At 68.0% G+C, this 114,894-nt stretch carries 109 protein-coding genes (2 of these 109 only partly in view); 27 read left to right on the forward strand and 82 right to left on the reverse strand.

The window, feature by feature from the left end:
- Nucleotides 1–490, reverse strand: partial view of a SatD family protein gene (locus C6I20_RS10000; protein ID WP_118395830.1) — the 5' portion only. The gene continues 179 nt to the left of window position 1, outside the view; the window shows 490 of its 669 coding nt (coding positions 1–490); the start codon lies at nt 488–490; its stop codon lies beyond the left edge, outside the window.
- A gap of 73 nt (nt 491–563) precedes the next feature.
- Here C6I20_RS10000 and C6I20_RS10005 point away from each other — a divergent pair, with 73 nt between their 5' ends.
- The 3 genes from C6I20_RS10005 to C6I20_RS10015 all read left to right on the forward strand — a co-directional run bounded on the left by C6I20_RS10005 (nt 564) and on the right by C6I20_RS10015 (nt 2,815).
- Nucleotides 564–1,412, forward strand: coding sequence for a RimK family alpha-L-glutamate ligase (locus C6I20_RS10005; protein WP_118395831.1), 849 nt, complete (start codon nt 564–566; stop codon nt 1,410–1,412).
- A 144-nt stretch (nt 1,413–1,556) separates the two neighbouring features.
- The gene (locus C6I20_RS10010; RefSeq protein WP_118395832.1) at nt 1,557–2,132 is read left to right on the forward strand and encodes a DUF222 domain-containing protein; all 576 of its coding nucleotides are present in this window, start codon (nt 1,557–1,559) and stop codon (nt 2,130–2,132) included.
- A complete protein-coding gene (locus C6I20_RS10015) occupies nt 2,129–2,815 on the forward strand; it encodes an HNH endonuclease signature motif containing protein (protein WP_216822849.1) in 687 nt (228 codons plus the stop codon). The genes C6I20_RS10010 and C6I20_RS10015 overlap by 4 nt, the downstream gene beginning before the upstream one ends.
- Before the next feature lie 78 nt (nt 2,816–2,893).
- On the opposite strand, the gene C6I20_RS10020 is transcribed toward C6I20_RS10015, so the two are convergent.
- Nucleotides 2,894–3,307: a hypothetical protein gene (locus C6I20_RS10020; RefSeq protein ID WP_118395833.1), complete on the reverse strand. Its 414-nt coding sequence runs from the start codon at nt 3,305–3,307 to the stop codon at nt 2,894–2,896.
- A 178-nt stretch (nt 3,308–3,485) separates the two neighbouring features.
- Here C6I20_RS10020 and C6I20_RS10025 point away from each other — a divergent pair, with 178 nt between their 5' ends.
- Entirely contained in the window at nt 3,486–4,406 is a 921-nt protein-coding gene (locus C6I20_RS10025) for an alpha/beta fold hydrolase (RefSeq protein ID WP_162891252.1), read from the forward strand.
- Here the strand turns inward: C6I20_RS10025 and C6I20_RS10030 are convergent.
- From C6I20_RS10030 to gatC, 4 genes are all read right to left on the reverse strand, one after another.
- Nucleotides 4,401–5,327, reverse strand: a complete 927-nt coding sequence (locus C6I20_RS10030) for a GGDEF domain-containing protein (protein WP_118395835.1) — start codon at nt 5,325–5,327, stop codon at nt 4,401–4,403. The genes C6I20_RS10025 and C6I20_RS10030 overlap by 6 nt on opposite strands.
- Before the next feature lie 154 nt (nt 5,328–5,481).
- Nucleotides 5,482–6,981, reverse strand: a complete 1,500-nt coding sequence (gene gatB, locus C6I20_RS10035; RefSeq protein WP_118395836.1) for an Asp-tRNA(Asn)/Glu-tRNA(Gln) amidotransferase subunit GatB — start codon at nt 6,979–6,981, stop codon at nt 5,482–5,484.
- A complete protein-coding gene (gene gatA / locus C6I20_RS10040; RefSeq protein WP_118395837.1) occupies nt 6,978–8,492 on the reverse strand; it encodes an Asp-tRNA(Asn)/Glu-tRNA(Gln) amidotransferase subunit GatA in 1,515 nt (504 codons plus the stop codon). The genes gatB and gatA overlap by 4 nt, the downstream gene beginning before the upstream one ends.
- Complete coding sequence (gatC, locus tag C6I20_RS10045; RefSeq protein ID WP_118395838.1) at nt 8,489–8,800, reverse strand: Asp-tRNA(Asn)/Glu-tRNA(Gln) amidotransferase subunit GatC; 312 nt, start codon at nt 8,798–8,800, stop codon at nt 8,489–8,491. Before gatC ends, gatA begins: the two co-directional genes overlap by 4 nt.
- Nucleotides 8,801–8,913: 113 nt before the next feature.
- On the opposite strand from gatC, the gene C6I20_RS10050 reads away from it, so the two are divergent.
- Nucleotides 8,914–9,753 carry an alpha/beta fold hydrolase gene (locus C6I20_RS10050; RefSeq protein ID WP_118395839.1) on the forward strand — a complete coding sequence of 280 codons (840 nt, stop codon included), beginning with the start codon at nt 8,914–8,916 and terminating at the stop codon, nt 9,751–9,753.
- Between the two features lie 23 nt (nt 9,754–9,776).
- On the forward strand, nt 9,777–10,124 hold the full coding sequence (locus C6I20_RS10055; RefSeq protein WP_118395840.1) for a YrdB family protein: 348 nt from the start codon (nt 9,777–9,779) through the stop codon (nt 10,122–10,124).
- Nucleotides 10,125–10,130: 6 nt separating this feature from the next.
- Here the strand turns inward: C6I20_RS10055 and C6I20_RS10060 are convergent, their stop codons facing one another.
- The 7 genes from C6I20_RS10060 to C6I20_RS10090 form a co-directional block, all read right to left on the reverse strand.
- Nucleotides 10,131–10,946, reverse strand: a complete 816-nt coding sequence (locus C6I20_RS10060) for a pseudouridine synthase (RefSeq protein ID WP_162891410.1) — start codon at nt 10,944–10,946, stop codon at nt 10,131–10,133.
- 130 nt (nt 10,947–11,076) lie between these two features.
- Nucleotides 11,077–11,733: a hypothetical protein gene (locus C6I20_RS10065; RefSeq protein ID WP_118395842.1), complete on the reverse strand. Its 657-nt coding sequence runs from the start codon at nt 11,731–11,733 to the stop codon at nt 11,077–11,079.
- Complete coding sequence (locus C6I20_RS17835) at nt 11,730–11,864, reverse strand: DUF1272 domain-containing protein (RefSeq protein WP_118395843.1); 135 nt, start codon at nt 11,862–11,864, stop codon at nt 11,730–11,732. The genes C6I20_RS10065 and C6I20_RS17835 overlap by 4 nt, the downstream gene beginning before the upstream one ends.
- A gap of 80 nt (nt 11,865–11,944) precedes the next feature.
- Nucleotides 11,945–14,065, reverse strand: coding sequence for an NAD-dependent DNA ligase LigA (gene ligA / locus C6I20_RS10075; protein ID WP_118395844.1), 2,121 nt, complete (start codon nt 14,063–14,065; stop codon nt 11,945–11,947).
- A 9-nt stretch (nt 14,066–14,074) separates the two neighbouring features.
- Entirely contained in the window at nt 14,075–15,043 is a 969-nt protein-coding gene (locus C6I20_RS10080; protein WP_118395845.1) for a methionine synthase, read from the reverse strand.
- A 56-nt stretch (nt 15,044–15,099) separates the two neighbouring features.
- Nucleotides 15,100–16,188: a tRNA 2-thiouridine(34) synthase MnmA gene (gene mnmA / locus C6I20_RS10085; RefSeq protein WP_216822850.1), complete on the reverse strand. Its 1,089-nt coding sequence runs from the start codon at nt 16,186–16,188 to the stop codon at nt 15,100–15,102.
- The gene (locus C6I20_RS10090) at nt 16,185–17,390 is read right to left on the reverse strand and encodes a cysteine desulfurase family protein (RefSeq protein ID WP_118395846.1); all 1,206 of its coding nucleotides are present in this window, start codon (nt 17,388–17,390) and stop codon (nt 16,185–16,187) included. Before C6I20_RS10090 ends, mnmA begins: the two co-directional genes overlap by 4 nt.
- A gap of 91 nt (nt 17,391–17,481) precedes the next feature.
- Here C6I20_RS10090 and C6I20_RS10095 point away from each other — a divergent pair, with 91 nt between their 5' ends.
- The gene (locus C6I20_RS10095) at nt 17,482–18,804 is read left to right on the forward strand and encodes an aspartate aminotransferase family protein (protein WP_118395847.1); all 1,323 of its coding nucleotides are present in this window, start codon (nt 17,482–17,484) and stop codon (nt 18,802–18,804) included.
- 9 nt (nt 18,805–18,813) lie between these two features.
- Here the strand turns inward: C6I20_RS10095 and C6I20_RS10100 are convergent, their stop codons facing one another.
- The 16 genes from C6I20_RS10100 to C6I20_RS10175 form a co-directional block, all read right to left on the reverse strand.
- Nucleotides 18,814–19,950, reverse strand: coding sequence for a cysteine desulfurase family protein (locus C6I20_RS10100; protein WP_118395848.1), 1,137 nt, complete (start codon nt 19,948–19,950; stop codon nt 18,814–18,816).
- Nucleotides 19,947–20,789 (reverse strand): carboxylating nicotinate-nucleotide diphosphorylase, encoded by an 843-nt coding sequence (gene nadC, locus C6I20_RS10105; RefSeq protein ID WP_118395849.1) that lies wholly within the window; start codon nt 20,787–20,789, stop codon nt 19,947–19,949. Before nadC ends, C6I20_RS10100 begins: the two co-directional genes overlap by 4 nt.
- Complete coding sequence (gene nadB, locus C6I20_RS10110) at nt 20,782–22,338, reverse strand: L-aspartate oxidase (protein ID WP_118395850.1); 1,557 nt, start codon at nt 22,336–22,338, stop codon at nt 20,782–20,784. The genes nadC and nadB overlap by 8 nt, the downstream gene beginning before the upstream one ends.
- A gap of 8 nt (nt 22,339–22,346) precedes the next feature.
- On the reverse strand, nt 22,347–23,600 hold the full coding sequence (gene nadA, locus C6I20_RS10115) for a quinolinate synthase NadA (protein ID WP_118395851.1): 1,254 nt from the start codon (nt 23,598–23,600) through the stop codon (nt 22,347–22,349).
- A complete protein-coding gene (locus tag C6I20_RS10120) occupies nt 23,597–24,283 on the reverse strand; it encodes an NUDIX domain-containing protein (protein ID WP_118395852.1) in 687 nt (228 codons plus the stop codon). The genes nadA and C6I20_RS10120 overlap by 4 nt, the downstream gene beginning before the upstream one ends.
- Before the next feature lie 124 nt (nt 24,284–24,407).
- Nucleotides 24,408–27,803: an error-prone DNA polymerase gene (locus C6I20_RS10125; protein ID WP_118395853.1), complete on the reverse strand. Its 3,396-nt coding sequence runs from the start codon at nt 27,801–27,803 to the stop codon at nt 24,408–24,410.
- Between the two features lie 12 nt (nt 27,804–27,815).
- Nucleotides 27,816–29,357 (reverse strand): DNA polymerase Y family protein, encoded by a 1,542-nt coding sequence (locus C6I20_RS10130; protein WP_118395854.1) that lies wholly within the window; start codon nt 29,355–29,357, stop codon nt 27,816–27,818.
- Entirely contained in the window at nt 29,358–30,005 is a 648-nt protein-coding gene (locus C6I20_RS10135; RefSeq protein WP_216822851.1) for a hypothetical protein, read from the reverse strand.
- A gap of 75 nt (nt 30,006–30,080) precedes the next feature.
- Nucleotides 30,081–31,796 carry an ABC transporter ATP-binding protein gene (locus tag C6I20_RS10140; protein ID WP_118395855.1) on the reverse strand — a complete coding sequence of 572 codons (1,716 nt, stop codon included), beginning with the start codon at nt 31,794–31,796 and terminating at the stop codon, nt 30,081–30,083.
- Nucleotides 31,793–32,767 carry an ABC transporter permease gene (locus C6I20_RS10145; RefSeq protein WP_118395856.1) on the reverse strand — a complete coding sequence of 325 codons (975 nt, stop codon included), beginning with the start codon at nt 32,765–32,767 and terminating at the stop codon, nt 31,793–31,795. The genes C6I20_RS10140 and C6I20_RS10145 overlap by 4 nt, the downstream gene beginning before the upstream one ends.
- Nucleotides 32,760–33,689, reverse strand: coding sequence for an ABC transporter permease (locus C6I20_RS10150; RefSeq protein ID WP_118395857.1), 930 nt, complete (start codon nt 33,687–33,689; stop codon nt 32,760–32,762). Before C6I20_RS10150 ends, C6I20_RS10145 begins: the two co-directional genes overlap by 8 nt.
- Nucleotides 33,690–33,802: 113 nt before the next feature.
- The gene (locus C6I20_RS10155; protein WP_254052104.1) at nt 33,803–35,404 is read right to left on the reverse strand and encodes an ABC transporter substrate-binding protein; all 1,602 of its coding nucleotides are present in this window, start codon (nt 35,402–35,404) and stop codon (nt 33,803–33,805) included.
- Between the two features lie 301 nt (nt 35,405–35,705).
- Entirely contained in the window at nt 35,706–36,653 is a 948-nt protein-coding gene (locus tag C6I20_RS10160) for an electron transfer flavoprotein subunit alpha/FixB family protein (protein WP_118395859.1), read from the reverse strand.
- Between the two features lie 15 nt (nt 36,654–36,668).
- On the reverse strand, nt 36,669–37,448 hold the full coding sequence (locus C6I20_RS10165; protein WP_254052105.1) for an electron transfer flavoprotein subunit beta/FixA family protein: 780 nt from the start codon (nt 37,446–37,448) through the stop codon (nt 36,669–36,671).
- Nucleotides 37,449–37,636: 188 nt separating this feature from the next.
- Nucleotides 37,637–39,121, reverse strand: a complete 1,485-nt coding sequence (locus tag C6I20_RS10170; RefSeq protein WP_162891253.1) for a hypothetical protein — start codon at nt 39,119–39,121, stop codon at nt 37,637–37,639.
- Nucleotides 39,063–41,924, reverse strand: coding sequence for a hypothetical protein (locus tag C6I20_RS10175; RefSeq protein WP_118395862.1), 2,862 nt, complete (start codon nt 41,922–41,924; stop codon nt 39,063–39,065). Before C6I20_RS10175 ends, C6I20_RS10170 begins: the two co-directional genes overlap by 59 nt.
- Before the next feature lie 281 nt (nt 41,925–42,205).
- Here C6I20_RS10175 and C6I20_RS10180 point away from each other — a divergent pair, with 281 nt between their 5' ends.
- Genes C6I20_RS10180 through C6I20_RS10195 form a run of 4 tightly spaced genes read left to right on the forward strand, consistent with a single transcriptional unit; the run spans nt 42,206 to nt 45,873 of the window.
- Entirely contained in the window at nt 42,206–43,459 is a 1,254-nt protein-coding gene (locus C6I20_RS10180) for a glycosyltransferase family 4 protein (RefSeq protein ID WP_118395863.1), read from the forward strand.
- The gene (locus tag C6I20_RS10185) at nt 43,446–44,159 is read left to right on the forward strand and encodes a bifunctional 2-polyprenyl-6-hydroxyphenol methylase/3-demethylubiquinol 3-O-methyltransferase UbiG (protein WP_118395864.1); all 714 of its coding nucleotides are present in this window, start codon (nt 43,446–43,448) and stop codon (nt 44,157–44,159) included. Before C6I20_RS10180 ends, C6I20_RS10185 begins: the two co-directional genes overlap by 14 nt.
- Before the next feature lie 2 nt (nt 44,160–44,161).
- Nucleotides 44,162–45,226, forward strand: coding sequence for a prenyltransferase/squalene oxidase repeat-containing protein (locus tag C6I20_RS10190; RefSeq protein WP_118395865.1), 1,065 nt, complete (start codon nt 44,162–44,164; stop codon nt 45,224–45,226).
- The gene (locus C6I20_RS10195; protein WP_118395866.1) at nt 45,202–45,873 is read left to right on the forward strand and encodes a class I SAM-dependent methyltransferase; all 672 of its coding nucleotides are present in this window, start codon (nt 45,202–45,204) and stop codon (nt 45,871–45,873) included. Before C6I20_RS10190 ends, C6I20_RS10195 begins: the two co-directional genes overlap by 25 nt.
- A 27-nt stretch (nt 45,874–45,900) precedes the next feature.
- On the opposite strand, the gene glgB is transcribed toward C6I20_RS10195, so the two are convergent.
- Genes glgB through C6I20_RS10225 form a run of 6 tightly spaced genes read right to left on the reverse strand, consistent with a single transcriptional unit; the run spans nt 45,901 to nt 55,963 of the window.
- Entirely contained in the window at nt 45,901–47,805 is a 1,905-nt protein-coding gene (gene glgB / locus C6I20_RS10200; RefSeq protein ID WP_118395867.1) for a 1,4-alpha-glucan branching protein GlgB, read from the reverse strand.
- Entirely contained in the window at nt 47,802–49,217 is a 1,416-nt protein-coding gene (locus C6I20_RS10205; protein WP_118395868.1) for an aminoglycoside phosphotransferase, read from the reverse strand. Before C6I20_RS10205 ends, glgB begins: the two co-directional genes overlap by 4 nt.
- Complete coding sequence (treS, locus tag C6I20_RS10210) at nt 49,214–51,034, reverse strand: maltose alpha-D-glucosyltransferase (protein WP_118395869.1); 1,821 nt, start codon at nt 51,032–51,034, stop codon at nt 49,214–49,216. Before treS ends, C6I20_RS10205 begins: the two co-directional genes overlap by 4 nt.
- A 51-nt stretch (nt 51,035–51,085) precedes the next feature.
- Entirely contained in the window at nt 51,086–53,059 is a 1,974-nt protein-coding gene (locus C6I20_RS10215) for a maltotransferase domain-containing protein (protein WP_118395870.1), read from the reverse strand.
- Nucleotides 53,060–53,113: 54 nt separating this feature from the next.
- Complete coding sequence (gene glgX / locus C6I20_RS10220; RefSeq protein ID WP_118395871.1) at nt 53,114–55,270, reverse strand: glycogen debranching protein GlgX; 2,157 nt, start codon at nt 55,268–55,270, stop codon at nt 53,114–53,116.
- A gap of 12 nt (nt 55,271–55,282) precedes the next feature.
- Nucleotides 55,283–55,963, reverse strand: a complete 681-nt coding sequence (locus tag C6I20_RS10225; RefSeq protein WP_118395872.1) for a TetR/AcrR family transcriptional regulator — start codon at nt 55,961–55,963, stop codon at nt 55,283–55,285.
- A gap of 81 nt (nt 55,964–56,044) precedes the next feature.
- Between C6I20_RS10225 and C6I20_RS10230 the strand changes: the two genes are divergently transcribed.
- A complete protein-coding gene (locus C6I20_RS10230) occupies nt 56,045–56,686 on the forward strand; it encodes a hypothetical protein (RefSeq protein WP_118395873.1) in 642 nt (213 codons plus the stop codon).
- Nucleotides 56,687–56,759: 73 nt separating this feature from the next.
- A complete protein-coding gene (locus tag C6I20_RS10235; protein ID WP_118395874.1) occupies nt 56,760–58,232 on the forward strand; it encodes an amidohydrolase in 1,473 nt (490 codons plus the stop codon).
- Nucleotides 58,233–58,239: 7 nt separating this feature from the next.
- Here the strand turns inward: C6I20_RS10235 and treZ are convergent, their stop codons facing one another.
- The 6 genes from treZ to C6I20_RS10265 form a co-directional block, all read right to left on the reverse strand.
- Nucleotides 58,240–59,946: a malto-oligosyltrehalose trehalohydrolase gene (treZ, locus tag C6I20_RS10240; protein ID WP_118395875.1), complete on the reverse strand. Its 1,707-nt coding sequence runs from the start codon at nt 59,944–59,946 to the stop codon at nt 58,240–58,242.
- 1 nt (nt 59,947) lies between these two features.
- The gene (locus tag C6I20_RS10245; RefSeq protein WP_118395876.1) at nt 59,948–60,952 is read right to left on the reverse strand and encodes an aldo/keto reductase family protein; all 1,005 of its coding nucleotides are present in this window, start codon (nt 60,950–60,952) and stop codon (nt 59,948–59,950) included.
- Between the two features lie 72 nt (nt 60,953–61,024).
- Nucleotides 61,025–63,298 (reverse strand): malto-oligosyltrehalose synthase, encoded by a 2,274-nt coding sequence (treY, locus tag C6I20_RS10250; RefSeq protein ID WP_118395877.1) that lies wholly within the window; start codon nt 63,296–63,298, stop codon nt 61,025–61,027.
- Nucleotides 63,295–65,406 carry a glycogen debranching protein GlgX gene (gene glgX / locus C6I20_RS10255; RefSeq protein ID WP_118395878.1) on the reverse strand — a complete coding sequence of 704 codons (2,112 nt, stop codon included), beginning with the start codon at nt 65,404–65,406 and terminating at the stop codon, nt 63,295–63,297. The genes treY and glgX (C6I20_RS10255) overlap by 4 nt, the downstream gene beginning before the upstream one ends.
- 35 nt (nt 65,407–65,441) lie before the next feature.
- The gene (gene malQ, locus C6I20_RS10260; protein WP_216822852.1) at nt 65,442–67,400 is read right to left on the reverse strand and encodes a 4-alpha-glucanotransferase; all 1,959 of its coding nucleotides are present in this window, start codon (nt 67,398–67,400) and stop codon (nt 65,442–65,444) included.
- Nucleotides 67,401–67,447: 47 nt separating this feature from the next.
- Complete coding sequence (locus tag C6I20_RS10265) at nt 67,448–68,227, reverse strand: enoyl-CoA hydratase/isomerase family protein (RefSeq protein ID WP_118395880.1); 780 nt, start codon at nt 68,225–68,227, stop codon at nt 67,448–67,450.
- Between the two features lie 333 nt (nt 68,228–68,560).
- Here C6I20_RS10265 and C6I20_RS10270 point away from each other — a divergent pair, with 333 nt between their 5' ends.
- Nucleotides 68,561–68,818 carry an HPr family phosphocarrier protein gene (locus C6I20_RS10270; protein ID WP_118395881.1) on the forward strand — a complete coding sequence of 86 codons (258 nt, stop codon included), beginning with the start codon at nt 68,561–68,563 and terminating at the stop codon, nt 68,816–68,818.
- Between the two features lie 73 nt (nt 68,819–68,891).
- The gene (locus C6I20_RS10275; protein ID WP_118395882.1) at nt 68,892–69,089 is read left to right on the forward strand and encodes a DUF6458 family protein; all 198 of its coding nucleotides are present in this window, start codon (nt 68,892–68,894) and stop codon (nt 69,087–69,089) included.
- On the opposite strand, the gene C6I20_RS10280 is transcribed toward C6I20_RS10275, so the two are convergent.
- From C6I20_RS10280 to C6I20_RS10290, 3 genes are read right to left on the reverse strand one after another with little or no spacing between them, the layout of a single operon-like run.
- Nucleotides 69,040–70,320 (reverse strand): MFS transporter, encoded by a 1,281-nt coding sequence (locus C6I20_RS10280; protein WP_118395883.1) that lies wholly within the window; start codon nt 70,318–70,320, stop codon nt 69,040–69,042. The genes C6I20_RS10275 and C6I20_RS10280 overlap by 50 nt on opposite strands.
- Entirely contained in the window at nt 70,320–70,841 is a 522-nt protein-coding gene (locus tag C6I20_RS10285) for a helix-turn-helix domain-containing protein (RefSeq protein WP_118395884.1), read from the reverse strand. Before C6I20_RS10285 ends, C6I20_RS10280 begins: the two co-directional genes overlap by 1 nt.
- 50 nt (nt 70,842–70,891) lie before the next feature.
- A complete protein-coding gene (locus tag C6I20_RS10290; RefSeq protein ID WP_162891255.1) occupies nt 70,892–71,302 on the reverse strand; it encodes a hypothetical protein in 411 nt (136 codons plus the stop codon).
- Nucleotides 71,303–71,404: 102 nt separating this feature from the next.
- Between C6I20_RS10290 and C6I20_RS10295 the strand changes: the two genes are divergently transcribed.
- The 3 genes from C6I20_RS10295 (at nt 71,405) to C6I20_RS10305 (ending at nt 75,119) form a co-directional block, all read left to right on the forward strand.
- Nucleotides 71,405–72,922: an alpha/beta hydrolase gene (locus tag C6I20_RS10295; protein WP_216822853.1), complete on the forward strand. Its 1,518-nt coding sequence runs from the start codon at nt 71,405–71,407 to the stop codon at nt 72,920–72,922.
- Nucleotides 72,923–73,049: 127 nt separating this feature from the next.
- The gene (locus C6I20_RS10300) at nt 73,050–74,225 is read left to right on the forward strand and encodes a S1C family serine protease (RefSeq protein ID WP_162891256.1); all 1,176 of its coding nucleotides are present in this window, start codon (nt 73,050–73,052) and stop codon (nt 74,223–74,225) included.
- Between the two features lie 33 nt (nt 74,226–74,258).
- Complete coding sequence (locus C6I20_RS10305; RefSeq protein ID WP_216822854.1) at nt 74,259–75,119, forward strand: NUDIX hydrolase; 861 nt, start codon at nt 74,259–74,261, stop codon at nt 75,117–75,119.
- 95 nt (nt 75,120–75,214) lie between these two features.
- Here the strand turns inward: C6I20_RS10305 and C6I20_RS10310 are convergent, their stop codons facing one another.
- The 8 genes from C6I20_RS10310 to C6I20_RS10345 form a co-directional block, all read right to left on the reverse strand.
- Entirely contained in the window at nt 75,215–75,418 is a 204-nt protein-coding gene (locus tag C6I20_RS10310; protein ID WP_056605450.1) for a cold-shock protein, read from the reverse strand.
- Nucleotides 75,419–75,589: 171 nt separating this feature from the next.
- On the reverse strand, nt 75,590–76,543 hold the full coding sequence (locus C6I20_RS10315; RefSeq protein ID WP_118395887.1) for a hypothetical protein: 954 nt from the start codon (nt 76,541–76,543) through the stop codon (nt 75,590–75,592).
- Nucleotides 76,540–77,748: a hypothetical protein gene (locus C6I20_RS10320; RefSeq protein ID WP_118395888.1), complete on the reverse strand. Its 1,209-nt coding sequence runs from the start codon at nt 77,746–77,748 to the stop codon at nt 76,540–76,542. The genes C6I20_RS10315 and C6I20_RS10320 overlap by 4 nt, the downstream gene beginning before the upstream one ends.
- Before the next feature lie 117 nt (nt 77,749–77,865).
- Nucleotides 77,866–78,771: a tetratricopeptide repeat protein gene (locus C6I20_RS10325; protein ID WP_118395889.1), complete on the reverse strand. Its 906-nt coding sequence runs from the start codon at nt 78,769–78,771 to the stop codon at nt 77,866–77,868.
- Nucleotides 78,772–78,816: 45 nt separating this feature from the next.
- Nucleotides 78,817–79,413 (reverse strand): PH domain-containing protein, encoded by a 597-nt coding sequence (locus C6I20_RS10330; protein ID WP_254052106.1) that lies wholly within the window; start codon nt 79,411–79,413, stop codon nt 78,817–78,819.
- Between the two features lie 7 nt (nt 79,414–79,420).
- Complete coding sequence (locus C6I20_RS10335; protein ID WP_162891257.1) at nt 79,421–79,579, reverse strand: hypothetical protein; 159 nt, start codon at nt 79,577–79,579, stop codon at nt 79,421–79,423.
- Nucleotides 79,580–79,642: 63 nt separating this feature from the next.
- Complete coding sequence (gene meaB, locus C6I20_RS10340; protein WP_216822855.1) at nt 79,643–80,605, reverse strand: methylmalonyl Co-A mutase-associated GTPase MeaB; 963 nt, start codon at nt 80,603–80,605, stop codon at nt 79,643–79,645.
- A gap of 10 nt (nt 80,606–80,615) precedes the next feature.
- Entirely contained in the window at nt 80,616–81,806 is a 1,191-nt protein-coding gene (locus C6I20_RS10345) for an acetyl-CoA C-acetyltransferase (RefSeq protein WP_118395892.1), read from the reverse strand.
- A gap of 116 nt (nt 81,807–81,922) precedes the next feature.
- On the opposite strand from C6I20_RS10345, the gene mce reads away from it, so the two are divergent.
- From mce to C6I20_RS10360, 3 genes are all read left to right on the forward strand, one after another.
- On the forward strand, nt 81,923–82,369 hold the full coding sequence (mce, locus tag C6I20_RS10350; protein WP_118395893.1) for a methylmalonyl-CoA epimerase: 447 nt from the start codon (nt 81,923–81,925) through the stop codon (nt 82,367–82,369).
- 80 nt (nt 82,370–82,449) lie between these two features.
- A complete protein-coding gene (gene ccrA, locus C6I20_RS10355) occupies nt 82,450–83,787 on the forward strand; it encodes a crotonyl-CoA carboxylase/reductase (protein WP_118395894.1) in 1,338 nt (445 codons plus the stop codon).
- A 126-nt stretch (nt 83,788–83,913) separates the two neighbouring features.
- Complete coding sequence (locus tag C6I20_RS10360) at nt 83,914–85,098, forward strand: hypothetical protein (RefSeq protein ID WP_118395895.1); 1,185 nt, start codon at nt 83,914–83,916, stop codon at nt 85,096–85,098.
- Here the strand turns inward: C6I20_RS10360 and C6I20_RS10365 are convergent.
- The 4 genes from C6I20_RS10365 to C6I20_RS10380 form a co-directional block, all read right to left on the reverse strand.
- Nucleotides 85,095–85,877 (reverse strand): alpha/beta hydrolase, encoded by a 783-nt coding sequence (locus tag C6I20_RS10365; RefSeq protein ID WP_118395896.1) that lies wholly within the window; start codon nt 85,875–85,877, stop codon nt 85,095–85,097. The genes C6I20_RS10360 and C6I20_RS10365 overlap by 4 nt on opposite strands.
- A 13-nt stretch (nt 85,878–85,890) precedes the next feature.
- Nucleotides 85,891–86,157 carry a hypothetical protein gene (locus C6I20_RS10370; protein ID WP_216823124.1) on the reverse strand — a complete coding sequence of 89 codons (267 nt, stop codon included), beginning with the start codon at nt 86,155–86,157 and terminating at the stop codon, nt 85,891–85,893.
- 36 nt (nt 86,158–86,193) lie between these two features.
- Entirely contained in the window at nt 86,194–86,538 is a 345-nt protein-coding gene (locus C6I20_RS10375; protein WP_118395897.1) for a hypothetical protein, read from the reverse strand.
- 111 nt (nt 86,539–86,649) lie between these two features.
- Nucleotides 86,650–87,843, reverse strand: a complete 1,194-nt coding sequence (locus tag C6I20_RS10380; RefSeq protein ID WP_118395898.1) for a 3-hydroxyacyl-CoA dehydrogenase family protein — start codon at nt 87,841–87,843, stop codon at nt 86,650–86,652.
- Between the two features lie 83 nt (nt 87,844–87,926).
- Between C6I20_RS10380 and C6I20_RS10385 the strand changes: the two genes are divergently transcribed.
- Together C6I20_RS10385 and nucS are read left to right on the forward strand one after the other, a co-directional pair.
- Nucleotides 87,927–88,310: a hypothetical protein gene (locus C6I20_RS10385; RefSeq protein WP_118395899.1), complete on the forward strand. Its 384-nt coding sequence runs from the start codon at nt 87,927–87,929 to the stop codon at nt 88,308–88,310.
- Between the two features lie 3 nt (nt 88,311–88,313).
- On the forward strand, nt 88,314–88,991 hold the full coding sequence (gene nucS / locus C6I20_RS10390) for an endonuclease NucS (protein ID WP_118395900.1): 678 nt from the start codon (nt 88,314–88,316) through the stop codon (nt 88,989–88,991).
- An 87-nt stretch (nt 88,992–89,078) separates the two neighbouring features.
- On the opposite strand, the gene C6I20_RS10395 is transcribed toward nucS, so the two are convergent.
- Nucleotides 89,079–89,519 (reverse strand): SSI family serine proteinase inhibitor, encoded by a 441-nt coding sequence (locus C6I20_RS10395; protein WP_216822856.1) that lies wholly within the window; start codon nt 89,517–89,519, stop codon nt 89,079–89,081.
- The gene (locus C6I20_RS10400; protein WP_118395901.1) at nt 89,512–90,036 is read right to left on the reverse strand and encodes a ferritin; all 525 of its coding nucleotides are present in this window, start codon (nt 90,034–90,036) and stop codon (nt 89,512–89,514) included. The genes C6I20_RS10395 and C6I20_RS10400 overlap by 8 nt, the downstream gene beginning before the upstream one ends.
- A 63-nt stretch (nt 90,037–90,099) precedes the next feature.
- Here C6I20_RS10400 and C6I20_RS17115 point away from each other — a divergent pair, with 63 nt between their 5' ends.
- Together C6I20_RS17115 and C6I20_RS10405 are read left to right on the forward strand one after the other, a co-directional pair.
- Nucleotides 90,100–90,276 (forward strand): hypothetical protein, encoded by a 177-nt coding sequence (locus tag C6I20_RS17115; protein ID WP_162891258.1) that lies wholly within the window; start codon nt 90,100–90,102, stop codon nt 90,274–90,276.
- 66 nt (nt 90,277–90,342) lie between these two features.
- On the forward strand, nt 90,343–91,119 hold the full coding sequence (locus C6I20_RS10405) for an isocitrate lyase/phosphoenolpyruvate mutase family protein (protein WP_118395902.1): 777 nt from the start codon (nt 90,343–90,345) through the stop codon (nt 91,117–91,119).
- 64 nt (nt 91,120–91,183) lie between these two features.
- On the opposite strand, the gene C6I20_RS10410 is transcribed toward C6I20_RS10405, so the two are convergent.
- Nucleotides 91,184–93,157, reverse strand: coding sequence for a protein meaA (locus C6I20_RS10410; protein ID WP_118395903.1), 1,974 nt, complete (start codon nt 93,155–93,157; stop codon nt 91,184–91,186).
- An 80-nt stretch (nt 93,158–93,237) separates the two neighbouring features.
- Here C6I20_RS10410 and C6I20_RS10415 point away from each other — a divergent pair, with 80 nt between their 5' ends.
- Nucleotides 93,238–93,810 carry a cob(I)yrinic acid a,c-diamide adenosyltransferase gene (locus tag C6I20_RS10415; RefSeq protein ID WP_118395904.1) on the forward strand — a complete coding sequence of 191 codons (573 nt, stop codon included), beginning with the start codon at nt 93,238–93,240 and terminating at the stop codon, nt 93,808–93,810.
- 86 nt (nt 93,811–93,896) lie between these two features.
- On the opposite strand, the gene C6I20_RS10420 is transcribed toward C6I20_RS10415, so the two are convergent.
- The 22 genes from C6I20_RS10420 to C6I20_RS10525 form a co-directional block, all read right to left on the reverse strand.
- A complete protein-coding gene (locus C6I20_RS10420; protein ID WP_118395905.1) occupies nt 93,897–94,082 on the reverse strand; it encodes a hypothetical protein in 186 nt (61 codons plus the stop codon).
- 110 nt (nt 94,083–94,192) lie between these two features.
- Complete coding sequence (locus C6I20_RS10425; protein WP_118395906.1) at nt 94,193–94,639, reverse strand: DUF2550 domain-containing protein; 447 nt, start codon at nt 94,637–94,639, stop codon at nt 94,193–94,195.
- A gap of 21 nt (nt 94,640–94,660) precedes the next feature.
- The gene (locus C6I20_RS10430; RefSeq protein ID WP_118395907.1) at nt 94,661–95,038 is read right to left on the reverse strand and encodes a F0F1 ATP synthase subunit epsilon; all 378 of its coding nucleotides are present in this window, start codon (nt 95,036–95,038) and stop codon (nt 94,661–94,663) included.
- On the reverse strand, nt 95,038–96,510 hold the full coding sequence (atpD, locus tag C6I20_RS10435) for a F0F1 ATP synthase subunit beta (RefSeq protein ID WP_118395908.1): 1,473 nt from the start codon (nt 96,508–96,510) through the stop codon (nt 95,038–95,040). The genes C6I20_RS10430 and atpD overlap by 1 nt, the downstream gene beginning before the upstream one ends.
- Before the next feature lie 5 nt (nt 96,511–96,515).
- Nucleotides 96,516–97,460 (reverse strand): F0F1 ATP synthase subunit gamma, encoded by a 945-nt coding sequence (locus tag C6I20_RS10440; RefSeq protein WP_118395909.1) that lies wholly within the window; start codon nt 97,458–97,460, stop codon nt 96,516–96,518.
- 2 nt (nt 97,461–97,462) lie between these two features.
- Nucleotides 97,463–99,103, reverse strand: coding sequence for a F0F1 ATP synthase subunit alpha (gene atpA / locus C6I20_RS10445; RefSeq protein WP_118395910.1), 1,641 nt, complete (start codon nt 99,101–99,103; stop codon nt 97,463–97,465).
- 34 nt (nt 99,104–99,137) lie between these two features.
- Entirely contained in the window at nt 99,138–99,938 is an 801-nt protein-coding gene (locus tag C6I20_RS10450; RefSeq protein ID WP_118395911.1) for a F0F1 ATP synthase subunit delta, read from the reverse strand.
- Complete coding sequence (locus C6I20_RS10455; RefSeq protein ID WP_118395912.1) at nt 99,938–100,486, reverse strand: F0F1 ATP synthase subunit B; 549 nt, start codon at nt 100,484–100,486, stop codon at nt 99,938–99,940. Before C6I20_RS10455 ends, C6I20_RS10450 begins: the two co-directional genes overlap by 1 nt.
- A gap of 28 nt (nt 100,487–100,514) precedes the next feature.
- Nucleotides 100,515–100,733 (reverse strand): ATP synthase F0 subunit C, encoded by a 219-nt coding sequence (locus C6I20_RS10460; protein WP_216822857.1) that lies wholly within the window; start codon nt 100,731–100,733, stop codon nt 100,515–100,517.
- A 76-nt stretch (nt 100,734–100,809) separates the two neighbouring features.
- Nucleotides 100,810–101,601 (reverse strand): F0F1 ATP synthase subunit A, encoded by a 792-nt coding sequence (atpB, locus tag C6I20_RS10465; RefSeq protein ID WP_254052107.1) that lies wholly within the window; start codon nt 101,599–101,601, stop codon nt 100,810–100,812.
- 140 nt (nt 101,602–101,741) lie between these two features.
- Nucleotides 101,742–102,143: a hypothetical protein gene (locus C6I20_RS10470; RefSeq protein ID WP_118395915.1), complete on the reverse strand. Its 402-nt coding sequence runs from the start codon at nt 102,141–102,143 to the stop codon at nt 101,742–101,744.
- The gene (locus tag C6I20_RS10475; RefSeq protein WP_118395916.1) at nt 102,140–103,261 is read right to left on the reverse strand and encodes a glycosyltransferase family 4 protein; all 1,122 of its coding nucleotides are present in this window, start codon (nt 103,259–103,261) and stop codon (nt 102,140–102,142) included. Before C6I20_RS10475 ends, C6I20_RS10470 begins: the two co-directional genes overlap by 4 nt.
- Entirely contained in the window at nt 103,258–103,908 is a 651-nt protein-coding gene (locus C6I20_RS10480) for an L-threonylcarbamoyladenylate synthase (RefSeq protein WP_254052108.1), read from the reverse strand. The genes C6I20_RS10475 and C6I20_RS10480 overlap by 4 nt, the downstream gene beginning before the upstream one ends.
- 45 nt (nt 103,909–103,953) lie before the next feature.
- Nucleotides 103,954–104,448, reverse strand: coding sequence for a VTT domain-containing protein (locus C6I20_RS10485; RefSeq protein WP_118395918.1), 495 nt, complete (start codon nt 104,446–104,448; stop codon nt 103,954–103,956).
- 58 nt (nt 104,449–104,506) lie between these two features.
- Nucleotides 104,507–105,352 (reverse strand): peptide chain release factor N(5)-glutamine methyltransferase, encoded by an 846-nt coding sequence (gene prmC, locus C6I20_RS10490; RefSeq protein WP_371682634.1) that lies wholly within the window; start codon nt 105,350–105,352, stop codon nt 104,507–104,509.
- A 4-nt stretch (nt 105,353–105,356) separates the two neighbouring features.
- Nucleotides 105,357–106,436, reverse strand: coding sequence for a peptide chain release factor 1 (prfA, locus tag C6I20_RS10495; RefSeq protein WP_118395920.1), 1,080 nt, complete (start codon nt 106,434–106,436; stop codon nt 105,357–105,359).
- 78 nt (nt 106,437–106,514) lie between these two features.
- Nucleotides 106,515–106,736, reverse strand: coding sequence for a 50S ribosomal protein L31 (gene rpmE / locus C6I20_RS10500; protein WP_118395921.1), 222 nt, complete (start codon nt 106,734–106,736; stop codon nt 106,515–106,517).
- A gap of 154 nt (nt 106,737–106,890) precedes the next feature.
- Complete coding sequence (locus tag C6I20_RS10505; protein WP_118395922.1) at nt 106,891–107,373, reverse strand: glutathione peroxidase; 483 nt, start codon at nt 107,371–107,373, stop codon at nt 106,891–106,893.
- A 102-nt stretch (nt 107,374–107,475) separates the two neighbouring features.
- Nucleotides 107,476–109,476, reverse strand: a complete 2,001-nt coding sequence (gene rho / locus C6I20_RS10510; protein ID WP_254052109.1) for a transcription termination factor Rho — start codon at nt 109,474–109,476, stop codon at nt 107,476–107,478.
- A gap of 203 nt (nt 109,477–109,679) precedes the next feature.
- Nucleotides 109,680–110,555, reverse strand: coding sequence for a homoserine kinase (thrB, locus tag C6I20_RS10515; RefSeq protein ID WP_118395924.1), 876 nt, complete (start codon nt 110,553–110,555; stop codon nt 109,680–109,682).
- Nucleotides 110,552–111,610 (reverse strand): threonine synthase, encoded by a 1,059-nt coding sequence (thrC, locus tag C6I20_RS10520; protein WP_118395925.1) that lies wholly within the window; start codon nt 111,608–111,610, stop codon nt 110,552–110,554. The genes thrB and thrC overlap by 4 nt, the downstream gene beginning before the upstream one ends.
- Nucleotides 111,610–112,929 carry a homoserine dehydrogenase gene (locus C6I20_RS10525; RefSeq protein WP_118395926.1) on the reverse strand — a complete coding sequence of 440 codons (1,320 nt, stop codon included), beginning with the start codon at nt 112,927–112,929 and terminating at the stop codon, nt 111,610–111,612. Before C6I20_RS10525 ends, thrC begins: the two co-directional genes overlap by 1 nt.
- Nucleotides 112,930–113,100: 171 nt before the next feature.
- Here C6I20_RS10525 and C6I20_RS10530 point away from each other — a divergent pair, with 171 nt between their 5' ends.
- Nucleotides 113,101–113,646 carry a hypothetical protein gene (locus C6I20_RS10530; protein WP_118395927.1) on the forward strand — a complete coding sequence of 182 codons (546 nt, stop codon included), beginning with the start codon at nt 113,101–113,103 and terminating at the stop codon, nt 113,644–113,646.
- 55 nt (nt 113,647–113,701) lie between these two features.
- Here C6I20_RS10530 and lysA read toward each other — a convergent pair whose 3' ends face one another.
- A protein-coding gene (lysA, locus tag C6I20_RS10535) for a diaminopimelate decarboxylase (protein ID WP_371682635.1) crosses the window boundary here: on the reverse strand, nt 113,702–114,894 show its 3' portion. It continues 205 nt past the right edge of the window; 1,193 of the gene's 1,398 nt are visible here — the last part of the coding sequence; its start codon lies beyond the right edge, outside the window; the stop codon is at nt 113,702–113,704.

Raw genomic sequence — 114,894 nt, forward strand, 5'->3', positions numbered from 1 at the left:
TGACGATCTCGTCGCGCGCCAGCAGGTAGGCATTGGTCATGGCGGGCGCGGGGAACTCCCGCGATCCGTGCGGTACACCGTCGGCGACGACGTACCAGGTGCGGAGCGACCGATGCTTGCGGCTCTCACGCGCCTTGGTCTCCACAATCGCGTCGCGAGCCGCCCACCACGCCGGACCGTCCTGCATCGGACCGTAGTCGCTGTGGCCGACACTCTCGTACGTGCCCGCGCCGACGCCGAACCGGCAGTCCAGCGGGTCCGGCAACGTCAGCCGCAGCAGCAACGTGGCACGTAGGGCCGTGGGCACGTCGACGTAGGCGCCCTGGCACTCATCACCGATGGTCGGCGCAAGCGGCTGCACCGAGTCGACGACACGATTGACCTGCGCGAGCGCCGCGACGAGGCTGTCCTGCGCGGCGGCTCGGTCGGGCTGGGTCCGGGATCCGACGAGATCGGCGATGACCGCGACTCGAGCCTGCTGTGTGGACATAATATAAGGTTAACACTTCTGTACTGCAAAGATAAGGTGTCAACTGAAGCCGCTGACTGGCACGATGAACCCCATGACCGTCACCTTCGTCAGCTCATCGGCCACCCGCGACCTGGACCCGGACCTCCCGCTGCTGCTCGCGGCGGCCCGCACGAACGGGGTCGACGCCGAGATCACCGTGTGGGACGACCCGGCGGTCGACTGGAATGCGTACGACGCCGTCGTTGTGCGCTCGTGCTGGGACTACGTCGCGCGGCGCGACGAGTTCCTCGCGTGGGCCGCCTCAGTGCCCCGCCTGCACAACTCCGCCGGCGTACTGCATTGGAACACCGACAAGGTCTACCTCCGCGAGCTTGCCGCTGCCGGGGTCCCCATCATCGAGACCCGATGGGACGTCGGAATCGGGGACGACCTCGGCGACCACGCCGAATGGGTCGTCAAACCGACCATCTCGGCCGGCTCGAGGGACACCGCCCGCTGGAACACCCGCGAGGAGGCGTGGGCCCACAGCGCGGAGCTGGTCGCGTCCGGACGCACGTCCATGACCCAGCCCTACATCGCCTCGGTGGACGACGAGGGCGAGACGGCGATGCTCTACTTCGGAGGCACCTTCTCCCACGCGATCCGCAAGGGCGCGCTGCTGGAGCCGGGCGAAGGGGTCGTCCAGGACCGCGACAGCCGTGAGTCCATCACGCCCCGCACCCCGACGGCGGCCCAGCGGGAGGTCGCCGACGCCGTGCTGGATGTCGCCCAGCGCATCACGGGGTCTGGGCTTCTCTATGCACGAATCGACCTGGTGACCGCTGCGGACGGCTCACCCCTGCTGATCGAGCTGGAGCTTGCCGAGCCCAGCGTCTTCCTGCCTCAGTCCGACGGAGGCGCCGACCGCTTCATCGCCGCCATGCTCGCGATCGCTCCCTGAGCCCGTCGATCCTTGAGCCTGTCGAAAGAACACATCTCGACACCATCCTCCCACTCACCTCAGACACCGCAAATCAGCCGAAACTCCTTGATATTCCAGTGGTTTCCACTTGTCATCGAACGTATGTTCGAGTAAGGTGGAGGCATGAATCCGGAGCCCACGATCGACGCGATGCGGACCGCCGCTCAGGCGCTGCGCACGGGTGATGCGAGGGACCGGGCTCGAGCGATCCAGGTGGCGCAGGACGCCCTTGATGCTGCCAAGGCGGTCGCTCTGGCCGAGATCGACGCGTCGAAGGACTACGAGATCGACGGTGCCTCGACGTTGAATGCCTGGGTCCGCAACCAGTTGCGGCTCAACCCGGGTCAGGCCACGGTGTTGGTCAAGAATGTGGTTGCTTTGCGGGACCTGCCGCTGATGGCCGGCGCAGCTATGTCGGGGCAGATCAGCGCCGCCCATGTGCGGGTGTTCGTCTATGGACTACGCCATGTGGGGTTGGAGCCGATGCGCCAGTTCGAGGACGTGCTCGTCGACGTCGCCTCCCACCATGAGCCGGCTGAGCTGTTCGAGACGGTCAAGCATTTGAAGGACACGATCCATCCCGAGGATCTGGACGATGCGTGGGAGCGGGGCATGGACAAAGAAGACATCGCCGTCGACGCTTTGCCCGACGGCTGGCACGTGACTGGTTTCCTCAACACGGTCACCGGGCGAAGTTGAAGAAGGTCCTGGACTCTGTCTCGGCACCGCACGATGCCGAGGACACCCGCACCGGTGCGCAGCGTCGGGTCCAAGGTCTGGATGACCTGTTGACCGACATCCTGGGCGACGGGCTCCCCTCCGACAAGGGCGTCAAACCGCACCTGTCGGTGTTCGTGGACGCCGACACCTTGGAAGCGGCTGCTTCGCATGTGAAGGCCACGACCGAGAACCCACACCTGATCCCCGACCACATGCCGCCAACACGGCCGGCGAAGCTCGCCGGCCATGGCGCGATCGGACCAAACCTGTTGATGTACTTGCTGTGTGTCAGTGACTTCACCGCATTCCTGATGAAGGACGGCGGCAGCGACCGCCAGGCTCAGATCCTCAACGCCGGGACCGCGAAGTACCAACCCAACCTTCTCCAACGCCGGTCCGTGATCGCCCGCCAACACGGTGTGTGCGCGACCCCGGGCTGCCACCACACCCACCTGGAAATCCACCACAGCATCTGGTGGTCGTTGGGCGGACCCACCGACCTCGACCTCCTGGTCGGACTCTGCACCAGATGCCATCATCTGCTGCACCGTGGTCGTCTCAACATCACCGGCAACGCCGTCGACGGATTCACCTTCACCACCAAAGCCGGCCGCACCCTGCGCCGACGCCGACGACGAAGCAACTACCGCCAAGCCGCCTGACCACACGCCCGGCGGCCCACAGGCACACCCGAACGGACACCAGGTGAACACAGGCGGGCTTGCCGCTTCGAACGAGGCTCAGCGCGGATGCGCGGGCAATCGCCCCTCTAGTAGAAACTCGTCGTCACCTGCTGCGAGGACGACTGAAACGTGGTCGGAACGTCGCGTGATGGTTCCGGCGCCTCCGAGATAGTTCTCCGCGATTGCACAGAAGCCGGACAGAATCTCTAGCACGCCTTCGTCGTCGTGATCGTAAATTTCGTCGATGCCCAGGGTGCCGTCCAGACGCAGGACGAACCGGCCAGTACCAATGATCTCGATCCACGCGTCAGCCCTAGGCAGTACGTCTTCGACACCAGAAATAACGCGAGGCTGGATTCGGACCCTTCGTCCGCCTCGCCCCAGTTCTTCTACGACGACCTCAAACTCGTCGGGTGCCGTGAGCATCGCGTTGATGCCCTCGGCCAGCGCGGCTGGGTCTTGGAAGTTCACACCGCATTGTCGCATCGCGCACTAGGTGTATTGGGAGTTTGCGGGCTTGGCGTCCACCCCGGCTCCGCAGCGGTGCGTATCGGGAGTTGGGGGGCTTGGCCGCCCTGACGCTACGAGGCGGCGCATCAACGTCCACCCCGGCATTGCACTGCGATCACGGCCCGTGGACAATCAGCGCGTGACTTCACCCTCGATCCCCCTCGTCCGCTACTACGACGTGATCAGCGCGGACGGGACAAGCATCCGAGCGTGGAGCAACGACGCCGACGGTCCAACCGTGCTGCTGTCGAACGGTCTGGGGACCAACCCCCATGCCTGGCCGTCATTGCTTCGAACGGACAGCGGCGTACGCGTCGTGGGCTGGAACCACCGGGGCACGGGCGGGTCGGCCCGCCCAGCCGATGGACGCGTCGACCTCGAGTCGTTCATCGAGGACGCGATCGCGGTGATGGACGATGCCGGCATCGACTCCTGCGTGATCGCGGGCTGGTCGACCGGCGTGACGATCGCCTTCGAGCTCGCAACGCGCCACCCCGAGCGGGTCACCGGCATCCTCGCCGTGGCTGGCGTGCCCGGCAACACCTTCTCGACGATGCTTGCGCCGCTACGCGTCCCGCCGATCATTGCGCGCGGCATCATGGTCGGTCTGGCCCGGTCGGTCACGGTCAGCGGCCACGCGCTGGCGCCCGTCACCCGCAAGCTGCCGTGGACCAACACGACGACCAACATCGTGCGCCGGACACGACTCATCCATCCGGCTGCCGACACCGCCGAGCTGCGCACTCTCCTGCAGGAGTTCTTCACGACGCATCCTGCCTGGTACGCCAAGCTCGCCCTCAGCGTCGCCCAGCATGCGCGGGTGTCGCTGAGTGACATCGACATCCCCGTCACCTTCGTCGCGGGCAAGTGGGACGTCCTGACCGGTGCACGCGACATGCTCACGGCCTCGCAGCGGGTCAAGGGATCCCGCTACCGCGAGCTCAGCGCCACCCACTTCATCCCGGTGGAGTTCCCCGAAATCGTGCTGGACGAGCTCAAGCACCTGCTCGTCCGGGTCGACCGGCGGTCCTCCGAGCGCCCGGAGCAGAGCGGGTCATGACGCGGCGGCGATCTCCGTGTCAGGGTTGTCAGTGACTACCGTGTCGCGTCCGCGTCGCTTGCCCCGGTAGAGAAGGTCGTCCGCGGCTCGCACGGCGTCCGAACCACCCCGCGCCACGCCCGCGCTGAACGTGAGTCCGAACGGATTGTCCGACCACGAGTCGCGAATCCTCTCGATCATGGCTCCCGCGTCCTCGACGCTGGCGCTCACGAGGATCGCCAGGAACTCGTCGCCGCCGAAGCGGAACACCGCGTCTCCCGGTCGGACGCCGCTGCTGAGCGCGGAGGCCAGATGGATCAGCGCCTGGTCACCCGCCAGGTGTCCGCTCAGGTCGTTGAACGGCTTGAAATGATCGATGTCGATCACGACGACCGCGCCGGCACTGCCGACCCGCGCAAGGTGGGCGTCGAGGCGCGTGCGGTTGAGCAGCCCGGTGAGGCTGTCGGTCGTCGCGAGCCGTTCCAGCTCCACGGTCTTGACACGTAGCTCGCGGATCAGGCTCGCGAGCCCCTCGCAACAGATGATCCACACCACGGCCGCGATGGGAAGACGGACCACCGCCATCTTCGGCGTCAGGTCAGCCACCTGGTAGAGCAGCAGCATCGCGAACGGGACGAACCACAACCCGTGCCGCGGAAGCTGGCTCAGGCCGATGTAGAGGAACGACAGCACGACCAGGCCCAGGACCAGACCGGCCGCGACGTGCGCCACCCAGTCGATGGCGCTGATGCCGGCACAGCTACCGACCGGCCACAGCAGCAACGACCATCGGCGACCGACCTGACGTGTCGCGACGAGGAGTCCGTACGCCAGTCCGATCGCGGCCGCCACGCCGAGGAGAACCAGCACCGCGGCCACCGAGAACGTACCGGTCACGACGGTTGCGAGCACGAGCGTCGCGAATACGCCCGCGAACCGCACACACGTCTGCCGGTGCCACGCTGCGACGATTTTCCGGATCGTCGAGGTCGTCTGTCAGTGTCACGGGTTTCCCTCCCTGGACCTGAACAGATCCTAGTGGGACGAAGCGGTGATCACCTGTTCAATCAACGTATGTGACCTCGGGGCAGCCCGATCAGGAGGACAGCTTCTCGAGGATCAGCTCCCGCACCCGGCCGGCATCGGCCTGGCCGCGCATCTCCTTCATGACCGCTCCGATCAGCGCGCCTGCGACGCCGAGATTGCCGTCACGGATCTTCTGCGCCGCGTCGGGATCACCCGCGATCGCCCGGTCGACGGCCTCGCCGAGTGCTCCGTCGTCGGAGACCACCTCGAGCTGACGCCCCACCACGACCTCCTCCGGGGAGCCCTCCCCCGCGATGACACCGTCGAAGACCGACCGAGCGAGCTTGTCGTTGATCCGTCCGGCGTCGATCAGGGCCTGGATCTCGGCGACCTGGCTCGGCGTGATGCCGAGGGCATCGAGGTCGTGCCCGGTCTCGTTGGCGCGCCGGGCCATCTCGCCGAGCCACCACTTCTTGGCCGTCTGCGGTGTCGTGCCTGCCTCGACCGTCGCGACGATCAGGTCGAGCGCGCCCGCACCGATCGTGTCGCGCATGTCCAGGTCGGAGAACTTCCAGTCGGCCTGCAAACGGGACCGGCGTACGGCCGGCGGCTCCGGCAGCGTGGCCCGGAGCTCCTCGACCCACTCGCGCGATGGCGAGACCGGCGCGAGATCGGGCTCGGGGAAGTAGCGGTAGTCATCGGCATCGGACTTCTCGCGGCCCGACAGCGTCGTGCCGGAGTCCTCCTGGAAGTGCCGGGTCTCCTGCACGACCTTGCCACCCGCATCCAGGATGCCGGCGTGGCGGGAGATCTCGTAGCGGACGGCCCGCTCGACGGACCGGAACGAGTTGACGTTCTTGGTCTCCGAGCGGGTGCCGAGCACCTCGGAACCCTTGGGCTTGAGCGACAGGTTGACGTCGGCGCGCAACGAGCCCTGATCCATCCGGACGTCCGAAACGCCCAGGCCGCCGATCAGGTCGCGGACGTGCGAGACGTACGCGCGGGCGACCGCAGGGGCCTTCTCCGGCGTCACCTCGATCGTGCGGGTCACGATCTCGATCAGGGGGATTCCGGCCCGGTTGTAGTCGACCAGCGAGAAGTCAGCACCGTGGATGCGTCCGGTCGAGCCGCCCACGTGGAGCGCCTTGCCGGTGTCCTCCTCCATGTGTGCGCGTTCGATCTCGATCCGGTACGTCTCGCCCTCGACCTCGACCTCGACGAAGCCGTCGAATGCGATGGGCTCGTCGTACTGCGAGGTCTGGAAGTTCTTGGGCATGTCGGGATAGAAGTAGTTCTTGCGCGCGAAGCGGCACCACGTCGCGATCTCGCAGTTGAGCGCGAGGCCCATGCGGATCGCCGACTCGATCGCCTTGGCGTTGACGACCGGCAGCGCGCCGGGCAGCGCCAGGCAGATCGGGCAGACCTGGGTGTTGGGCTCGGCCCCGAACCCGGTCGGGCAGCCGCAGAACATCTTGGTCGCGGTGTTGAGCTCGATGTGGATCTCCAGGCCCATGACCGGGTCGTAGCGGGTCAGCGCCTCGTCGAACGGGACCAGCGTCTCGCTACTCATCGAACAACCTCCAGCTCGGGTGCCTGGGCGATCAGGGAGCCGCCCCATTTTTCCTCGAGCAGCCGCTCGAGCGCCGCCGCTGCGTTGTAGAGCCGGTCGTCGGCCTTCTGCGGAGCCAGGAACTGCAGGCCGACCGGCAGGTCGTCCTCGGTCGCCAGGCCCACCGGCAACGACAGGCCAGGTATCCCGATCAGGTTGGCCGGGATCGTCGCGACGTCGCCGAGATACATCGCGAGCGGGTCGTCGAGCTTGTCGCCCAGCGGATAGGCCGTCGTGGGAGACGTCGGTGACACCAGGACGTCGACGCCCGCGAAGGCGGCCGCGAAGTCGCGGGCCAGGATCGTGCGCACCTTCTGCGCCGAGCCGTAGTACGCGTCGTAGTAGCCACTGGACAGGGCATAGGTGCCCAGGATGATCCGACGCTTGACCTCGTCACCGAAGCCGGCCTCACGGCTCGAAGCCATGACCTGCTCGGCGCTCGGATCATCGACGCCCGCAGGCGGGACGCGGACGCCGTAGCGCATCGCGTCGAACTTGGCGAGGTTGCTGCTCGCCTCGCTCGGCATCACGAGATAGTAGGCGCCAAGCGCGTACTGCAGGCTGGGGATCGACACCTCGACGACCTCGGCACCAGCCGAGGTGAGCAGCTCGACGGCCTCGTCGAACCGCGCCCGGACGCCGGGCTGGAATCCTTCGCCACCCAGCTCCTTGACGACGCCGATGCGCAGCCCCTTGACGTCGGCGCGGCGAGCTGCGGCGACGACTCCCGGGACGGGCTCGGGGATGCTGGTCGAGTCCATGGGGTCGTGACCGCCGATGAGCTCGTGCAGCAATGCCGCGTCGAGGACCGTGCGGGTGACCGGGCCGGCCTGGTCGAGGCTGCTGGCCATCGCGACGAGGCCGTAGCGACTGACTCCGCCGTAGGTCGGCTTGACGCCGACCGTGCCGGTCAGGGCACCGGGCTGGCGGATCGATCCGCCGGTGTCGGTGCCGATCGCGAGGGGTGCCTCGAAGGCGGCGACGGCGGCGGCCGAGCCGCCTCCCGATCCACCGGGGACCCGGGTGCGGTCCCACGGGTTGCGGGTCGGTCCGTAGGCCGAGTGCTCGGTCGACGAACCCATCGCGAACTCGTCCATGTTGGTCTTGCCGAGGATCGGCAGACCGGCAGCCTTCAGCCGCGCCGTGACGGTTGCGTCGTACGGCGGGATCCAGCCTTCGAGGATCTTGGATCCGCAGGTCGTCGGCAGGCCCTTGGTCGCGAGCACGTCCTTGACCGCGATCGGCACGCCGGCGAGGTAGGACAGCTGCTCTCCCTTGGACCGGCGCGCGTCGATCTCGGCCGCGACGGCCAGCGCGCCATCGGCGTCGACGTGCAGAAACGCATGGAGGTCACCGTCGACCGCGGCGATGCGGTCGAGGCTGGCCTGGGTGATCTCGACGGAGCTCACGTCCTTGGCCGCGAGCGAACGAGCCAGCTCGTCGGCAGTGGATCGGGTCAGGTCGGGGTTCATGCTTGTTCTCCCAAGATCTTGGGCACCAGAAAACGCTGCTGGTCGGACGCCGGGGCGGCGGCGAGCGCCTGCTCGGGGGTCAGGCACGGCACCACGACGTCCTCGCGGAACACGTTGTCGACCGGCACCGGGTGGCTCATCGCCTCGACGTCGTCGCCGGCGGCCTGCTGGACGCTCGCGACGTGGTCGAGGATCGCGGGCAGCTCGGACGCGAGATGGTCGAGCTCGGCGTCGCTGAGATCGATGCGAGCGAGGCCGGCCAGATGGACGACGTCGGCTCGCGAAATACCCTTGGCGGGCTCAGACATACAGATCCTTGCAGTGGGTTCGGGGATACCGATCCATCCTAGTCACCGTCGCCGCCGCGGCCGAGCGGGCGTCGGGCGTCACAGATAACGAGATTCTCTGCAAGGATTCGAGCATGACCCAGCAGCGAATCTCCCAGTTCAGCACCGGCGGCATGACGTTCGACGTGATCGACAGCGGCCCGATCGACGGGACGCCCGTCGTGCTCCTGCACGGCTTCCCCCAACGGGCGACGTCGTGGAGCGCGGTGGCCGAGCAGCTGCACGCGCGGGGCCTGCGGACGTACGCCCTGGACCAGCGTGGCTACTCCCCCGGCGCTCGGCCGCGCTCACGGTTCGCCTACCGGATCTCCGGGCTGACCTCGGACGTCATGGCTCTCATCGACCGGATCGGCTCACCGGTCCACCTGGTCGGGCACGACTGGGGCGCTGCGGTCGCGTGGAGCGTCGCGGCGAACCACCCCGAGTCGATCCGCTCGTTGACCGCAGTGTCGGTCGCGCACCCCGGCGCCTTCGTCAAGTCGATGCTCAGCAGCTCGCAGCTGCTCAAGTCGTACTACATGCTGATGTTCCAGCTGCCGTTCGTGCCCGAGTGGTTGCTGAGCCGACCCGACGGGCTCGGCGAGAAGATCCTGCGGGCAGCGGGCATGACCTCGTCGATGATCGTGACGTTTCGCGCCGAGATCGTCGCCGACGGGGCGCTGCGCGGCGGCTTGGGCTACTACCGGTCGCTGTTCCTGGCACCCCCGGGCGAGTTCCGCCGCAAGGTCTCGGTCCCCACGACGTACGTCTGGAGCGATGGCGACGCCGCGCTGGTACGCCGGGGTGCCGAGCTCACGCCGCAATTCGTGACCGGCCCGTACGAGCTCGAGGTGTTCGAGGGTGCCAGTCACTGGCTGCCCGACGAGCGACCCACCGAGCTGGCCGCCAGCATCGCCCGACGCATCAGCGCATGACACAACCCCTCTAGGCTGGACGCATGCCACCGCAGAAGCCCGACGACATGGGCATCCTCGAAGCGATCGCCTTTTTCGTGGAGCTCGCGATGGTCGTGCTGCTGCTCTTCGCGGGACACGGGCTGGCGGGTGGTTGGCGTGGCTGGGCAATCGGTGCGTTCCTCGCCTTCGTCGCGATCGGCATCTGGGCGCAGTGGATGGCTCCGAGCTCGATGCGCAGGCTCGACCAGCCGACGCGGGTCGTCGTGCAGGTCATGCTGTTCCTGACCGTGGCTCTGTACGCCGCGGCCGCCGGGCTGGTGTGGTGGGGCATCGCGTTCGCTGTCGTCGCGATCGCGGTCTTCGTCGCGCTGGCGCGACAGGACGCCTGAGCCCGATCAGGTCAGCGGCAGCTGCCGCACGCTGTGGAATCGGCGGGGCGAGCCGTCGAACGGGTCGGTGAACTCCAGCTCGTCGGCCAGAAGCTGCAACGGCCGGCTGAAGTCGTCGGTCGCGATGTCCTGGACCTCGGGGTACAGCGGGTCGTCGACGATCGGGATGCCCAGGCCGTGCAGGTGGAGGCGCAGTTGGTGTGTGCGCCCCGTGCGTGGAGTCAGGCGGTAGATCCCCAGGTCACCGGACGTCGACTCCAGCTCGACCCGGGTCTCGGCGTTGACCGGCGCATCGGGGACGACCTCGGCCTGCCACGTCCCCCGCTGCTTCGTGAGGTGGTTGCGGACAACGACCGGCAGCTCCAGCGAGGGCCGCTTCGGCGCAAGCGCCCGGTAGGTCTTGCGCACGGCACCGTCCTGGAACAGGGTCTGGTACGCGCCGCGCCACCGGCGCTCGGTCGCGAGCAGCAGGAGCCCGGACGTGACGCGGTCGAGCCGGTGCAACGGTGACAGCTCGGGCAGGCCCAGCTCGGCGCGCAGCCGCACGACGACGCTCTGCTGCACGTGGCGCCCCCGCGGGATTGTGGACAAGAACGCAGGCTTGTCGACCACGATGAGGCGTTCGTCCTGGTGGACGATCACGATCCGACCGGGCACCTCTACCTCGTCGATCAGGTCGCGATGGAACCACACGAACGTGTGCGGGGCATAGGGGTGGTCCTCGGCGACGGCCAGGCCGCTGGCATAGACGAACCGCTCGTCGGCCAGCATCTGGGTCACCTCGACCCGCTCCGGCAGGCGGTGACGGAGCCAGGCTCCCATCGTCGGCCACGTGTCCGGGTGGGGCCGATCGCGGTCGGGGGTGCGCAGCCACGCTGCCCCGAGCCCGTGTCGTGGCGGCAGCGGCGAACGGGGAGGCACGCCTCGATGCTACGCGCCGGTCAGCCGGGCCTCAGCGTTCGGACGTGCGCGCGGATCCGGAGCCATCCGCGCTCGGATCGCGCAGCAACATGCTCCGCACGGGGGGCAGCTCGGCCCGGATCGACTGGTGCAACGCTCCGCGGAAGAACACCAGGTGATTCTCGTCGTCCCAGCGCGAATCGATCATCGTGTTGAGAGCGAACATCGCGTCATCCCCCTGGCTCACGACGAAGTCCTGCCACTGCTGCGCCGATACGTGGACGAAGAACGATTCACCATCTCGGTCGACCGCGGAGACGACGTCAGGGGCCGTGCGACTCACGTCGGTGCACCCACGCTTGAGCGTCACCTCGACGTCCTCGGCAGCGTGGCCGGACAGGGGCCCCGCCGAGCCTCGACCGCTGACCGCCGACGACCACATCGCAGCCACGTAGGCCGCGTAGGCATTGACCTGGTCCAGCCCGCTGGCCGTGCGCCACGCCGAGTCGAACAGCAGCCGCGCAGTGATGGCCTTGCGATTCGCTCGCACCGTGACCTCGAGATCGTCGAAACCGTCCTCGGACTCAACGATCCGGACCGACTCGATCCGGTGGTCCCGCCCATAGCCGTCGCCCCGGTCGATGCCGTCGGACGGATCATTGGCGTCGAAGACCGCTTGGAGCGCCCGGACGAACTCGGAGTCCTTCATGCGTGCACCGCCAGGCAGTTGGAATTGAAGATCCGTCGCCGGGTGCGCTCGTCCGTGCAGATCATGTCCGCGTCGGACATCGGATCCAGGTCGCGGTCACAGCACTCGCAGCGGGGTCGGATATCGAGCATGGGTCCAGTATGGCGCCCAAGCCGCCGGATGTGCGCCGACCGCTACCGCCAGTGTCGACGACGGTGGGTCGAGCCACGGCTCACTGCAGCCCGTCGGCACCGTCCTCGTCGCGGGCGTCAGTGTCCGCCGGACCGTCGGCAAGAAGGCGCTCGAAGCCCTCCTCGTCCAGGATCGCCACCCCCAGCTGCTCGGCCTTCTCGGCCTTGGATCCGGCGTTGTCCCCCACGACGACGTAGTCGGTCTTCTTGGACACCGAGCCCGACGCCTTGCCGCCGTGGGCGATGATCGTCTCCTTGACCGAGTCACGGGTGAATCGTTCGAGCGAGCCCGTCACAACGACAGTGAGCCCTTCGAGGGTGCGGACTATCGACTCGTCACGCTCGTCCTCCATCACGACGCCGGCATCCCGCCACTGCTGGACGATGCCCTCGTGCCAGTCGACCTTGAACCACTCGATCACCGCCTCGGCAATCGTCGGGCCGACCCCGTCGACCGCTGACAACGTCTCGAGCGAGGCCGCCTGGATCGCATCCATCGTGGCGAAGTGGGTCGCGAGCGCGCGAGCAGCCGTCGGGCCGACGTGGCGGATCGACAGCGCCACGAGGACCCGCCACAATGGCTGGGTCTTGGCCTCCTGAAGATTGGCGAGCAGTGCGATGCCGTTGGCGCTGAGGAGCCGGTCCGCCGCTCCGTCTTCGAGCTCCTTCTTCTTGGCCGCGCGGGTGTAGAGCGGCACCGTGAGGAGCTCCTGCTCGGTCAACGCGAACAAGCCACCTTCGTCGACCAGTACGCCGGCGTCCAGCAGCGCCGTGGCGCCCTCCCAGCCGAAGACCTCGATGTCGAACGCCCCCCGCCCACCGACGTGGCTGAGGCGTTCACGCAGCTGAGAAGGACACGAGCGGGTGTTGGGGCAGCGAATGTCCTTGTCACCCTCGCGGGCAGGGGCCAGCGGCGTGCCGCACGAAGGGCACTCGGTCGGCATCACGAACTCCCGCTCGGTGCCGTCGCGCAGCGCGACGACCGGGCCGACGATCTCGGGGATGACGTCACCGGCCTTGCGCAGCACGACCATGTCGCCGATCAGCACGCCCTTGCGCTTGACCTCGTGCTGGTTGTGCAGGGTCGCCATCTCGACGGTCGAGCCAGCCACCCGGATGGGCTCCATGACGCCATAGGGGGTGACGCGACCTGTGCGGCCCACATTGACCCGGATGTCGAGCAATCGGGTGTTGACCTCCTCGGGCGGGTACTTCCACGCGATGGCCCAGCGTGGCGCGCGCGAGGTCGACCCGAGCCGGCGCTGCAGCTCGACCTGGTCGACCTTGACCACGACACCGTCGATCTCGTGCACGACGTCGTGACGGTGCTCGCCGTAGTAGTCGATGAACTGCTCGACCTCAGTGAGCGTCTTGACGACCTTGGCCCGCTCGCTCGTCGGCAGGCCCCACGCCTCGAGTGCGTCGTAGGCCTCGCTCTGGCGGACCGGCGTGAAGCCTTCGCGGTAGCCGAGCCCATGACACACCATGGACAACGGGCGTCCGGCAGTGACCGAGGCGTCCTTCATGCGCAGGGTGCCCGCCGCCGCGTTGCGCGGATTGGAGAACGGGGTCTTGCCGGACTCGGCCCAGGCGGTGTTGAACTCCTCGAACTCCTTGGTCGGGAAGAACACCTCGCCACGGACCTCGACATAGGCCGGGACGGGATAGGCGTCCGATGCCGTCAGCTCGTGCGGGATGACCTTGATCGTGCGGACGTTGTTGGTGACGTCCTCCCCCACCCGCCCGTCACCGCGGGTCACGCCACGCGTGAGCCGGCCGTGCTCGTAGGTCAGCGAGATCGCCAGCCCGTCGACCTTGAGCTCGCAGAGGAACTCGGCGTCGTCGACGCCCTCACGCACGATCCTGGCGTGCCACGACTCGAGCTCCTCGACCGAGAAGGCGTTGTCGAGGCTCATGAGGCGCTCGCGGTGTTGGTAGGCCTCGAAGGACGACGAGGCGTAGCCACCGACGGTCTGCGTCGGCGAGTCGGGGGTGCGCAGCTCGGGCAGCTGCGCCTCGAGCGCCTCGAGCTCGCGCATCTGCTCGTCGTAGTCGGCGTCGGACACGGTCGGTGAGTCGTCGACGTAGTAGCGCTGCCGATGCTCCTCGAGCATCTCGGCCAGCTCCTTGTGCCGCTGCCTGAGCTCGTCGTCGGTCGCCATGATCTGACTTTATCGTCGTGCGGCGACACTCTGCGCGGTGGCGAGCGCCTTCGCGGCCCAGCCCGGCGACGCACCCGCGAGTCCGCACGTCGGAGTGACGACGAGCCGGTCGGCATAGGACTCCTCGTCGAAGCCGAAGTGCCCGAAGAACGTCTCGATCCGTCTGGCCGGCTCGAGGTCGGTGACCCCCATGGAGTCGGCCGAGGGGATGACTCCGAACCACAGGTCCACCCCCTGCTCGAATGATTCCGCCCACACGTCGTCGGGTCGGACGAGTGACAGGTCGAAGGAGATCGCGCTGAAGCCGGCCCCGACCAGGAGAGCGACCGGCACGTCCGGGGCGCACGAGTGCACCGCGGCCCGGGCGCCTGCCCCGGTCACCGCGTCGACGACGATCCGCAGGAGCTCATCCGTCTCGGGGGGGTGCACGCTGCGGTGGCGGGAGAACCCGCTCGCGGTCGGGATGCCGCCCGTCATGACCGCGACGATCGACGGCTCGTCGACCTGCACGACCAGATCGGCGCCGGCGAAACGGCGGCGCACGTCGGCGATGTGCGCCCTTAGGCCCTCCGCGAGCGACTCGGCGATCTCCCGGCGGGCACCGTGATCGGCCAGCATCTTGTCGCCACGGGGACGCTCGACCGTCGCGGCGAGCGTCAACGGTCCGGTGACCTGGAGCTTGAGCAGGCCCTGGTGCGTTCCGGCCAGCTCCTCGGCGGAGTCCAGGTCCTGCGCAAGGAGGGAGCGCGCCCGCCGGAGGTCCGAACCCGCGCCGACGCCGACGCGCCAGCCGTCCGGCTGCAGATCGGCGTCGAGCCCGTCGAGCACCGCGAGGGTGCGGCCGATCATGCCGGCGTGCACACCTCGACCGGGCAGCTCGGGTAAGAAGGGAAAGTCGCCGACCTCGCCGAGCACGAGCCGCAGCGACTCCGCGAAGTCCGTGCCGGGCATCGAGCCGATTCCGGTGGCCAGTGCCATGTGATTCCTGTCTGAAGGAGTGGTGTCGTCCAGCATCCGGCCGGATCGGGTGGCCGCTAGCCGGCCAGCACGCGGGAGGTGCTGCTGATTGTGGCCGAGCCGACGACTCGGGTGCCGGCGTAGATCACGCAGGCCTGGCCCGGGGCGATACCTTCTGCCGGATCGACCAGGTCGACGCGCACGTCGGTGCCGTCGACCACGACCCGGGCGCGGTGCTCGTCCCCGTGGGCACGCAGCTGCACGGTGCAGTCGAGCACCTCGGTCGGAGCGGTGCCGCACCACAACGGCTTGATGCACTCCAGAGCGTCGACGACCAGGGCCGCTCGCGAGCCCACCGTGACGGTGCCGCTGACCGGCTCGATGTCGAGCACGAAACGCGGCTTGCCGTCGTCGGCGGGGATCCCGAGCCGCAGCCCCCGGCGCTGGCCGATCGTGAAGGCGTACGCGCCATCGTGCTCCCGCAGGACCGCACCGTCCTCGTCGACGATCGTCCCCGGCTTCGGACCGAGCTTGTCGGCGAGCCAGCCGGCGTTGTCCCCGTCGGGGATGAAGCAGATGTCGTGGCTGTCGGGCTTCTGCGCGACCTGGATGCCGCGGCGGGCCGCTTCGACCCGTACGACGTCCTTGGTCGTGTCGCCCAGCGGGAACAGCGAGTGCGCCAGCTGGTCCTGCGTCAGGACGCCCAGGACGTAGGACTGGTCCTTGCTCATGTCGATCGCCCGGTGCATCTCGATCGTGCCGTCCGGCGCGGTCTCGAGCTGGGCGTAGTGACCTGTCGCGACGGCGTCGAAGCCCAGCGCCAGAGCGCGATCGAGCACTGCGGCGAACTTGATCTTCTCGTTGCAGCGCAGGCACGGGTTGGGCGTGCGACCCGCGGCGTACTCGGCGATGAAGTCGTCCACGACGTCATCGGCGAACTCCTCGCTCATGTCCCACACGTAGAACGGGATGCCGAGCTCGTCGGCGGCTCGGCGAGCGTCGCCGGCGTCCTCGATCGAGCAGCAGCCGCGGGCACCCGAGCGGTACGAGCGAGGGTTGCGGCTCAGGGCGAGGTGCACGCCAGTCACGTCATGCCCCGCGTCGACCGCGCGGGCCGCGGCGACGGCAGAGTCGACCCCGCCGGACATCGCGGCGATGATCCTCACAACGTGCTCCGCACGAGGCTGGCCCGCTGGGCGCGCTGGTGCACGGCCGGCAACGCCGCCAGGAGTCGGTCGACGTCGGCCTCGGTCGACGTGTGGCCGAGGCTGAACCGCAACGACCCGCGTGCCGCGACATCGTCGTAGCCCATCGCCAGGAGGACATGGCTCGGCTGGGGTACACCGGCAGCGCACGCCGAACCGGTCGAGCACTCGATGCCCTGGGCGTCGAGCAGCATCAGCATCGCGTCGCCCTCGCATCCCGGAAATGTCACATGGGCGATGTTGGGCAGCCGGTGCTCGGGGCCGGTCCCGTGGTCACCGTTGACGATGGCATCCGGGATGACCCGCATGATGCCCTCGACGAGCCGCCGCCGCAGACCCTCGATGCGTTCCACGGTCTCGGCCTGACGCCCGACCGTGACGTCGACCGCGGCCGCGAACGCGGCGATCAGCGGGACGCTGACCGTGCCGGACCTCAGGTCGCGCTCCTGCCCGCCGCCGTGCAGGAGCGGGGTCGCGTCGATCTCCCGGCGGATCAGCAGGGCGCCGACGCCGACGGGTCCGCCGAGCTTGTGCGCCGTGATCGTCATGGCGTCGAGTCGGCTGGCCGCGAAGTCGAGCGGCAGGTAGCCGGCCGCCTGCACGGCGTCGCTGTGCACCGGGATGTCGTGCGCCCTGGCGATCTCCACAACATCGGCGATCGGCTGGATCGTGCCCATCTCGTTGTTGGCCCACATCGTGGTGATGGCCGAGACCGTCGACGGATCCCGCTCGACGCTGGCTCGCAGCTCGTCGACCTGGATGCGCCCCGCGACGTCGACCGGCGTCATGTCGATCTCGGCGCCCTCGTGCTTGGCCAGCCAGGTGACCGGGTCGAGCAGCGCGTGGTGCTCGATCGAGCTGAAGATGATCCGGTTGCGTGCGGCATCCTGGGCCAGTCGGGACCAGTACAGGCCCTTGATGGCCAGGTTGTTGGCCTCGGTGCCGCCGGAGCAGAACACGACCTCGCTGGGCCGGGCACCGAAGCGCTCGGCGATCAGCTCGCGAGCCTCCTCGACGGTGCGGCGGGCGGCGCGGCCCGAGGCATGCAGCGACGAGGCGTTGCCCGTCAGCGCGAGCTGTTCGGTCATCGCAGCGATCGCCTCCGGGACCATGGGCGTGGTCGCCGCATGGTCGAGGTAGACCGTGCCGTCAGAGTCGTTCATCGCTCAACAATCGTAGCCCGCCCCCGGTGACGTCACCGGGGCCGTCTCGCCGCGGCACGTGCCCGGGGCGCTGCGTCCTACCATCGGAGTCATGAGCAGCCGGACGTACGACCTCGACCGTGCCCACGTGTTCCACTCCTGGTCAGCCCAGGCCGAGATCACGCCGATGGTGATCACAGGGGCCCAGGACAGCGAGATCTGGGACGAGGACGGCAACCGCTATCTGGACTTCTCCAGCCAGCTGGTCTTCACCAACATCGGGCACGGGCACCCCAAGGTCGTCGCAGCGATCCAGGAGCAGGCGGCCCGGCTCTGCACGATCTCGCCGGTGCACGCCAACGAGCACCGCTCCGAGGCAGCCCGAATGATCGCCGAGCGCACCCCGGCGGGACTGGACAAAGTCTTCTTCACCAACGGAGGCGCCGAGGCCGTGGAGCACGCGGTACGGATGGCCCGGCTGCACACCGGCCGGCACAAGATCATGTCGACGTATCGCTCGTACCACGGAGGCACCCACACCGCCGTCAACGTGACAGGAGATCCACGGCGCTGGGCCAGCGACACCGCGACGGCCGGCACCGTGCACTTCTTCGGACCGTTCCTGTATCGCTCGGAGTTCCACGCCAAGACTCAACAGGAGGAGTGCGAGCGCGCCCTTCAGCACCTCCGGCACACGATCGAGCACGAGGGACCCGCCACGATCGCGGCCATCATCCTGGAGACCGTGCCGGGCGGGTCGGGCATCATGGTGCCCCCTCCGGGCTATCTCGCCGGGGTGCGGAGCCTGTGCGACGAGCACGGCATCCTGTTGATCGCCGACGAGGTCATGTGCGGGTTCGGTCGCACCGGTGCGTGGTTCGCCCTCGACCACTACGACGTCGTCCCCGACCTGATCACGTTCGCCAAGGGGGTCAACTCCGGCTATGTCCCGCTGGGTGGTGTCGTCATCAGCGAACCGATTGCCCGGACCTTCGCCCATCGCGCCTATCCGGGTGGCCTGACCTACTCCGGGCACCCGCTCGCCGCCGCAGCAGCTGTTGCGACCATGACCGCGATGGAGGACGAAGGCATCGTCCGAAACGCCGCCCGGCTCGGCACCGACCTGATCGGACCGAGGCTCGCGGAGATCGCCGACCGGCACGCGTGCGTCGGCGAGGTGCGCGGGCTGGGCGTGTTCTGGGCGCTCGAGCTGGTCGCCGATCCCGTGACCCGCGCGCCACTTGCGCCGTACGGCGGGAGCAGCCCGGCGATGAGCGAGATCCTCGCGTCGTGCAGGCAGGCCGGCCTGTTGCCGTTCGCCAACTTCAACCGCATCCACGTGGTGCCACCGTGCAACATCAGTGACGACGACGCCCGGCGCGGACTGGCGATCCTCGACGACGCGCTGACGCTGGGCGACCGCCACGTGAAGTGACCGGTGCGGTCAGGACGGACGGGCGCCCCGACCGCTGACGACGCCCACCGCACGGATCAGCTCGGTCGCGGCGGTGTCGAGATCGTCCGCCGTTGTCGTCCGCCCGAAGGTGAAGCGCACCGCGGTCTGCGCCACCTCGGCGGGCAGACCCATCGCGGTCAGCACGTGCGAAGGCTCGTCACTGCCGGCAGCGCAGGCCGAGCCGCTCGAGCACACGACACCGTGCGCCTCGAGCTCGAGCAGGATCGTCTCGCCGTTGGTGCCGGGGAACACGAATGACGCGCTGCCCGGCAGCCGATGGTGTCGGTCCCCCGTCAGGATCGAGCCGGGCACCTCGGCGAGCACCCGGTCGATGAACGCGTCACGCCGGGCGACGACCTCGTCGTTGGCACCACCGGCCAGCCGCAGCGCCGCAGCCATGCCGACCGCAGCGGCGACGTTCTCGGTGCCGGACCGGCGGCCCGACTCCTGGCCGCCGCCATGGATCAACGGCTCGAGCCGGGTGCCGCGGGCGACGTAGAGGATGCCGATGCCCTTGGGCGCCCCGAGCTTGTGTCCCGAGATGCTCATGGCCTGGATGCCGAGCCGCGTGACGTCGAGGTCGAGCCAGCCGGCCGCCTGCACCGCGTCGGTGTGGAACGGCACGCCTCGCTCCGCGGCGATCCGGCTCAGCGTCTCGATCTGCTGGATCGTGCCGACCTCGTTGTTGGCGTACTGGATGCTGACCAGCGTGGTGTCATCACGAAGCGCAGCAGTCAGGGACTCGGGTTGCACCATGCCGCGGTGATCCACGTCGAGCACCGTGACCTCGTGGCCGAGGCGACCCAGGAACTCGGCCGACTCCAGCACCGCGGGGTGCTCGATCGCCGACACGATGACACGCCTGCCCCGTGGTGCCGCGAGGGCGATGCCCTTGGTCGCAGCGTTGTCTGACTCGGTGCCACCGGACGTGAACGTGATCTCCGAGGCGCGGGCGCCGAGCGCCTGCGCGATGTCGGCCCGTGCCTGCTCGATCGCGCGCCGCGCGGACTCGCCGACCTCGTGGTGGCTCGAAGGATTACCGAAGTCGGGCCCGAGGTAGGGCCACATCGCCTCCAGCACCTCTCGCTTGACCGGGGTCGTCGCCGCCTCGTCGAGGTAGATCACGAGACTGTGATGTCGAGCCCGAGGTCGAGCGCCCGGACGCTGTGGGTCAACGCGCCGACCGAGATGACATCGACTCCGGTGCGGGCGATCTCCCCGATCGTGTCGAGCGTGACACCTCCGCTGGCCTCGACCAGTGCGCGTCCGTCGATCTTCGCGATGCCGGCACGCAGATCGTCGAGGCTGAAGTTGTCCAGCATGATCGTGCCGGCGGCGCCCGACTCCAGCACCGCGTCGAGCTGGTCGAGACGGTCGACCTCGACCTCGATGTGCGTCGTGTGCGGGAGATCGAGGCGGGCCTGACGCAGCGCCGCGGTGACGTCGGGGATCACCGCGAGGTGGTTGTCCTTGGCCATGACGGCATCCGACAGCGAGTAGCGGTGGTTGTGCCCGCCGCCGCACCGTACGGCGTGCCGTTCCAGCGCACGCAGCCCCGGCGTGGTCTTGCGGGTGTCGACGACGCGAGCACCGGTGCCGGCAACCGCCATCACATATGTCGCGGTCAGTGTCGCAATGCCGGTCATGCGTTGCACCAGGTTGAGCGCGACCCGCTCGGCCTGCAGGACCCAACGCGCGGGCCCGACGACGCGGGCCAGCACGGCGCCGCGCTCGAAGTGGTCACCGTCTGCCACCTGCAGCGTCACCGTGACGGACGGGTCGAGCGTCGTCATCGCTACCTCGAACACGTCGGCGCCCGCGAAGACGCCCGGCTCCCGGGCGACCAGGTCGGCATGCGCCACGGCGGACTCCGGCACGAGCGTCTGCGAGGTCAGGTCACCGAAGGGTGCGTCCTCCTCCAGCGCCATGTCGACGACCCGCTGGACGTGTCGGCGTTCAAGCATGTGCGCTCCAGTGCGTCGAAGGACGTGCCGCGATGCCCGAGTGCGTCGCCTGAGCGCGATCGGTCTCGGGGAAGTCGGTCCGGTAGTGACCGCCGCGGGACTCCCGGCGGGCCAGGGCGCTGGCCACGACGGCCCGAGCGACCACGAGCAGGTTGGCGTCCTCGGCGGACTTGGCATCCGTGACGTCGGGCGACTTCCATCGCTTGAGCTCGGCCACGGCCTGCTCGAGATCGGTCCCGCTGCGCGCCAGACCGGCGGCGTCCCACATGAGCTGCTGCAGGTCGGAGCGGCTCACGTCGAGCGCATCGGGATCGTCCGACAGGTCGAGATCGAGCGACTCCTGCCACTGGTCGTCGAACGTCACGAGCGGACGTGGTTCGGTGAGTGCCTCGATGACCCGGGTGCCGTAGACAGCGCCTTCGAGCAGCGAGTTGGAGGCCAACCGGTTGGCTCCGTGCAGGCCGTTGCAGGCGACCTCGCCGATCGCGTACAGGCCGGGGATCGACGTGCGTCCCCACTCGTCGGTGCGGATCCCGCCCATGTAGTAGTGCGCGGCCGGCGTCACCGGGATCGGCACCTCGCCCCAGTCGAAGCCCTGGGCGCGGCACGCCGCGTCGATGTTGGGGAAGCGGCGGGCCAGGAACTCCGCGCCCAGCGCGGTGGCGTCCAGACGTACCGAGACCCCCGGCTGCCGGGCCATCTGCTGCGCAATGCCGCGGGCCACCACGTCACGGGGGGCCAGCTCGGCGTCGGGGTGCACCTCGAGCATGAAGCGCTTGCCGTCGGCATCGATCAGGACGGCACCCTCACCGCGTACGGCCTCCGAGACCAGGAAGTTGCCCGGGGCATCGAGCGATGTGGGGTGGAACTGGTAGAACTCCAGGTCGGCCGCCGTAGCGCCTGCGCGCAGGGCCATGCCGAGCCCGTCGGCGGTCGCCACCTCCGGGTTGGTCGTGTACGGGAACAGCTGCCCGGCTCCCCCCGTTGCGAGGATCACGACATCGGCCCTGAGCTCCTCGCCGTCGAGGAGCGTGACCCCGACACACTCGCCGGACTCGATCACCAGGTCCGTCACGGTGGTCTGCTCGCGGACCGCGACGGCGCTCTCGCGGATGCGGTCGATCAGCGCGTACGCGATGCCCGCGCCGGTCGCGTCACCGCCGGCGTGCAGGATACGGGCGTACGCGTGCGCTGCCTCGAGTCCGTGCGACAGCTCACCATCGTGGCGGTCGAAAGCCACACCACGGGCGATCAGCTCGTCGATCGCCTCGGGACCCTCGTCACACAGGATGCGAACGCTGTCCTCGTCGCTGATGCCGGCGCCCGCCACCATCGTGTCGGTGACGTGCGACTCCACGGTGTCGCCGAGCTTGGGCGCGCCCGGATCGGACATCTCGTCGATGACCACTGCGACGCCCCCCTGGGCGTAGCGGGTGTTGCTCTGCGCGAGGTCCGCCTTGGTCAGCAGCGTGACGTCGTACGTGCCGACCGCCTCGAGCGCTGCCGTCATGCCGGCCACACCGCTGCCGACGACGATGATGCTGGTCATCTGGTTCCTTACTTCGGGGGCGCGGCGAGCATCCGCTCGAGCGCGACCTTGGCGTCGGTGGCAATGTCCTGGGGGACGATGATCTCGTTGCGGATCTCGCCGGCGACCAGGCCGTCGAGGGTCCACGCGAGGTAGCCGGGGTGGATGCGGTACATCGTCGAGCACGGGCACACGACGGGGTCGAGGCAGAAGATCGTCCGGTCGGGGAACTCCGCCGCGAGCCGGTTGACCATGTTGACCTCGGTGCCGATCGCGATCGTGTCACCGGGCTCGGAGGCGATGACGTACTTGCGGATCGCGTCGGTCGAGCCGGCGGCGTCGGCGGCGTCGACGACCGGCATGGGGCTCTCGGGGTGCACGATGACCTTGACGCCGGGGTGCTCGGCTCGCGCCTGGTCGATCTGCGCGACCGTGAAGCGCTTGTGCACCGAGCAGAACCCGTGCCACAGGATGACCTTGGCGTCATCGAGCTCGGCCTCGGTGCTGCCGCCCAGGGGTTTGCGGGGATTCCACATCGGCATCTGCTCGAGCGGGATGCCCATGGCCTTGGCGGTGTTGCGGCCCAGGTGCTGGTCGGGGAAGAAGAGCACCCGCTGGCCACGCTCGAAGGCCCACTCCAGGACCGTCGCGGCATTCGACGAGGTGCACACGATGCCACCGTGCTTGCCGCAGAAGGCCTTGAGCGCTGCCGAAGAGTTCATGTACGTCACCGGGATCACCGGCTGCTTGCCGTCGACGTCTTCCGTGCCATAGACCGATGTGAGCTCCTCCCAGCACGCCTCGACCGAGTCCTCGTCGGCCATGTCGGCCATCGAGCAGCCAGCCGCGAGGTTGGGCAGGATGACGTGCTGCTCGGGCCGGGCCAAGATGTCGGCTGTCTCAGCCATGAAGTGCACGCCGCAGAACACGATCGTGTCGGCGTCGGGCTTGGTCAGCGCCGCATTGGCGAGCTGGAAGGAGTCGCCCACGAAGTCGGCGTACTGGATGACCTCGTCGCGCTGGTAGAAGTGCCCGAGGATCACCAGCCGCTCGCCGAGGGTCTCCTTGGCAGCGCGGATCCGCTCGTGCAGCTCGTCGTCGCTCATCCGCTGGTACTCGGCGGGCAGCTGGCCGGGGCGCACGACCGGCTCGGGCATCACATCGTCCTCGGAGCATCCCGGCCCGTAGCCGGGGACCGTGTCGAACTCCCACGGGCCCTTGGTCAGCTCGACATCGCAGCTCGCGGCGGGTGCCGCAACGATCAGGTCGTTGATGGAGGTCATCTGCGCTCCTCTGGGGCGGTTGACGGAGGTCCTGCTTCGAATCGGAACAGGGCCGGCGGCCGGTGGCTCGTGCCCTGAAGGCACGTCCCGGTCGGGACGAGGGTCTTGCTGGCCAACGCCTGGCGGCGGAAGTTGGCCGGGTCGAGCGGCGTGCGCAGGACCGCCTCGTGCACCGATCGCAGCTCGGCGAGGGTGAACTCGGCGGGCAGGAACGCGTGCGCGATGGGCGTGTAGGTGATCTTTGCCCGCAGCCGGGCGAGTGCGTAGCGGACGATCTCGCTGTGGTCGAACGCCAGAACGGGGAGCTCGTCGGCGACGAACCACTCCACGTTGGGGCCGACGACGGCTCGGGCGATCTCGTCGGGTCGTACCAGCGCCCAGTAGACGATCGAGACGACACGGTCGTCGGGCGAGCGGTCCAGGCTGCCGAAGGCGTACAACTGCTCGAGATAGCCCGGCTCCAGACCCGTCGTGCGCTGCAGTGTGTGCGAGGCAGAGCTCGCGAGGTCGTCGTCGCTCTCCAGCGGGCCGCCGGGCAGGGCCCACCGCCCTTGATACGGCTCGCGGATGCGGCGGACGAGCGGCAGCCACAACGTCATGAGGCCGGTCTCGGGGTGCGGGCGGAGCGCGAAGATCACGGTCGAGACCGCGAGCGAGACCCGCTGGTCGATCGCCGTGTGCATCGTCACGATCCAGGGCCTCCACGCTTGTTCGACTTAAGGTTGATCTGACTCTAAGGTCACTCTAACGGCCACTTAAAGTCACGTCAACCCTAACCCGGGTTCACATTTCGTCGGAAGTCGTTCGTCAGCGGAAGTCGCGGCCCTGGTGACGGGCCGGAATGGCCGCGGCAGCGTCGGGATAAGCGCTCTCGATGCGCTCGAGTCGGTCGGCGACCAGGTTGGTGACACCGTCGTAGCGCTCGAGCATGCCGCGGATGATCATGCCCGCGGAGTTGCGGGCAACGACGCGGTAGCGCTTCCACAGGGCCTGGGAGCATACGACGTTGAGCATGCCGGTCTCGTCCTCGAGGTTGAGGAACGTGACCCCATCGGCCGTGGCCGGGCGTTGGCGGTGCGTGATGAGTCCGCCGACCTTGACCCGGCGCCCCGGCTCGGCCTCGGCCAGCCCGGAGACCGAGTGGATGCCCTCCGACGTCAGGAGCGGACGCAGGAACTCCATCGGATGCTTCTCCGGCGAGATGCGAGTCGCCCACAGGTCCGCCATGGTCTCCTCGACCTCGCTCATGCCCGGCAGCATGGGCGGCGGCGCCTCCACCGTCGTGCCCTCGAGCGTGTCCGGACGCTCGACGTATCCGGCGTTCCACAGCGCCTGCCGCCGGGACAGACCGAACACATCAAATGCGCCGGCCGTCGCCAGCGACTCCATCTGCGTGGCGGTCAGCCCGGCGCGGCGGGACACGTCAGCCATGTCCTTGTACGGACGTTCCGCCCGCTCGGCGACGATGCGCCGGGCCACCTCAAGGCCCACGCCCTGCACCTCGTCGAGGCCCAGACGCACCGCGAAGCCACCGTCGCGGCGATGCTGGGGTGTCGGGTCGGGGGTGCCGCGGACGAATCGTTCGACCTTCGGCTGGTCGTGATCGAGGCAGCGGTCCGTGCCTGTTGCCTCGGCCGAGTCGAGCACCTCGAGATCGGCCTGCGCCCGCGAGAGCATGATGTCGGGCCGCAGGACCGTGACCCCGTGCCGCCGGGCATCGGTCACGAGCGACTGCGGGGAGTAGAAGCCCATCGGCTGGTTGCGCAGCAGCGCGGCAAGGAAAGCGCCGGGATAGTGCAGCTTGAGCCACGAGCTGGCATAGACCAGCAGCGCGAAGCTCAGCGCGTGGCTCTCGGCAAAGCCGAAGTTGGCGAACGACTGGATCTTGACGTAGATCGCATCGGACTCCTCCTGGTCGAGGCCGTGCTGCCGCATCCCGGCATAGAGCTTCTCCTTGAGCGACTCGATCCGCTCGATGCCTCGCTTGGACCCCATCGCCCGGCGCAGCAGGTCGGCCTCGTCACCCGTGCAGTTGCCGATCGCGATCGCCATCTGCATGAGCTGCTCCTGGAACAGCGGCACCCCGAGCGTCCGCTCGAGCACCCCCTTGAGCACGGGGTGCGGATAGGTGACCTCCTCGCGCCCCGTTGCCCGGCGGATGTACGGATGGACCGCACCACCCTGGATCGGGCCGGGGCGGATCAGCGCGATCTCGATCGCGAGGTCGTAGTAGGACCGGGGCTGCAGGCGTGGCAGCGTGCCGATCTGGGCCCTGCTCTCGACCTGGAAGACCCCGATCGAGTCGGCCCGGCACAACATGTCGTAGACCGCGGCCTCCTCCTTGGGCAGCGTGGCCAGGTCCCACTCCTCCCCCAGGTGCTCGGCGACGATCTGCATCGTGTGATCCAGAGCGCCGAGCATGCCCAGGCCCAGCAGGTCGAACTTGACCAGGCCCATCCACTCACAGGCGTCCTTGTCCCACTGCAGGACGGTGCGCTTGTCCATGCGGCCGCGCTCGATGGGGCAGACCTCACCGATCGGGCGCTCCGTCAGGATCATCCCGCCGGAGTGGATGCCCAGGTGGCGAGGCCCTTTGAGCAGCTGCTGGGCCAGCTGGACGACCGGCTCCGGTATGCCCGAGGCGTCCTCGGTGGAGATCGCGCTCCACGCGTCGATCTGCTTGGACCAGGCGTCCTGCTGACCGGTCGAGTGACCCAGCGCCTTGGCCGCATCGCGTACGGCCGAGCGTGGGCGATAGCTGATGACGTTGGCGACCTGCGCGGCGTTGTGCCGACCGTACGTGTCGTAGACCCACTGGATGACTTCCTCGCGCCGGTCGGAGTCGAAGTCGACATCGATGTCCGGCTCCTCCTCGCGCGTCGTGGCAAGGAAGCGCTCGAACGGCAGGTTGTAGAAGATCGAGTCGACCGCCGTGATGCCCAGGGCGTAGCAGAGCGCGGAGTTGGCCGAGGACCCCCGGCCCTGGCACAAGATCTTGCGCCGCTTGGCCTCCTTGACGATGTCGTGCACGATCAGGAAGTAGCCCGGAAAGTCCTTCTCCTCGATGACCTGGAGCTCGCGAGCGATGCGTTCGCGCGCCTCGACGGGGTTGTGGGCATAGCGCTCCCGGATGCCTTGGTCGGCCAGCTCCCGCAGCCAGCTCATCGCCGTGTGGCCCTCGGGGATGCCCCTTCGCGGCAGGCGGGGGGTTGCGGCGCGCAGGTCGAAGGCCAGCTCGTCGGCGATCCCGACGGTGCGGGCGACCGCTCCGGGGTGACGCGCGAAGATCCGCTGCATCTCTGCCCCCGAACGCAGGTGCGCAGCACCCGTGGCTGGCAGCCAGCCGTCCATGTCGGCGAGGCTCCGGCGGGCACGTATGGCCGCCATCGCTGCGGCCAACCGACGGTTGGCCGGCGACGCGAAGTGCACGTTGTTGGTCGCAACGGTGGGCAGACCGTGCATCGCGGCGAGCTCCCCCAGGGCCTCGTTGGATGTGCTGTCGGTCGGGAAGCCGTGATCAATCAGCTCGACCGCGACGTGGTCCAGGCCGAACAGCGCCGTGAGCCGGTCCAGCGCGCTCGCCGCCGCCTCGGCACCTCCTGTGGTGAGCGCCTGGCGCACGTGGCCCTTGCGACATCCGGTGAGGATCAGCCAGTGGCCCCGCCCCCGCTCGGCGAGCTCCTCCAGGTCATAGACCGGGCGTCCCTTCTCGTCCCCCCGGAAGTGCGCCTCGGTCATCGCCGCGGCCAGTCGGTGATAGCCCTCGACGCCACGGGCCAGCACCAGGAGGTGGTTGCCCTCGGGATCTGCGGCGCCGTTCTGCGGGCGGCTCAGACCCAGGGACAGTTCGGCACCGAAGATCGTCTTGAGGCCTGCATCGGCATGCTTGACCGCCTCCTCGGCGAACCGGGGCGCACCGTAGAAACCATCGTGATCGGTCAGCGCCAACCCGTGCAGGCCCAGGCCGATGGCTTCCTCGACCAGCGCGTCGGGACCGCTCGCACCGTCCAAGAAGCTGAAGTTGCTGTGGCAGTGCAGCTCGGCGTACGGCACGACTGGTCCGTCGGGCCGCCGGACCGGCCGGGGCTCGGCCTCGGACCGGGTGCGGGACCAGCCCGGAGCGTCGCCACCGTCGGGCTCGGGCTTGCCGGACATCCGCCGCTCGAGCTCCCGCCACGAGACATCAGGATTGCTCCACCCCATCTGTCACTCACCTCAGTCATATTTGGCCTCGACCCACCAGTGACCGCTCTCGACGATCATGAGGTAGGCGCTGCCGTCGACGCCGACGACCTGGAAGCGGGCAATCCTGCGGGCGGCGACCTCGTCCCACCACTGGTCGTCGACGGGCCACGGCCCGGCCCACGACGCGACCGGCTGCCAGTCCTGTCGGGCCGCGACCCGGAACCTGGCCAGCTCCCCCGTGACCAGGCCGCGCCCGGTCACCCCGATCGACTGGCCCTCCGCGCCGACGACCATCGCCTGCTGCGGCTCGGTGTAGACCGTCGCCGGAGCGGGCGGGGGCAGGCTGCCCGGCCACGGCATCTGGGCGGCCCGGGCGGCGACGGGACGCTCACCCCATGGCGCGAGCAGCCGCCTCTCCCCCGGCCCACGACCGCCCTGGAGCGAGACCGAGACGACCGACTCGTGGCCCACGATGCTCTGCACCCGCGCCACCCCACGCTCGACCCGCTCGTCGGGCCCACCTCCGAAGAGGCTGTCGGCATGATCGCCCAGGGGCTCGGTGACCTCCGGGATCAGCCGCACGGCATCGACCGGGGCGGCAATCGCACCGTCGACCTGCAGCTGCCAGCGCACCCGGTCGATCAGGTCCGTGGCACCGAACCAACGCGGGTGCATCCAGCGCCGCGAGGTCGCCAACGAGCCGTCGGTGTCGACCTCGATCAGGACCGTCGTGCAGACCAGCCCGTAGCCGGCCAGATCGGTCACGAAGGCCTCCGCCGTCGTGCGCAGGCTGAACGCGATCGGCTCGACCAGCTCCAGCGGGGGTTCCAGCAGCAGGGTCGCCTCGAACTCCGGCGGCACCTGTCGACGGCTGATCGGCTGGGCATCGAGGCCACGGGCCATGCGGTGCAGGAGTGCTCCGTGGGTGCCGAAGCGGGTGTGCACGTCGGCGGCGGGCAACCCGGCGAAGTCGCCCAGGGTCTGCAGTCCCATCCGGCGCAGCAGCCCGACCAGTCCATCGCCCGTCGCACTCGCGGGGGGCCCGCCCGCCGGGTCGCCGAGCGCATCGATCGGCAGGTCCCGCAAGAACTGCGCGGAGCCACCCGCGGGCACGACGAGACTGTCCTGCGCCAACGCCCTCCGGGCCGCCTGCTCGGCCGCGAAGAGCCCGTCGGCGATGCCGGCCCGGACGTCCCAGACCCCGAGCCCCACGAGCCGCTCGGCGATGACTGCCGCCGCCTCGGCCTCGCCGCCGTAGAACCGTGCCGGCACGTTGATCGCACAGAGCCCTGGACGCAACGGCGCCACCCCGGGACTGAGCTCCTCGATTGCGGTTAGCACCGCCTCGAAGGCTCGCGAGTCGGCATCGGCATTGTGCTCGTGCAGCACCAGGTCCGGGCACCGCGACTGGGCGTCACGGCGACGCATGCCCCGGCGTACGCCCTCGGCCCGCGCAGCCTGCGAACAGGCCAGCACCTGTCCCTTGTCGAGCACTGCGGCCGGCGTGGATGGCGGCGCCTCGACCGCGACGATCGGCCAGTCCGGCGCCCACAGCACCATGGTGCGACCCATCTAGCCCACGCTCCGCAACCGGGTCGGCTCGTCCTCGACCCGACGGATGGCCTGGCTGGCATCGGGCAGCCACAGTCGTCCGGTGCGGGCCGGAGCCGTGCCACGGCGGACCTCGACCGTCACGCGTCGCGCCTGCAGGTGCCCGTGACCCTGACCGACCCCGACCCACTCGGCATCACGCATCGACACCGTGGCCTCGCAGCGCGGCCAGGCTCCATAGGAGATGAGGATCCCGCCCCGCTGCCGCAGGCGGGCGCTGATGCGGCTGACCTCCTTGGCCGAGACCTCACCCGGCGCGGCCAGCACGACGACTCCCAGTACGTCGATCAGCGCAGCGGTGACCTCGAGCCAGGCATCACCGGGATCGGGCACCAGGATCGTGCGGCGCAGGTCGACCCCGGCAGCCGCGGCCGCCTCCAGGCCCAGCTCTGCCGTGCCGACGACGCCGCACCACGCGCCATCGGCCGAAGGGCCCGCCATGAGCGCCATCGCCAGGCTCGCGGAATCGACGGCATAGCTTGCGCCGGTCTGCAGCTGCAGCAGACCCGCGAAGGCCGGATGCGTGGCAACGGGCTGGGCCGCCGGACGACCCTGCATCTGGTCAACGCGGGCGCGCAGCTCGGTCAGGGTCTGGGTTGCAACAGCCATACGCCATGATCGAACATATGTTCGATCAGGTCAATTCAATCGGCTGCTATCCCATCAGGTGGACAGACCCGTCGACTAGGAGGCCAGCTCGATGCTCGCGCCGGGGATGGCGTCGAGCAGCTTGCGGGTGTAGTCCTGCTTGGGGTTGTTGAAGACCTCGTCGACCGAGGCCGCCTCGACGACCTTGCCGTCCTGCATCACGACGACGTCGTCGGCGATCTGACGCACGACTGCGAGGTCGTGGGTGATGAACAGGTAGCTCAGCCCCAGCTCGGCCTGCAGATCGTTGAGCAGCTCGAGGATCTGCGCCTGCACCAGAACATCGAGTGCCGACACCGCCTCGTCGCAGATCACGACCTCGGGATCGAGGGCCAGTGCGCGCGCGATCGCGATGCGCTGACGCTGACCGCCGGACAGCTCGTTGGGGAACCGGCGCATCACCGAGGACGGCAGCGACACCTTGTCGAGCAGGTCGCGGACCTTGGCCTCGCGCTCCTTGTCGGTGCCGATCTCGTGGGTGCGCAGCGGCTCCTCGATCGAACGATAGATCGAGAAGGTCGGGTCGAGCGAGGCATACGGATTCTGGAAGATCGGCTGCATCTGGCGGCGGAACTTCAGCAACCCCTTGCGCCGCAGCGTCGAGACGTCGACGCCGTCGAACTCCACCGTGCCGGACGTCGGGTCGAGCAGCTGGAGAACCATCCGCGCGACGGTCGACTTGCCCGAGCCGGACTCCCCCACGATCGCCTTGGTGGTGCCTCGTTGCAGGTCGAACGAGACGTCGTCGACGGCCAGGAACTCGTTGGACATTCCGGGCAGCCCACCGGGCAACTTGAACACCTTGGTGAGATTCTTCGCCGCGACCACCGTGTCGGTGCCCTTGCCGAACTTGTCGCCGCTCTCGGCGATCTCCGCGGCGATCTCACTGGCGCTCTGCTGCGCACGCTCACGCACCTCGACCCTGGCCCGCACCGAGGACAGCCGCTTGGATGCCAGCGAGGGGGCAGAAGCCACCAGCCGCTTGGTGTAGGGGTGCTGCGGATCCTGCAGGATCTGCAGCGCCGGACCCGACTCGACGACCTGGCCCTTGTACATCACGACCAGATGATCGGCGCGCTCTGCTGCCAGACCGAGATCATGGGTGATCAGCAGGATCGCGAAGCCGAGGTCCTGCGTCAGCGTGTCCATGTGGTCAAGGATCTGCTTCTGCACCGTGACGTCCAGCGCCGAGGTCGGCTCATCGGCGATCAGCAGCTTCGGACGCGCCGCGAGACCGATCGCGATCAGCGCGCGCTGCCGCATGCCGCCGGAGAACTCGTGCGGATACTGGCGGGCACGACGCTTGGCGTCGGGCAACCCGGCTTCCTCCAGCAGCTCGACGACACGCGCGTCGGCCTGCTTGCCCTTGGCGATGCCATGGGCTGTGAGGACCTCCTTGACCTGGAAGCCGATCCGCCACAACGGGTTGAGGTTGGACATCGGGTCCTGCGGCACCATGCCGATCGAGGCGCCGCGCAGGGCGACCATCTCGGACTTCTTGATCTTGCTGATGTCCTTGCCCTCGAACAGGATCTGGCCACCGGTGATCTTGCCGGTGCCGGGCAACAGGTTGATGATGGCGTGCGCCGTCGTCGACTTGCCCGAGCCCGACTCCCCGACGATCGCCACGGTCTGGCCGGGGTAGATGCTCAGGTTGGCTTTGCGAACCGCCTGGATGTCGTGCTTCTCGGTGCTGAAGACGACATCGAGGTCCTTGATCTCCAGCAACGGAGTCTGGTCTGAGGCGTTCATCGCTTCCTCGCTTTGGGATCGAGTGCGTCCTTGACGGCATCCCCGAGCAGGATGAAGCTCAGGACGGTGAGCAGCAGCGCTGCGGCTGGGTAGAGCATGACCTCGATGTGCTGGCCCGAGCGGACCAGCACCTGGGCGCTGGAGATGTCATTGCCCCAGGAGACGACCTTCGGCGGCAGCCCGATGCCCAGGAACGACAGCGTCGCCTCGGCGACAATGACGATGCCGAGCGAGACCGTCGCGATGACGATGACCGGCGCGATCGCGTTGGGCACGATGTGGCGGAACAGGTTGCGCTGGGGAGTGGCACCGATGGCACGCGCGGCGTCGACGAACTCGAGGTTCTTGACCTCCATGACCGAGCCACGCATGATGCGGGTGATCTGCGGCCAGCCGAACAGCGCCAGCGCTCCGACCACCGCGAGCACGCCACCCCAGAAGCCCCGATCAGGGAACTTGTTGTTGACGACCTGCAGCACGACGATCGCGGCCAGCAGCAGCGGGATCGCGAAGAAGATGTCAGCCAGTCGCGAGATGATCGCGTCGACCCACTTGCCGTAGAAGCCGGCGTACGCGCCGGAGATCGTCCCGATGATGACGAACAGCGCCGTCGTGAGGAAGCCGACCGCCACCGAGGCACGAGCGCCGTAGACCGTGCGGGAGAGGATGTCGCAGCCCTGCCGGTCGAAGCCGAACGGATGCCCCGACTCCGCGCCGCCGAGGCTCTTGCCGAGATCGCATCTGCGCGGCGCGACGTCGGTGAACAGCCCGGGAAACGCCAGCACGACCGCGAGGAACACCAGCAGAACCGCTGAAATGATGAACATCGGGTTGCGCCGCAGCTGGCGCCAGGCGTCTTGCCACAGGCTTGTGGGCGGCGACGAGGTGTCGACGCTGTCGACCTCCTGCAGAGGCGTCTCGTCGAGCGAAGCGACGAACCGCTCCTGGCCCGGGCGGGGGATGTCAGACATATCGGATCCTTGGATCGAGCAGTGCATAGATCAGGTCGACGACGAGACTCGTCACGACGTAGACCAGCACGAAGATGGTGATGATCGCCACGATGGTCGGCGTCTCGCCGCGCTGGATGGCGCTGAAGGCGAGGTTGCCGACCCCCGGAATGTTGAAGATGCCCTCGGTGACGACGGCACCCGCCATCAGTGCGCCGAGGTCGGCGCCGAGGAACGTGATGACCGGGATCAGCGAGTTGCGCAGCACGTGGACCGTGCCCACTCGACGCTCACTCAGCCCCTTGGCGCGCGCGGTGCGCACATGGTCGAGCGAGAGGTTCTCCGCCACCGAGTTGCGCGTCAGGCGAAGGATGTAGGCGAACGACACCAGACCGAGCACGATGGCCGGCAGGATCAGCCGCTGGAACGAGGCATCGCCGCCGACGGTCGGTGAGACCCAGTTGAGCTTGACGCCGAAGATGAGTTGCAGGAGGAAGGCGAACACGAAGATCGGCACCGCGATGACCAGGAGCGAGGTGACCAGCATCGTCGAGTCGAACAGCTTGCCCTTGCGCATGCCCGCGATGGTGCCGGCCAGGATGCCGAGGACCATCTCGATGACCAGGGCCATCAGCGAGAGCTTGATCGTCACGGGGAACGCCGTCTTGACGACCTCGCTGACCGGGCGGCCGGTGTACGACATGCCGAAGTCGCCGTGTGCCAGGGCGTTCCAGAGGAACTTGGCCCATTGCACGATGAACGGATCGTTCAGGTTGTACTGCTCTCGCAGCTGGTTGGCGACTCCTTCGGAGACAGGTTTGTCACCGAACAGCGCCGTGATCGGGTCGCCGGGTGTGGCGAAGACCATCGCGTAAATGAGAAGAGTTGCCCCGAGCACCACGGGGATCGTCTGCAGCAGTCGCTTTCCGACATACCACCACACAGCTGCCTCCTGAAGAGTGAATCGCCTCGCGCCGACCAGGTGGACGTGCGACAAACATAGGACGCTGGGGGCAGCCCACGAGCACTGCCCCCAGCATCACCAGGTGATGGGTGTTACTTGGTGGCCAACTGATATTCCGGCAGGTTCTGCCAGTTGAAGGACACGTTGTCGACGCCCTTGGCAGCGGCAGCCGAGATGTTGCTGTACCACAGCGGGATCACGGGCAGGTCCTTCATCAGGACCGCCTGTGCCTCGTTGTACAGCTTGTAGCGTCCGTCCTCTGTCTCCTCGGCCGCAGCCTTCTCGATCAGGGTGTCGAACTCCTTGCTGGAGTAGTCGCCGTCGTTGGAACCTGCGCCGGTCGCGTACAGCGGAGCGAGGTAGTTGTAGATCGACGGGTAGTCGGGCTGCCAACCGCTACGGAAGGCAGTCTTGATGGTGCGCTTCGTGACATCGGTGCGCAACTCGGCGAAGGTCGGGTACGACTTGCCCTCTGCATCGATTCCCAGCGTGTTCTTGATCTGGTTGGTCACCGCGTTGACCCAAGCGTCGTGTCCGCCGTCACCGTTGTAGGCGATCCGGAAGTTGCCATCCCACTTGCTGATGGCGTCGGCCTTGGCCCACAGGTCCTTGGCAGCGGCCTTGTCGAAGGTCAGCACCTCGTTGCCGGGGATGCTGTCGGAGTAACCGGGCATCAGCGGCGAGCTGAAGTCCTTGGCCGGCGTGCGCGTGCCGCTGAAGATCTTGTCAGTGACCTGCGCACGGTCGATGGCCTTGGAGATGGCCTGGCGACGCAGCGTGCCTTCTTCGTTCTGGCCGAAGTGCTTGGCGGTCTCCGGGATGACGAACGACTGGAACACCGAACCGGGCTCGGAGAACGGCTGGATCGACGAGTCCTTCTCGAAGGTGCTCAGCGCACTGTCCGGGACCGACTTCAAGATGTCGAGGTTTCCGGCCTGGATGTCAGTGTAGGCAGCGTCGAGGTTCGTGTAGAACTTGAACGTCACACCACCATTCTTGGCCTGACGAATGCCCTTGTAGTCAGTGTTCGGAGCGAGCGAGATCTCCTTGTCGTGGACCCAGGCACCCTCCTTCGCGAGCTTGTACGGACCGTTGCCGACCGGGTTCTCGCCGAAGGCCTCGAAGTCCTTGAACGCGGCTTCGGGGAGCGGGTAGAACGCCGAGTAGCCCAGACGCGCCGGGAAGTCGGCCTCGGCCTGGTTGAGCTCGATCGTGAAGGTTGCGTCATCGACGACCTTCAGGCCCGAGAGCGTCTTGGTGGTGGGCTTCTCGGCCTGCACCTCGTCGAAGCCCTTGATCGGGTAGTAGAAGTAGCTGCTCAGTCGCCCGTTCGTGCTGAGCGCTCCGTCGTTCCAGGCGTCGACGAAGGACTTGGAGGTGACGGGGGTGCCGTCGCTGAACTTCCAGTCGGTGTTGATCGCGACGGTCCAGGTCTTGTTGTCGTCGGACGTGATCGACTTGGCGACCTCCATCTTGGAGCTGCCGTCGGCTTCGTAGGCGATGAGACCGGCGAAGAGCAGGTCGATGACGTTGCCGCCACCCGTCTCGTTCGTCGCGGACGGGATCAACGGGTTCTGCGGCTCCGAGCCGTCCACGTTGATGACTGCGTCGGTGCTGGCTCCGCTGCTGCTGCCGCCGCTGTCGCTGCCGCCGCAGGCGGCCAAGGTCAGGCCTGCCACGGTGAGCAATGCCACACCCGCAAGGCGTGTTCGCCTGGTGAGTCGCATACTTCCTCCTGTGTTCGAGAGTGCGCGCACGCGTGTGCGCCCCCTATTGCTATCACCGAGACGGGCACCCGGCACAGCGTTAATGGGCTCCGTAATCAAAGTGTTACCAAAAGGTACGAGTCAGTCCTCACCAGCAAGTCAATAGCTCTGCTGAGTCATAGCTCATGGTCCTCGAAGGTCACTGTCCACATGCCGGACGGGAACTGCAGGGTAAAACAGCATCGGCCGGCCCCCCATCTTGGGGAACCGGCCGATGTAGGTGCTGAGCTCAGCCCTTGCGCTTCTTGATCTCTTCCGTGGCCTGTGGGAGGACGGCCTTCAGGTCACCGACGACACCGAAGTCGACGAGCTCGAAGATCGGAGCCTCGTCGTCCTTGTTGACCGCGATGATCGTCTTGGACGTCTGCATGCCGGCGCGGTGCTGGATCGCACCCGAGATGCCGTTGGCGACGTAGAGCTGCGGCGACACGGTCTTGCCGGTCTGACCCACCTGGAACGAGTGCGGGTACCAGCCGGAGTCGACCGCGGCGCGCGAGGCGCCCACGGCGGCACCGAGGCTGTCGGCGAATGCCTCGACCTCGGTGAAGTCGCCGCCCGTGCCACGCCCGCCGGAGACCACGATGGCGGCCTCGGTGAGCTCGGGGCGACCCGAAGCCTCCTTGACCTTGCTCGAGGTGATCTTGGCGGTCTTGGCGACGTCAGAGACGTCGGCCGTGACTGCCTCGACGGCGCCGGCGCCGGCTACGGCCTCCGGCGTCGTGGAGTTGGGCTTGACCGTGATGACCGGTGCGCCCTGGGTGGACTGCGCCTTGACGGTGAAGTTGCCGGCGAAGACCGACTGCGTCGTGGTGATGGTGCCTCCGTCGACCTGGACGTCGACCGCGTCGCCGATCCAGCCCGACTCGGTCTTCAGCGCCACGCGGGCGCTGATCTCCTTGCCCTCGGCGCTGGCGCCGACGAGCACGGCGGCCGGGCTCTTGTCGGCGACGAGCTGCGCGAGCGCCTCGGCCTTGGGGGCGACCAGGAAGTCGGTGTAGACGGCGTCGTCGTACGTGTAGATCTTCTCCGCGCCGTACTCCGCGAGCACGCCGTTGTCGGCAGATCCGAAGACCACCGCGGAGGGCTCACCGATGCGGCGGGCGATCGTGAGCAGCTCGAGCGAAGGCTTGGTGACCTTGCCGTCGGGGGCGTCGATCAGAACGAGTACTTCAGTCATGTGTCAGTGCCCTTCTCAGACGAACTTCTTGGCGGTGAGGAACTCGACGAGCTTGGCGCCGCCGTCTCCCTCGTCCGTGACGATCTCGCCGGCGGTGCGCGGCGGGCGGGGCTCGAACGACTCGACCTTGGTCCAGGCGTTGTCCAGGCCGACCGAGCCGGCGTCCAGACCCAGGTCGGACAGCGTCCACTCCTGGACGTCCTTCTTCTTGGCGGCCATGATGCCCTTGAACGACGGGTAGCGGGCCTCGCCGGTCTGGTCGGTGACGCTGACCACGAGCTTGCCGCTGGCCTCGATGTCCTGCGTCGCCACATCGCCATCGCGACGGATCTTGACGGTGTCACCGTCGACCGTGATCTCCGAGGCGTACGTCACGGCCGGAACGCCGAGGCGCTCGGCGACGAGGGTCGGGACGACGCCGAGACCGGCGTCGGTCGACGCCATGCCGAAGAACACCAGGTCGTAGTCGAGCTTCTTGATGGCTTCGGCGAGCACGAGCGACGTGGCGAACGCATCCGAGCCGTGGATCGCGTCGTCCTGCACGTGGACGCCGGCGTGGGCACCCATCTGCAGTGCCTTGCGAACGGCGTCGGACGCCTGCTCGGGACCGACGGTCAGGACTGTGACCTCACCGTCACCGGCCTCGATGACCTGGAGCGCCTGCTCGACCGCGTACTCGTCAAGCTCCGAGAGCAGACCGTCGACACCGACGCGGTCGACGGTGTTATCGGCGCTGAAGGTCCGGTCTGCGGTCGCATCCGGTACGTATTTCACAGCGACAACGATTTTGGTCACGAGGACCCTCCTGTGATTCTGGGGCGCGACGACCAAACAGTCGCCACGGCAGTCTCTGGACTGTGCAAGAGCCACCATCCCACGCCAATCGGCGGCGAGACGACGCGGCTCTTCGTCACCTGAATGTTACCTACAGGTAGCAATTCGGGCGACAGATCGGGGGCATGGGGTAGGTCACACCCTCGACGTCAGTCCTCGATCCGGGAGCGCAGGAACGACTGGGCGAACAGACCGACCAGCAGATAGCCCATCGAGCCGAGTCCCCATGCCACCAGCGCCTCCTTGTCGTCGGCGTTGGCGCCCGTGAAGGTGAAGACGTCACGCAACGGCCCCACCAGCGCGTCGGCGATCGACGACAACGCGTCGTACGCCGCGTTGTTCTCCCCCGCCCCTATAGCAACCATCAGGGCACCCACGGCGAGGGTGACCGAGCAGATGAGTCCGATGGCTCCGAGCGCGGCCGCAGTCGCCGCGATCGCCCGGCGAGCACCGGATGACCGATCGGGGTCACCCGTCGCGGTCTGCACTCCGGCGGCCTTCTGTCGGCGACGCTCTGCGAACGAAACCTTGGGCTCACGGGGAGGCTCGACGATCCGGTCCGGACGCTTGTTGGCCCGCTGCGCCACCTTCTCGCTACGGGCAGCCTCCTTCGCGTCGGCACGCTCCAGACGGGCCGACTCCTTCGCCTCCCGATGCTCCCGGCGGGCCGCCAGCTTGGCATTGGCCGCCTGAGCCTTGGCGCTCTTGCCCCCGAGATCGAGGGCCTCGCGACGTTCCCGCTCGTCGCCCTCCTCGATGGACTTCTCATCATCGGGCTCGGGATCGGGCTCGGGCTCGGGTTCGGTGCTGTCCTGTTCGAGCTCGAGCTCCGCCGCGTCCTGGACCGTCTCGACCTCAGTGACGGGCTTGGGCGACTCCACGGACTCTTCTTCGGCCGCCACATCAACCGGCTCCAGCTCCCGGTCATGCTTCTGGGCGGTGTGAGTGTCGACCTGGGCGGCGCGGGCTGCCGAGCGGGCCGCCGCGGCCTGCGCCCTGGCGTCGTTGCGCTCGGCCCTGGCCTGTTGCTTGGCCTCGGTCTTCGCCGCGGCGGTCGCCCGTCGCGCGTCGCGCGCGTCCTGGCGGTGCTGCCGTCCAGGCTCGACACCATCGCGCCCAAGATCCTCGGACAACGCTGTCTCGTCTGCGGCCGACACCTCGGCGATCTGGGTCAGCTCGACGTCAGCAGCCACGGCGTCGGCCCGCTCCTGGGCCCGTGCGACGGTCGCCAGCTCGCGGGTCTCCTCGCGCTCTCGCCGGGCCTCTGCTTTGGCATCCAGCTTGGCCTGCTTGGCGTCGGCCTTCTGCTGCTCGCGTGCGGCCTTGGCCTCGTCACGTCCACGACGCGCCTCGGCCTTCGCTGCGGCCTTGAGCTCGCGGTGATCGCTGCTGGTGACCTCGGGTGCGATCGAGGTCTCCACGGTCGCCGTCGCTTCGTGCGTAACGGGCACGTCCGCGGGATCTGGATCGACCAGGTCGTGGCCGAACTCCTCGGACGTGGCATCGTGCTCGCGGCGTGAGGGCGCCGCATCGTCGGCCTCGAGGCCGGCGACGATGGACCCTGCGGTCAGGAAACTACTTGCGGCGGACGACTCTTTTTTTGATCTTGGGGGCGACTGCCCCAGAGTCGTCATTCACCTCCTCGGGCGAATGATCCAAGGTTTCCTCGATGTCTGGTGCCTCATCGACATACTCGTCGACCAGTGGAGCAGGCATCGTCAACGGCGTGGACGCCGATGTGTGATTGGCCATCACGATGTGCTCCTGGGCGACCCGCTCGGCCTCGGCCTCGGCAGCAGCGACCCACTCCAGCGCGGTGCGCTCGGCCTCCTGCAGTTTCTCCTCGGCGGCCGAACGCGCCGCGGCGACAGCCTGGCTGAGCCGCTCCTGGGCGTCCCGCTTGGACTGCACGGTGACCCGCTCGGCCTCGGCCTGGGCCGCGGCGACACGTTCACGGGCATCCTGCTCGGACCTGTCCGCGACTCGGCGGGCCTCGGCCTGCGCCTGGGCAATCCGCTCCGCAGCATCCTTCTCGGCCTGGGCGACCTTGCGCTCAGCGTCGAGCCGCGCAGCCTCCACGTCGGCGGCAAGCTTGCGCTCAGCCTGCTCGCGCGCCTCACCGGCCAGGCGCGCAGCGTCGTTGGCATCCGCCGCGACCCGTTCCGCCTCGGCCTGGGCCGCGCGGATCTTGTCGGCAGCCATGCGCTCAGCGTCGGCGAGCTTGGCAGCGGCCTCGGCGCGCTCGGCCTCCGCCTCCTTCGCAAGCTTGTCAGCCTCTTCGTTGGCCCGGTCGACAAGCGCCTTGGCCTCATCGCGCTCACGTGCCAGCTCGGCTGCCGCCTCGTCGTGACGCTGGGCTGCCTCCGCGGCCAGACGATCAGCCTGCACCTTGGCCGCGACGAGCTTTTCCTCGGCGGCGCGCTCGGCGTCGGACACCCGCACGGCGATCGCCACCCGTTCGGCGGCGGTCTCCTGGGCGTACTTCTCGGCCTCGGCCTTGGCCGCCGCGACGTGGCTGCGCGCGGACTCCTCGGCCTCCCGGATGGTCTGCTCGGCCTGCGCCTTGACCTCGACCAGACGCGCGTCGGCCTCCTCGCGCTCCTTGGTGAGCTGAGCGAGCGCGGCCTCACGATCTGCAGCGGCCTCGGCGGCGACCTTCTCGGCCTCGGCCCGCGCAGACGCGACATGGCCCGCCGAGGTCTGCTCCGCCTCGGCAACGATGCGCTCTGACTGCGCCTTGACGTCGGCGAGACGGGCATCGGCAGCTTCGCGTTCCTTGGCCAGCTGTGTGAGCGCGGCCTCTCGATCCGCAGCGGCCTGCGCAGCGACCTTCTCGGCCTCGGCACGGGCGGCCTCGATACGACGCTGCGCGTCCTGCTCGGCGGCCTCGAGGCGGCGCTGCGCCGCCTCCTCTGCGGTCTTCTCGGACTCGGCCAGGCGGCGCTCGGCCGTGGCCTTGGCCTTGGCCTCGGCCTCCTCGGCGAGACGGAGGGCTTCGGTGTTGGCCTGCTCGATGCGCAGCTGGGCCTGGCGTTCGGCCTCGGCCTTGGCGGCTGCGACACGCTCGTCGGCCGCCTTCTGGAGCTCGGCGATCTTGACTGCGGCAGCCTTGCGCTCTCGCTCGATGTCGGCGGAGACACGATCGGCCTCCTGCTGCGCTGCGCTGACCCGCTCGGCAGCGGCCTGCTCGGCCGCCTGGAGGCGGGCCGCAGCGATCTCCCGCTGGGCGGCCTCGTCGGACTGCAGACGCGCCGACACCTCCGCACGTTCGCGGGCTGCCTCCTCCATCAGTCGGGCGGCCTCGGCCCGGGCCGCGGCAACCCGTTGCTGGGCAGCGGCGCTCGCGGCGGCAAGCTTCTCGGCGAAAGTCACCGGCACAGTGCCTGCTGCTGGCGTTGCAGGTGTGGGCACCGGCGTCGGCTCGGGGCGTACGTCTTCGACGGGTTCGGGCGTCGGCTCGGGGCGTACGTCCTCGACGGATGCTGTCGGCTCGGGCTCCACGCGCTCGGCGACCGGCTCGGGCTGCGGCTCGTCGACTCGTTCGGGTGTCGGCTCAGGCTCCGCGCGCTCGGCGACCGGCTCCGGCCGTACTTCCTCGACCGGCTCGGGAGTCGGCTGAAACTGCACGTGCTCGACGAGCGGCGCATCATTCTCGATCAGCTCAACGACGGGCTCCTCGACAACGGGCGGCTGGAGCGCTGCCGCAACCTCGGGCTCGGCCTCAGAGTCAGGTGCGGGATCGTCGGAGAACTCGGCCGCTGTCGGCGCACTACCCATGCGCCAGGAGAGTGCCCCGTTGCGGGCCTCGTCCTCGACAGGAGCGTTTTCACCGGTCGGTTCCTGGCGCGCGACGGGCTCCTCGAAGGAGATGCGTGCGGATGACGGCTCGACCGGCTGCGCCTCCGCGACGGGTGCCGGCTCGCTGACGGCCGGGAAGGTCTGCGTGGACTCCTGCTTGTCCTCGGCGCGGTCCGGTGGTGTCGAGACCGCTTCGCGAGCAGCATCAAGCTTTTCCGCAAGGGTCTTCTCCGCGGGAGCGTTGTCGTCGGACGAGTCTTCGCGACGCACGGCGTGGCGCTTGGATGCGGCAAAAGCCTTGGCGGCAGTGCGCTCGGCCCGGCGCTTCTCTGCGGCCGCCTGACGGGCTGCGCGTGCGGCGGTCCGGCGTGCCCGAGGGTTGTCCCCGTCGCGCTCGTCAGTCTTGTTGGCATCGTCAACGTTGCTGGCCTCGTCAGCCTCATCGGCTTCGATACCAGCAGCGGCCTGGGACAGTACGCCACCGGATGCCCGACGGCGCATGCCGTCGTCCGACTTCGCGGCGGAAGCGGAGCCTGACTTGAGGGCCTCGGCCTCCTCGTTCGCGAGCATGTCCGCGGCGACCCGCAACGGGTCAGCCCGCCGACGGTCGACCGGCTGGTTGGACTCTGAGTCGGTCATGACTCCCTTTCATCTACACCGCTGATGGCACGTCGTGCTCAGTATGCCCCATGCGTCACCTGTGTCACGCGTGTTGCGCCGTGTGCCGGACCGCGTCGCGCAATTCCCGTTCCAGCACGGAAGGCACCACTTTGGTCAACGATCGGGACCGCCGGAAAGTCATGTACCCGAGAGCAGATTCGCTCGGTTGACCGGCCCCGGCCTCAAGTGCGGAGGCCCGTGGTAGCCCGACTTCGGCCACCCGGCATGATGGACCTACTTATCAGTAACGAGGAGGCCCGGTGCGAATCGCGCTGCTGTCGTACCGGAGCAAGGCCCATTGTGGCGGTCAAGGCGTATATATACGTCACCTGAGCCGCGGGCTCGTCGAGCTCGGCCACGAGGTCGAGGTGTTCTCGGGTCAGCCCTATCCCGAAGACCTCGACCCGCGCGTGCGACTCACCCAGGTCCCGAGTCTGGACCTGTTCCGCGAACCCGATCCGTTCCGCACACCCCGGCTGCGTGAGTTCACGAGCGCCACCGACGTCCTGGAATATGCGCTGACGCTGACCGGCTGCTTCGCGGAGCCGTTGACCTTCAGCCTGCGGGCCGCCCGCCTCCTGCGTGACCGCGCCGACGAGTTCGACGTCGTGCACGACAATCAGAGTCTGGGTTACGGCCTGCTGTCACTCCTGCGACGTGGAGTCCCGCTCGCGGCGACGGTCCATCACCCGATCAGCCGTGATCGTGCGGTCGACCTGGCCGCAGCTCCCCTGCGCCGCAAGTTGTCGGTCCGCCGCTGGTACTCGTTCGTGCCGATGCAGGCACGCGTGGCCCGTCGCATCCCGATCGTCCTGGCCGTCGCGGGCGCCTCGGCCGCCGACTCCGTCGAGGACTTCGACCTCGATCCGGCCCAGATGCGCATCGTCCCGCTGGGGGTCGACACCGACCTGTTCGCGCCGAAGGACTCGCGGGTGCCCGGTCGGATCGTCGCGATCGCCAGCGCTGATCGTCCGCTCAAGGGGGTCGTCCACCTGCTGGAGGCGGTCGCCAAGCTGCGCACCGAGCAAGATGTGGACCTGCACCTGGTCTCCAACCTCGAGCCCGGCGGCGCGACCGAGCGGCGGATCACCGAGCTGGGCATCCACGACGCGGTGCACGTCGTCAACGGGATCAGTGACGAAGAGCTGGCAGCCCTGCTGGCCTCGGCCGACGTGATGTGCGTTCCATCGCTCTACGAAGGCTTCTCGCTGCCGACGGTCGAAGCCATGTCATGCGGCACTCCCGTGGTCGCAAGTCGGGCCGGCGCACTGCCCGAGGTCGTCGGCGACTGTGCCGTGCTGGTCGAGCCAGGTGACTCCGACGCCCTGGCGGCCGCCGTCAAGGAGCTGCTCGAGTCGCCCGCTGAGCGCGCTCGGCTTGGCGCAGCGGGTCGCGCCAGAGCCCTCGAGCGCTACAGCTGGACCTCGGTCGCGCGGGCAACCGTCGACGCCTATTCAGAAGCCATCGCCGCAGCACGCGGCCGGACGAGCAGGAGCTCGCATGCTGACCGTTGACTTCGACCGACTGCGAGTCGGACGCGGCACCCGTTTCATCGACGTCGGCGCCGGCGCCGGCCGTCACTCGTACGAGGCTCTGAGGCGCGGCGCACTCGTGACCGCGTACGACATGGACGAGGTCGAGCTCAAGGGCGTCGAGGACATGTTCGGTGCCCTCGAGCTCGAGGGCGAGGTGCCGCCCGGTGGGGCCGGACAGGTCCGGGTCGGTGACATCCTCGACATGCCGTACGCCGACGGCAGCTTCGACGTCGTGCTGGCCTCGGAGATCCTCGAGCACGTGCCGCAGGACGACCAGGCGATCAGCGAGCTCGTACGCATCCTGGCTCCCGGCGGCATCCTGGCCGTCACGGTCCCCCGGTGGCTGCCGGAGCGTGTGTGCTGGGCCCTGTCGGACGAGTACCACGCCAACGAGGGTGGCCACATCAGGATCTTCAAGGCTGATGAGCTCGAGGCGAAGATCGTCGCGGCCGGCATGACGTTCACCCACAAGCACCACGCCCACGCCCTGCACGCGCCGTTCTGGTGGCTCAAGTGCGCGGTCGGCGTCGGCCGCGAGCAGCACCCGCTGGTGCGCACGTACCACCGGATGCTCGTGTGGGACATGATGAAGGCACCCGCCACGACGAGGCTCGCCGAGCGCGCGCTCAATCCCGTGATCGGCAAGAGCGTCGCACTGTACTTCCAGAAGCCGCTCTGACGATGCCCAAGATCCCGTCCGTGCCCGGCGTGCTGACGCAAGCCCAGGTGCGGCAGACCGCCGACTCGATCGTGGCGACCCAGCTGCCGTCGGGCGCCATCCCGTGGTTCACCGGGGGCCACACCGATCCGTGGGACCACGTCCAGGCAGCAATGGCACTGAGTGCAGCCGACCGACCACACGAGGCCGCCCGAGCGTACGGCTGGCTCCGCGACGTGCAACGGCCCGACGGATCGTGGGCCATCCGCTACGTCGGCGAGATCGTGGAGGACCCGCACACCGATTCCAACTTCTGCGCGTACCTCGCGACCGGCGTCTGGCACCACTGGCGGGCCACGGGCGATCGGGACTTCGTCGAGCTGATGTGGCCGACCGTGGCACGCGCCATCGACCTCGTGCTCGGCATGCAGCGGCCCGATGGCGCGGTCGTGTGGGCGCGGACCGAGACCGGTCCGGAGGACGAGGCCCTGGTGACTGGCAACGCCAGCATCCACCTGAGCCTGCGGTGCGCCATCGCCCTCGCCGAGCTGCTCGACGATCCGCAGCCGGCTTGGGAGCTGTCCGCCGGTCGCCTACGGCACGCGCTGGACGACCACCCCGAGCTGTTCAACCCCAAGCCGACGCACTCGATGGACTGGTACTACCCGCTGCTGGGCGGCGCGATGGCGCCCGAGCGTGCCGCGCAGCGGATCGACGAGCGCTGGGATGACTTCGTCGTCGACGGACTGGGCGCACGGTGCGTCTCGACCAACCCCTGGGTCACGGGGGGCGAGACGTGCGAGCTCGCGCTGGCACTGGATGCTCTCGGCCGCACGGACGAGGCCCGGACGCAGCTCGCCGCGATGCAGCACCTGCGCGACGACGACGGTTCCTACTGGACCGGTCTGGTCTACGACATCCAGACCCGTTGGCCCGTCGAGCGGACCACATGGACCGCCGCGACCGTGATCCTGGCTGCTGATGCTCTCTCGCGCACAACGCCGGCCAACGGCGTGTTCCGTGGCGAGGGCCTACCGTTGTTCGACTGGAAGGCAAGCGACTCATGCCCGTGCCCGAGCCCGTTGTAACCGAGTTCCCAGAGCGGCTGGCCCGACTTGCCGAGTCGGTCAGGGGGTTCATGCCGCCTGAGGAGGGCCTCGCGCTGCACGCAGCCGCCACGGCGTACGTCCGCCCCGGCGGGGTCGCCGTCGAGATCGGCACGTACTGCGGCAAGTCGACGATCTACCTGGGTCACGCAGCCCAGGTGACCGGGTCGACCGTCGTGACGATCGACCACCACCGCGGCTCCGAGGAGCACCAGGTCGGCTGGGAGTATCACGACGCCTCCCTGGTCGATCCCGATTCCGGCCGCTTCGACACCCTGCCGACCCTGCGGCGCGCGCTGGCCGATGGTGACCTCGAGGAGGTCGTCGTGCCGATGATCGGCCGCTCGGTCGCCGTCTCAAGGTGGTGGCACACGCCGGTGGATCTGGTGTTCATCGACGGAGGGCACACCGACGAGGCAGCACAGCTGGACTTTCACGGCTGGGCTCCGTGGGTCCGACTCGGTGGCGCGCTGGTGATCCACGACGTGTTCCCCGACCCCAACGACGGGGGCCAGGCGCCGTACCGGATCTATCGCGAGGCGATCGACAGCGGCGACTTCGTCGAGTCGTCGGTGACCGGATCGATGCGCGTCCTCACCCGGGTCGAGATCTCCCCCGACTCCCGCTGAACGACGGCTGAGCCACCGTCCGCGGGTTCAGGGGGCCGGTGTGAGCCAGAGCACGCCTGCTGGCGGGATCTGCACGAGCGCGGAGGCCTGCTGACCGTGCCACGGCTTCGCCTCGGCCTCGACAGCCCCGAGGTTGCCGACCCCTGAACCGCCGTAGATCTGCGAATCGGTGTTGATGACCTCGCGCCACGTGCCCGCCGACGGCAGTCCGACGCGGTAGTCGTGGTGCGGGGAGCCGGAGAAGTTCGCGATGCAGGCGACTTGCGAGCCGTCCGACCCGGTCCGCAGGAAACAGATCACGTTGCCGGCAGCGTCGCTCGCATCAATCCAGCCGAAGCCCTCGGGCTGGCTGTCAGCCGACCACAGTGCCGGCGCATCGCGGTAGAACGTGTTGAGATCGCTGACCAGGTGCAGGATCCCGGAGTGCAGCGGCTGGTCGAGCGCGCCCCAGTCCAGTGAGCCCGACTCGGCCCACTCCGTCTCCTGGCCGAACTCACCGCCCATGAACAGCATCTGCTTGCCCGGATGCGCCCACATGAACGCCAGCAGTGAACGCACACCGGCGGCTTTGTTCCAGTCGTCGCCGGGCATGCGCTGCCACAACGATCCCTTGCCGTGCACGACCTCGTCGTGCGACAGCGGGAGAATGAAGTGCTCGGTCCACGCGTAGTCGATCGAGAACGTCATCTCGCCGTGGTGGAACGAACGGTGCACCGGCTCGTGTCCCAGGTAGGTGAGCGTGTCGTGCATCCAGCCCATGTTCCACTTGAAGCCGAAGCCCAGCCCGCCGCTGCCGGTCGGGCTGCTGACGCCGGGCCAGGCCGTCGACTCCTCGGCGATCATCACGACGCCCGGGTGATGCCTGTAGACCGTGGCATTGAGCTCCTGCAGCAGCTGGACTGCCTCGAGGTTCTCCCGTCCGCCGTGCACGTTGGGCACCCAGCCACCCTCCTCGCGGGAGTAGTCCAGATAGAGCATCGAGGCGACCGCGTCGACCCGCAGCCCGTCCAGGTGGAACTCCTCGAGCCAGAACAATGCGTTGGCCACCAGGAAGTTGCGCACCTCCGGGCGTCCGAAGTCGAAGACGTACGTGCCCCAGTCCGGCTGCTCGCCGCGGCGCGGATCGGGGTGCTCGTAGAGCGGGGTCCCGTCGAAGCGCGCCAGCGCCCACTCGTCGCGGGGGAAGTGCGCCGGAACCCAGTCGACGATGACGCCGAATCCCCGCTGGTGCATCTCGTCGACGAACCAACGGAAGTCGTCCGGCGACCCGAAGCGTGAGGTCGGTGCGTAGTAGGAGGTGACCTGGTAGCCCCACGACCCCCCCAACGGGTGCTCGGCGACCGGCATCAGCTCGACGTGCGTGAACCCCGTCTCGGTCAGGTAGTCGGCGAGCTCGTCGGCAAGCTCGCGATAGCCCAGGCCGGGCCGCCACGAACCGAGGTGGACCTCGTAGATGCTCATGGGCGCGTCGATCCAGGTCGTCGCATTGCGCGCGGCGACCCACGCGGCATCGGTCCATCGGTGCCTGGGCGAGACCACGACCGACGCCGTCGCGGGCGGTATCTCGGTCCCGAATGCCATCGGGTCAGCCTTCTCGTGCCACTGGCCGTCGCGACCGTGGACGCGGAACTTGTAGTGCGTGCCGGCACCGGCACCGGGCACGAAAAGGTCCCAGACGCCTGAGCCCCCGAGCCGGCGCATCGGGTGGCTCCCGCCGTCCCAGGCGTTGAAGTCGCCGACGACCTGCACGGCCTGCGCACCGGGCGCCCAGACCGTGAACGAGGTGCCCTCGACCGAGCCGTCCGGACCCTCGTACGTCCGGACGTGCGCGCCCAGCACCTCCCACAGCCGCTCGTGCCGTCCTTCGCTGATCAGGTGCAGATCGAGCTCACCGACGGCGGGCGGCCACGGTCCTTGGTCGGGTCCAGTCATGGGTTGTCCCCCTCGGTCATGATCCGGGCGATCGAGGACAGCGGAACGCTCAACCAGTCCGGTCGATTGGCATGTTCGTAGCCGACCTCGTAGACCGCCTTGTCGAGCTCGAGCGCCCGGAGCAGGTCGGCGCTGGCACGGGGATCCTCGTCCGCCACGTGCGCATAGCCATCGCAGAATGCCGAGCGGTTGTGCTCGGCCCAGCTCATGGCCCTGGCTGTCTGCTCGGGTTCGTCAGGCTGACCGACGAGCAGCTGCTGCGCGGCGTAGTCGAATGAGCGCAGCATTCCCGCGACGTCTCGCAGGGTCGAGCGCAGTGCCGAGCGCTCGGCCAGGCTCGCGGCCGGCTCGCCCTCGAAGTCCAGGAGCAGCCAGCCGTTGATGGTGCGCAGGACCTGACCCAGGTGCAGGTCTCCGTGGACGTACTGCATCGTCAGCGGCCGACCCTGCTCCGTGATCCTGGTGAAGGCCGCCCGCAGGCCCGGCGCGTGCTCGGCCAGCACGGGCACCTCAGCCACCACCCGCTCAAGGCGTTCCAGCATGTCCGAAACCGTGCGGTCCAGCTCGCTGGGATCGACCTGCTCGGCACCCAGCGCCGTCGCAAGGTCTGCGTGCACCGTCGCGACGGCCTTGCCGAGCCGGTACGCCTCACCGGAGAAGTCGCCGCCGAGCTCTCCGGGGGGCAGACCCGATGTGTCGGCCATGAAGTCGCGCACGCTGGTGCTCGCCATGACCCATCCGTCGGCGGCATCGGGCATGAAGCGCTGCAGCATCCCGATCGTCAATGCCTCACCGTCGAGCTCGCCCGTGATGGAGCCGAGCGGATCGGCGATGTGCCGGCAGCCGACGTCGCGCAGCGCGCGGTGCAGCCGGAGGTCCTTGTTGAGACCGGGGGTGAGCTTGCGGAAGAGCTTCAGGATGTACTGGCTGCCGTAGACCAGCGACGTGTTGCTCTGCTCGGAGGTGATGGGGTGCGCGCGAAGGCCACCTGTCAGCTCGACGCCCGGCTCACGCTCGAACGCCAGTCCGTCGACGCGCTCCCCCGCAGCGATGAAGTCGAGCAGGCATGCGGTCAGGTCGGCGTCACCGCTGGCCTCGTAGCATGTGAGCCCGTCCTCCAAGCCGATCGAGGCGACCGAGGCGACGTCCGGCAGCTGGGACTGCCGGCTCCCGATCAGCAGCTGGTAGGGCTCGCTGCGATCACCCTGCTCGACCTCCACCATGAGATGGATCAGCAGCGGGTCGCCATCGAGCAACGTCGTCCAGGCGCGGGGCCGGACCGCCGTGATGTCCCGGTCCTTACCGCCGAACCAGCGTTGGGTCGGCAGCCAGGTCGGCAGCGCGGCCGCGACCTGCTCGATCAGGTCGTCCCGGGGTGCCACGGCATCGCCGCTCTCACCAGGTCCGGTCATGCCTGACTCCTCCGTTCGCCCTCGTCGCCGAGCTCGGACAGCTGGAACCAGTAGAAGCCGTGGCCCGGCAGCGTCAGCAGGTACGGCAGCTCTCCGATCCGCGGGAACCGCACGCTGCCGGTCAGCTCGACCGGCGTGTAGCCCAGGTGCTCCGACAGGTCCAGCTCGACAGGCTGCGGGAACCTCGACAGGTTGTTGACGCACAGCACGACGTCCCGCTCACCGTCCGGTCGCACCCACACCCGCTTGTAGGCCAGAATGCTGGGGTTGGAGCCACCGAGGTCGACGAACTCGCCCTCCGCGAACGCCAGGTGCTCCTTGCGCACCGCGATCATCCGTCGGGTCCAGTTGAGCAGGGAGGCAGCATTCCCCTGCTGCGCCTCGACGTTGATCGACTCGTAGCCGTAGGTCGGATCCATGATCGGCGGGAGGTAGACCCGGCCCGGATCGGATCGAGAGAAGCCCGCGTTGCGGTCCGGCGACCACTGCATCGGCGTACGCACGGCATCCCGGTCACCGAGCCAGATGTTGTCGCCCATGCCGATCTCGTCGCCGTAGTAGAGCACCGGTGAGCCCGGCAGGCTCAGCAGCATCGCCGTGAACAGCTCGAGCTGGTTTCGGTCGTTGTCGAGCAGCGGCGCGAGCCGCCGGCGGATGCCGATGTTGGCCTTCATCCGCGGATCCTTGGCGTACTCCCGGTACATGTAGTCGCGCTCGTCGTCGGTGACCATCTCGAGGGTCAGCTCGTCGTGGTTGCGCAGGAAGATGCCCCACTGCGTCCCGGAGGGGATCTCGGGGGTCTGCGCGAGAATCTCCGAGATCGGGAATCGCGACTCACGCCGCACGGCCATGAAGATGCGCGGCATCAGCGGGAAGTGGAATGCCATGTGGCACTCGTCGCCGCCGACATCGGGATTGCCGAAGTACTCCACGACGTCCGACGGCCACTGGTTGGCCTCGGCCAGCAGGATGCGGCCGGGATACTCCGCGTCGATCGTCGCGCGGGTCTTGCGGAGGTATTCATGCGTCCGCGGAAGGTTCTCGCAGTTGGTCCCCTCCTCCTCGAACAGGTACGGCACGGCGTCGAGCCGGAAGCCGTCGATGCCCAGGTCGAGCCAGAACCGCAGGACGTCCAGCATCGCCTCCTGGACCTCTTCGTTCTCGAAGTTGAGATCCGGCTGGTGGCTGAAGAACCGGTGCCAGAAGAACTGGCCGCGCACCGGGTCGTACGTCCAGTTGGAGGTCTCGGTGTCGACGAAGATGACCCGCGCGTCGGGATAGGCCAGGTCGTCGTCGCTCCAGACGTAGTAGTCGCCGTACGGCCCGTCCGGGTCGTTGCGTGACTGCTGGAACCAGGGGTGCGCGTCGGAGGTGTGGTTGAGGACCAGGTCGGTCACGACCCGGATGTCGCGCTTGTGCGCCTCCTCCAGAAGGAACACGAAGTCCTCGACCGTGCCGAACTCCGGCAGCACGGCACGGAAGTCGCTGATGTCGTAGCCACCGTCGCGCAGCGGCGAGGCGTAGAACGGTGGGAGCCACAGGCAGTCGACCCCCAGCCACTGGAGGTAGTCGAGCTTGCCGGCCAGACCTCGCAGGTCACCTGTGCCGTCGCCGTTGGAGTCCGCGAATGCCCGTACCAGCACCTCGTAGAAGACCGCATGCTTGAACCAGGTCGGGTCCGTGCTGGCCTGCTCGGCGTGACCGAAGTCATCGGCCTGCGGCTCGACGAGCGTGCCGTCCGCGGATATCGCCTCGCCGGTGTGCGGTGTGTCCTCGAGCCCGACGAGCGCGCTGTCCGGTGCTGGGTCCTCTGGCATCTGGTGACCTCTCGTTGTGGCGAACGTTCCTATGTTGACCCGATCGGGGGGTCACTCGTGTCGTTGCAGGCTGATGATGTGCGCCGACGCCCTGGTCGGGTCGAGCCGCACATAGTTGCCGTCGCCCCAGTCGTAGGTCTCTCCCGTGACCTCGTCGTGCGCGACCAGGTGCTCACCGGGTGAGAAGCCGAGGGCCGGCAGATCGAGCCACAGCGTGCCCTCGCGGACCTCGTGCGGATCGAGCGAGACGACGATCACGACGGTGTCACCGGTCGCGGGATCCTGCTTGGAGTACGCGATCAGCGCATCGTGGTCGATGTGGTGGAAGTGCAGCGTCCGCATCTGTTGCAGTGCGGGATGCTCCCGACGGATCTGGTTGAGCCGGGTCAGCCACGGCTCGAGCGAGCGCCCCTCGGCCAGCGCTGCGGCGTGGTCACGCGGACGGAGCTCGTACTTCTCGGAGTCGAGGTACTCCTCGCCTCCCGGCTTGACCGCCTGGTGCTCGTACAGCTCGTAGCCGGCGTATACGCCCCACGTCGGCGCCAGTGTCGCGGCGAGGGCAGCACGCAGCGCGAACATGCCGGGTCCGCCGACCTGCAGGTGCTCCGGAAGGATGTCAGGCGTGTTGACGAACAGGTTGGGCCGCCCCTCGTCCCAGTGGTCGCGCAGGTCCTCGCCGAACTCGGTCAGCTCTTCCTTCGCGGTGCGCCAGGTGAAGTACGTGTAGCTCTGGGTGAAGCCCAGCCTCGCCAGCCCCCACAGCCGCGCCGGCCGGGTGAACGCCTCGGCGAGGAACAGCACATCGGGGTGCGCGGCCTTGACCGAGGAGATGAGCCAGGCCCAGAAGTCCGGCGGCTTGGTGTGCGGGTTGTCGACCCGGAAGATCTTGACGCCTCGCTCAACCCAGTGCAGCGTGACCCGGAGCATCTCGGCATAGATCGCGTCACGATCATTGTCGAAGTTGAGGGGGTAGATGTCCTGGTACTTCTTCGGTGGGTTCTCCGCGAACGCGATCGTGCCGTCGGGCAGTGTCGTGAAGAACTCGGGGTGCAGTGCGACCCACGGGTGGTCCGGCGCGACCTGCAGTGCGAGGTCGAGCGCGATCTCCATGCCGAGATCGCCCGCTCGCCGGACGAACGCCGCGAAGTCCTTGTCGGTGCCGAGCGTGGGGTGGATCGCGTCGTGCCCGCCCTCCTTCGCGCCGATCGCCCACGGTGAGCCGGGGTCGGCCGGACCCGGGGTCAGGGAGTTGTTGGGGCCCTTGCGGTTGACCCGACCGATCGGGTGGATCGGCGGCAGGTAGACAACGTCGAAACCCATCCGGGCGACCCGGTCGAGCTCGCGGGTCGCGGTCTTGAACGTGCCGTGGACGCGCTTGCCCTTCTGGTCCACCCCACCCGTCGAGCGCGGGAAGAACTCATACCAGGAGCCATACGCCGCACGGACCCGGTCGACCCAGATGGTCCGCTTGGGGCCCCGTGTCACGAGCCGGCGCACCGGGTGATCGGTCATGATGCTGCGGACGTCGTCGGACAGCGCCGGCCCGGTGCGCGCGCCCAGTGGGAGCGCAACAGTCCGCAGGGCCGTCGCGGCGCCGGACAGCGCGGCGTACTGCTTGTGGCGCTCCTTGCGTCCGGCCACCTCGTCCAGCAGGCGGGCCGCCAGCTCGAGGTCGTTGCCGAGCTCGTCGCCGCCCTGACCGGCCGCGAGCTTGACCTCGATCGAGTGCACCGCAGTTGCCCACGGGTCGCTCCACGCCTCGACGCGGTAGGTCCACAGACCCACAGCCTCGGGCACGATCGTCGCACCGAACAGATCCGAGTCGACGCCCTGCTCAGCCATGGGCGTCGTTCGGTCTCGGCGCTCGCCCGGACCGCGCCACACCACGGTCGCGGAGACCGCGTCGTGACCCTCGCGCCACACCGTCGCGGTGACCGGGACGTGTTCACCGGTCACGGCCTTGGACGGATAGGTGCCGTCACCGGACCGAGGTCGGACGTCGTCGATCCCGAGTCGATCTGTCATACGTGGACTCCCGTGCGTCGTGGGCGTCTGTCGCCTCGAACCTATCGGTTGTCCCTACCCCAGCGCGATCCCTGCAAACGAGTCCTCCTCGCGGGGCGCCTTGAGCAGCAGCAGCGAGCGACCCGGCAGGGTCAGCGAGCTGCCCGCCGGCAGCGGCTCGACCGAGGTCGGCCCACCGTCTGGCATCGAGGTGTCAAGGGTCGGCTCGAACGTGTCGCCGAACTCCGCACCCGGCAGGACGACGTCGACCGGCTCGGCACCCGCATGCATCAGCAGCAACCACGAGTTGTCGGGGAGCAGTTCGCCCTGCCGCGTGCGCGACTGGCTGTTCGAGCCGTCGATCCACATGCCGAGGGTGTGCCGGGCCTCGTCGGCCCAGTCCGCCTCCTCGAGCTCGTGCCCGTCGGGGCGCAGCCAGATCAGATCGGGCCGGCCGGTCCGGGTCGTGCGTCCGTCGAAGAACTCCGGCTGCCTCAGCGCCGGGCTGTTGGCGCGCAGGTGCACGACCCGGCGGGCGAAGGCCAGCATCGCCTCCGCATCGTCGGTCGTGGTCCAGTCGACCCACGAGGTCGGATCGTCCAGGCAGTACGCATTGTTGTTGCCGCCCTGTGTGCGCCACCGCTCGTCGCCCGCGACGAACATCGGCGTGCCGGTCGACAGCAGCAGCGTTGCGAGCAGGTTGCGGGCCTGCCGCCGCCGGAGCGTGCGGATCTCCGGATCGTCTGACTCGCCCTCGATGCCGTGGTTCCACGAGCGGTTGTCGTCGGTGCCGTCGCGGTTGTCCTCGCCATTGGCCTCGTTGTGCTTGCCGTCGTAGGAGACCAGGTCGCGCAATGTGAAGCCGTCGTGGGCGTTGATGAAGTTGATCGACTGCCATGGGCGACGCAGCGTGTGGTCGTAGAGGTCCGACGACCCCGACAGCCGGTAGGCGATGTCGTCGACCCCTCCGGCAGCGCCGCGCCAGAAGTCTCGGACGGTGTCGCGATAGATGCCATTCCACTCGGCCCACTGGGCGCCGAAGTCACCGACCCGGTAGCCCTCACCGGTCGCGTCCCACGGCTCGGCGATGAGCTTGCATCGCGACAGCACTGGATCGGTCGCGATCGCGGTCAGCAGCGTCGAGTCGCGATCGAAGGCACCCCCGTGCGGGCGGCCCAGCGTGCTGGCCAGGTCGAAACGGAAGCCGTCGACCCCGAGCTCGGTGGCCCAGTAACGCAAGGAGTCGGTGACCATCCGGACGACCGTCGGCGAGCTCGACTCCAGCGTGTTGCCACATCCGGTGATGTCGGCCATGTGGCCGTCTTCGTCGTGCAGGTAGTAGACCGGTGCCTCATAGCCACGAAAGCTCAACGTCGGACCGTCCGGACCGCCCTCGCAGGTGTGGTTGTAGACGACGTCGACGATGACCTCGATGTTGGCGGCGTGCAGCGCGGCCACCATGGTGCGGAACTCCTCGATCTCTCTTCCCGGCTCGCTCGCGTAGCCCGCGTGCGGGGCGAAGAAGCCCAGCGGCGAGTAGCCCCAGTAGTTGTGACGACCGGCCTGGACCAGCGACGGCTCGTCGCAGAACGTCTGGACCGGAAGCAGCTCGACGCTCGTGATCCCGAGCCGCACGAGGTGCTCGATGACAGCGGGGTGGGCCAGACCGAGGTAGGTCCCTCGGAGCGCCTCGGGGACGTCGGGGTGCTGCGCCGTGAAGCCCTTGACGTGCAGCTCGTAGATCACGGTCTCCTCGAACGGGACCTCCGGCTTGACGCCGGTGTCCGGCCCCCCGGGGCTCGTGACGACGCTGAGTGGCACCGACCCGAGCGAGTCGACCGTCGACGGCTCGATCCCCTCGGGGTCGTCGGCATAGCCGAGCGCCGCGTCCATGTCCGTCATGGTCCCGCTGATCCGGCGGGCGTAGGGGTCGACGAGCAGCTTGTGCGGGTTGCAGCGAAGCCCGGTCTTGGGCTCGTACGGTCCATGCACGCGGTAGCCGTACTTCTGTCCCGGCGTCACCCCGGGCACCAGCCCGTGCCAGACGCCGAAGGTCCGCTCGGTCAGCTCGATCCGGTTCTCGACGCCCTCGTCGTCGACCAGGCAGAGCTCGACCCGGTCGGCAACGCTGCTGGCGACCGCGAACCGGACCCCTCCGGCCTCGGGATGCGCCCCGAGCGGAAAGGGGCGGCCGGCGAGCACCTGGGTGTCATTGCTTGGGTGCGTGGCCATGAGCCCAGTCTTTCAGGTGGGAGGTCGCACCGAGCCCGGTGCTGGCGCCAGCGGGATCACGACCTCGATCGCCGCGACCATCAGCGGCACGAGCCCATCCGCGAGCCATGCGCGGGACGGTCGATCAGGATCGGCCAGCCAGCGTGAGATCACTGCGTCGGCCATGCCGATCAGACCGACCGTGAAGACGTCGGTCAGTGGGATGTCCGTCGTCACGCCGGCCTCGGCCATCATTTCTTCGGCCATGACGGCCGCGACGAGCGCCATGTCGTCCTTGGTCTGCGAGACCGCCGCGCCTGGCCCGCTCTGGGCCTCCCGGGCCCGGGCGAACCGGTAGAGGGACTCATTCTCGTCGACGAAGGTCAGGTAGGCGTCAAGCAGCCGGCGCAGGCCGTCCTCGACGCCGTCGGAGGCGTCGAGGTACCCCAGGAGGTGCTGCAGGACCATCGTCGTGGCGCGGTCGACGATCGCCGTGTCCAGATCGTCTCGACCGTCGAACTGTCGGTAGAGCACCTGCCGAGTGACTCCTGCGGCCCGGGCGATCTGCTCGACCGAGGCCTGTGGCCCATGCTCGGCGATGACCTGGACCGCAGTGTCGACGAACTCGGAGCGCCGGCGATCACGGTGCCCGAGCCAGCGTGCGGTCCTCCCGTCGAGGACAGTCGCGGCGGTCTCGACCGAGGTAGGTGACATGCCGACAGACTACCCAACTTCTACCTGTGGCACGCTGTACCACGTACATGACGTCACACATACTTTAATTGGGAGCCTCGCATGACCGACTCACTGCCTCGATGGATGCCGCGACTCCTCGCCGGGCTGCTCGCCGGGGTGCTCGTTCTCACGACGATCCTGCTCGCGTCCGCCATCGTCCAGCTGCCCAAGATCGCGGCCGGCAACGTCGCCGAGATCAGCGACCGCGCCCCTCAGGCACTCGACGAGGTCGCCAACATCAACGAGAACGTCGACAGCATGACGCCGTCGATCCTTGAGGTGACCAAGCAGTTCCCGCAGCTCACGCCGCGCCTCGACGAGCTGCTCAAGAGCGCCGACCGCCTGCACGGCGACGTGGCCGATCTGCAGACCGCAACCGGACCGCTCAACGAGAGCGCATCGCGCCTCGTGGAGGTGGCCGACCAGGTGGGCGCCCTGCGCAAGAACCTAGAAGCACTGCAGGTGCAGGCCGAGCAGATCAACACCCTCAAGGGTCCGATCGAACAGCTCGCGACGTCGGCCGAGCCGCTGCCGGCGCAGCTCGAGCGGCTCAACCAGTCTGCCGACGCCCTGGTCGGACTGGCCAGACTTGTCGACCTGATCGACCCACTGGTCGCAAGCCTGCAGAGCATGGAGCGGCACGTCGCGAATCTCGACCAGAAGACCGGGCCGGTCCTGCTGCCGGACCTGACGTCGCGGTGAAGAGGTCGTCGGCCAGACCCCGCGTGGACCAGCGCCGAGCGCGCTGGACCCTGGTCGGGCTAGCGTGAGTCCCATGTCGAGCATGGTGCTGCGCAATGTCCACGTCGTCGGGATCAGCGGGCCTGCCCCTGACGAGGTGTGCGATGTCGTCGTCGAGCAGGGCATCGTGACCGAGGTCAGCCCGCCCGGGATCCGCTCCTTCTCACCCATCGAGGTTCAGGCCGAAGGCCGCTGGCTCGCCCCGGGCCTGTGGGACCAGCACGTCCACCTGGGCCAGTGGGCGCAGACGGCCCAGCGCGTGGACTTCTCGGCCACCCGGTCTCCCGAAGACGTCACCCGAGTGGTCGCCGAGCGACTCGCGACACACCCCAATGAGCCGCTGATCGGCTTCGGGCACCGTGCCGGCGAGTGGACCCGCGAGGCAACGGTCGCCGAGCTCGATGCCGTGGCGGGTGACGTGGCGGTGGTCCTGGTCAGTGGGGACGCGCACCATGGCTGGCTGAGCTCGGCTGCCCTCATCGCCCTGGAAGTAGGAACGCGGGACACCGTCCTGCGTGAGCACGAGTGGTTCCCGGTCTACGCGCGGGTGGCTCAGGTGTTCGGCGAGCCGGGTGCCGCGGCATATCGTCACGTCCTCGAGCAGGCCGCCCGCCGCGGCGTCGTCGGCGTCGTCGACTTCGAGCTGGCCGACAACACCCGCGCCTGGCCCCGACGCTGGGAGGACGCCCACCTGCTCCGCATCCGCACGGCGTTCTATCCCGACAGCCTCGACGACATCATCGTGCATGGTCTGCGCACGGGCGACCCGCTGCCGGGCTGCGACGGACGCGTCACGGTGGGACCGCTCAAGATCATCTCGGACGGGTCGCTCAACACCCGCAGCGCGTGGTGCTGCTCGCCCTACGCCGACGGCGATCGGCTCGAGCAGCCCTCGGGCTTCCCGAACTACTCCGCCGATGAGCTCGTGGACCTTATGCGCCGCGCCCATGCCGCCGACATCGAGGTCGCGACGCACGCGATCGGTGATGCCGCGGCGCACCAGGCCGTCGTCGCGTACGCCGCGACGGGCGCGCGGGGCTCGATCGAGCACGTGCAGCTCGTCGCGGCCGAGGACATCGCCGCGATGGCCTCGCTCGGGTTGCGGGCCAGCGTGCAGCCGGCTCACCTGATCGACGACCACACCGTCATCGACAACCTGTGGCCCGAGCGCGGTGACCGGTGCTTCGCCCTGCGCGACATGATCGACGCGGGCGTGACCGTGACGCTGGGGTCCGACGCCCCTGTGTCGCCGCTGGACCCGTGGTACACGATCGCCGCAGCGGTCAACCGCGCGCCGGCCGGCGGATCCCCGTGGCACGCCGAGCAATCATTGACCCCGCGGGAGGCGCTCGCCGCATCGGTCGACGGCCGGCCGACGGTGGCAGCTGGTTCGCTCGCCGACCTGGTGCTGCTCGACGCCGATCCCCTGGCCCACGACACCGAGCTGGCGAGCATGCCGGTCGCCGCGACGTACGTGGCCGGCGCCGAGATCTTCTCGTCGCTGTGAGCTGACCTCAGACCCGGTCGGGTCGGGGGTGCACGCCGCCGTTCCAGGACAGCAGGACCCGCTCGGGATGCCGGGGCGACCAGTGGGCCGTCCGCACCTCGAACGCCTCGGCCTCGAAGTCGACCGCGACGTGCAGAGAGCCGCGGCGCATCAGCAACCAGGAGTCGTCCTCGGTCGTCTCGACCGCGAAGCTCGCCAGCGACGGGTCGGACAGTTCGGGGTGCGCCCTTCGCAGCGCGATGAGCGAGCGATGCAGATCGAGCATCTCGCGGTGTCCCGGACGGTCGAGCTCCGACCAGTCGAGCGTCGAGCGCTGGACCGTGGCGGAGTCCATCGGATCGGGCACATCGGACTCAACCCATCCGTGCCGGGAGAACTCTCGACGGCGGCCCGTGCGCACCGCATCGGCCAGAGCGGGGTCGGGGAACGAGGCGAAGAACTGCCACGGCGTCGAGGCCGCCCATTCCTGCCCCATGAACAGCATCGGGACGTACGGGCCCAGCAGCACGATCGCCGCACCACACCCCTGCAGGCCCGATGACACCGTCGCGGAGATCCGGTCTCCCGCAGCCCGGTTGCCGATCTGGTCGTGGTTCTGCAGGTAGGCAAGGAACGCCGATCCGGTCAGCACCTGGGTGTCGACGGGGCGGCCATGCGTGCGTCCGCGGAACGACGACCAGGTGGCGTCGTGGAAGAACGCGCCACGCAGCGTCTTGGCGAGCGCACCGGGAGCGGCGAAGTCGGCGTAGTAGCCATCGGTCTCACCGGTGAGGCGCACGTGCAACGCATGATGCAGGTCGTCCGACCATTGTGCGTCCATACCGAGCCCGTTTGCGGCGCGCGGAGTGACCATCCGCGGGTCGTTGAGATCGGACTCCGCGATCAGCGACAGGGGCCGCCCCAGCATCACGGACATCCGTGACGTCTCGGTCGACAGCTCTTCCAGCAGGGACAGCGCCCGATCATCGGCCAGCGCGTGCACGGCGTCGAGGCGCAGGGCATCGACATGGAAGTGCTCGAACCAGGCCATCGCGTTGTCGAGCACGTAGCGCCGCACCTCGTCGGACTGCGGCCCGTCAAGGTTGAGCCCCGGACCCCAGTCGTTCTGGCCGGCGAAGTAGGGGCCGAACCGATCCAGGTAGGCGCCCGACGGGCCAAGATGGTTGTAGACGACGTCGAGCACGACACCAAGGCCGCGCTCGTGACACGCATCGACGAAGCGCTTGAACCCGTCGGGTCCGCCATAGGACTCGTGGACGGCACCCCAGAGGACACCGTCATAGCCCCAGCCGTCCGGGCCGTCGAACGAGTTGACCGGCAGCACCTCGACCAGATCGACTCCGAGGTCGACGAGGTGGTCGAGCCGCTCGATCGCGGCATCGAACGTGCGGCCGGCCGTGAAGGTGCCGATGTGAAGCTCATAGACCACGGATCCGGTGGTATCGCGCCCCCGCCACGCGTCATCGGTCCAGGTGAAGGCGTCGTGGTCATACGTGCGGGATGCTTCGTGCACGCCGTGCGGCTGCCAGGTCGACCGCGGGTCCGGCAGGGCCGTGTCGTCGTCGCCCAGCACGAAGGCATAGTCGGTCCCCGGGGGTGCGTCGACCTCGGCCCGCCACCAGCCGCTGCGGCGCGATGGCAGCATCTCGTGATCGGCGCTCCCGACCCGCAGGCGTACGCGCTGCAGGTCGGGGCACCAGATCGTGAAGATCACGTCAGACGACGCGCCCTGACGGCGACTTCGTCAGCTCGGGATCGGTCTTGGGCAGGTTGCCCAGCGCAGCGTCGACGGCCTTCAGCACGTCGTCGTCGAGGGTGAGCCCTGCTGCGGCGGCGTTGGACTCGACCTGCTCAGGGCGAGAGGCACCGACGATCGCGCCGGCGACGTTGTCATTGGCCAGCACCCATGCGATCGCGAGCTGTGCCATCGTGACGTCCAGGCCGTCGGCGATGGGCTGCAGGCCCTGCACAGCAGTCAACACCTCGTCGTCCAGGAAGTGCCTGATCATGTCCGCGCCGCCCTTGTCATCGGTGGCGCGGCTGCCGGCGGGAAGCTCCGCGCCCGGCTTGTACTTGCCGGTCAGCACGCCCTGCGCGATGGGTGACCAGACGATCTGTGAGACACCCAGCTCGCGCGAGGTCGGGACGACCTGGTCCTCGATGACGCGCCACAGCATCGAGTACTGCGGCTGGTTCGAGATCAGCTGGATGCCCAGGTCCTTGGCCAGCGCGTGGCCGGACCGGATCTGGTCCGCGGTCCATTCGCTGACGCCGATGTAGAGCGCCTTGCCATGGCGGACGACATCGGCGAACGCCTGCATCGTCTCCTCGAGCGGGGTCTCGTAGTCGTAGCGGTGCGCCTGGTAGAGATCGACGTAGTCGGTGCCGAGCCGCTCGAGCGAGCCATCGATCGACTCCATGATGTGCTTGCGCGACAGGCCGGTGTCGTTGGGTCCGCCCGGACCGGTCGGCCAGTAGACCTTGGTGAAGATCTCGATCGACGCACGCCGCTCGTCCTTGAGCGCCTCCCCGAGCACCGACTCGGCCTTGGTGTTGGCATAGACGTCGGCCGTGTCGAACGTCGTGATCCCGGCGTCGAGGGCGGCGCGCACGCAGGCCAGCGCGGCGTCATTCTCGACCTGGGAGCCGTGGGTGAGCCAGTTGCCGTAGATGATCTCGCTGATCTTGAGACCGCTGTTGCCGAGGTATCTGAAGTCCATGTTTCGAGCCTAGCCCGGAGCGCCCATACCGCGACTTGTCGGCGGCTGCATGCCACCCGTGGGCAGCACCGGTCACGAGCGAACGAGCAGGGCGATCGGGTAGCGGCGCAGCAACGCGGACACGGACACGGCGCCGCCGTCGACCGAGGCACCGGTCAGCACATCGGTCCACTCGCCGTCGGCCAGGACCAGCGTCGTGTCACCCCAGCCGCCACGACGCTCCAGGCCCACCGGCAGCCTGGTGGCCACCGCGACCAGGTCGTCGCTCCGGGAGAAGGCCAGCACGTGCTCGGCTGCGGCACCACCGGCAACGAGGCCGCGGTAGCCGATGAAGAGCTCCGGCCGGTCACGGCGCAGCGTCAACGCGCGTCGGACCAGCAGCATCTTGACGGCGCCCGAGGCATCGAGCTCGGGTACGAGCCCCTCGTCGAAACGACTCAGCAGCTCGCGCCGCAGATCCAGGTCGACCGGTCGGCGGTTGTCGGGGTCGACGAGCGAGAAATCCCACAGCTCGGTGCCCTGATAGACGTCGGGCACGCCGGGCCCGGCGACCTGCACGAGCTTCTGGCTCAACGAGTTCGACCAGCCCGGAGCCGAGATGCGCTCGACGAACGACTCGAGCTCCGATCCGAGCTCGGCGTGGACGCGAGCCGGCCACGCCGCGATCGCCGACTCGAGGTCGTTGTCCGGATCGGTCCACGTCGTGCGGAGCTTGGACTCCCTCGCGGCCTTCAACAGGTAGTCGGCCAATCGTTCCTCGCTGATCGGCCAGGCCCCGACGAGGGTCTGCCACGCCAGCAGGTCGAGCGAGGGCTCGTCGAGACCACAGCGCTCGCTCCACGACGTGACGATCTCGGAGAAGTCCTCGGCAACCTCGGACAGCACCGCCATACGGGCGCGGGTGTCCTCCGAACGTTTGGTGTCGTGCGTCGTCAGCGCAGTCATGGTGTGCGGCCGGTCCCGATCCCGCGCGGCGGCAAGCCGGTGGAACTCCTCGAGACCCAGACTCCAGACATCCGGCGTGCCACCGACCTCATTGAGCGCGGCGAACCGGGTGAAGCGATAGAACGTGGTGTCCTCGGTGCCCTTGGCCACGACCATCCCGGACGTCTGCTGCATGCGAGTCGCGAGCTCGCCCGCAGGCTCACCTCGAACCTGGGTGTCCAGCGCCGTCAGGGCGTCGCCGAGATCGGTCCGCCGCGAACGCGCGGTGCCGATCGCGTCGGCCCATGTCGACTCCCCCTCGGGGAGGTACGACCGGTAGACGCCGAAGGCGATCATGGTCTCCGCGACCGCAGCGCGTGCGGCTTCGACCTCGACCCCATCCAGGAGTGCAGCGATCCGTCGCACCTCGGCGACCAGCATGGTGTCGGTGACCATGCGCCGCGCCTGCTCCTCGACGGCAGCAAAGCCCGTGTGCACGCCCTGCCGCTCGGCGAGCCCGGTCATCGGCCGCTCCCCTGCCGGGTCCATCAGCACGCCGAAGATCTCACGCAGTGCGTCGTACCCCGTCGTCCCCTCGACCGGCCAGCTGCCGGGGAGCGCCTCACCGGGGTGCAGGATCTTTTCGATCACGATCCACGCGTCCGGGGCCGCGCTGCGCAGCCGGGTGAAGTATGCCCCGGGGTCGGCGAGTCCGTCGGGGTGGTCGATCCGCAGGCCCGTGACGTCGCCGTCGGCTACCCAGCGCAGCACCTCCCGGTGGGAGTCCTCAAACACGTCGGTGCGCTCGACCGTGACCGCGACCAGCGTGGTGATGTCGAAGAACCGCCGATAGTTGAGCTCAGAGCTGCCTCGGCGCCAGTCGACCAATTCGTAGTGCTGGCGGTCGTGGACCTCTCGGGCGGTCCCCACTCCCGTTCCGGTCGCGATCGGGAGCCGGAGATCGAAGTAGGCCAGCTCGTCGCCGTCGATCCTCAGGTCGTCCAGGCCACCGGCTTCGGCCAGGACCGGCACCAGGATGCGGCCGCCCGACCAGTCGATGTCGAAGTGGTGCGCGAAGGCCGACGAACGGCCATCCCGCAGCACCGACCACCACCAGGGGTTGGCCGAGGGGACCTCGACCGACATGTGGTTGGGCACGATGTCGAGCACGAGACCCATCCCGGCCTCGCGCACCGCTGCGGTCAACGCCTGCCAGCCCTCCGCGCCGCCCAGCTCGGGACGGGCCCGGCTCGGGTCGGTCACGTCGTAGCCGTGCGTTGATCCGGGGGTTGCGTCGAGCACGGGCGACACGTAGACCGCGCCGACACCGAGGTCGCGCAGGTAGGTCACGACACCCTGGGCGGCCTCGAAGTCGAACTCAGGCCGAAGCTGCAGCCGGTAGGTCGAGGTCGGCACCGTCACGGCTGCACCCGCTTCAGGACGACGAGCGACCGGGACGACAGATTGACATGGTCGCTCGCAGCGAAGCTGTCGCCGCCGGGTTCCTCGACGGCACCAGTCGAGCTGTCGACGACGACGGTCCAGCCCGCGCCGTACCCCCCGCCGGGCAACGTCAGCTCGATGTCCTCGTCGTGCGCGTTGAACGCCAGCAGGAATGAGTCGTCCAAGATCCGTGTCCCCCGCTCGTCGCGGTCGGCGATCGCGTCGCCGTTGAGGAACACCGCGATCGAGCGACCGAAGCCGTCGTCCCAGTTCTGCTCCTGCATCTCCTCGCCCGACGGGGTGAACCACGCGATGTCACGCAGCTCGTCGGCCTTGCGGATCGGCTTGCCCTGGAAGAACCGACGGCGGCGGAACACCGGGTGTCGTCGACGGAACGCCACCAGCGCCGAGGTGAATTCGAGCAGGTCCCTCTCGTCCTCGTCGAGCTCCCAGTCGACCCACGCGATGGGATTGTCCTGGCAGTACGCGTTGTTGTTGCCTCCCTGCGAACGGCCCAGCTCATCACCGTGCAGGACCATCGGCACCCCTTGGGAGAGCAGCAACGTGGCCAACAGGTTGCGGCGTTGGCGCTGACGCAACCCGATCACCGCAGGGTCGTCCGACGGGCCCTCGACGCCGCCGTTCCACGAGCGGTTGTCGTCCGCCCCGTCGCGACCATCCTCGCCATTGGCCTGGTTGTGCTTGTCGTTGTAGGACACCAGGTCGTCGAGGGTGAATCCGTCGTGCGCCGTCACGAAGTTGATCGAGGCGTACGGGCGTCGGCCGTTGTCCTGGTAGAGGTCGGATGATCCGGTGATCCGCGAGGCGAACTCCCCGAGCGTGGCGGGCTCACCGCGCCAGAAGTCGCGGACCGTGTCCCGGTACTGCCCGTTCCACTCGGTCCACAGCGGCGGGAAATTGCCGACCTGGTAGCCACCCGGGCCGACATCCCACGGCTCGGCGATCAGCTTGACCTGGCTCACGACGGGGTCCTGCTGCACGAGCTCGAAGAACGTCGCGAGCTTGTCGACGTCGTAGAACTCCCGGGCCAGGGTCGCCGCGAGGTCGAAGCGGAAACCGTCGACGTGCATCTCAGTGACCCAGTAGCGCAGCGAGTCCATGATGAGCTGCAGCGTGTGCGGACTGCGCACGTTGAGGGAGTTGCCGGTGCCGGTGTAGTCCATGTAGTGCTGCGGGTCGTCCTCGACCGTCCGGTAGTACGCGCAGTTGTCGATACCGCGCATCGACAGCGTCGGGCCAAGGTGGTTGCCCTCCGCCGTGTGGTTGTAGACGACGTCGAGGATCACCTCGATGTCGGCCCGGTGCAGTGCCCGCACCATGGACTTGAACTCCTGCACCTGACGGCCCGGCTGCGAGGCATACGCATCGTGCGGCGCGAAGAAGCCGATCGTGTTGTAGCCCCAGTAGTTCGTGAGCTCCTTCTCCGCGAGGTAGTGATCGGTGAGGAACTGGTGCACCGGAAGCAGCTCGATCGCGGTCACGCCCAGTGTCGTGAGGTGCTCGACGATCGCGGGGTGCGCGATGCCTGCATACGTTCCGCGGAGACGCTCGGGCACGTCCGGATGCTGCATCGTGAGGCCCTTGACGTGCGCCTCGTAGATCACGGACTCGTTGTACGGCGTGCGGGGCGCGCGGTCGTTGGCCCAGTCGAAGAACGGGTTGACCACCAGGGAGTACGGGACGTGACCGGCCGAGTCATCATCATTGCGCTGGGCCGGCTCGTCGAGGTCGTACGCGAACAACGACCGGTCCCAGTCGACGGCTCCGGCCACTGCCTTGGCGTACGGGTCGATCAGCAGCTTGTTCGGGTTGCAACGCAGGCCGCTGTCGGGGTCGTAGGCCCCGTGCACGCGGTAGCCGTATCGCTGACCGGGTCCGATGCCGTCCAGGAAGCCGTGGTGCACGAAGCCGTCGATCTCCTCGAGCCGGATCCGTGTCTCCGTGCCGGACTCGTCGAACAGGCACAGCTCGACCTTGTCAGCGATTTCGGAGAACAGCGCGAAGTTGGTGCCGGAGCCGTCGTACGTGGCTCCGAGCGGATAGGGCGATCCGGGCCAGGGCTGCACGCGGTCTCCTTGCGGGTCGTGGGTCGTGTCGGCAGTCATCGTGCCGGTGGGCGGGCGGCCCGCATGGGGGCCACGGCAGCGTGTACCCGTTCGTCGGCAAAGAACGCATCCAGATCGACAGGCAGTCGGATGCGCCAGTTGGGGTACTCGTCGACCGTGCCCGGCAGGTTGGGCTGCTCCAGCTGGCCCACGGCGTCGGCCGGCGAGCTGAGGACCAGGCGGGAGGCGGCTCGCGCGATCACGGCGTGCAGCGCGACGACCGCGTCGTCGCCCTGGATGCCCTCGGCGCGCACCAGGTCGAACAAGGCTTCGCGGTCCACCTCGGCCTGCGCGTAGGCCTCCTCGACCGGCTGGTCCAACAGGCCCAGGGACGCCTGGACGCGGATGCGCTCGTCCTGCAGCCAGCCCGTGACGGTCGGCAGGTCGTGGGTGCTGATGCTGGCCATGGTCTCGGGCTCCCAGTCCGCGGGCCGGCGGTGCGGCTGCCCGGGTGCGTCCCAGTCCCGCTCGAACCACAGCACGGCCGAGCTCAGCAGGCCGCGCTCGTGCATCGTCGCGGTCACGACGTCCTCGACGGTGCCCAGGTCCTCACCGACCACGATGGCACCGGCCCGGTGGGCCTCGAGCATCAGCACCGCGAGCATGACCTCGGAGTCGTAGTGCACATATGCCCCGCGGTGAGCGGGCTCTCCCGGCGGGATCCACCACAGCCGCCACAGACCGGCGACGTGGTCCACCCGGATGCCGTCAGCATGCCGCAGGACGCTACGGATGACATCGCGGAACGGGGCGTAGCCGGACGCCGCGAGTCGATCGGGTCGCCACGGCGGGAGGCCCCAGTCCTGACCCAGCGGGTTGAACGCGTCAGCCGGGCAGCCGACCCGGACGCCGGCCGCGAAGGCGTCCTGCAGTGCCCACGCGTCGGCTCCGCCCGGGTGCACCCCGACCGGTAGGTCGTGGACGATGCCGACCGGCATGCCGACATCGCGGGCGGCGTCTCGGGCGGCGTCGAGCTGCTCGCGGCACAGCCGCTGCAACCACATGTGGAAGTCGACCCGGTTGGCGAGCGAGGACCTCGCAGCGACGACCGCTGGTCCGACCGGGTCGTGCAGCTCCCGTGGCCACTCGCGCCAGTCCGCTCCGTGGCACTCGGCCAGGGCCGCGAAGGTCGCGAACGCGACCAGGTCGTCGTCCCCCCCGACCACGCCGGTGTCCTGCGTCGCCCAGAGCAGCTCCAGGGCAGCCAGCTTGGCCGCCCAGACTGCGTCGTAGTCGATCAGCTCGGTGTCCGGATCAGGGGCCAGCGCCTGCACCTCGAGGCGCACCGCCTCATCGGCGCCGGCATACGCAACCGTGTCGGCGACACGGAGGTAGAGCGGGTTGGCGAAGCGCCGGCTCGACGGCGAGTACGGGGAGCGCTCCAGCGGGTGCGAGGGCATGAACGCCTGCACGGGGTTGACCAGCAGCACCCCGGCACCCTGCTCAGAGCCGGACCGTCGGGCTGTCTCGGCAAGGTCGCCGTAGTCGCCCATGCCCCAGGAACCGCTCGACCTCAGGGCGTAGAGCTGGAGCATCCAGCCCCACGTGCGCGGCACCTCGGGCAGTCGTGCCGGCGCGACGACCAGGGTCACGTCCTGGGCAGCCGTGACGACCCGGTGCCAGCCCGGTGGCAGATCCGCCGGCAGCGTGTCGCCGACGTCGATCATCCGACCGTCCTCGAGGTGCACGTGCGCGGCCACACCCAGGTGGCGCGGTGTCCCCTCCGCGAGGGCGATCGTCAGTGGCAGCGCTTGGAGCGCCTGGATCTCGGCGACGGCGGCCAGCTCGCGCCGGATCGAGTCGGCGCTGCTGGCATCGACACCGAGACTGGCGAGCACGGCCACGACGACCCCGTCGTCGACGCTGACCTGCCGCCGGTCCGAGCCCTCGTACGCCGTGCCGACGCCATGGGCATGCGCCAGCATCGCGAGCGGGTCGGCCGAGAGTTCGTCCACGCCGTCAAGCATGGTCGGCGACCGCCCGCTGCGCCAATCCGCCAGCCTCAGCTCCCGGAGAAGGTTGCCTTGCCGGGTCCGTTCTCCATGAACGAGGCCATGCCTGCGGTCTGGTCATCGGTCGCAAACAGTGCCGCGAACTCGGCCCGCTCGATCTCGAGACCGGTCTGCAGATCGACCTCGAGGCCGCGATCCACCGCCGCCTTGGCGGCGCGCAACGCCAGAGCAGGACCGCCGACGAACTGCGCGGCCCACTCGACGGCCTTGTCATACACCTCGTCGGCAGGGTGCAGCTGGTCGACCAGGCCGATCGCCAGCGCCTCCTGCGCGTCGACGAACCGGCCGGTGAAGACCAACTCCTTGGCACGAGCCGGGCCGACGAGCCGGGACAGCCGCTGGGTGCCACCGGCCCCAGGGATGATGCCGAGCAGGATCTCGGGCTGTCCCAGCTTGGCGTTGTCGGCAGCAAAGCGGACATCTGTCGCGAGGGCGACCTCGCAGCCACCGCCCAGCGCGAAGCCCGTGATGGCCGAGACGGTCGGCTTGCCGATCGCGGCCAGCGCCCGCGTGAAGGCCTGCAGGGCGTGCGCGTGACGCGCCATCTCCTGGTACGTCATGGCCGACATCTCCTTGATGTCTGCGCCCGCCGCGAAAACCCGCTCTCCACCGAAGACCACGACCGCGGCGATATCGTCGCGGCGGTCGGCCTCGGCGCTGACCTCGGTGATCTCGTGCTGCATCTGTGCGTCGAGCGCGTTCATCTTGGGTCGATCCAGCCGGATCGTGCCGACGCCGTCCTTGACCTCGAGTCGTGCGAGCTCACCCATCGTGGCCTCCAGCCGATCGTCGGCGGTTGATCCGCCGTCCGGACGAGCATAGATCAGCCCTTCGGACCCACAACTTCCGCCCAAACCCTTGACACCACGGCACCCCGCGAGGCTTAATCAACAGTAGGTCACACAAATATCACACAAAACCACATCCGATACCGGTCCGAGGAGCAGGTCATGTCAGACCTCACCACTTCAGCACCCGTGTCGCTGGATGCCGACCTCGGCCCCGCCGGTCTTCCGCACCGTCATCAGCGCGGCCGCCCGCAAGCACCTCAAGCCCACAACTCCCGAACTCGCGACGTCCGTCGCGGCCTGAAAGGACTCATCATGCCCACCAAGAACGTCATCGTCGGATCAGCCGTCGGACTTCACGCCCGCCCCGCGGCACTGATCGCCCAGGCTGCGACGGAGGCCGGTGTCCCGGTCACGATCGCGACACCCGGCGGCACGGCTGTGGATGCCGGCTCCGCGCTCATGATCATGACGCTGGGCGCCAAGGCCGGCTCCGAGGTCGTCGTTGAGAGCGCCGACGAGGCAGTCCTCGACAAGATCGCAAGTCTTATCGAGCAGGATCTCGACGCCTGAGCCGTCCCCCGGGATGCGGCCTACCCCGTCGAGGTCTACAGTCGAAAGACTGCCCCCGAAGAAAGGCTGTGCCATGTACATCGGTGGATCCATCGTTCTTCTTGCCCTCGGCGCGATCCTGTCCTTCGCGGTCCAGGACTCGGTCAGCGGCGTTGACCTGGTGACTGTCGGCTACATCCTGATGGCTGCTGGTGCACTCGGCATCGTCCTCAGCCTGGTGCTCAACGGCCAGCGCAACGAGCGCCGTCGAGACGAGATTCCTCCGCGCTGACGTCAGGCGCACCAGAAGACGTCGGGCGTACCAGAAACAGTGGCGCCGCAAGCGCCAGCGCCACGCCACCCACGACGATCGCCAGTCCGGTCGAAGCGCCCGTCGCAATCGCGCCCAGGGCGACCGCACCGACCGATCCAGCGGGCTGCATCGCCATCGACGCCAGCGACAGCACGGTGGCCCGGTTCTGGCTGCCGACCTGCTCGTGGAGCAACGTCTCGTAGATCGCACCAGCGGCCGAGTGCACGGCGTAGGTCGCGAACAGTCCCGCAATCAGGCCGACAGGACCCGCCGCCAGACCCATGCCGACGACCGTGCCTCCCTGCACGATCCGGAGCGCGACCGAGACCGCCACCATGCTCCAGCGGCGGAGCAACCAGGGCACCATGGCGGCACCGAGAGCCGACACGCCCCACGCCGCCGCCGTGACCGGACCCATGATGGCCGCCGCCAGGTCGCGGTCGGAGACCAGCTCGGACAACCGGATCGGCATGAACGACTCAAAGGCAACCATGCCGAAGCCCCAGAACAGCTCGACCGCGACCAGTGCGCGCAGGACACGTGAGCGGGCGAGCAGGCGCACGCCTTCGAGCACGACCCGCGGGGTGGCGCGCACCGAGGAGACCAGGCCGGCGACCCGCTTCGAGCGGTCCTCGTCCATCAGGACCAAAGCCGCCAACACCTGCATGACGACCAGCCCCGCCGCGATCCAGTACGGCAGCACGAGCGCGTTGGTCCGCCCGAGCGGCGCCCAGGCCACGAGCAACGCCGACAGCACAGCACCTGTGGCGATCGAGGCACCCACGACACTGGCATAGCCCGAGAGACCACGCACAACTGTGCCGGCGCGATCCAGCACGGCCGGATCCTCGTGGACCCGGTCGACGAACCAGGAGCTGAGCGGACCCGAGTCGAGGGCACGGAACACCCCAGACAACGCCGTGGCCACCGCGAACGCCCACGGCGTCTGCGCGAACGAGTAGACGAGGTAGGACGCGAGTGCGAACAGCGCCGACGCGATGAACACCGGCCGGCGGCCGACGGCATCGGCGAAGCCCCCCGTCGGCAGCTCGAGGCACAGCACCACGATGCCCTGGACCGCGATGACAGATCCGTACTCGGCGACAGTCAGCCCGCGGCCCAGCGGCAGGAGCGCCATGACCGGGATGATCAGACCCGTCGGCAGCCAACGCAGCCCGGAGATCAGCCAGAAGCGGGCGCGCAGGCTCATCACGGGGACGGCAGGGCCAGGACGTGCAACGCGACCTGCTCGGAGCCGGAGCGATGGGTATAGCGCGCGATGACATCGGAGAGCTCTCGCTCGAGCGCCTCCAGGTCCTCGGGATCCAGGGTCAGGAAGTAGTCACTGTGCCCGATGCCCGGCCGGGGCTCGGTCCATGCGTCCAGGCCTTCGCGCAGCAATTCCTCCTGCCGCCGACGTACTCCGTCGACATACTCCCGGCCACCGTCGAGCTGGGCCAGCGAGTGCGGGAACGACGTCATGTCGTGAAGCGCCTTCCACCTCCGCTCACGACCCGAGGACTGTCGGTCGTCGTCGCCCACGAAGCCGAAGCGCTCGAGCTGGCGCAGGTGGTAGGACGTCGACCCACTCGACTCCCCCAGCTCGCGTCCCAGCTCCGTGGCAGTGGCAGGCCCGTTCCGCCGCAGGGCGCCGAGCAGCCGCATCCGGAGCGGATGAGAGACCGCCTTGAGCGTGTCGAGGTCCTCGACGACCTTCTGGGTGAGCGACATGCCCCCAGACTAGAACTGCAAAGAGATCTTTGCAAACAATTCTCTGTGGTTCAGACAACCTTGTTGCCGAGCACCGCATACGTGAAGAACATGACGCCGAGCAAGAGACCCACGTGCCCAAGGATCGACAGCGAGGGACCGCGAGCCCAGCTGTCCTCGATCGCATCTGCGGCATGACGCCCCCCACCGGGAAGCCAGCGGGCAAGGATCAGCACGCCGACCAGCACCTCGGCCCACCAGAGGACCAGCGAGGCCACGCCCAGCGCGCCGCCCGGGGAGGTCAGGTAGAAGATCCACGTCACCAGCGCCACGACTCCCAGCACGGTGTGCATGTTGAGGATCGAGGCGGGGATCTGCGCGTGGCCGGGTTGCTCGGCTGCGGTGGACAGGCGCATCCGGGTCAGGAGCACGACAACTCCGGCCAGCGCGGTCAACATCCATAACACGTTCTCGATTTCCACGCTCGCATCGTGGCACACGTCGGGACCACCCGGCACCGGACAGACCACGGCTCGGTCTCGGCCGCTGCGTGACGCGGTTCACCTCCGCTCGTTGACAGTCGCATGCGCCGCCTCTCCCGAATCCTGCTCACGACCGCCTCCGCTGCCGCCCTGGTCCTCGCGACCGCGCCAGCACACGCGGCCGGGGCGCCCCGGCCCGGCAGCCTCGCGTACGTCCTGCGTGACACCGCGAACATGCTCGACGCGTACGGCCGGACCACGGGGCAACTCGCCAACCCCGCCTACCTCCCGGCACTGGTCCAGGAGAGCAGCACGGTCAGCGCGGCGCAGCTGCTGGCTCAAGCCGCCAGCCCGCTCCGCCCGGCGATCACCGCCGCCATGATCGTGCCCGGCTGGAACGTCGGCAACCCACTGCGGGCAGGCTGGAACGGCACCCGAGGTGTCATCACCCCGGTGAGCTTTACCAACCGCCATGGCGCACTCCTGCGCGGCGACGTCTTCACGCCGAAGCCCGGGGCCATGGACCCGTACACAGGCAAGCCGCTCACCGGGCCGTTCCCCGGTGTCGTCATCACACCCGGCTCGGTCCAGGGATCCGCTCGGATGTACTGGTGGCTCGCCCAGGACCTCGCAGAGCGTGGCTACGTCGTCCTCGTCTATGACGTGCAGGGCCAGGGCACCAGTGAGACCTTCCCCCACCAGAGCGGCCAGGCGTTCCCGTTCTGCAATCCGCTGGCGCCCGCCGAGCCCGGCGAGCAGACCGGCTGCCCCGGCGTGACGTTCCAGCAACCGGCCAACTTCATCAAGGGCACCGAGGATGCGACCGACTTCTTCTTCTCGACACCCACGCAGCCCTACGGCAACCCGGGATCGACCGGCGTGCCGGTCAACGCCCACAACCCGCAGTGGGAACAGTTCGATCGAAGCGCCGACCCACGGACCGCGACCCCCGGCCGCACGAGCCGCTTCGCGATCATCGGCCACTCCCTCGGCGCGGCGGCGGTGTCCGCGGTGCAGGGCACCGACGAGCGTGTGGCTGCGGTCGTTGCTCTCGACAAGCTTCAGGCCAGTGCCGACTCGGGACCGCTCGACGTTGGCGTGACCAGGCCTGTCGTGCCTGCTCTGGGCATCCAGTCCGAGTACGGCTTCACCGTCACGCCGTCCGCGCTGTCAGCCGGCTCGTCGCTGATCCCCGCGCCCGGAGACCCTGCTCCGATGCGCGAGCGAAACACCGGATTCCAGGCATGGCGCGGCGCAGGGGTCGACACGATGGTCGTGGTCCCCCGCTCGTCGACTCACCTGGAGTACACCGACATCCCGCTGGTCCTTCCGGCCAGCAGGTACGGGCAGGACCTCGCGAGCGTCTACACGCAGCGCTGGCTCGACCGTTACCTCAAGCACGAGGGGGTGCAGGCGCAACCCACCGGGACCGACCCTCTGCTCGCGACGACGTTGCCCTATCTCGAGCCGGTCGGCAACGGTCGGTGGAAGCCCGTGACCGTGCAGCGGACCGGCGCGCTGAGCTTCTACTACTGCTCGGCCTACGCCATCACGGACCGCGACGGCACGACCCGGCGTGCCGATGGGGACGTCGGTGGGGTCGGCGGCTGCGCCGCCTAGCCTCAACCGGCTCCCTCGGTCGTCTCACCAGCCCACGCACGGGCTCTCATCGACTTCGTGGATCGCTCACAGCGTCTCCACACGCTGCCCGGCTTCAGTGGGCGATGAACCCGATCCAGGAGCCCGCATGAGTGACGACACGATGACCCCGAGTCCCATCTCCCAGTCACCGACGCACCGCCGACCCCGGCGGATCGGCCTCGCGGCGATCGCCGGCGCACTGATCCTGGGCCTTTCCACGTTGACGTACGCAGCCCAGGCGGACACGCAACAGACCACCACCGCGACGAGCCCGGTCCACACCGAGCTTCGTCAGCAGGGCTGGTCCGTGCTGCCCTCCGAATCCGCACCTCCGTCATCGGAGCCTGGCACGCCGACCTTGGCCGCAACCGATGCCACTGCCGCGCAGGAGTCCGGGTTGGTCTATATCAACACGACGCTCGACTACGGCGCCGGGAAGGCCGCCGGCACGGGCATGATCCTGACCGCGGAAGGTGAAATCCTGACCAACCATCACGTCGTCGAGGATGCCACCGAGATCTCGGTGCAGGTGGTCTCGACCGGGCGGACGTACGAGGCCGACGTCGTTGGCTTCGACGCAACGCACGATGTCGCCGTGCTTCACCTCCTCGACGCCTCCGGGTTGACGACCGTCACGACAGATTCGGCCGGCGACGTGCAGGTCGGAGACGAGGTCGTGGGCGTCGGCAACGCCAATGGGGACGGCGGTGCGGCGAGCGCAGCAGCCGGCACGGTGTCGGCGCTCGACCAGTCGATCACGGTGCAGTCGCAGTCAGGCGGGAACGCCGCACGACTCAGCGGACTGATCGAGGTGTCGGCCGAGATCATCTCGGGAGACTCCGGTGGCGCCCTGTACGACGCCGAGGGTGAGGTCATCGGGATGAACACCGCCGCATCGAGTGGCACCGTCGACGTCACGGGGTACGCCGTGCCGATTCGACAGGCACTGACGATCGCCGAGCAGATCCAGAGCGGACGGACCAGCCCCACCGTGCAGATAGGCGCGACCGGCTTCCTCGGTGTCCAGCTCGTCCCGGACTCGTCCGGTGTCTCAGGCGCGCGAGTTGCCGGCGTCATCGCGGGCACTGCGGCCGCGAGCGCGGGCATCGAGCAAGGCAGCGCCATCACCGCCGTCGACGGGACCCGAGTCGATTCGCAGGCCCAACTGTCCGCCGCGGTCTCGGCACTGCAGCCCGGCAGCAGCACGACTGTGTCGTGGACCGACGCCGACGGTGGCAGCCACTCCGCGACCGTCACCCTCACCGCCGGGCCGATCGGCTGAACCGCCACGACGTGGGGTCGGTAGCCTGAACGCGTGACCGAGACCCTTCGCGACGACGACCTCGAGCTCGAGCCGACCACGGGATCCCCCGAGCTCACGGATTTCGCGATCGTGCTCGGCGGCGATCAGGTGGGCACTGTCACCCTCCGGGGTGAGGACAGTCGCACCGCATCGATCCGGTGGGACGCCGGCGCGGACAACATTCCGATCGCGGTCAGAGCCCTGCGCCTGGCCCTCGCTCACGCCTTCGGCGAGCTCGGCATGACCCGGGTCGAGACACGGATCCCCGTCGATCGAACCGGAGATGTACGCGCTGCCTCGATCGCCGGCATGCGTCGTGAGGGAATCGTCCGCGGCGCCGGCAGCGACCCTGACCGTGCGCTGCTGGCACGCATCGTCGGCGACCCTGAGCCGTACAGCCGGGACGGATTCATCGCGATCCTCAACGCAGGGCTCCCGACCAAACGGGTCATCAGCCAGGGCCTGCTGCGCGACGAGCGCGGTCGCGTCCTGCTGTGCGAGCTGACCTACAAGAAGGAGTGGGACCTGCCGGGCGGTGTCGTCGAGGTCGGTGAGGCCCCAGCGATCGGCCTGGTCCGCGAGCTGCACGAAGAGCTCGGCGTCACGGTCGAGGTCCGTGACCTCATCACGGTCAACTGGTTGCCGGCGTGGCGGAGCTGGGACGATGCGTGCATCTTCCTGTTCGACCTCGGGGTCGTCGACAGTTCGATCACCGAGGGCATGACGCTGCAACCCAGCGAGATCAAGTCGGTTCGCTGGTGCGACCCCGAGACTGTGCGCACACACGCCGCTGCGGCAGCGATCGAGCTCCTCGAAGCGATCGACGCAGGCGCGATGCCGACCTATCGCGAAGCCCCCAAGGCTGCCGAGTAGCCTCCGCAGCACCCCGGGCATGACGAAAGCCCCGGAGCGTGCTCGGGGGCTTTCGTGACTGATCTAGATCAGAGGCTCTTGCGAGCTAGTTCGGATCAGAGGGGACGAATGTTCGTCGCCTGCAGGCCCTTCTGGCCCTGCTCGACGTCAAACTCGACCTTCTGGTTCTCATCCAGCGAGCGGTAGCCGCTGGACGCGATGGCGCTGAAGTGCGCGAAAACGTCTTCGCTGCCGTCGTCGGGGGCGATGAATCCAAAGCCCTTGTCAGCGTTGAACCACTTGACGGTTCCTGTAGCCATAATGTTTCTCCTCTTGGCGAGTTGTCACCCACGACTTTCGCGAGTGACTGTCGCGACACACATCCAACCTGCGAGAAGAACTAGCTACCTTTACGGAACACTTGATCATTCGTAGAGCCCAACGTCGTGCAACACGAACAAGCATAGCGGGTCCGGGGCCAATCTGTCCGATCACTCCGAGTCGGCGCTGACAACGCCGCCGTACTGACCCAGTGCACGGGGCTTGCCGCTGCCGCCGGGAAGGTAGAGCAGGACCTGGTGGTAGTAGCGAAGCTTGCCCGAGCTGGAGATCCCCGAGGACAAGAAGGCCTGCTGGGGAGTGCCCTCCGGCCAGCTGACCGTGAGCCCCTCCTTGACGGTGTAGGTGTCGAGTCTGAGCAGCGTGACGAAGGCCAGCGCTCCCCCGTCACTGGTCCGCAGGACGTGCTCAACGTCGTCGGCACCCCAGGACTGGGAGAACTTCACCCCCTCGAGCGTGCCGTTGGTCTCTGCCGTGGCCCGCATCTGCTTGATGAACGAGTCGTCCGCGACCTTGCCCGCATCCTTCGAGGACTCGTCGGCCAGGGACTTGGCGTAGGCCTTGGCCGCCGCCGTAGCCGACATCGACATCCCGACACCGTCACCTGCCTTGACCGTGACCGCCTGACCGCGGCGACGACGGACGTCGGGGATCGGCGTGTCCGCCAAGGTCTCCGGACTGGCCACGAGCAGCCATGGGTCGACCGCGGCCGCCCGCTCAAAAATCTGCACGCGGTTGACGCCCCGCGTGCGGTCCTTGACGACCGCGAAGAACCACAAGGGGTAGGCACCGAACCGGGGGGTGAGCACATCAGTGACCTCGACCGACCCAGTGTCCTGCTTCTGCGTCGTGGCCAACCGTTGCGACACGTCGAAGGAGCCTGAGTCGATCGCCAGCACAGGACCGGTCTCGACCGTCGACAGGGGCTTGGCATCGAGCAGCTCGATCGCGGTGTTGCGGACCTTCCGGTAGCGCTCGAACACCGCCGTGACGTCGGACTTGCGAGCGGCGGTCTTCTCGACCACCACGTCGCCACGGTCGTGCGGGACAGCACATCCCGAGAGCGCCAGGCAGCCGGCCACGACGAGCATCGCGAGCCGCCTCATGTGTCGTCCTCCTCGTCGAGGACCTCGAACTGGTCCAGCTCGTCCTCGCCGACCTCGTGCTCCACGCCGTCCTCGTCGACGAACACGTAGACCACGCGCTCGGAGGACGTGTCGTTTGGTTCCGGTTCCGGTCCTGGCTCCGGTTCTGGTCCTGGTTCCGGTTCCGGTTCTGGCTCCGGCTTTGGTTCCGGCTCCGGCTCTGGCTCTGGCTCCGGCTCCGGTTCTGGCTTTGGTTCCGGTTCCGGTTGGGCGCCGCCGGCGATCTCCGCTGCGGTCATGACTCCCGGGCTCCACAGCGAGTCCAGCGGCGGCGTGACCTCGACGACGGGCTCGGCGGATTCGTCAGTCTGGGTGGCAGTCGCATCCTCGACGATGTCATAGTCGCCGGCCTCTGCGGCCGAGATCTCGTGCTCGACACCGTCCTCGTCGACGTACACGTAGACGATCTCCTCGACCTCCTCGGTGCTCGCATCGACGATGTCATAGTCGCCGGCCTCCTCGGCCGAGATCTCGTGCTCGACACCGTCCTCGTCGACGTACACGTAGACGATCTCCTCGACCTCCTCGACCTCCAGCTCGTCCGGTCCGAGCTCATCGTTCTCCAGCCACAGTCCGTCGCCCCGCTTCAGCAGTCGGGCCAGCCACACCACGCCGAGACCGAGCAGCAACAGCCCGATGCCCTTGTAGAAGCCGCCGCGGATGCCATAGGCGAATGTCACCTGCACGCCCGAGAGGTTCGAGGAGCCGACCGACAGGATCGCCGCGGAGACGGTCTCGTCCGACAGCTGCGTGCTGATGCTGGCGCCGCCGAGCCCGGCCGACTGGGCGATCCACCAGTCGATCGCGGTCGGCGCGCCCGGGAGGTTGGGCTTGCCCTCGATCTCACGGGTCTTGAGCTGCCACGGGGTGTGGAACTCTGTGACCTCGACCCGTTGCGTCTTGCCGACGTAGTTCTGGACGTCGACGGCGTTGCCGATGCCGACGAAGACAGGCTTGCGGACCGGCACCTCAGCCAGGATGTCGACCTGCAGATCGGCCCACGTGATGATTTTGGGTGCCGTCACGATCGCGATGCTGTCCGTCTCGATCGCATGAGGCCCGGTCGAGAAGCGGCTGTCCGGTCCCAGGATGATCATGACGGTCAGTCCGAGAAGCGCAACGAGAGCGCCGAGCACGCCAAGCACCCACCCGAGCCTCGTCCGCATGTCCACACTCCCTTGGGCACGTCGCCGTCCGACGCCGCCGTGAGCCTACCGGGGATGTGCGCCCCGCTCAGGCAGGTTGGGCAGGTTCCTGCCACCGATCGAGCGTGAGTCTATGGATCAGAACAGTGCAGAGGCCAGTGCGCGGCGCGCAGCCGCGACCCGGGGGTCGCCAGTGCCCACGACCGTGAAGAGCTCGATGAGCCGCTCGCGCACACCCTCGCGCTCGTCTCCGGCGGTGCGTCTCACCAGCCCGATCAGTCGGTCGAAGGCGTCATCCACATGTCCACCACTCACATCGAGATCGGCGACCAGCATCTGCGCCTCGAGGTCGTCCGGGGCGTCCGCCGCGGCCTTGCGTGCCGCCTGGAGGTCAGCACCCTGCGTCCGCGCCAGCAGCTTGACTCCCGCCAGCCGCTCGCCGACCTCGGAATCGGCGGGGTACTGCGCGAGGATCTTCTCGTACTCCGCCACGGCGGCGTCGAAGTCGCTCCGGGCGAAGGCATCGTCGGCCGCCGCGAACCGCGGGTCGTCGACCTCCTCGGGCTCGTCGACCTGGGCTGCGCCGCCGACCGGCTGCGCCCGACCTGTCAGGCCGTTCTGGGCCGCGACATTGACCAGCTCGTCGAAGTATCGGCGCACCTCGACCTCGTCGATCGTGCCCTGGAACAGGGGAACCGGCTGACCCTTGACCAGCCCGACCGTCAACGGCACGGCCTGGGCCTGCAGCGCCTGGCCGATCGCCGGATTGGCGTCGACGTCGACCTGGGCCAGGACGATCAGCCCGTCGTACCCGGCAACGATCGAGCCGAGCAGCGCATTGAAGGTCTGGCTCTCCGCCGAGCGGGGTGACCACAGGTTGAGCACGATGACGTACTGCATCGACGCCTCGAGCGCATCTGTCTGGAAGTTCTGCTCGGTGATGTCGACGACGTACGACCCCGCCGCGCTGCTCGGCTGGGCCGGGCGGGCCGGCGGCTGCTTGAGTGCAGACAGGTCGATGGCACCGGGGCGGGAGAAGTTCATGACCTCATTGTAGGAAGGGACCGGTGAGCTGCCCACCGGTGCCCGTCACTGGCCGTCGAGGAACTGCTGCTGCGTGACCGGATCGTTGGTGCTCGATCCGTCCCTGGCCGGGCGCCGACCGCGCAGACCCGCCTCCTGCACAACCTTCTGGATCGCGTGATCGATCTTGTCGACCTGGCCGATGTAGCGGATGTTGCGAACGCCCTGCTCCTGCGCCGCGGACTCGAACGTCATGTGTCCGTACCTGAGCCACCGGCCGAGGAGCGGCCGCTCGACCGTGACGTCGAGGATGCGATTGATCGGCACGGTCGCCCGTCGGGTCGAGAAGATGCCGGACACGCGGAACACCCGCATGTCGGTCAGGACGAAGATGTCCCGCTGGTCGCGGAGCGCCAGGAAGCCGGCGTGGCCGAGCAGCCCGAAGACCACGAGCATCGGCAGCCAACCGACCTCGATCGGCGCGATCACCGCCAGCACGAAGACCGCCGCTGCGCCGAGGACCTCCGCGGCGGGGCGCACGTAGACGATCGGGTGGTGGGGATACTCCCCCTTGAGATGCTCCTTGGGGTGCTTCAGCAGGTGGCTCTCGATGTCATGATCTGGAAGCAGGTCCAAGATCAGGTCGAGCAGCGCCCGGAACACCGGAGACCTACGCGACGAGCTCGTTGACGAAGACGCCGACCTGCTGGAAGCCGTCCATGACAGCGCCGAAAGCATTGCTCACGGCATCGGCGGCGCCAGCAGGCGCCGTCAGCAGATAGTAAATGGCAAAGCCGACGACGAGCAGCGTGATGATCTTCTTCAGCACGAATCCATTGTGACCAATTGGAGCAGGCATGCGCTGCAGGCGCGCCGAAGGATCGACCTGACGTCAGACCTGCTCGACCAGGGTGTCTGCGGCCACGAACGGATCGATCTCTCCGGCCAGGACCTGCCCGGCGAGGGTGTCGAGTCGCGCGTCCCCGGACAGGTGGGCGAACCGGGACTGGACCTCGGTCAACGCCAGGGCCTCGATCTCTCGCCGTAGTCGCGCCAGCCGGCGGCTCTGCAGCTCACCGGACCCGCGCAGGTGGGACAGGTGAGCCGCAATCTCGTCAGCCACCTCGACCACACCCTCGCCGCGAGTCGCGACGGTCAGCAGGATCGGCGGGTTCCAGGCACCGTCGGGTCGATTGTTCATCGAGACGACGGATCGCAGTTCCCGGCGGGTCGACGCCGCACCCTCGCGGTCTGCCTTGTTGACGACGAAGATGTCCCCGATCTCGAGGATCCCGGCCTTGGCCGCCTGGATGCCGTCCCCCATGCCCGGCGCCAGCAGCACCAGTGTCGTGTCAGCGAGGCCGGCGATCTCGACCTCGGACTGCCCCACGCCGACGGTCTCGACCAGCACGACGTCGCAGCCGGCCGCGTCGAGCACCCGCAAGGCCTGCGGCGCGGAGGCGGAGAGCCCGCCCAGATGACCACGGCTGGCCATCGAGCGGATGTAGACACCCTCGTCCGTGGCGTGATCCTGCATCCGTACGCGGTCGCCGAGCAGTGCACCACCGGAGAACGGGGACGTCGGATCGACCGCGAGCACCCCGACCCGCCTGCCCTGGGCTCGCAAAGCCGACACCAGCGCCGAGGTCGAGGTCGACTTGCCGACCCCGGGTGAGCCGGTCAGACCGACGATGTGCGCCGAGCCGGCGTACGGGATCAGCGCGGCACTGACCTCCCGGGCCTGTGGGGAACGGTCCTCGACCAACGAGATCAGCCGCGCCACGGCCCGGGCCTCGCCGGCTCGTGCACGTTGCACGAGCTCGGCGACCGGGATGGCGCGGCTGCCTCGGGTCACCGTGTGGTGACTACTTCTGGGGGACTCGGATGATCAGGGCGTCGCCCTGACCGCCGCCGCCGCACAGTGCGGCCGCACCGATGCCGCCACCGCGACGCCCCAGTTCGAGCGCGAGGTGCAGGACCAAGCGTGCGCCGCTGGCACCGATCGGGTGTCCGATCGCGATGGCTCCACCATTGACGTTGACCTTGTCCTCGGAGACGCCGAGGGCGCGTGCGCTCTCGATGCCGACCGCGGCAAATGCCTCGTTGAGCTCGAACAGGTCGATGTCGCTGACCGCGATGCCTTCCTTGGCGGCCGCGCTGGCGATCGCGTTGGCGGGCTGGAGCTGCAGGCTGGAGTCGGGTCCGGCCACGACGCCGGCCGCACCGATCTCGGCGATCCAGGACAGTCCGAGCTCTTCGGCCTTGGCCTTGCTCATGACGACGACTGCCGCGGCGCCGTCGGAGATCTGGCTGGCTGAACCGGCCGTGATCGTGCCCGACTTGTCGAAGGCAGGACGCAGCTTGCCAAGCGACTCAGCGGTCGTCTCGCCGCGGACTCCCTCGTCGGCGGAGACGACGATCGGGTCGCCCTTACGCTGCGGGATCTCGACCGGAACGATCTCGTCGTCGAAGACGCCGTTCTTCTGCGCAGTGGCGGCGAGCTGGTGCGAACGAGCGCTGAACGCGTCCTGCTCATCGCGGGTCAGCTTGGTGCCGTCGTTGTTGATCTGCTCGGTGAGCCCGCCCATCGCTTGGTCGGTCTGCGCGTCCCACAGGCCGTCCGCGGCCATGTGGTCGACGAGCTTGGTGTCACCGAACTTGGTGCCCTCCCGCGATCCGAGCAGCATGTGCGGGGCCTGGGTCATCGACTCCTGGCCGCCGGCAACGATGATCTCGTGCTCGCCGGCGCGGATCAGCTGGTCGGCCAGGGCGATCGCGTTGAGGCCCGACAGGCACACCTTGTTGATCGTGATGGACGGCGTCGACAGCGGGATGCCGCCCTTGAATGCAGCTTGACGGGCAGGCACCTGGCCGGCTCCGGCGCCGAGCACCTGACCCATGATCACGTAGTCGACCTGCTCGCCGGTGACACCGGCCTTCTCGAGCGCTCCCTTGATGGCCAGACCACCAAGGTCCGAACCGGAGAGGGACTTGAGGCCGCCGAGGAGGCGACCGATCGGGGTGCGCGCACCGGCGACGATCACGGACTGGGTCATGGAGTTGCTCCTTCGCAAGACATTTCCTTCACTTTACTCAGAGGTAACGTTGATAGACGTCCCGTGTGCCATGGATCACGCCATGGGACCTGCCACGGTGCCATACCCTCGTCAGCATGCCTGAGAGCCCACTCGTCCCCCATCACCTCCTCCTCGCGATCGATCACGTCGGGATCGCGGTGCCCGACCTCGACGACGCCTTGGAGTTCTACGCCTCGACATTCGGACTGCACGCGGTGCACGAGGAGATCAACGAGGAGCAGGGCGTGCGCGAAGCAATGCTTGCGGTCGGTGACTCCGACCAGCGCATCCAGCTGCTCGCGCCGCTCAGTGAGGAGTCGACGATCGCCAAGTTCATTGCCCGGAACGGGCAGGGGATCCAGCAGCTGGCGTACCGCGTCGCCGACATCGAAGCGGTGTCCGCGATCCTGCGTGAACGCGGCGTACGGCTGCTCTACGACGCGCCCAAGCGCGGCACCTCCGACTCACGGGTCAACTTCGTCCACCCGAAGGACGCCGGCGGCGTCCTGGTCGAACTCGTGGAGCCGGCCGCAACCCACTGAGGGGCGGATCACACTCCGTCGGCGTAGCCGGAGAAGTTAACGATTAGTAACATTCCCGGAACACCTACTGGAGGACCTACGTGCAGCAGATCCTGGATGCCATCCTTGCCGGCGACACCGCCCCCGAGGACTTCGGAACCATTGCCCTTCCCGACTCCTACAAGGGAATCACCGTCCACAAGGACGAGGTGGACATGTTCGAAGGCATGTCCAGCCGCGACAAGGACCCCCGCAAGAGTCTTCACCTCGACGACGTCCCGATCCCCGAGCTCGCGCCCGGCGAGGCTCTGGTCGCCGTCATGGCCAGCGCGATCAACTACAACACCGTGTGGACCTCGATCTTCGAGCCCGTCTCCACGTTCAGCTTCCTTGAGCGCTACGGCCGGCTGAGCGAGTACACCAAGCGCCACGACCTGCCCTATCACGTGGTCGGCTCCGACCTCGCCGGCGTCGTGCTGCGCGTCGGCCCGGGCGTCAACAAGTGGAAGCCCGGCCGCGAGGTCGTCGCCCACTGCCTGTCGGTCGAGCTCGAGGCGCCCGACGGACACAACGACACGATGATGGACCCCGAGCAGCGGATCTGGGGCTTCGAGACCAACTTCGGCGGCCTGGCCCAGTTGGCGATCGTCAAGGCCAACCAGCTCATGCCCAAGCCGGACCACCTGACGTGGGAAGAGGCCGCGAGCCCCGGCCTGGTCAACTCCACGGCATACCGCCAGCTGGTCTCGACCAATGGCGCCAACATGAAGCAGGGCGACACCGTTCTGATCTGGGGCGCCTCGGGTGGCCTCGGTTCGTACGCCACGCAGTTCGCGCTCAACGGCGGAGCGACCCCGGTGTGTGTCGTCTCGTCGCCGGAGAAGGCTGCGATCGTGCGGAAGATGGGGGCCGAACACGTCATCGACCGGTCCGCCGAGGGCTACAAGTTCTGGAAGGACGAGCACACCCAGGACCCCAAGGAGTGGCAGCGGTTCGGCAAGAAGATCCGCGAGCTCACTGGCGGCGACGATCCTGACATCGTGTTCGAGCACCCGGGCCGCGAGACGTTCGGCGCGAGTGTCTACGTGGCGCGCAAGGGCGGCACGATCGTGACCTGCGCCTCCACGTCGGGCTACATGCACCAGTACGACAACCGCTACCTGTGGATGAACCTCAAGCGGATCGTCAGCTCGCACTTCGCGAACTACCGCGAGTCCTGGGAGGCCAACAAGCTCATCGACAAGGGCCTGATCCACCCGACCCTGTCGCGGGTCTACTCGCTGGAGGACACCGGCCAGGCAGCGCTTGACGTGCACCACAACCTGCACCAGGGCAAGGTCGGCGTCTTGTGCCTCGCCCCCGAGGAGGGACTCGGCGTTCGCAACGCGGAGAAGCGCGCCCTGCACCTCGACAAGATCAACCGGTTCCGCGGGGTCTGATCGCCCGTAGGACACTCCGAGGAGGGACACGTGCCGGGGCTTGGACAGCTCGTTCGCGTGTCCCTTTTCGCCGGGTATGGTGGAGCCACACCCAACCACCCCCCTCTCTTCACGAATGGGATCAGCATGTCCGACCAGTCCGGATTGTCCATTTTCAGCGCCGCCGAGAAGTCCGGTGACGCGACCTTTCCGCTCGCCCGCCGCGGCGGATACGACAGCGATGCCGTCGACGCCTGGGTGCGCACACAGTCCGCGGAGTTCCAGCGCGCGGCCGAGAGCCTGAAGACGGCCCAGGCCGAGAACGACAATCTCCGCGACCTGATCGAGAAGCTCAAGGACCGCGACGAGGCCGTCGAGAAGCCGACCTACACGGGGCTGGGCAACCACGCCGCACAGCTACTCGGTCTGGCCGAGCAGGAAGCCGACGATGTCCGCAATCGCGCCGCCCGCGAGGCCGCCGAAGTGGTCAAGAAGGCCGAGGAGGAGTCGGCGATCGTCCGCGCCACCGCGGCCCACGAGGCCGAGGAGATGCGCGGCCGCGCGGTCACCGAGATCGAGGAGAAGCGCAAGCAGCTCCTCGAGGACGCCGAGGCGATGCACGCCGATGCCTTGGCGCACACCGAGGACCTGCGCGCGCACGCCGAACGTGAAGCCGCCCAGCTCAAGCTCGCGGCCGAGCAGGACTCTCAGAACATGCGCCTCGGCGCCACCCGTGAGGTCGAGCAGGCCCGCGCGGCTGCCGACCGTGAGGTCACCGAGGCGCGCCGCGTCCTGGCCGTCGAGAAGGAGCGGCTGGCCCGCGAGGCGTCCGAGAACCACGCCTCGGCGACCGAGCAGACCGGCAAGATGGTCAAGGATTCGGAAGCCCGCGCCAAGTCCGCCGACGACCGGGCCCGCGACATCATGGCGCAGGCCGCCAAGGCCCGCGATGCCGCGAGCGCCGAGGCCGCGCGACTGCTCGACAATGCCAAGGGAGAGGCCAGCCAGCTCGTCACGAGCGCCCAGGCCCAGGCCCAGCACATCCACGTGACCGCGACGACCGATGCCGAGCGCCAGACGCGCGTCCTGCGCGCCGAGGTCGACGACCTCCAGCGCAAGCGCGAAGGCATCATGGCCCAGATGGGACAGCTGCGGGACATCGTCTCGACGTTCGCGCCCACGACCGAGGACCTTCCGGCCAAGGACACGGACAAGGCCGAGTCGGCCAAGCCCGAGCCCGAGGTCGTGAAGGCTGGCCAGGACGCCGAAACCACGAAGACCGGTGCCGAGTCAGACGAGTCCGACCAGGCGGACGAGACCAAGAGCAACTAGCGGGGCTGGTCCCGGAAGACTGCGGTCGTCCGGTCGCGGTACGCCGAGGTGTCTGCGCGCTGCATGGGTCCGTCCCACGTGTCCGGCAGCGGCAGCGCCACGGACGGCGCGAGCTTGCGGGTGATCTCGTCGAGCGCCCGCTCCGAGTCGCCGACCCACAGATGCTTGGCGCCGTCGATCCCGATGACCTCGGCCTGCGGGACTACCGCGAACCGTTCCCTCGCCTCGGCCGGCTGCAGGTAGTCGTCGTGCTCGGGCACCAGGGCTGTGATCGACTTGTCCGACGCGGCCCAGTCCACGAGGTGCTCCACTGCGGAGTAGCGCAGCGGCGGGGACAGCAGCACGACACCCTCGACGGCCGGCTCGAGGCCGTACATCAATGCCAGGTCGGTGCCGAAGGACCACCCGACGAGCCAGATGTGCGGCAGCTCGGCAAACTCGGCGTACTCGACCGCGGCCGCCACGTCGAAGCGCTCCCCCACGGCGTTGTCGAATGCACCACCGCTCGTGCCCTGCACGCTCGACGTGCCGCGGGTGTTGAACCGCAGCACGGCGATCCCGGCAAGCGCCGGTAGCCGGTATGCCGCCTTGCGGAACAGATGGCTGTCCATCATCCCGCCGTGCGTCGGCAACGGGTGCAGACAGATCATGGTGGCCACCGGGTCACCGTCGGGTGGCAGCGCCAGCTCGCCGACCAGCGTCAGGCCGTCGGCCGTCTCCAGGGTGATCAGCTCGCGACGAGCAGGCAGGACGGAGCTGCCGCGGATCTTCTCGGTCATCGGATTGCGCCCTTCAGTGCTTCCGGGTCCAGCACGCGGTGTGCCAGTGCCGGCGTTCATCGATCGCCGCGGCGCTCAGCAGGGCCTTCTCGACCGGCCAGGCGAGGACGTGGGCCGTGCCCGGGCGGATCAGCTGCGCACAGCCTGGGCAGCGATACTCCTTGGCCGAGCCTGATCCACGGATCGGCCGGAGGTACCACGACCCGTCGGCCTTGCTGACGACCTGCTCGGTGGCTGCCCGCACCTGCACGGCGCGCTGGGCGACACGACGACGGGACATGCCCCCAGTCTACGGACGGGTTCTGCGCAGGACCGGTCAGATGCAGTAGCGGCGGATCCATCCTTCGCTCGCCGAGGAGGCCTTGATGGCCTGGTCGAACGTCAGGACCGTCACCGCAGCCGCGCCGTCCCGCTGGAAGAGCACGACATCGGTCAGCGTGGGCTTCTCACTGCAGTGCAGACCCGATCGCTGCTGGTGCAGGACCGCTGCGGCCAGCGCCGTGTCGCTGCTCGTGGCATCGAGCACCACGGTCGCCCGGCTGCCGTACTGGCTCGAGAAGGTGGAGACGGCGATGAAGCCGACGATCGTCGAGACCGCGAACGCCGTGGTGGACAGACGAACCACTCGGGCGCCTGCGACGACGTGCGACCTGCTGATCATCACCACTCCTGTCCGCGACATCTCTCGGACAGTGCAACGATGTGGACAACGCGGGGTTACCGACGTGGCAGGAAAAAGAACTCACGCCCAAATGGCGTAACTTTTAGCCTCTCAATACGTGTGGAAACCCGCGCCGGTCTTGCGCCCGAGCTTGCCCTCGGCCACGACCCGCTCCAGCATCGGTGCCGGGATCCAGCCCGCGTGACCGAAGGTGCTGACCAGGGTCTGCTCGATCGCCAGCGAGACGTCGTTGCCCACCACGTCGAGCAGCTCGAACGGACCCATGGGGAGCTTGGTGCCCTTGAGGGCGTCGTCAATGTCGACGAGCGTCCCGCCATCGGCCTCGTGAAGCTTGACCGCGTCGTTGAGGTACGGGAACAGCAGGGCGTTGACGATGAAGCCAGCCCGGTCGCCGCACGACACTGGGTGCTTGCCGGTCGACAGGCACAACGCGCGGACGGTCTCGGCAACCTCCGGCGAGGTCGCGTCGGCCGACACGACCTCGACGAGCTTCATGACCGGCGCCGGGTTGAAGAAGTGCATGCCGATGACGTCCTGCGGGCGGGACGTCGCCGCGGCGCACGTCGTGATCGACAGGGAGGACGTTGTGGTGGCCAGGATCGCGCCGGGCTTGGCGATGCGATCCAGATCCGCGAACAGCGCGAGCTTGACGTCGAGGTCCTCGGCGATCGCCTCGACGATGATGTCCGCACCCGCGAGGGCCTCGCGCTCGGTCGAGCTGCTGAGCCGGGCCAGCACGTTGGACTTGCCGTCCTCGTCGAGCTTGCCGCGGGACACGGCCTTGTCCAGGCTCTTGGTGATGCGCGCGACGACACCCTGCAGCTTGTCCTCGCTGCGACCGACGTAGACGACGTCGTAGCCCGCCTTGGCGAACACCTCGACGATGCCCGACGCCATCGTGCCGGTCCCCACGACACCCACGGTCTGGATCTCGTGGCGCAGCTCCGGCGCGCCCGCCTCATCGGCGCCGACGGCCTCGGCGAACGTTGTGCTGTCGGCGGCCATGACACTCAGGATGCTGACCGGCTGGTGCAGTTCGTCACCCGTCTCGGCGTACAGCTTCTCGAGGCCGGTCGCGACGACCTGCGCCCCGAGGGCGTCGATCAGGGCCAGCGGGCCGATCGGGTAGCCGCAACCAAACCGCATCGACGCGTCGATGTCGTCCCGCGTGGCGTAGCCGCTCTCGTACATCGTGGCTGCGTGGTTGAGGTATGGCAGCAACAAGGTGCGGGCGATGTCGGCTGCTCGGTCGTTGGCGGCCAGTCTGTCGACGATTTCCTGCATGGCTACTCCTGAGTAATAAGCGGGTCGTGTCAGACTAACGTGACAGTGCCGCCTGCTCTACGGGGAGAACCATGAATCGACGTATGACGATGGTTACAGCCATCATCGGGTTCACTCTGCTAGGGGCCAGCGCCTGTGGCACGAGCGAAGCCCCCGAGCTTGACTCGCCCGGCAGCTCGAGCACCTCGGCGCCGACCAGCACCCCGACGGTCTCGGTCGACCCGTCCACCGACGCGGCGATCAACCTGCGCGGCGACTGGGAGGACACCAAGGCTGAGTGGGTCGTGCACTTCCACGAGGACGGCACGTACGTCGAGGACTACCAGGGCCTCGAGGACTTCCGCGTCGGCAAGTACTCCGTCGAGGGGTCCACCGTGTCCCTGATCGGCGACGACGGCAACACAGACAAGGGCACGATCAAGGGCGACACGCTTGTGTTCAAGCTCGGCACGCTGACGAGGCTGTAGCCGTTGCGTCTCGTCATCGCGCGCTGCCAGGTCGACTACGCCGGCCGGCTCGCCGCCCACCTTCCTCTGGCCACCCGTCTCATCATGGTCAAGAACGACGGCTCGGTGCTGATCCACTCCGATGGCGGATCGTACAAGCCACTCAACTGGATGAGCCCACCCTGCACCTTGCGTGAGGGGGCCGCGGACGACGGCGTCACGGAATGGACCGTGACGGCGGGAAAGACCGACGACACCCTGCGCATCCGAATCGAAGAAGTGCTGCACGACTCCGCGCACGAGCTCGGGGTCGACCCCGGCCTGCAGAAGGACGGCGTGGAGAAGCACCTGCAGGAACTGCTGGCCGAGCACACCGCCGCGCTCGGCGACGGCATGAGCCTCGTGCGTCGCGAGTTCATGACGGCGATCGGTCCGGTCGACCTGCTCTGCAAGGACGCCGCCAATGCCTCGGTCGCGGTCGAGATCAAGCGCCGCGGCGACATCGACGGCGTAGAGCAGCTGACCCGCTACCTCGAGCTCATGAATCGCGATCCCGCGCTGCGGCCGGTCCGCGGCATCTTCGCGGCCCAGGAGATCAAGCCGCAGGCAAGAGTCCTGGCGGCCGATCGCGGTATCGAGTGTGTCGTCGTGAACTATGACGAGCTGCGCGGCATCGACGACCCGAGCCTGCGCCTGTTCTGACTCACCCGGAGCGCAAAGTGTGCGAGTCCGCACCGTCTGCATCGCGCATCCGGGGCGGACTCGCACACTTTGCGGGCCGAGCGAGCACTAGAGCATCGGGACGTCGAAGAACGTCGTGCCGAGCTGCTCCCAACGGTCGATCTCGCAGCCATTGGTTCGGTTGAACGTCGCGTCGATCGGGACGCCGTCGTACGTGCCTCTGACCGTCGCGACCTGCGGCCCGCCGTAGACCTCGGTGCACGTCTGATCGGCCGGGACGGGGCTCAGGACCTCGACTCCGGCCGCGTCGAGGGCGGCGCAGGCCTGCTCAGCCTGGGGATGGTCTCCCCCGTCCGGATCGCAGGTCAGCGTGTAGGCCTTGGGCGTGACCCCCTCGTCGGGCGTCACGACGATCGCCAGCGACGTCGTCGCGTCCGTCCCGGCGTCACCGGCGCCGGCGGGCTCACTGCCAGCTGAGTCGTTCGAGGAGCCCGCGCCACAGGCCGACAGCAGGCCTGCGGCAACCAGAGTCACCAGAAGGCTACGCACCGGCGATGGGTGGTGCCGTCGGATCGCCGGCGGCGCCCTTGTCCTCGCGGGCGATCCAGTCCTCAATGCGCTCGTAGTCGTCCTTCGAGCGGGTCACGACGGCGAGCAGGTCGCTCATCTTGGACAGCTCCTCGACCTGCTCCTTGATGAACCACTGCATGAACTGGTCCGAGGCGAAGTCGTTGTTGTCGCGCGCGATGCGGGTCAGCTCGTTGATCTGCGCCGTGACTCGCTTCTCCTGGGCCAACGCGGCAGCAACCGGCTCGATGACGTCGGCGAATCCCACGCGTGGCGCATCCAGGGCCGGGATGACCGGGACCTCGTCGGCGTCGAGGAGGTACTGCACCATCATCATCGCGTGATCGCGCTCCTCGAGCGCCTGCTGGTAGAACAACCCGGCCATCTGCGGCATCGTCAGGGCGTCGTAGTGGGTCGCGATCGCGATGTACTGCTGGTGCGCGTTGAACTCGTGTCCGAGCTGCTCGTTGAGCTTCGCGACGAATGCTGGTGCTGCCATGTGTCCTCTGCTCCAATTCTGTCGTCTTAGGCGAGGCTCACCTCACACTGATATCGTAGCGTCGTGCCCCCGAAGCCGAAGAAGAAGTGCTGCAGCAGCAAGCCTGCCTGCAAGCGCTGCCCACTTCGGATGATGAAGAAGGGGACGCTCCCCGCGGGGTACACCGTGAAGAAGCGCAAGCTGGTCAAGGTCAAGAAGAAAAAGAAGCAGCAAAAGTCCCGCGTCGCCGTGGCCGCCTGAGCGGATCGCCCGAGCCTAGGGCACTGTGCACTGTGCGCGCCACGAAGGACTGGCTAGCCTGACAGCATGACCGAACTCGCCGCACAGGCCCAGACCCTCCTCGCCCTGCACACCGATCCCGCACTGCTCAAGGTTGTCAACGTGTGGGACGCCATCAGCGCGCGCGTCGTCTCCGAGGTGGAAGGCGTCCACGCGCTCGCGACCGCGAGCCACTCGATTGCCGCCGCCTACGGCTACGCCGACGGCGAGAACATCCCGGTCGAGCTCATGATCGAGGCGGTCGGCGGCATCGTCGCGGCGACCGACCTGCCGGTCACCGCAGATCTCGAGGCGGGCTACGGCAATCCGCGCGAGACGACCCTCCGCGCGATCGGGGTCGGCGTCGTCGGCGCCAACCTCGAGGACCAGATGAAGCCGCTCAACGAGGCCGTCGCCGCCGTGGAAGCCGTACTGGACGCGGCCCAGCAGGAAGGTATCGAGTTCGTGCTCAACGCGCGCACCGATGCCTTCGTCAAGGCCGGCGACCGACCGCACGCCGATGTCCTCGCCGATGCGATCGAGCGCGGCAAGGCCTACCTGGCGACCGGCGCCCCGGTCGTGTTCGTGCCCGGCAAGGTGTCGGAGGACGACATCAAGGCCTTCGTGGACGCCTGGGGACCGCAGAAGCTGACCCTGATCGGCGCACCCGGATCAGTGCCGTTGGACCGTATGCAGGAGCTCGGTGTGGCCCGCGTGTCGTACGGGCCGTTCGCCCAGTCCGTCGCGCTCATGGCCCTGCAGGACCTGACCGCCGACATCATCAACGGAGGCGGCCTCCCGGCAGACTTCCGCGTGCTCAACTGATCGCCGGTCGAGCCTGTCGAAATCTCATTCTTTCGGCAGGCTCGGGAGCGGTCCCCTTCGGCAACTAATCGAGGTTGTTGGCCTTGCGGATCTCGTCGACGATGCGGTCCATGATCGCGGTCATGCCGAAGTCCTTCGGCGTGAAGACCGCGGCCACACCGGCAGCCTCCATCTTGCGGGCGTCGGACTCGGGGATGATGCCACCGACGATCAACGGCACCTCCCCTATATCGGCCTCGGCCATCGCGCGCTGGACGTCCGGGACGAGCTCCATGTGAGACCCCGACAGGATCGACAGACCCACACAGTGCACGTCCTCGGCGACCGCCGCGGCGACGATCTGCGCAGGGGTGAGCCGGATGCCCTGGTAGACGACCTCGAACCCGGCGTCGCGGGCCCGTACGGCGATCTGCTCGGCCCCGTTGGAGTGTCCGTCCAGCCCGGGCTTGCCGACCAGGAAGCGAAGGCGTGTGCCGAGCTCCTCGCCGGTCTCACGTACCCGATCACGTACGGCCGTCAGCTCAGCGCCCGCATCGGCCACGCTGGCGACTCCACTGACGCCGGTGGGCGCGCGGTACTCGCCGAACACCTCACGCAGTGCGCCGGACCACTCGCCGACCGTCGCACCGGCGCGTACGGCCGAGAGGGTCGCCTGCATCAGGTTGGTGTCGGACTTGGCCTCACGCTGCAGCCTCTGCAGCGCCTCGTCGACGGCGCCCTGGTCGCGCTGCTCACGCCACGCCCGGACGTCGGCGATCGCATTGGCCTCAGCCTCGGGATCGGCGGTCATGATCGCGGTGTCGAGATCGGCGGTCAGAGGTGACGGCTCGGTCGAGGTGTAGGAGTTGACGCCGACGACCTTCATCTCGCCGGTCTCAATGCGGGCGCGGCGCTCGGAGTGCGAGCCGACGAGAGCCTGCTTCATGTATCCGGACTCGACCGCCGCGACGGCACCGCCCATGGCTTGGACCCGGTCGATCTCGGCGCGGGCACCGTCCATGAGCTCGTTGACCTTGGCCTCGATCACGACCGAGCCCTCGAAGATGTCTTCGTACTCCAGCAGGTCGGACTCAAAGGCCAGCACCTGCTGCAGCCGCAGCGACCACTGCTGGTCCCACGGGCGAGGCAGGCCGAGCGCCTCGTTCCACGCCGGCAGCTGCACGGCACGCGCACGGGCATCCTTGCTGAGCGTGACGCCGAGCATCTCCAGGACGATGCGCTGCACGTTGTTCTCGGGCTGCGCTTCGGTCAGACCCAACGAGTTGACCTGCACGCCGTAGCGCAGGCGTCTCATCTTGGGATCCTGTACGCCGTAGCGCTCCCTGGTGATCTCGTCCCACAGTCGCCCGAAGGCGCGCATCTTGCACATCTCCTCGATGAACCGAACGCCCGCGTTGACGAAGAAGGAGATCCGACCGACGACCTTCTCGAACTCCTCCGGCGGAACCTGGCCCGAGTCACGGACCGAGTCCAGGACCGCGATCGCGGTGGTGAGCGCGTAGGCGAGCTCCTGCGTCGGCGTCGCCCCGGCCTCCTGCAGGTGATAGCTGCAGATGTTGAGCGGGTTCCACTTCGGGATCGTCGTGACGGTGTACGCGATCATGTCGGTCGTCAGGCGTAGCGAGGGCGCGGGACCGAAGACGTATGTCCCGCGGGACAAGTACTCCTTGATGATGTCGTTCTGAGTCGTCCCGGACAGCAGTGCCGCATCGACGCCCTGCTCCTCGGCCGCGACCTGATACATCGCGAGCAGCCACATCGCGGTCGCGTTGATCGTCATTGAGGTGTTCATGGTCTCGAGCGGGATGTCCTGGAACAGCCGGCGCATCGCGCCGAGGTGCGGGATCGGGACCCCGACCTTGCCGACCTCTCCCCTGCTGAGCTCGTGATCCGGGTCGTATCCGGTCTGCGTCGGCAGGTCGAACGCAACCGAGAGTCCGGTCTGGCCCTTCGCGAGGTTCCCGCGGTAGAGCTTGTTCGACTCCGCCGCCGAGCTGTGTCCGGCATACGTACGCATTACCCACGGCTTGTCTGGCATGAGGCTCAGGCTACCTTCCCGTATCCTCGCCGGTCACGACTCGGTCAGGGCGTTCCTGCTCACACTCGTAGACTGCGCACATGGTCAATCTGACGCGCATCTACACCCGCACCGGCGACGACGGCACCACCAACCTCGGTGACATGAGCAAGACGAGCAAGCTCGACCTGCGGCTCGCGGCCTACGCCGACGTTGACGAGGCCAACAGCCACCTCGGCTTCGCGATCTCCTTGGGCGGTCTCGACGACGACGTCACGGCAGTTCTGACGCACGTCCAGAACGACTTGTTCGACGTCGGCGCCGATCTGTCGTGCCCGGTCGTGGACAACCCCGAATACCCGCCGCTGCGGGTTGAGCCGGCCTACATCGACCGGCTTGAGGCGTGGTGCGACCACTACAACGAGCAGGTGCCCAAGCTCCGGTCCTTCATCCTTCGCGGCGGTACGCCGAGCGCTGCTGCCGTGCACGTCGCGTGCACCGTCACGAGGCGCGCCGAACGCGCGGCCTGGGCTGCGATCGCCGAGCACGGCGACAGCATGAACGTCCTGACCGCGAAGTACCTCAACCGGCTCAGCGATCTGCTGTTCATCCTGGGGCGCTACGCCAACCGGGCTGACGGCGACGTCCTGTGGGTGCCCGGCGGCGAGCGCTGAGCCCTAGCGGCCTGGAACGAGACAACCCGCACGATCTCGGTTGGACGAGATGGTGCGGGCGGGCCCTGCGGCAGGAATCGGTGAGGTCAGTCCCAGTCGATCGCGCGCTGGGATGAGTTGCCTCCGCCGTCGGCGGTGGGGGCGTCCCAGTCGATCGCCTTGACGATCTTGGAGTGCCGGTACTCAGCAGGCGACATGGCGGAGGCGGATGGCGCCAGTCCCACGATGGCGAGCACTGACACGGACGCTGCTGCTGCGAGACGCTTCAACACGATGCACCTTCTTGTTCGTGGGGGGCACGGACCCATCGCCGGGCCGTATCTCAGATTCTCCCCCGCATCACGAGGGTCGTCAACTGATGCGCCGAACCTGTACGCATGCCTCACAGCACGTTGTTGACCCGCTGACCGGGGGGCGAGGACTCGAGCCACGACAGCAGCCCGGTCAGGGCATTGGCGCTCATGGCGAACTGGCGTACACCCGATGCGTTGTCGGTGCCGACAATCATGTGTCCTGGGTGGATCGCGTGCACCTCGCGTCCCACGGGCTCGCGCCTCCCGTCGACACGAACGTCTCCGCGGGTGAACCGGTAGGTCGGGCGTGGCGACAAAGAGAAGGTGCGAAACCACTCGAGCTCAGTCTCGCGGTAGACCGCCAGCCCGAGCATCCAGCCCTTGGCCTGCGCCTCGGTCTGACGGTTGACGCTCATCTCGAACGTGCCGCCGGATCGCGCGAGGAATCGGCGCCGGACCAGGAGGCCGACCAGGAGCAGCACCAGGCCGATGGCGCCGATCGCGAGGAGGTCGACCAGCCACACCCACACCGGCATCGCGACCTCCCCGTCAGCTCGTCAGGACTTCGAAACCAGCCGCAGCTTCGCGCCGGCCCGGCGCTCCGCCTCGGTGTCACCCTCGGCCTGCGCCCGCGCCAGCTCGGCTCGCACAGCCTCGGCGTCGATCTCCTCAGCGAGGTGAATGTCCTCGCTGAGGATCGACACGTGATCGTTGGCGACCGAGAGGAAGCCATCCTCCACGACGGCCCGGACCACGCCAGAGCCTTCGTACGGCATGATCTCGACGATGCCCGGAACCAGCAGCGAGAGCAACGGCGCGTGCCCTCGCAGCACGCCGAGGTCGCCATCGACCGTACGGGCGATCATCTCGCGAGCCTGCCCCGACCACACGACGCGGTCGGCGGCAACGAGCTCGATCTGCAACGGATCTGCCATCAGAGGCTCTTCTGAATTTCAATCCACTTCTTGTCGACGTCTTCGAGACCGCCGCACATGAAGAAGGCCTGCTCTGCCACGTGGTCGTAGTCGCCGTCACAGATCTTGGTGAAGCCGTCGATGGTCTCGTCGATCGAGACCGTCGAGCCGTCGATACCGGTGAACTGCTTGGCCACGTAGGTGTTCTGCGACAAGAAGCGCTGGATGCGACGAGCACGCGACACGAGCGTCTTGTCCTCTTCGCTGAGCTCGTCGACACCGAGGATCGCGATGATGTCCTGAAGCTCCTTGTTGCGCTGCAGGATGCTCTTGACCCGGTTGGCCGTGCGGTAGTGGTCCGCGCTGATGTAGCGGGGATCCAGGATGCGCGACGTCGAGGTCAGCGGGTCGACCGCTGGGTAGATACCCATCGACGCGATCTCACGGTTGAGCTCGGTCGTGGCATCCAGGTGCGCGAACGTCGTGGCCGGAGCCGGGTCGGTGTAGTCATCGGCCGGCACGTAGATGGCCTGCAGCGACGTGATCGAGTGACCACGGGTCGACGTGATGCGCTCCTGGAGGACGCCCATCTCGTCGGCCAGCGTCGGCTGGTAGCCCACGGCCGAAGGCATGCGGCCCAGCAGGGTCGACACCTCGGAACCGGCCTGCGTGAACCGGAAGATGTTGTCGATGAAGAGCAGCACGTCCTGGTTCTGCACGTCGCGGAAGTACTCAGCCATCGTCAGGGCCGACAGGGCGACACGAAGACGCGCTCCCGGCGGCTCATCCATCTGGCCGAAGACGAGGGCGGTCTGCCCGAGGACGCCGGCCTCTTCCATCTCGGCGATGAGGTCGTTGCCCTCACGGGTGCGCTCACCGACACCGGCGAACACTGACACGCCACCGTGGTCGCGGGCCACTCGGGCGATCATTTCCTGGATCAGCACGGTCTTGCCGACTCCGGCACCACCGAACAGGCCGATCTTGCCGCCGAGCACGTAGGGCGTCAGCAGGTCGATGACCTTGATGCCGGTCTGGAACATCTCGGTCTTGGACTCAAGTTGGTCGAACGAGGGAGCCTTGCGGTGGATTCCCCAGCGCTCGTTGACCTCCCACTTCTCGCCCTCCTTGAGGTTCATGACGTCGCCGGTGGTGTTGAACACCTTGCCGAGCGTCTGGTCACCCACAGGGACCGAGATCGGCCCGCCGGTGTTGGTGACCGTCGCTCCGCGGACGATGCCGTCGGTGGGACGCAGGCTGATCGCGCGGACCAGTCCGTCACCGATGTGGAGAGCGACCTCGAGGGTCAGCGTCTCGGTGACGCCGTCCACCGTGGTGTCGACCTTGAGCGCGTTGTACATCTCGGGGATCGCGTCGCTCGGGAACTCGACGTCGAGCACCGGGCCGATGACGCGGGCGACCCGGCCAGTGGCGAGCTCGGCCGTGTCCTCTGCGGGAGCCTTGGCGGCTGCTGTCTTCTTGGCGGTAGGCATATCTCTCACTCACTCCCAGCGTTGGCATCGGCAAGCGCGTTGGCGCCACCGACAATCTCGCTGATTTCCTGGGTAATACCGGCCTGACGGGCCTGGTTGGCGGTCCGGGTGTACTTCTCGATGAGGTCTTGCGCGTTGTCTGTGGCCGACTTCATGGCCTTCTGGCGCGCGGCAAGCTCCGATGCGGAGGCTTGCAGCAGGCAGTAGTAGATGCGGCTGTGAACGTACTTGGGCAGCAACGCGTCGAGCACGTCGTGCGCCGAGGGTTCGAATTCGTAGAGCGGGAGAACCTCGTCCTGCTCGGGAGCCTCGGTGCCCTCGACGACCTCCAGCGGAAGCAGCCGGATGACTTCGGGGTCCTGCAGAAGCATCGACCTGAACCGCGTGAAGACCACGTGGAGCTCGTCGACTGCCAAAGCCGGATCGGTGTCGTCATCGGCATCGCGCGGAGCGTCGGGGTCGATGTTGAAGACCCGGACCAGCTCGTTGCCGATCTCCCGTGCGTTGGCGTAGTCGGGCTTGTCCGAGAAACCGGTCCAAGACTTGACGAAGGGCCGGCCACGGAAGTTGTAGTAGGCCTCCGACTTGCGGCCGGTCAGGTAGAGATCGACCTCCTTGCCCTCGCCGTGCAGCTTCTCGACGAGGCGCTCGGCCTCTTTCAGCACCGATGACGAGTAGGCACCGGCCAGACCGCGGTCGCTGGAGATCACCAGCACCGCGGCCTTCGTCGGGTTCTCCTTCTCCTTGGTCAACGGGTGGTCGACGTTGGAGAAGGTGGCGACGGCCGAGACGGCGCGCGTGAGCTCGCGGGCGTACGGCGCTGCCGCTGCCGCTCGCTGCTGCGCCTTGATGATGCGCGACGCAGCGATGAGCTCCATGGCGCGCGTGATCTTCTTGGTCGCCTGTGTCGACCTGATCTTCGCGCGTAGCTCGCGTACCGAAGCTGCCATCGTCAGCCCCGCTTCTGCTTGACGATCTGCTCCTGCTCGACATCCTCGTCGGGCAGTGCGTCGAATTCCTCGTGGCCGGCCTTGATCGAGTGACCATCGCCGGTCTCGAACTGGTCGAGGAACGAGTCGTACGCATCCACGAGCGCCTGCTCGTTGTCGGAGTCGAACTTCCCGGTCTCACGGATCGCAGCAAGGATCGGCTCGTGCGAACGCTTGAGGAAGTCCAGGAACTCGGTCTCGAAGCGGGTGATGTCCTCGACCGGTACGGCGTCGAGCTTGCCGGTGGTTGCGGCCCAGATCGACACGACCTGGTTCTCGACCGGGAACGGCGCGTACTGGCCCTGCTTGAACAGCTCCATGATCCGCTGACCGCGGGCAAGCTGCTGCTTGGACGCGGCATCGAGGTCCGAGGCGAACATTGCGAACGCCTCCATCGCGCGGTACTGCGCGAGCTCGACCTTGAGCGAGCCGGTGACTGCCTTCATCGACTTCTGCATCGCTGCGCCACCGACGCGTGACACCGAGATGCCGACGTCGACAGCGGGACGCTGGTTGGCGTTGAAGAGATCCGACTGCAGGAAGATCTGACCATCGGTGATCGAGATGACGTTGGTCGGGATGTAGGCCGACACGTCGTTGGCCTTGGTCTCGACGATCGGCAGACCCGTCATCGAGCCCGCACCCAGCTCGTCGCTGAGCTTGGCGCAACGCTCGAGGAGCCGCGAGTGCAGGTAGAACACGTCGCCGGGGTATGCCTCGCGGCCCGGCGGACGGCGCAGCAGCAGCGACACGGCGCGGTATGCCTCGGCCTGCTTGGAAAGATCATCGAACACGATGAGGACGTGCTTGCCGGCGTACATCCAGTGCTGGCCGATGGCCGAACCGGTGTACGGAGCGAGGTACTTGAAACCGGCCGAGTCCGATGCCGGAGCCGCCACGATCGTGGTGTACTCCAGCGCGCCGGCCTCTTCGAGTGCACCGCGAACGCCCGCGATGGTCGAGCCCTTCTGGCCGATCGCCACGTAGATGCAGCGGACCTGCTTGTCGGGATCGCCCGAAGCCCAGAATTCCTTCTGGTTGATGATCGTGTCGATCGCGATCGCGGTCTTGCCGGTCTGACGGTCACCGATGATCAGCTGACGCTGGCCACGGCCGATCGGCGTCAGGGAGTCGATCGACTTGAGGCCGGTCATCATCGGCTCGTGAACGCTCTTGCGCTCCATGACGTTGGGGGCCTGGAGCTCGAGTGCACGACGCTCGGTCGTCTCGATCTCGCCGAGGCCGTCGATCGGGTTGCCGAGCGGGTCGACGACACGACCGAGGTAGTTGTCACCGACGGGCACCGAGAGCACCTCACCGGTGCGGCGCACGGTCTGTCCCTCTTCGATTCCGGAGAACTCACCGAGGATGACGACACCGATCTCACGGACGTCCAGGTTGAGCGCGAGGCCCAGCGTGCCGTCCTCGAACTCGAGCAGCTCGTTGGCCATCGCCGAAGGAAGACCCTCGACGCGCGCGATGCCGTCACCGGCCTCAGCGACGACGCCGACCTCTTCGGTCGCCGCAGCGCTCGGCTTGTAGTCGGCCACGAACTTCTGCAATGCGTCGCGGATCTCGTCCGGACGGATCGTGAGTTCCGCCATGTGTGTGCCTGCCTTCTTGTTCGGTGAGTGTGTTCTAGCCTGCAAGACGCCGGCGGGCGACTTCAAGGCGAGTGGACATGGTGCCGTCGATGACCTCGTCACCGATGGAGACAGCAATGCCTCCGACGACAGCGGGATCGACGATGATGTTCAGGTGGACTTCGCGTCCATATTTGTTGGCCAGTGCCTTGGCCAGCCGCGTCTGCTCGGTCTCACCGAGCTCGTGGGCGACGCGCACCTCGGCCAACAGCCGGTTGCGGCGAGCCGCGACCGTGTCGCCGAAGTTGGACAGCACCTTTTCAAACGAGCCGGTGCGTGCCGCGGCGGCCTGGGTCGCCAGTGCCAGTGTGGCGCCGGTGACCTTGCCGTCCAGCAGCGTCGCCAGCAGGCTGCCCTTGGCATCGGCCGGGATGCCCCGGTCCGACACGACCTGTCGCAGATCAGGATCGGAACGGATGATCCGCTCGACCTCGAACAGCTCGGTCTCGAGAGCATCGAGCTCTCCGCCCGCGTCGGCGGCGGCCACCTCAGCGGCGACCCCTGCCGTCTCGAGCGCATCGGTGAGGTCGCGCATCGACGACCACCGTCCGCTTACTGCTGCGCCGAGCACCGACAGTGTGTCGGTGCCGACCTTGGAGCCGAACACCTGCGTGACCAGCCCGACCTTGGCCGTGGCCTCGGTCGAAGGGTCGGTCAGCACCCGGCGGAGCGCCGGGGCGCCGTCCAGTACCGAGACGGCGCCGAAAAGCTCGGCTCCGAGGTCGCTCGTCGAGCCCGTCGCCGCATCTACTGCGGCGAGGACCTCGACCAGTGACTTCGCTGAAATGCCTCGCATCAGTTCGCCGACTCCTCGAGCTCGGCGATGAAGCGCTCGACCGTACGCTGCTGACGCGCATCGTCATCGAGGGACTCGCCCACGATCCGACCCGCGAGCTGCGTCGCCATCGAGCCGACCTCACCCTTGAGCTGGGCCAGGACCTGCGAGCGCTCCGCCTCGATCTGCGAGTGTGCAGTCGCGGTGATGCGCTCGGCCTCGGCCTGAGCCTGGGCGCGGAGCTCGGCAATGATCTGCGCGCCCTGCTCCTTGGCTTCCTCACGGATCGCGGCGGCCTCGTGGCGCGCCCCCGCGAGCTGCTCGGTGTACTTGTCGAGAGCAGCCTTGGCTTCCTTTTGGGCAGCCTGGGCCTCTTCGATGCCGCCCTCGATCGCGGCGGTGCGCTCGGCATACGCCTTCTCGAATGCGGGGATGACCATCTTCCTCAGGAGGAAGAAGATCAGGCCGAAGACGATCAGGCTGATGACGATCTCGGCAGTGTGCGGGATCAGAGGATTGATGTCCTCTTCCGCCGCCGCTGCCTCAAGCGCGAGACGTGACGTGATCATGGGCGTGCCTTCTGTCGGGTGATCGGAATCAGGTGTTGCTGGACTTGAGAACGAACGCCAGCGCCAGACCGATGATGAAGAACTGCTCGGCGAGGACGAAGCCCAGGATGGCGATCTGGCGCAGCTTGCCCTCAGCCTCAGGCTGACGTGCGACGCCGGTGACGAACGCGGCGAAAATCAGGCCGACTCCGATGCCGGGACCAATCGCGGCCAGTCCGAGGCCGATCATGTTTGCGGTGCCTCCCACGGCATTTCCTTTCGTTGAGACGCTCGAACGAGCGTCGCTGGTGGGGCGTATGAAGTTGTAGGTCTAGGGGGGGTGCTCAGTGCTCGTCAGCGAGCGCCTCGCCGATGTACATCGACGAGAGCAGCGTGAAGACGTACGCCTGGAGGAACATGATGAGGATCTCCAGGAAGCTGATCGCGACTGCAAGGAGGCCAGAGATGATGCCGGCCGGCAGCGCGAGGGTGTTGTCCGAGTGCAGCAGCAGGTACTCGCCGCCGAGGGAGAACAAGATGAGGAGGAGGTGCCCGGCGAACATCGTCGCGAACAGACGAAGCGTCAGCGTGATCGGGCGGAGCAGGATGTTGGACAGGAACTCCAGCGGCACGAGCAGCAGGAGGATCGGGCCTGACATGCCAGCCGGAACGGTCTCGTGCTTGAGGTAGCCGACGAGACCCTTTTTCTTGATGCCAGCGCCGTTGTAGACCAGCCAGCTCAGGATCGCGATCGACAGCGGGTAACCGATGTGCGACATCGTCGGGAACTGGAACAGCGGGATCAGGCCGTAGAAGTTGTTGACCAGCACGAACAGGAAGATCGTGAACAGGTAGGGCACGAACCGCATGAAGTCGGTCGACCCGATGTTTTCGCGGGCGATGCCGTTGCGGACGAATCCGTAGACCATCTCGCCGGCGAACTGCATGCGGCCCGGGACGACCGCCGCAGGGCGGGCCATGGCGTTGAACAGCACGACGATGATGAAGCCGGACAGCACAACCAGGAGCATGGGCTTGGTGACCATGGTTCCGGCAATACCCGGAAGGTTGAAGTCAGCGGGGCCGGGGCTCGGCGGTCCTGAAGCAGCGGCGATCACCAACGAGGCGAGAGTCACTCGGTCACCTTTGTCTCATGGCGTGGTCGCCTCCAACATGTCGTTGAAGGCCTACGGCCAGCGTCATTGTCTTGCGAATGCTTCCGGCCGGACCAGTGGTCCGGGGTCGTCATCGCAGTGCCGAGACTATCAGCAGCACGTCAGTCCCTGTTGTCCAGGTCATACGTGGGGACACGCTGGTGACGAAATCCCCGGACCTGCAGCAGAGTCCAGGCAAGCGAGGTCGCAATGGCCGCAACACCGAACCAGGTGGAGTCCACGTGCTTGTCGGCGTTTCCGACGTCGAACAGCAGCACGAGCACGATCAGCACCGCGAGTGACTTGGTGGCCAAGAAGCCCAGTGCGATCGGTAGCGAGAGCATCGGACCGGCCTTGACCATCGGCGTGAGCACCAGCGGGGTTGCGCCGAGGAACAGCACGACGACGGCCGCGCCCAGCAGCGCGCCTAGGATGCCGTCGCCGCCCGTCGCAATGCCGCCGGCGATCGCGCAAAGCAGCGCGACCACGGCAACGGGGAGCAGTACGGGGCGGAGAGTCTTCATGACCAGACCTTTTCTTCGAGCTTGGGCAGCAGGAACACCGCTGCGGTGGTGATGACGGCCAGAGCGCCGAATCCGGCGATCGACTGCCAGCCGCTGAACAGGCTGATGACGACGCTGCCGAACGCGACGAGACCCGCGAAGGCGTACATCAGCAGCACGGCACGTCGGTGCGAGTGGCCGATCTCCAACAGTCGGTGATGGATGTGCATCTTGTCGGGGCTGAACGGGGAGCGGCCGGCCCGCGTGCGGCGCACGACGGCCAAGGCCAGGTCGGCGAACGGCACGAGCAGGATCGTGAACGGCAGGATCAGGGGAAGCAATGCCGGCAAGAAGCTGTTCTCGGCTCCCCCGATGCCCTCCGAGAGGCTGCTGGCCGGGAACTGACCGGTCAGGCTGATTGACGAGCAGGCCAGCACGAAGCCGATCAGCATCGATCCGGAGTCGCCGATGAACATGCGGGCCGGGAAGAAGTTGTGCGGCAGGATGCCGATGCACGCCCCGGCCAGCGCTGCCGTCAGCAGTGCCGCGGCAATCGCACGGGTCTCGCCGTTCTCGACGGCCAGCACGAATGCGTACGCGAAGAATGCGACGGCTCCGATCGCGACCATGCCGGCGGCCAGGCCGTCGAGCCCGTCGACGAAGTTGACCGCATTCGCCGTGCCGACGATCAGCAGCACCGTGAAGATGATCGCCTGCACCTGGTCGAGACCGATGTAGTTGCCGTAGAGCGGCAGGTACACGAACTGGACGCCCTGCGCGACCACGATGACGCCGGCCAGGACCTGGCCCGCGAACTTGCTGAGTGCATCAAGCTCGAACAGGTCGTCGACGACGCCGACGGCGCAGATCACTGCGCCACCGAGGATCACCGCGCGCGCGTCCTTGAAGACGCCATCGTCAGCCATCGAGAGGAACGGCAGACTCGTCGCGACGAAATAGGCCGCGACCAGTCCACCGAGCATCGCCGGTCCGCCGAAGTAGGGGGTGGGGATCGCGTGGACGTCGCGGTCACGGACCCGGGCCACCGCACCGAACCGGTACGCGGCCATCCGCGCGATCGATGCGAGCAGATAGGTCACCCCGAGGGCGATGCCGAAGACGACCAGGTACTCCCTCATGCGTTCGGCTCGGGTGGTTCGATCGTGTTGTTGAACGCGTGCAGGTCGTCGAGCGTGATCGAGCCGACGCGGAGGACCCGGGGAGTCGTGCCGGTGGCGTCCAGGATCGTCGAAGGCACGCCGGTCGTGCTGGGGCCGCCATCCAGATAGACCGCCACCCGGCCGCCCAGCATGTCCTCGGCCTCGTCGACCGTCAGTGCGGCGGGATCGCCGCTCGTGTTGGCGCTGCTGACCGCCAGCGGACCGGTCTGCTTGAGCAGGGCCAGCGCCCGGCGGTCGTTGGGCATGCGGACCGCAACGGTGTTGTGCGTCTCGCCGAGGTCCCAGGTCAGCGAGGGCTGCTGGCGGCAGATCACGGTCAGCGGCCCGGGCCACAGGGCCGCGACCGCCGACCTCAGCCACGACGGGATGTCGACGGCGAGCGCGTCGAGCGTCGTGGGCGCGCCCACCAGGACCGGCGGGGGCATCTGCCGACCGCGACCCTTCGCGTCGAGCAGGTTCTGGACAGCCCGTGGATTGAAGGCGTCGGCAGCGATCCCGTAGACCGTGTCGGTCGGCAGGACAACGAGCTTGCCCTCCTCGAGCGCAGCCTGTGCCGCGAGCAGCCCGCGGTCGAACTCCTCGTCCACGTTGCAGTCGAATCTCACCGGGCCCATCCTAGGCCCGCCTCTGAAGGGCACCGGGGCAGCGGGTCAGAACCAGCTGACCTTGTGCAGCAGGAAGGCGATCGCGACGAACTGGATCATCCGACCCACGAAGACCATCGTGAGGAACAGCCACTGCGGCTGCCGAGAGGCTCCTGCCACGATCGTCACGATGGCCAGGGGCGGCACGCCGATCAACGACGAAACGAACGCCGTCAGAGCTCCGGCGTAAGGACGGTCGAGCAGTCCGAGCAGCCAGTCACTGAGCCGACGGACCAGCGCCACAAACCCGTTGCGCGGCGGCTTGCGCTCTGCCGAGCGGATCTTGCGACTGCCTTTGCGAGCCAGCTGGAAGACGAATGCCTTGCCGATCGTCGTCGCGATGACCAGCGACAAGATGATCAGGACAACCTCGACCCGGCTGTCGACCGTAGCGCCGATCACACCGACGTAGGCCTCGGCATTGATGAAGATCGGCAGCAACGCTGAGCCGATGCCCCATACGAACGCTCCCAGCATCTGGAGGATCAGGTCGCCGGCCATAAGGCGGTCAGCCTATCGGCGCGGCCGCTCGCTCAGACCGCGGCCATGTCACGGCCGCTCAGCGAGGCTTGACCGCGGTGACATAGCGCGGGCGCTCCGCGAGGTCCGCATTGTCGCGAACGGCGTCCCAGCGGGCGGTGAAAACCTGTGGCGCCGACTCACCCTGCACGTCGGCGTGCTCGGCGCCGACGACTCCCCCGGGCTTGAGCAGCCGCCACGCGACCTGCTCGACAACCCGCATCGCGTCAAGGCCGTCGTCGCCCGACCACAGCGCGAGCGCAGGGTCGTGATCGCGCGCCTCGGGCGCGACGCTCTCCCACGCATCCAGCGGGATGTACGGCGGGTTGGCCACGACGACATCGACCGTCCCATTGAGGTCGGCAAACGCGTCGGCCATGTCGCCGAGTCGCAGGTCGACGCCGCTGTAGGCCAGGTTGCGCTGCGCCCACTCGTAGGCCGGCTCATCCAGCTCGACCGCATGGACCACGGCGCCAGGCACCTCGTGCACGACCGACAGGGAGATGGCGCCAGCGCCGGCGCACAGCTCCACGACGACGGGTGACGGCACCGTCTTCGCGTGGTCGATCGCCCACCCCGCCAACACCTCGGTCTCCGGACGGGGCACGAAGACGCCGGGGCCGACCTCGACGTCGATGAAACGGAACGCAGCCGATCCGATCAGGTGCTGGAGCGGGATGCGGGAGGCCCGCGCGCGCACGAGCGCCTCGAAGTCCTGCACCTGACGCTCGTTGGGCTTGGCATTGCCCAGAAGCATCATCCGCGGAACGCCGGTGACGTGGCTCAGGAGCATTTCGGCGTCGTGTCGAGGTGACGACACTCCCCCGGCCTCCAGGTCGATGGCGGCTTGCTCGAGCAGGCGCTGGGCCCGGCTGCGCACGGTCACCGGATCAGGCGCCGGACTCGACGGCGGCGAGCCGTTCGGCAAGCTCGGCCTCGACCAGGGACCGGATGACGTCGTCGAGAGCGCCATCCATGACCTGGTCCAGGTTGTAGGCCTTGAAACCAGTCCGGTGGTCCGAGAGCCGGTTCTCGGGATAGTTATAGGTGCGGATGCGCTCGGAGCGGTCTACCGTGCGGATCTGGGACTTGCGTACGTCGGATGCCTCGGCGTCGGCCGCGGCCTGCGCCGCCTCGAGCAGCCGGGCCCGCAGGATCCGCATGGCCTGCTCCTTGTTCTGCAGCTGGCTCTTCTCGTTCTGGCAGCTCGCCACGATCCCGGTCGGCACGTGGGTGATGCGCACGGCCGAGTCCGTCGTGTTGACGCTCTGCCCGCCCGGTCCGGACGACCGATAGACATCGATGCGCAGGTCGCTGTCCTGGATGTCAATGTCGATGTCCTCGGCCTCGGCCAGCACCAGGACACCGGCCGCCGAGGTGTGGATGCGACCCTGCGACTCGGTGACTGGCACACGCTGCACGCGGTGCACACCGCCCTCGAACTTGAGCAGGGCGTGGGGCGCCTCGCCGGGCTCGGGGGTGCCCTTGGCCTTGACCGCCATCGTGACGGACTTGTAGCCGCCGAGTGCCGACTCGGTCGCATCGAGGATCTCGGTCTTCCAACCGCGCTGCTCGGCGAATCGCGTGTACATCCGGTGCAGGTCGCCGGCGAACAGCGCGGACTCCTCGCCGCCCTCGCCGCCCTTGATCTCCAGGATCACGTCCTTGGAGTCGCCCGGGTCGCGGGGCACCAGCAGGCGCTGCAGGCGCTCGCTCAGCTCGTGCAGGCGCGGCTCGAGCGCCTCGATCTCTGCCACGAATGACGAGTCCTCGGTGGCCAGCTCACGGGCGGCCTCGAGGTCGTCGGTCGCCTGCAGGTAGTCGTGATAGGTGCGGACGATCGCGGTCAGCTCGGCATAGCGCTGGCCCAGCCGCTTGGCCAGACCCTGGTCCGAGTGCACCGCGGGGTCGGACATGCGGATCTCGAGATCGGCGTGCTCTGCGACGAGCGTCTCGACGGCTTCGAACACGGGTGCTCCTCGGACTGGGTGCGGACAAGACAACGGCACCGACCCGTACGCAAGGTACGGGCCGGTGCCGGAGTGGAGCTACTTGCTCTCGGTCGTCTTCTTGGCGTAGCGCTTCTCGAAGCGGGCGACGCGGCCGCCGGTGTCGAGGATCTTCTGCTTGCCGGTGTAGAACGGGTGGCACGCTGCGCACACGTCGGCACGCTGAACGCCGTCGGTGGAGGTGCTGCGAGTCGTGAACGAGTTGCCGCAGGTGCAGGTGACCTGAGTCTCGACGTACGCGGGGTGAATGCCTTGCTTCATGATGTCCTCTCGGCGGTCGCTGGGTCGTTCCGCGGGATGCGGCCCGTGAACCAGAACCAAGGATTGATTGTGCCAGTTGGCACTGGTGATAAGGAAATCGGGGCCGGGAAAATTCCCCGTCACCCGATACGGCCGGTTCCGGTCGGGGCGCGAGCTAGGCGGCGAGGAGCTTCTCGATGTCGCCCTTGATCTTCTCCGGCGCGGTGGTCGAGCCGTAGCGCTTGACGACGTTGCCATCGGTGTCGATCAGGAACTTGGTGAAGTTCCACTTGATCTTCGACGGGCCGACGCCACCCTTTTCCTGCTTGAGCCACTTGTACAGGGGGTGCGCGTCGTCGCCGTTGACGTCGATCTCGGAGAACAGCGGGAACGTCACACCGAAGTTCTTCTCGCAGAACGTCGCAGTCTCCTCGTCGCCCTCGGGGTTCTGGTTGCCGAACTGGTCGCACGGGAAGCCCAGCACGACGAGGCCACGGTCGACGTACTCCTGGTAGACCTGCTCGAGACCCTTGAACTGGGGGGTGAACCCGCACTGGGTCGCGGTGTTGACGACCAGGAGGACCTTGCCCCGGTAGTCGGCGAGCAGACGATCGGTGCCGTCGATGGCGGTGGCAGAGAAGTCATAGGCAGTTGTCATGCTGCCCAGCGTAGGGCGACGCCGAAAGGACGGCCCACCCAACTGCACCCGAACATGCCACGAGCCCGGGGTCTCCCCCGGGCTCGTGGTCAGTGTCGAGCGTCAGCTGCTGCTCTTGGCGCCGTCCTGCGGCAGCGTGGTGTTGATCTGCATCAGGAACTCGGTGTTGCTCGTCGTCTTCTTGAGCTTGTCCAGGATGAGCTCAAGACCTTGCTGGCTCTCGAGACCCGAGAGCACGCGACGGAGCTTCCAGACGACGGCGAGCTCGTCCTTGCCCATCAGCAGCTCCTCACGGCGGGTGCTCGACGCGTCGACGTCGACAGCCGGGAAGATCCGCTTGTCGGCGAGGTCGCGGCGCAGGCGCAGCTCCCAGTTGCCGGTGCCCTTGAACTCCTCGAAGATGACTTCGTCCATACGCGAGCCGGTCTCGACCAGTGCGGTCGCCAGGATCGTCAGCGAGCCGCCGTCCTCGATGTTGCGCGCGGCACCGAAGAACTTCTTCGGCGGGTAGAGCGCCGAAGAGTCGACGCCGCCGGACATGATGCGTCCGCTGGCCGGGGCGGCCAGGTTGTACGCGCGTCCGAGGCGCGTGATGCCGTCGAGCAGCAGCACGACATCGTGCCCGAGCTCGACGAGACGCTTGGCGCGCTCGATCGCGAGCTCGGCAACCATTGTGTGATCCGTCGCCGGACGGTCGAACGTCGAGGCGATGACCTCACCCTTGACGGTGCGCTGGAAGTCGGTGACCTCTTCAGGACGCTCGTCGACCAGGACGATCATCAGGTGGCACTCGGGGTTGTTCTCGGTGATCGCGTTGGCGACCTGCTGCATGATCATGGTCTTGCCGGCCTTGGGCGGTGAAACGATCAGACCACGCTGGCCCTTGCCGATCGGCGCGACCAGGTCGACGACGCGACCGGTCAGTCCGCCGGCCTCGCCCTCGAGCCGGAGGCGCTCGGACGGGTAGAGCGGCGTCAACTTGGCGAACTCGACCCGCTTGAGGCTGTCATCGAGGGTCATGCCGTTGACCGACTCGATCTTGACCATCGGATTGAACTTCTCCTTGCGCTCGCCCTCGCGGGGCTGACGCACCTGGCCGAGGACAGCATCGCCGCGACGAAGGCCCCACTTGCGAACCATCGACAGCGACACGTAGACGTCGTTCTCGCTGGGGAGGTAGCCCGTTGTCCGAACGAACGCGTAGTTGTCCAGGATGTCCAGGATGCCGGCTGCTGGCACCAGGACGTCGTCCTCGGTGTAGGTCGTGTCGACATCCATGCCGCCACGTCCACCGCCGCCACCCGGGGCGTTGCGGTTGCGTCCACGTCGGTTGCGACGGCGACCCATGCCGCCGTCCTCGTCCTCGTCGACGTTGGCCGCGCCCTGGCCCTGGTTGCGGTTGCCGCCCTGGTTGCCCTGGTTGCGGTTGGCGTCGTTGTTGTTGTTGCGGTTGCGGTTGCCGCCGCCATCGTTGTTGTTGCGGTTGCGGTTGCCGCCGTCGTCGTTGGCGTTGCTGCCGCCGTCGTCGCTGCTGCTGGCGTCGTTGTTGCGGTTACGGTTGCCGCCATCGTCGTTCGCATTGTTGTTGCGATTGCGGTTGCGGTTGCGGCCGTTGCCCTGACCGCGGCTCGACTCATCGTCGGAGGACTCGTCCTCGCGGTTGTCGTTCTTGTTGTCGCTCTTCGCCTCGGCCTTGGGCTCGCTCTTGGACTCGGCCTTGGGCTCGCTCTTGGACTCGGCCTTCGTCTCGTTCTTGGCCTCGGCGTTCCTGCCGTTGCGCACGCCGCCCTTGGGCTCGCTCTTGACGGGCGCCTCGTCGACCGAACGCTCGCTCTTGGCGGCAGCGGCGGCGTCACCCTTGCTGGTGTCGACCTTGCTGGGCGCTGCAGCGGCGACCGCGGCCTTGGTTGAGGTGCCGGCGTCGCCGCGGGCGATCTTGATCGCGTCGATCAGCGCGCCCTTGCGCATCTTCTCTGCGCCGGTGATCCCGAGTCCGCCGGCGATCTCCTGAAGCTCGGCGAGGACCTTTCCGCCCAGTCCTCCTCCGGTCTTCTTCGGAGCGACGGGCGCGGAGGATTCGGGAGTAGTGGTGGTATCAGTCACGTAGGTTCCTTTGGATGAGGCCACAAGGCCTGGTGTCCGGTGATCCGGATCGCATAAAGGCATGCCCGCATCTGGCGGACGACTTGAATGGCGCTTCTACTTGCTTGTCACTGTCGGGGAGTATCCACTCGACTCCGACTCATCCACTGTAACACCAACGGGTCGCCCGGCATTCCTGATCAGTTCATGTCGCGCGGGCGCGCTCAGACGCCCCGGACGCCATCCGAATCGACGGAGAGCTCGTGCGTTGTCCAGCCTTCTGGGGCGCGGTCGGCGATGCCCCGGGCGAACGACAGAACCGTCGGCCCGCCCCCCGAGATGATCGTGGGTATACCGTCGACGCGCAACTGGCGCAGCAGCTTGTAGGACTCGGGCATCGCGTCGGCGCGGTACGACTGGTGGATCCGGTCCTCGGTGGCCGAGATGAGCCGCTCCGGCGATCCCGTCAAAGCCACGATGAGCAGGGCCGCGCGGCCGGCGTTGACGGCGGCATCACGGTGCGGGACGGTCTCGGGCAGCAGCCCCCTCGCCCGCTCGGTGGAGACGGCCACAGGAGGCACGAAGACCGTGACCTCGACGTCCGAGTCGATCCGCTCGACCTCGGCCGAGGCGCCGTCGATCCAGGCGATCGTCAGCCCACCGAACATCGCCGCGGCGACATTGTCCGGGTGCCCCTCGAGATCGACCGCCAACTGGAAGGCTGCACGGTCGTCGAGCCGACCTTCCGCGCCGACGACCAGCGCGCGTGCGAGCGCGATGCCGCCGACGATCGCGGCAGCGGACGAGCCGAGCCCACGGCCATGCGGAATCTGGTTGACGCACGTCAGACGCAGCCCCTCCGGGCGTTCCCCGAGCAGGTCGAAGGTCGCATGCATCGCCTCGACGACGAGGTGCTCGGCGTTCAGCGGGACGCCCTTGGCGCCTTCGCCCGAGACGATGATCTCGAGTCCGTCGGGAATGACCTCGGCGGTCAGCTCATCGTGCAGCGAGAGCGCCAGACCGAGGGCGTCGAAGCCCGGGCCCAGATTGGCGCTCGAGGCGGGAACGCGTATCGAGACCGGCGTCGTCAGAAAGCTCACGCGAGTCCGGCGACCTCGGCCGCCGCGTGCACATCGGCCTCGATCGCCGAGTCGACGATCGAGTCGACACCCGAGAGCGCCGTCTCGGTGTCCTTGAGCCCATGTCCGGTGACGGTGATGGCGATCGTCGAGCCACGCTGGACGGCACCGGCGGACTTGAGCAGCCCCGCCACACCGGCTGCGGAGGCAGGCTCGACGAACACGCCGTCGCGAGACGCCAGCTCGCGCTGGGCGCTCAGGATCTCCTCGTCCGTGACCGCCTCGATGCGGCCGTTCGAGTCATCACGCGCGGAGACGGCGAGCTGCCAGGAGGCAGGGTTGCCGACCCGGATCGCGGTTGCGAGGGTCTCGGGATGCTCGATCGGGTGACCCAGCACGAGCGGTGCCGACCCCGCGGCCTGGAAGCCCCACATCGACGGTGTGCTCTGCGCCAGACCTGCTGCCGCGTACTCCTGATAGCCCAGCCAGTACGCCGAGATGTTGCCGGCATTGCCGACCGGGAGGACGTGCAGATCGGGTGCCTTGCCCAGCGCGTCGACGATCTCGAACGCGGCAGTCTTCTGACCTTGCAGACGCACCGGGTTGACCGAGTTGACCAGCGCGACGGGGTACTGATCGGCCAGGTCGCGGGCAACCTGCAGGCACTGGTCGAAACCACCATTGACCTGGATCACGGTCGCGCCGTGCATCACAGCCTGCGCCATCTTGCCGGCGGCAATCTTGCCGTGCGGCACCAGCACGATCGGGGTCAGACCCGCACGGGCGGCGTAGGCCGTCATGGAGGCGGAGGTATTGCCGGTGGACGCGCAGACGACAGCCTTGGCGCCCTCACCGAGCGCCACCGAGATCGCGGCAGTCATGCCGCGGTCCTTGAACGAGCCTGTGGGGTTGTCCCCCTCGACCTTGAGCCACACATCGCCTCCCACGATGCCCGACAGCCACGCCGAGTGGACCAGCGGAGTGCCGCCCTCACCGAGGGTGATGACCGGGGTCTCGGGGGTGACCGGGAGCCACTCGCGGTACTCCTCGATCACGCCTCGCCACAGATGAGCCATCAGGATCCTCCTTCTACACGCATCACGGATGTCACGTCACGCACCATGTCGAGCCCGCGGAGCGACGCGACGGTCGCCGACAGCGCGGCGTCCTCGGCCTCGTGGGTCACGATGACGAGCTGCGCGTCGGAGCCGCTGCCCTCTTGACGCACGGTGCGGATCGAGACGTCGAACTGGGCAAAGGCGTTGGCGACCGAGGCAAGCACGCCCGCACGGTCGTCGACGTCGATCGAGACGTGATAGCGGGTGCGGGCCCGACCCATGTCGAGCACCTCGAGCTGGGCGTGGGTCGACTCACCGGGTCCGAACACATTGCTGCGGCGGTTGCGGGCGACCGACACCACGTCGCCGAGGACCGCGCTGGCCGTCGGCGCACCGCCGGCGCCGGGGCCGTAGAACATCAGCTGTCCGGCCGCCTCGCTCTCGACGAAGACTGCGTTGTAGGCGCCGTGGACGCTGGCCAGCGGGTGCGAGAGCGGGATCATCGCGGGGTGGACGCGCGCGGAGACCGCCGGCCCGTCGGCGGTCTCGTGCCGCTCGCAGATCGCCAGAAGCTTGACGACACAACCCATCTCCTCGGCCGATCGCACGTCAGCGGCCGTGACGTCGGTGATGCCCTCACGGTGCACGTCACCGATCGTGACCCGGGTGTGGAAGGCCAGCCCGGCCAGGATCGCGGCTTTGGACGCGGCGTCGAAGCCCTCGATGTCGGCCGTGGGATCTGCCTCGGCGTAGCCCAGCCGCTGGGCCTCCTCCAGCGCCTCGGTGAATCCCTGACCGGTCGTGGTCATGGCGTCGAGGATGAAGTTTGTGGTGCCGTTGACGATGCCGAGCACTCGCTCCACACGATCGCCGGCGAGCGACTCACGCAGCGGCCGGACGATCGGGATCGCACCCGCGACGGCGGCCTCGAAGTAGAGGTCGCGCTCGGCCTTCTGGGCGGCCTCGAACAGCGTCGCGCCATCTTCGGCGAGCAGCGCCTTGTTGGCCGTGACGACCGAGGCACCGTTCTCCAGCGCCGAGAGGATCAGCTCGCGGGCCGGCTCGATACCGCCGATGACCTCGATCACCACGTCGATGTCACCACGAGCGACCAGTCCGGCAGCGTCGGTCGTGAACAGCTCGGACGGTACGTCGAGGTCGCGTTCACGCCCCAACCGACGCACGGCGATGCCGACCAGTTCGAGCGGGGCGCCGACGCGCTGCGCCAGCTCATCGGCGTCCCGCGTCAGGAGGCGGGCGACTTCGGTGCCGACGACCCCGCACCCCAACAGGGCTACGCGGAGCGGACGACCTGGGGACCACGAGGATGCGCTCACGCCCCAAGGGTATCCGCGCGGGTCGGGGTCCGAGGACCTCCCCTGACAGATGAGACGCTCCGCAGCCTGCGGACCGCCCAACCGGCGCGTGACCCGAACCGACCTAGGATCGTTGACTGACCCGAGGATCGACACTTCGTCTACTTCCCCCGAATCCCCGAAGGACTCCGCGTGCACCTCCCGACCGACCGAGTCAACAGAGTCGCCCTGGCCGCGATGGTGCTCGGCGCCGCCATCATCGTGGGGACACTGCTGACGATGTGGCTCGGTGGATCGGACGAGTCCTCGGCGCCCGCGGGAACCGGCAGCTCGAGTGCGTTCCGACCGCTCCCGGATGCTCTCGAGGTCGAGCCGATCGACCCCGACGAGACCGATGGTCTGGCCGGCACCGGACTCGGCGCCAAGATCGGTTCGGACGACCCGTTCGCGACCGAGAGTGGGGACAACACGCTGCACAAGGTGGTGCTGACCTTCACCGCCGACGGAGGCATGTACGCCGGGTGGCGCTATCGCGGCAAGAGCGGCTCAGGTGTCAAGGTCGCCGACAGGAGCCTGGTCCTCACCAAGACTGTGCGGGGAGGCCTGCCGGTCGCCCAGATGGGTGTCCAGGTGCTCGGCACCTCGACCTACGCAACCTGCACGATCTCGGTCGACGGCGTCAAGGTGTCGACCCAGACCGCCCGCGGGGTCAATCACGTCGTGGTCTGCGTCGGCTGACTCGGAGCGACCAGCAGGAGTCACGCGAGCAGCAGGACAGCCACCGGGAGACGGGTCAGCCGACGTCGAGCGTGAAGAGATCGTCCTCGGTCTCGCGACGCAGGATGACCCGGGCCTCGCCCTCGCGCACCGCGATCACTGCGGCGCGGGGCACGTGGTTGTAGTTGCTTGCCAAGGAGCGGCAGTACGCGCCCGTCCCGGGAACCGCCAACAGGTCACCGGCCTGCACGTCGCCGGGCAGGAACTCGTCCTTGACGACGATGTCTCCGGACTCGCAGTGCTTGCCGACAACCCTGCTCAGCAGCGCCGGGGCGTCGGAGGGTCGGGATGCCAGAGTGCACGAGTAGTCGGCGCCGTACAGCGCCGGCCGGATGTTGTCGCTCATGCCTCCGTCGACAGAAATGTATCGACGCGACGCCCCGCCGTCGAGCGACACCGACTTGGTCGTGCCGACCTCGTACAACGTGAACGTCGACGGTCCTGCGATCGCCCGACCCGGCTCGATCGACAGGTGTGGGACCGCGATGCCCATCGCGGCGCACTCGTCATCGACAATCTTGAGCATTCCGCGAGCGAGGTCAGCGGCAGACGCGGGATCGTCCTGGGTCGTGTAGGCGATGCCGAAACCGCCACCGAGGTCGAACTCGGGCAACACGACGCCGAGCTGCTGCTCGATCTCGGCGTGCAGCCGCAGCACCCGCCGGGCCGCGACCTCAAAGCCGTCGGTGACGAAGATCTGCGAGCCGATGTGCGAGTGCAGACCCCGGAGCTCGAGACCGGGCTCCGACACGACACGGCGCACCGCGTCGAGCGCGTCGCCGCCGGTGATCGAGAAGCCGAACTTCTGGTCCTCGTGGGACGTCGAGATGTACTCGTGGGTGTGCGCCTCGACCCCGGCCGTCACACGGATCATGACAGGAGCCGTGACGCCGAGCTCGGCGGTCAGGTCACGCAGTCGGGTGATCTCCTCCACGGAGTCGATGATGATCCGGCCCACGCCGACCTCGAGGGCGCGGCGCAGCTCGGCGACGGACTTGTTGTTGCCGTGCAGGCCGATTCGTTCGGGCGGCACCTCGGCCCTGAGCGCGACAGCGAGCTCACCACCCGTGCAGACGTCGAGGTTGAGTCCCTCCTCGACGATCCAGCGTGCCGTCGCGACGCACAGGAACGCCTTGCCGGCGTAGTAGACGTCGGCGTCCGGGAACGCCTCCTTGAACCCGCGGGCCCGACGTCGGAAGTCGTCCTCGT

It is taken from the genome of Aeromicrobium sp. A1-2 (assembly GCF_003443875.1).
Classification (GTDB): Bacteria; Actinomycetota; Actinomycetes; order Propionibacteriales; family Nocardioidaceae; genus Aeromicrobium.

Bases quoted from the DNA above. Each gene is read 5' to 3' on its own strand.
- nadA (WP_118395851.1), bottom strand. From the start codon at position 23,600: ATGACCTCCATCAACGACCTGATCGTTGCGGCACCCGCCGCGAGCTGC.
- C6I20_RS10080 (WP_118395845.1), bottom strand. From the start codon at position 15,043: ATGGCACTGGCCACCGGAATCGGCTCGATGCCCGGCACGGACTTCGCG.
- C6I20_RS10270 (WP_118395881.1), top strand. From the start codon at position 68,561: ATGCCCACCAAGAACGTCATCGTCGGATCAGCCGTCGGACTTCACGCC.
- C6I20_RS10230 (WP_118395873.1), top strand. From the start codon at position 56,045: ATGACCGACTCACTGCCTCGATGGATGCCGCGACTCCTCGCCGGGCTG.
- C6I20_RS10455 (WP_118395912.1), bottom strand. From the start codon at position 100,486: ATGATCACGTCACGTCTCGCGCTTGAGGCAGCGGCGGCGGAAGAGGAC.
- C6I20_RS10275 (WP_118395882.1), top strand. From the start codon at position 68,892: ATGTACATCGGTGGATCCATCGTTCTTCTTGCCCTCGGCGCGATCCTG.
- C6I20_RS10310 (WP_056605450.1), bottom strand. From the start codon at position 75,418: ATGGCTACAGGAACCGTCAAGTGGTTCAACGCTGACAAGGGCTTTGGA.
- C6I20_RS10345 (WP_118395892.1), bottom strand. From the start codon at position 81,806: ATGACCCAGTCCGTGATCGTCGCCGGTGCGCGCACCCCGATCGGTCGC.
- C6I20_RS10145 (WP_118395856.1), bottom strand. From the start codon at position 32,767: ATGTCTGACATCCCCCGCCCGGGCCAGGAGCGGTTCGTCGCTTCGCTC.
- C6I20_RS10415 (WP_118395904.1), top strand. From the start codon at position 93,238: ATGGTCAATCTGACGCGCATCTACACCCGCACCGGCGACGACGGCACC.
- treS (WP_118395869.1), bottom strand. From the start codon at position 51,034: ATGCCAGAGGACCCAGCACCGGACAGCGCGCTCGTCGGGCTCGAGGAC.
- C6I20_RS10440 (WP_118395909.1), bottom strand. From the start codon at position 97,460: ATGGCAGCTTCGGTACGCGAGCTACGCGCGAAGATCAGGTCGACACAG.
- C6I20_RS10430 (WP_118395907.1), bottom strand. From the start codon at position 95,038: ATGGCAGATCCGTTGCAGATCGAGCTCGTTGCCGCCGACCGCGTCGTG.
- C6I20_RS17835 (WP_118395843.1), bottom strand. From the start codon at position 11,864: ATGCTCGATATCCGACCCCGCTGCGAGTGCTGTGACCGCGACCTGGAT.
- atpD (WP_118395908.1), bottom strand. From the start codon at position 96,510: ATGCCTACCGCCAAGAAGACAGCAGCCGCCAAGGCTCCCGCAGAGGAC.
- C6I20_RS10215 (WP_118395870.1), bottom strand. From the start codon at position 53,059: ATGACAGATCGACTCGGGATCGACGACGTCCGACCTCGGTCCGGTGAC.
- ligA (WP_118395844.1), bottom strand. From the start codon at position 14,065: ATGGCGACCGACGACGAGCTCAGGCAGCGGCACAAGGAGCTGGCCGAG.
- C6I20_RS10285 (WP_118395884.1), bottom strand. From the start codon at position 70,841: ATGTCGCTCACCCAGAAGGTCGTCGAGGACCTCGACACGCTCAAGGCG.
- C6I20_RS10235 (WP_118395874.1), top strand. From the start codon at position 56,760: ATGTCGAGCATGGTGCTGCGCAATGTCCACGTCGTCGGGATCAGCGGG.
- nadB (WP_118395850.1), bottom strand. From the start codon at position 22,338: ATGACCAGCATCATCGTCGTCGGCAGCGGTGTGGCCGGCATGACGGCA.
- C6I20_RS10095 (WP_118395847.1), top strand. From the start codon at position 17,482: ATGAGCAGCCGGACGTACGACCTCGACCGTGCCCACGTGTTCCACTCC.
- C6I20_RS10475 (WP_118395916.1), bottom strand. From the start codon at position 103,261: ATGAGGGAGTACCTGGTCGTCTTCGGCATCGCCCTCGGGGTGACCTAT.
- C6I20_RS10265 (WP_118395880.1), bottom strand. From the start codon at position 68,227: ATGGGTGAGCTCGCACGACTCGAGGTCAAGGACGGCGTCGGCACGATC.
- C6I20_RS10120 (WP_118395852.1), bottom strand. From the start codon at position 24,283: ATGCACACGGCGATCGACCAGCGGGTCTCGCTCGCGGTCTCGACCGTG.
- C6I20_RS10010 (WP_118395832.1), top strand. From the start codon at position 1,557: ATGAATCCGGAGCCCACGATCGACGCGATGCGGACCGCCGCTCAGGCG.
- C6I20_RS10060 (WP_162891410.1), bottom strand. From the start codon at position 10,946: ATGGGAGCCTGGCTCCGTCACCGCCTGCCGGAGCGGGTCGAGGTGACC.
- C6I20_RS10300 (WP_162891256.1), top strand. From the start codon at position 73,050: ATGAGTGACGACACGATGACCCCGAGTCCCATCTCCCAGTCACCGACG.
- C6I20_RS10225 (WP_118395872.1), bottom strand. From the start codon at position 55,963: ATGTCACCTACCTCGGTCGAGACCGCCGCGACTGTCCTCGACGGGAGG.
- C6I20_RS10400 (WP_118395901.1), bottom strand. From the start codon at position 90,036: ATGGCAGCACCAGCATTCGTCGCGAAGCTCAACGAGCAGCTCGGACAC.
- C6I20_RS10050 (WP_118395839.1), top strand. From the start codon at position 8,914: ATGACCCAGCAGCGAATCTCCCAGTTCAGCACCGGCGGCATGACGTTC.
- C6I20_RS10295 (WP_216822853.1), top strand. From the start codon at position 71,405: ATGCGCCGCCTCTCCCGAATCCTGCTCACGACCGCCTCCGCTGCCGCC.
- C6I20_RS10195 (WP_118395866.1), top strand. From the start codon at position 45,202: ATGCCCGTGCCCGAGCCCGTTGTAACCGAGTTCCCAGAGCGGCTGGCC.
- atpA (WP_118395910.1), bottom strand. From the start codon at position 99,103: ATGGCGGAACTCACGATCCGTCCGGACGAGATCCGCGACGCATTGCAG.
- C6I20_RS10315 (WP_118395887.1), bottom strand. From the start codon at position 76,543: ATGAGGCGGCTCGCGATGCTCGTCGTGGCCGGCTGCCTGGCGCTCTCG.
- thrC (WP_118395925.1), bottom strand. From the start codon at position 111,610: ATGGCTCATCTGTGGCGAGGCGTGATCGAGGAGTACCGCGAGTGGCTC.
- C6I20_RS10280 (WP_118395883.1), bottom strand. From the start codon at position 70,320: ATGAGCCTGCGCGCCCGCTTCTGGCTGATCTCCGGGCTGCGTTGGCTG.
- C6I20_RS10190 (WP_118395865.1), top strand. From the start codon at position 44,162: ATGCCCAAGATCCCGTCCGTGCCCGGCGTGCTGACGCAAGCCCAGGTG.
- C6I20_RS10245 (WP_118395876.1), bottom strand. From the start codon at position 60,952: ATGGACTTCAGATACCTCGGCAACAGCGGTCTCAAGATCAGCGAGATC.
- C6I20_RS10425 (WP_118395906.1), bottom strand. From the start codon at position 94,639: ATGCCGGTGTGGGTGTGGCTGGTCGACCTCCTCGCGATCGGCGCCATC.
- C6I20_RS10065 (WP_118395842.1), bottom strand. From the start codon at position 11,733: ATGAAGGACTCCGAGTTCGTCCGGGCGCTCCAAGCGGTCTTCGACGCC.
- rpmE (WP_118395921.1), bottom strand. From the start codon at position 106,736: ATGAAGCAAGGCATTCACCCCGCGTACGTCGAGACTCAGGTCACCTGC.
- nadC (WP_118395849.1), bottom strand. From the start codon at position 20,789: ATGCTTGAACGCCGACACGTCCAGCGGGTCGTCGACATGGCGCTGGAG.
- C6I20_RS10170 (WP_162891253.1), bottom strand. From the start codon at position 39,121: ATGACGACTCTGGGGCAGTCGCCCCCAAGATCAAAAAAAGAGTCGTCC.
- C6I20_RS10055 (WP_118395840.1), top strand. From the start codon at position 9,777: ATGCCACCGCAGAAGCCCGACGACATGGGCATCCTCGAAGCGATCGCC.
- C6I20_RS10505 (WP_118395922.1), bottom strand. From the start codon at position 107,373: ATGACAACTGCCTATGACTTCTCTGCCACCGCCATCGACGGCACCGAT.
- mce (WP_118395893.1), top strand. From the start codon at position 81,923: ATGCCTGAGAGCCCACTCGTCCCCCATCACCTCCTCCTCGCGATCGAT.
- C6I20_RS10385 (WP_118395899.1), top strand. From the start codon at position 87,927: ATGACGATGGTTACAGCCATCATCGGGTTCACTCTGCTAGGGGCCAGC.
- C6I20_RS10175 (WP_118395862.1), bottom strand. From the start codon at position 41,924: ATGACCGACTCAGAGTCCAACCAGCCGGTCGACCGTCGGCGGGCTGAC.
- C6I20_RS10325 (WP_118395889.1), bottom strand. From the start codon at position 78,771: ATGAACTTCTCCCGCCCCGGTGCCATCGACCTGTCTGCACTCAAGCAG.
- C6I20_RS10380 (WP_118395898.1), bottom strand. From the start codon at position 87,843: ATGCAGGAAATCGTCGACAGACTGGCCGCCAACGACCGAGCAGCCGAC.
- C6I20_RS10375 (WP_118395897.1), bottom strand. From the start codon at position 86,538: ATGATCAGCAGGTCGCACGTCGTCGCAGGCGCCCGAGTGGTTCGTCTG.
- C6I20_RS10405 (WP_118395902.1), top strand. From the start codon at position 90,343: ATGACCGAACTCGCCGCACAGGCCCAGACCCTCCTCGCCCTGCACACC.
- C6I20_RS10090 (WP_118395846.1), bottom strand. From the start codon at position 17,390: ATGAACGACTCTGACGGCACGGTCTACCTCGACCATGCGGCGACCACG.
- C6I20_RS10360 (WP_118395895.1), top strand. From the start codon at position 83,914: ATGTCCGACCAGTCCGGATTGTCCATTTTCAGCGCCGCCGAGAAGTCC.
- C6I20_RS10450 (WP_118395911.1), bottom strand. From the start codon at position 99,938: ATGCGAGGCATTTCAGCGAAGTCACTGGTCGAGGTCCTCGCCGCAGTA.
- C6I20_RS10125 (WP_118395853.1), bottom strand. From the start codon at position 27,803: ATGGGGTGGAGCAATCCTGATGTCTCGTGGCGGGAGCTCGAGCGGCGG.
- C6I20_RS10140 (WP_118395855.1), bottom strand. From the start codon at position 31,796: ATGAACGCCTCAGACCAGACTCCGTTGCTGGAGATCAAGGACCTCGAT.
- C6I20_RS10370 (WP_216823124.1), bottom strand. From the start codon at position 86,157: ATGTCCCGTCGTCGTGTCGCCCAGCGCGCCGTGCAGGTGCGGGCAGCC.
- C6I20_RS10160 (WP_118395859.1), bottom strand. From the start codon at position 36,653: ATGACTGAAGTACTCGTTCTGATCGACGCCCCCGACGGCAAGGTCACC.
- gatC (WP_118395838.1), bottom strand. From the start codon at position 8,800: ATGTCTGAGCCCGCCAAGGGTATTTCGCGAGCCGACGTCGTCCATCTG.
- C6I20_RS10205 (WP_118395868.1), bottom strand. From the start codon at position 49,217: ATGACCGGACCTGGTGAGAGCGGCGATGCCGTGGCACCCCGGGACGAC.
- glgX (WP_118395871.1), bottom strand. From the start codon at position 55,270: ATGGCCACGCACCCAAGCAATGACACCCAGGTGCTCGCCGGCCGCCCC.
- gatB (WP_118395836.1), bottom strand. From the start codon at position 6,981: ATGAGTAGCGAGACGCTGGTCCCGTTCGACGAGGCGCTGACCCGCTAC.
- C6I20_RS10320 (WP_118395888.1), bottom strand. From the start codon at position 77,748: ATGCGGACGAGGCTCGGGTGGGTGCTTGGCGTGCTCGGCGCTCTCGTT.
- C6I20_RS10135 (WP_216822851.1), bottom strand. From the start codon at position 30,005: ATGGCTGTTGCAACCCAGACCCTGACCGAGCTGCGCGCCCGCGTTGAC.
- gatA (WP_118395837.1), bottom strand. From the start codon at position 8,492: ATGAACCCCGACCTGACCCGATCCACTGCCGACGAGCTGGCTCGTTCG.
- C6I20_RS10130 (WP_118395854.1), bottom strand. From the start codon at position 29,357: ATGGGTCGCACCATGGTGCTGTGGGCGCCGGACTGGCCGATCGTCGCG.
- C6I20_RS10365 (WP_118395896.1), bottom strand. From the start codon at position 85,877: ATGACCGAGAAGATCCGCGGCAGCTCCGTCCTGCCTGCTCGTCGCGAG.
- C6I20_RS10410 (WP_118395903.1), bottom strand. From the start codon at position 93,157: ATGCCAGACAAGCCGTGGGTAATGCGTACGTATGCCGGACACAGCTCG.
- C6I20_RS10185 (WP_118395864.1), top strand. From the start codon at position 43,446: ATGCTGACCGTTGACTTCGACCGACTGCGAGTCGGACGCGGCACCCGT.
- glgB (WP_118395867.1), bottom strand. From the start codon at position 47,805: ATGACTGGACCCGACCAAGGACCGTGGCCGCCCGCCGTCGGTGAGCTC.
- C6I20_RS10005 (WP_118395831.1), top strand. From the start codon at position 564: ATGACCGTCACCTTCGTCAGCTCATCGGCCACCCGCGACCTGGACCCG.
- C6I20_RS10485 (WP_118395918.1), bottom strand. From the start codon at position 104,448: ATGGCCGGCGACCTGATCCTCCAGATGCTGGGAGCGTTCGTATGGGGC.
- C6I20_RS10470 (WP_118395915.1), bottom strand. From the start codon at position 102,143: ATGAAGACTCTCCGCCCCGTACTGCTCCCCGTTGCCGTGGTCGCGCTG.